Source organism: Mesorhizobium sp. M1328, from assembly GCF_040318075.1.
Classification (GTDB): domain Bacteria; phylum Pseudomonadota; class Alphaproteobacteria; order Rhizobiales; family Rhizobiaceae; genus Mesorhizobium.
In genome coordinates, this window is the sequence record NZ_JAMYLO010000002.1 from 154968 (window position 1) to 267216 (window position 112249).

The 112249-nt window shown below is 62.8% G+C and carries 113 protein-coding genes and 2 tRNA genes (1 of these 115 running past the window's edge); 55 read left to right on the top strand and 60 right to left on the bottom strand.

What is annotated here, in order from left to right; genetic code table 11:
- Positions 1-197 precede the first annotated feature (197 nt).
- The 6 genes from lptC to ptsN all read left to right on the top strand — a co-directional run bounded on the left by lptC (position 198) and on the right by ptsN (position 5448).
- Entirely contained in the window at positions 198-911 is a 714-nt protein-coding gene (gene lptC, locus NKH23_RS05300; protein ID WP_352910622.1) for an LPS export ABC transporter periplasmic protein LptC, read from the top strand.
- Positions 898-1506, top strand: coding sequence for an LptA/OstA family protein (locus NKH23_RS05305; protein ID WP_292664963.1), 609 nt, complete (start codon positions 898-900; stop codon positions 1504-1506). Before lptC ends, NKH23_RS05305 begins: the two co-directional genes overlap by 14 nt.
- The gene (lptB, locus tag NKH23_RS05310; RefSeq protein ID WP_352910625.1) at positions 1506-2324 is read left to right on the top strand and encodes an LPS export ABC transporter ATP-binding protein; all 819 of its coding nucleotides are present in this window, start codon (positions 1506-1508) and stop codon (positions 2322-2324) included. Before NKH23_RS05305 ends, lptB begins: the two co-directional genes overlap by 1 nt.
- A gap of 197 nt (positions 2325-2521) precedes the next feature.
- Entirely contained in the window at positions 2522-4048 is a 1527-nt protein-coding gene (rpoN, locus tag NKH23_RS05315; RefSeq protein WP_352713817.1) for an RNA polymerase factor sigma-54, read from the top strand.
- 291 nt (positions 4049-4339) lie between these two features.
- Entirely contained in the window at positions 4340-4924 is a 585-nt protein-coding gene (hpf, locus tag NKH23_RS05320; RefSeq protein ID WP_023675267.1) for a ribosome hibernation-promoting factor, HPF/YfiA family, read from the top strand.
- A gap of 59 nt (positions 4925-4983) precedes the next feature.
- Entirely contained in the window at positions 4984-5448 is a 465-nt protein-coding gene (gene ptsN, locus NKH23_RS05325; protein ID WP_292663270.1) for a PTS IIA-like nitrogen regulatory protein PtsN, read from the top strand.
- A gap of 92 nt (positions 5449-5540) precedes the next feature.
- Here the strand turns inward: ptsN and NKH23_RS05330 are convergent, their stop codons facing one another.
- Both NKH23_RS05330 and NKH23_RS05335 read right to left on the bottom strand, forming a co-directional pair.
- Entirely contained in the window at positions 5541-5798 is a 258-nt protein-coding gene (locus NKH23_RS05330) for a BQ00720 family protein (protein ID WP_023675269.1), read from the bottom strand.
- 63 nt (positions 5799-5861) lie between these two features.
- Positions 5862-6287 (bottom strand): Hsp20 family protein, encoded by a 426-nt coding sequence (locus NKH23_RS05335; protein WP_023675270.1) that lies wholly within the window; start codon positions 6285-6287, stop codon positions 5862-5864.
- A 144-nt stretch (positions 6288-6431) separates the two neighbouring features.
- Between NKH23_RS05335 and NKH23_RS05340 the strand changes: the two genes are divergently transcribed.
- A complete protein-coding gene (locus NKH23_RS05340; protein WP_352713814.1) occupies positions 6432-7373 on the top strand; it encodes a nucleoside hydrolase in 942 nt (313 codons plus the stop codon).
- A gap of 9 nt (positions 7374-7382) precedes the next feature.
- Here the strand turns inward: NKH23_RS05340 and NKH23_RS05345 are convergent, their stop codons facing one another.
- The 6 genes from NKH23_RS05345 to NKH23_RS05370 form a co-directional block, all read right to left on the bottom strand.
- On the bottom strand, positions 7383-7754 hold the full coding sequence (locus NKH23_RS05345) for a hypothetical protein (protein ID WP_352713812.1): 372 nt from the start codon (positions 7752-7754) through the stop codon (positions 7383-7385).
- A 3-nt stretch (positions 7755-7757) separates the two neighbouring features.
- Positions 7758-8099: a hypothetical protein gene (locus NKH23_RS05350; protein WP_353025075.1), complete on the bottom strand. Its 342-nt coding sequence runs from the start codon at positions 8097-8099 to the stop codon at positions 7758-7760.
- Positions 8100-8177: 78 nt separating this feature from the next.
- Positions 8178-8792, bottom strand: coding sequence for a LysE family translocator (locus NKH23_RS05355; RefSeq protein WP_352713808.1), 615 nt, complete (start codon positions 8790-8792; stop codon positions 8178-8180).
- A 104-nt stretch (positions 8793-8896) separates the two neighbouring features.
- Positions 8897-10357, bottom strand: coding sequence for an amidase (locus tag NKH23_RS05360; RefSeq protein WP_352713806.1), 1461 nt, complete (start codon positions 10355-10357; stop codon positions 8897-8899).
- Between the two features lie 6 nt (positions 10358-10363).
- Positions 10364-11272, bottom strand: a complete 909-nt coding sequence (locus NKH23_RS05365) for a ribokinase (RefSeq protein WP_353025076.1) — start codon at positions 11270-11272, stop codon at positions 10364-10366.
- Between the two features lie 116 nt (positions 11273-11388).
- Positions 11389-12282, bottom strand: coding sequence for a methylated-DNA--[protein]-cysteine S-methyltransferase (locus NKH23_RS05370; protein ID WP_352713802.1), 894 nt, complete (start codon positions 12280-12282; stop codon positions 11389-11391).
- A 113-nt stretch (positions 12283-12395) separates the two neighbouring features.
- Between NKH23_RS05370 and NKH23_RS05375 the strand changes: the two genes are divergently transcribed.
- Positions 12396-13211 (top strand): class I SAM-dependent methyltransferase, encoded by an 816-nt coding sequence (locus NKH23_RS05375; RefSeq protein WP_352713800.1) that lies wholly within the window; start codon positions 12396-12398, stop codon positions 13209-13211.
- Between the two features lie 3 nt (positions 13212-13214).
- On the opposite strand, the gene NKH23_RS05380 is transcribed toward NKH23_RS05375, so the two are convergent.
- Positions 13215-13709: a DUF2244 domain-containing protein gene (locus tag NKH23_RS05380; RefSeq protein WP_352713797.1), complete on the bottom strand. Its 495-nt coding sequence runs from the start codon at positions 13707-13709 to the stop codon at positions 13215-13217.
- 22 nt (positions 13710-13731) lie between these two features.
- On the opposite strand from NKH23_RS05380, the gene nth reads away from it, so the two are divergent.
- Positions 13732-14553 carry an endonuclease III gene (gene nth, locus NKH23_RS05385; protein ID WP_353034311.1) on the top strand — a complete coding sequence of 274 codons (822 nt, stop codon included), beginning with the start codon at positions 13732-13734 and terminating at the stop codon, positions 14551-14553.
- A 34-nt stretch (positions 14554-14587) separates the two neighbouring features.
- On the opposite strand, the gene NKH23_RS05390 is transcribed toward nth, so the two are convergent.
- The 4 genes from NKH23_RS05390 to NKH23_RS05405 form a co-directional block, all read right to left on the bottom strand.
- Positions 14588-16099 (bottom strand): tripartite tricarboxylate transporter permease, encoded by a 1512-nt coding sequence (locus NKH23_RS05390; RefSeq protein WP_352713792.1) that lies wholly within the window; start codon positions 16097-16099, stop codon positions 14588-14590.
- Between the two features lie 9 nt (positions 16100-16108).
- Positions 16109-16576, bottom strand: a complete 468-nt coding sequence (locus tag NKH23_RS05395; protein WP_292663247.1) for a tripartite tricarboxylate transporter TctB family protein — start codon at positions 16574-16576, stop codon at positions 16109-16111.
- A 79-nt stretch (positions 16577-16655) separates the two neighbouring features.
- Positions 16656-17633, bottom strand: coding sequence for a tripartite tricarboxylate transporter substrate-binding protein (locus NKH23_RS05400; protein WP_352910641.1), 978 nt, complete (start codon positions 17631-17633; stop codon positions 16656-16658).
- Positions 17634-17815: 182 nt separating this feature from the next.
- The gene (locus NKH23_RS05405) at positions 17816-18271 is read right to left on the bottom strand and encodes a DUF2214 family protein (protein ID WP_352910643.1); all 456 of its coding nucleotides are present in this window, start codon (positions 18269-18271) and stop codon (positions 17816-17818) included.
- A gap of 227 nt (positions 18272-18498) precedes the next feature.
- Here NKH23_RS05405 and NKH23_RS05410 point away from each other — a divergent pair, with 227 nt between their 5' ends.
- The 6 genes from NKH23_RS05410 to NKH23_RS05435 all read left to right on the top strand — a co-directional run bounded on the left by NKH23_RS05410 (position 18499) and on the right by NKH23_RS05435 (position 24511).
- Positions 18499-19038, top strand: coding sequence for a GNAT family N-acetyltransferase (locus NKH23_RS05410; protein WP_352713784.1), 540 nt, complete (start codon positions 18499-18501; stop codon positions 19036-19038).
- 208 nt (positions 19039-19246) lie between these two features.
- Complete coding sequence (locus tag NKH23_RS05415; RefSeq protein WP_352910646.1) at positions 19247-20224, top strand: Bug family tripartite tricarboxylate transporter substrate binding protein; 978 nt, start codon at positions 19247-19249, stop codon at positions 20222-20224.
- A gap of 155 nt (positions 20225-20379) precedes the next feature.
- Positions 20380-20913 (top strand): tripartite tricarboxylate transporter TctB family protein, encoded by a 534-nt coding sequence (locus NKH23_RS05420; RefSeq protein WP_352713778.1) that lies wholly within the window; start codon positions 20380-20382, stop codon positions 20911-20913.
- A 4-nt stretch (positions 20914-20917) separates the two neighbouring features.
- Positions 20918-22441: a tripartite tricarboxylate transporter permease gene (locus tag NKH23_RS05425; protein WP_352713776.1), complete on the top strand. Its 1524-nt coding sequence runs from the start codon at positions 20918-20920 to the stop codon at positions 22439-22441.
- Positions 22442-22456: 15 nt separating this feature from the next.
- The gene (locus tag NKH23_RS05430) at positions 22457-23641 is read left to right on the top strand and encodes a CaiB/BaiF CoA transferase family protein (protein WP_352910650.1); all 1185 of its coding nucleotides are present in this window, start codon (positions 22457-22459) and stop codon (positions 23639-23641) included.
- A gap of 18 nt (positions 23642-23659) precedes the next feature.
- The gene (locus tag NKH23_RS05435) at positions 23660-24511 is read left to right on the top strand and encodes a citryl-CoA lyase (protein ID WP_352713771.1); all 852 of its coding nucleotides are present in this window, start codon (positions 23660-23662) and stop codon (positions 24509-24511) included.
- A gap of 79 nt (positions 24512-24590) precedes the next feature.
- Here the strand turns inward: NKH23_RS05435 and NKH23_RS05440 are convergent, their stop codons facing one another.
- The 13 genes from NKH23_RS05440 to NKH23_RS05500 all read right to left on the bottom strand — a co-directional run bounded on the left by NKH23_RS05440 (position 24591) and on the right by NKH23_RS05500 (position 37457).
- Complete coding sequence (locus NKH23_RS05440) at positions 24591-25100, bottom strand: NUDIX hydrolase (RefSeq protein WP_352713768.1); 510 nt, start codon at positions 25098-25100, stop codon at positions 24591-24593.
- 130 nt (positions 25101-25230) lie between these two features.
- Positions 25231-25536 (bottom strand): hypothetical protein, encoded by a 306-nt coding sequence (locus tag NKH23_RS05445; protein WP_352713765.1) that lies wholly within the window; start codon positions 25534-25536, stop codon positions 25231-25233.
- A 121-nt stretch (positions 25537-25657) separates the two neighbouring features.
- Positions 25658-26350: a response regulator transcription factor gene (locus NKH23_RS05450; protein ID WP_352713763.1), complete on the bottom strand. Its 693-nt coding sequence runs from the start codon at positions 26348-26350 to the stop codon at positions 25658-25660.
- Positions 26347-29088 carry a DUF4118 domain-containing protein gene (locus NKH23_RS05455; RefSeq protein WP_352978212.1) on the bottom strand — a complete coding sequence of 914 codons (2742 nt, stop codon included), beginning with the start codon at positions 29086-29088 and terminating at the stop codon, positions 26347-26349. Before NKH23_RS05455 ends, NKH23_RS05450 begins: the two co-directional genes overlap by 4 nt.
- A 52-nt stretch (positions 29089-29140) precedes the next feature.
- Entirely contained in the window at positions 29141-29710 is a 570-nt protein-coding gene (kdpC, locus tag NKH23_RS05460) for a potassium-transporting ATPase subunit KdpC (RefSeq protein WP_352910659.1), read from the bottom strand.
- A 12-nt stretch (positions 29711-29722) separates the two neighbouring features.
- Positions 29723-31816 (bottom strand): potassium-transporting ATPase subunit KdpB, encoded by a 2094-nt coding sequence (kdpB, locus tag NKH23_RS05465; RefSeq protein WP_352713755.1) that lies wholly within the window; start codon positions 31814-31816, stop codon positions 29723-29725.
- A 213-nt stretch (positions 31817-32029) separates the two neighbouring features.
- Positions 32030-33733: a potassium-transporting ATPase subunit KdpA gene (gene kdpA, locus NKH23_RS05470; RefSeq protein ID WP_353034317.1), complete on the bottom strand. Its 1704-nt coding sequence runs from the start codon at positions 33731-33733 to the stop codon at positions 32030-32032.
- A gap of 25 nt (positions 33734-33758) precedes the next feature.
- Positions 33759-34139: a K(+)-transporting ATPase subunit F gene (gene kdpF, locus NKH23_RS05475; RefSeq protein WP_352910664.1), complete on the bottom strand. Its 381-nt coding sequence runs from the start codon at positions 34137-34139 to the stop codon at positions 33759-33761.
- A 45-nt stretch (positions 34140-34184) separates the two neighbouring features.
- Complete coding sequence (locus NKH23_RS05480) at positions 34185-35666, bottom strand: hypothetical protein (protein WP_352978216.1); 1482 nt, start codon at positions 35664-35666, stop codon at positions 34185-34187.
- Between the two features lie 114 nt (positions 35667-35780).
- Positions 35781-35963 carry a hypothetical protein gene (locus NKH23_RS05485; protein ID WP_352910670.1) on the bottom strand — a complete coding sequence of 61 codons (183 nt, stop codon included), beginning with the start codon at positions 35961-35963 and terminating at the stop codon, positions 35781-35783.
- Complete coding sequence (locus NKH23_RS05490; protein ID WP_292657372.1) at positions 35963-36151, bottom strand: DUF3606 domain-containing protein; 189 nt, start codon at positions 36149-36151, stop codon at positions 35963-35965. The genes NKH23_RS05485 and NKH23_RS05490 overlap by 1 nt, the downstream gene beginning before the upstream one ends.
- Positions 36152-36383: 232 nt before the next feature.
- Complete coding sequence (locus NKH23_RS05495) at positions 36384-36614, bottom strand: hypothetical protein (RefSeq protein WP_023675303.1); 231 nt, start codon at positions 36612-36614, stop codon at positions 36384-36386.
- A gap of 408 nt (positions 36615-37022) precedes the next feature.
- Positions 37023-37457 (bottom strand): DUF3597 domain-containing protein, encoded by a 435-nt coding sequence (locus NKH23_RS05500; protein WP_352910673.1) that lies wholly within the window; start codon positions 37455-37457, stop codon positions 37023-37025.
- A gap of 522 nt (positions 37458-37979) precedes the next feature.
- Between NKH23_RS05500 and NKH23_RS05505 the strand changes: the two genes are divergently transcribed.
- The 3 genes from NKH23_RS05505 to NKH23_RS05515 all read left to right on the top strand — a co-directional run bounded on the left by NKH23_RS05505 (position 37980) and on the right by NKH23_RS05515 (position 39986).
- Complete coding sequence (locus tag NKH23_RS05505; protein WP_353034321.1) at positions 37980-38579, top strand: YdeI/OmpD-associated family protein; 600 nt, start codon at positions 37980-37982, stop codon at positions 38577-38579.
- A gap of 457 nt (positions 38580-39036) precedes the next feature.
- Positions 39037-39309: a hypothetical protein gene (locus tag NKH23_RS05510; RefSeq protein ID WP_292657364.1), complete on the top strand. Its 273-nt coding sequence runs from the start codon at positions 39037-39039 to the stop codon at positions 39307-39309.
- A gap of 269 nt (positions 39310-39578) precedes the next feature.
- A complete protein-coding gene (locus NKH23_RS05515) occupies positions 39579-39986 on the top strand; it encodes a hypothetical protein (RefSeq protein WP_352910677.1) in 408 nt (135 codons plus the stop codon).
- Between the two features lie 173 nt (positions 39987-40159).
- On the opposite strand, the gene NKH23_RS05520 is transcribed toward NKH23_RS05515, so the two are convergent.
- The 3 genes from NKH23_RS05520 to NKH23_RS05530 form a co-directional block, all read right to left on the bottom strand.
- A complete protein-coding gene (locus NKH23_RS05520) occupies positions 40160-42118 on the bottom strand; it encodes a TIR domain-containing protein (RefSeq protein WP_353034324.1) in 1959 nt (652 codons plus the stop codon).
- Positions 42115-42429 (bottom strand): hypothetical protein, encoded by a 315-nt coding sequence (locus tag NKH23_RS05525; RefSeq protein ID WP_352978223.1) that lies wholly within the window; start codon positions 42427-42429, stop codon positions 42115-42117. The genes NKH23_RS05520 and NKH23_RS05525 overlap by 4 nt, the downstream gene beginning before the upstream one ends.
- An 816-nt stretch (positions 42430-43245) precedes the next feature.
- Positions 43246-43335: transfer RNA gene (locus NKH23_RS05530), tRNA-Ser, on the bottom strand.
- A 427-nt stretch (positions 43336-43762) separates the two neighbouring features.
- Here NKH23_RS05530 and NKH23_RS05535 point away from each other — a divergent pair.
- The 3 genes from NKH23_RS05535 to NKH23_RS05545 all read left to right on the top strand — a co-directional run bounded on the left by NKH23_RS05535 (position 43763) and on the right by NKH23_RS05545 (position 46020).
- Positions 43763-44086, top strand: a complete 324-nt coding sequence (locus tag NKH23_RS05535; RefSeq protein ID WP_352856920.1) for a hypothetical protein — start codon at positions 43763-43765, stop codon at positions 44084-44086.
- Positions 44087-44152: 66 nt separating this feature from the next.
- Positions 44153-44815 carry a peptide-methionine (S)-S-oxide reductase MsrA gene (gene msrA, locus NKH23_RS05540; RefSeq protein WP_352856922.1) on the top strand — a complete coding sequence of 221 codons (663 nt, stop codon included), beginning with the start codon at positions 44153-44155 and terminating at the stop codon, positions 44813-44815.
- Positions 44816-45030: 215 nt separating this feature from the next.
- Positions 45031-46020, top strand: coding sequence for a BMP family lipoprotein (locus NKH23_RS05545; RefSeq protein WP_352856924.1), 990 nt, complete (start codon positions 45031-45033; stop codon positions 46018-46020).
- An 83-nt stretch (positions 46021-46103) separates the two neighbouring features.
- On the opposite strand, the gene NKH23_RS05550 is transcribed toward NKH23_RS05545, so the two are convergent.
- On the bottom strand, positions 46104-46313 hold the full coding sequence (locus tag NKH23_RS05550) for a SlyX family protein (RefSeq protein WP_031211352.1): 210 nt from the start codon (positions 46311-46313) through the stop codon (positions 46104-46106).
- A 181-nt stretch (positions 46314-46494) separates the two neighbouring features.
- On the opposite strand from NKH23_RS05550, the gene NKH23_RS05555 reads away from it, so the two are divergent.
- From NKH23_RS05555 to deoA, 6 genes are read left to right on the top strand one after another with little or no spacing between them, the layout of a single operon-like run.
- Positions 46495-48027: an ABC transporter ATP-binding protein gene (locus tag NKH23_RS05555; protein ID WP_352713676.1), complete on the top strand. Its 1533-nt coding sequence runs from the start codon at positions 46495-46497 to the stop codon at positions 48025-48027.
- Positions 48024-49163, top strand: a complete 1140-nt coding sequence (locus NKH23_RS05560) for an ABC transporter permease (RefSeq protein WP_352465913.1) — start codon at positions 48024-48026, stop codon at positions 49161-49163. Before NKH23_RS05555 ends, NKH23_RS05560 begins: the two co-directional genes overlap by 4 nt.
- Before the next feature lies 1 nt (position 49164).
- On the top strand, positions 49165-50136 hold the full coding sequence (locus NKH23_RS05565; protein WP_352516902.1) for an ABC transporter permease: 972 nt from the start codon (positions 49165-49167) through the stop codon (positions 50134-50136).
- A 6-nt stretch (positions 50137-50142) separates the two neighbouring features.
- Positions 50143-50535 (top strand): cytidine deaminase, encoded by a 393-nt coding sequence (gene cdd, locus NKH23_RS05570; protein WP_352713673.1) that lies wholly within the window; start codon positions 50143-50145, stop codon positions 50533-50535.
- Positions 50532-51350, top strand: a complete 819-nt coding sequence (locus NKH23_RS05575) for a purine-nucleoside phosphorylase (protein WP_352713670.1) — start codon at positions 50532-50534, stop codon at positions 51348-51350. The genes cdd and NKH23_RS05575 overlap by 4 nt, the downstream gene beginning before the upstream one ends.
- A complete protein-coding gene (deoA, locus tag NKH23_RS05580) occupies positions 51350-52669 on the top strand; it encodes a thymidine phosphorylase (protein WP_352713667.1) in 1320 nt (439 codons plus the stop codon). Before NKH23_RS05575 ends, deoA begins: the two co-directional genes overlap by 1 nt.
- A 110-nt stretch (positions 52670-52779) precedes the next feature.
- On the opposite strand, the gene NKH23_RS05585 is transcribed toward deoA, so the two are convergent.
- From NKH23_RS05585 to NKH23_RS05595, 3 genes are all read right to left on the bottom strand, one after another.
- Positions 52780-53340 (bottom strand): TIGR02281 family clan AA aspartic protease, encoded by a 561-nt coding sequence (locus NKH23_RS05585; protein ID WP_352713664.1) that lies wholly within the window; start codon positions 53338-53340, stop codon positions 52780-52782.
- 100 nt (positions 53341-53440) lie between these two features.
- Positions 53441-54070 carry a uracil phosphoribosyltransferase gene (gene upp / locus NKH23_RS05590; protein WP_023675320.1) on the bottom strand — a complete coding sequence of 210 codons (630 nt, stop codon included), beginning with the start codon at positions 54068-54070 and terminating at the stop codon, positions 53441-53443.
- A gap of 143 nt (positions 54071-54213) precedes the next feature.
- A complete protein-coding gene (locus tag NKH23_RS05595; RefSeq protein WP_352713663.1) occupies positions 54214-55188 on the bottom strand; it encodes an adenosine deaminase in 975 nt (324 codons plus the stop codon).
- 166 nt (positions 55189-55354) lie between these two features.
- On the opposite strand from NKH23_RS05595, the gene ubiE reads away from it, so the two are divergent.
- From ubiE to coaBC, 3 genes are all read left to right on the top strand, one after another.
- Positions 55355-56131: a bifunctional demethylmenaquinone methyltransferase/2-methoxy-6-polyprenyl-1,4-benzoquinol methylase UbiE gene (gene ubiE, locus NKH23_RS05600; RefSeq protein WP_352910692.1), complete on the top strand. Its 777-nt coding sequence runs from the start codon at positions 55355-55357 to the stop codon at positions 56129-56131.
- A gap of 70 nt (positions 56132-56201) precedes the next feature.
- A complete protein-coding gene (gene ubiB / locus NKH23_RS05605) occupies positions 56202-57776 on the top strand; it encodes a 2-polyprenylphenol 6-hydroxylase (protein ID WP_352713659.1) in 1575 nt (524 codons plus the stop codon).
- Positions 57777-57842: 66 nt separating this feature from the next.
- Positions 57843-59306, top strand: coding sequence for a bifunctional phosphopantothenoylcysteine decarboxylase/phosphopantothenate--cysteine ligase CoaBC (coaBC, locus tag NKH23_RS05610; RefSeq protein ID WP_352910694.1), 1464 nt, complete (start codon positions 57843-57845; stop codon positions 59304-59306).
- Here coaBC and NKH23_RS05615 read toward each other — a convergent pair whose 3' ends face one another.
- The 6 genes from NKH23_RS05615 to NKH23_RS05640 all read right to left on the bottom strand — a co-directional run bounded on the left by NKH23_RS05615 (position 59307) and on the right by NKH23_RS05640 (position 64580).
- Positions 59307-60758, bottom strand: a complete 1452-nt coding sequence (locus NKH23_RS05615) for an MFS transporter (protein ID WP_352910696.1) — start codon at positions 60756-60758, stop codon at positions 59307-59309.
- Positions 60759-61170: 412 nt separating this feature from the next.
- Entirely contained in the window at positions 61171-61644 is a 474-nt protein-coding gene (locus NKH23_RS05620; protein ID WP_292657306.1) for a DUF992 domain-containing protein, read from the bottom strand.
- Between the two features lie 136 nt (positions 61645-61780).
- Positions 61781-62626, bottom strand: coding sequence for a tetratricopeptide repeat protein (locus tag NKH23_RS05625; RefSeq protein ID WP_292657303.1), 846 nt, complete (start codon positions 62624-62626; stop codon positions 61781-61783).
- 161 nt (positions 62627-62787) lie between these two features.
- A complete protein-coding gene (gene rpsU, locus NKH23_RS05630) occupies positions 62788-63060 on the bottom strand; it encodes a 30S ribosomal protein S21 (RefSeq protein ID WP_023675331.1) in 273 nt (90 codons plus the stop codon).
- A 265-nt stretch (positions 63061-63325) separates the two neighbouring features.
- The gene (locus tag NKH23_RS05635) at positions 63326-63712 is read right to left on the bottom strand and encodes an SET domain-containing protein (protein WP_352713648.1); all 387 of its coding nucleotides are present in this window, start codon (positions 63710-63712) and stop codon (positions 63326-63328) included.
- 109 nt (positions 63713-63821) lie between these two features.
- On the bottom strand, positions 63822-64580 hold the full coding sequence (locus tag NKH23_RS05640) for an SDR family oxidoreductase (RefSeq protein WP_353034327.1): 759 nt from the start codon (positions 64578-64580) through the stop codon (positions 63822-63824).
- 198 nt (positions 64581-64778) lie between these two features.
- Between NKH23_RS05640 and NKH23_RS05645 the strand changes: the two genes are divergently transcribed.
- The 7 genes from NKH23_RS05645 (at position 64779) to NKH23_RS05675 (ending at position 71468) form a co-directional block, all read left to right on the top strand.
- Positions 64779-65519, top strand: a complete 741-nt coding sequence (locus NKH23_RS05645) for a hypothetical protein (RefSeq protein ID WP_353034329.1) — start codon at positions 64779-64781, stop codon at positions 65517-65519.
- Between the two features lie 129 nt (positions 65520-65648).
- Entirely contained in the window at positions 65649-66902 is a 1254-nt protein-coding gene (locus NKH23_RS05650) for a sarcosine oxidase subunit beta (RefSeq protein ID WP_352709259.1), read from the top strand.
- Positions 66902-67324, top strand: coding sequence for a hypothetical protein (locus NKH23_RS05655; protein WP_023675337.1), 423 nt, complete (start codon positions 66902-66904; stop codon positions 67322-67324). Before NKH23_RS05650 ends, NKH23_RS05655 begins: the two co-directional genes overlap by 1 nt.
- Positions 67325-67332: 8 nt before the next feature.
- Positions 67333-67629, top strand: coding sequence for a sarcosine oxidase subunit delta (locus NKH23_RS05660; protein WP_352713637.1), 297 nt, complete (start codon positions 67333-67335; stop codon positions 67627-67629).
- On the top strand, positions 67626-70619 hold the full coding sequence (locus NKH23_RS05665; protein ID WP_352713634.1) for a sarcosine oxidase subunit alpha: 2994 nt from the start codon (positions 67626-67628) through the stop codon (positions 70617-70619). The genes NKH23_RS05660 and NKH23_RS05665 overlap by 4 nt, the downstream gene beginning before the upstream one ends.
- On the top strand, positions 70612-71190 hold the full coding sequence (locus tag NKH23_RS05670) for a sarcosine oxidase subunit gamma (RefSeq protein WP_353034331.1): 579 nt from the start codon (positions 70612-70614) through the stop codon (positions 71188-71190). The genes NKH23_RS05665 and NKH23_RS05670 overlap by 8 nt, the downstream gene beginning before the upstream one ends.
- 53 nt (positions 71191-71243) lie before the next feature.
- Positions 71244-71468 (top strand): hypothetical protein, encoded by a 225-nt coding sequence (locus tag NKH23_RS05675; RefSeq protein WP_352713630.1) that lies wholly within the window; start codon positions 71244-71246, stop codon positions 71466-71468.
- A gap of 468 nt (positions 71469-71936) precedes the next feature.
- Here the strand turns inward: NKH23_RS05675 and NKH23_RS05680 are convergent, their stop codons facing one another.
- Both NKH23_RS05680 and NKH23_RS05685 read right to left on the bottom strand, forming a co-directional pair.
- On the bottom strand, positions 71937-72176 hold the full coding sequence (locus NKH23_RS05680) for a DUF680 domain-containing protein (protein ID WP_352713628.1): 240 nt from the start codon (positions 72174-72176) through the stop codon (positions 71937-71939).
- A 188-nt stretch (positions 72177-72364) separates the two neighbouring features.
- Positions 72365-73006, bottom strand: a complete 642-nt coding sequence (locus tag NKH23_RS05685) for a TetR/AcrR family transcriptional regulator (RefSeq protein ID WP_353034333.1) — start codon at positions 73004-73006, stop codon at positions 72365-72367.
- Positions 73007-73199: 193 nt separating this feature from the next.
- Between NKH23_RS05685 and NKH23_RS05690 the strand changes: the two genes are divergently transcribed.
- On the top strand, positions 73200-73901 hold the full coding sequence (locus tag NKH23_RS05690; RefSeq protein WP_352713623.1) for a hypothetical protein: 702 nt from the start codon (positions 73200-73202) through the stop codon (positions 73899-73901).
- Between the two features lie 129 nt (positions 73902-74030).
- Here the strand turns inward: NKH23_RS05690 and NKH23_RS05695 are convergent, their stop codons facing one another.
- From NKH23_RS05695 to NKH23_RS05705, 3 genes are all read right to left on the bottom strand, one after another.
- Positions 74031-74525, bottom strand: a complete 495-nt coding sequence (locus NKH23_RS05695) for a MaoC family dehydratase (protein WP_031211357.1) — start codon at positions 74523-74525, stop codon at positions 74031-74033.
- Positions 74526-74564: 39 nt separating this feature from the next.
- Positions 74565-75380, bottom strand: a complete 816-nt coding sequence (locus NKH23_RS05700; protein WP_352713620.1) for an SDR family oxidoreductase — start codon at positions 75378-75380, stop codon at positions 74565-74567.
- Between the two features lie 522 nt (positions 75381-75902).
- Positions 75903-76730: a MurR/RpiR family transcriptional regulator gene (locus NKH23_RS05705; RefSeq protein WP_352713618.1), complete on the bottom strand. Its 828-nt coding sequence runs from the start codon at positions 76728-76730 to the stop codon at positions 75903-75905.
- Between the two features lie 145 nt (positions 76731-76875).
- Here NKH23_RS05705 and NKH23_RS05710 point away from each other — a divergent pair, with 145 nt between their 5' ends.
- The 13 genes from NKH23_RS05710 to NKH23_RS05770 all read left to right on the top strand — a co-directional run bounded on the left by NKH23_RS05710 (position 76876) and on the right by NKH23_RS05770 (position 91839).
- Entirely contained in the window at positions 76876-77700 is an 825-nt protein-coding gene (locus tag NKH23_RS05710; protein WP_352910711.1) for an N-formylglutamate amidohydrolase, read from the top strand.
- Positions 77701-77722: 22 nt separating this feature from the next.
- The gene (locus NKH23_RS05715) at positions 77723-79285 is read left to right on the top strand and encodes an amino acid permease (protein WP_352713612.1); all 1563 of its coding nucleotides are present in this window, start codon (positions 77723-77725) and stop codon (positions 79283-79285) included.
- An 85-nt stretch (positions 79286-79370) separates the two neighbouring features.
- A complete protein-coding gene (locus NKH23_RS05720; RefSeq protein WP_352713609.1) occupies positions 79371-80741 on the top strand; it encodes a glutamine synthetase family protein in 1371 nt (456 codons plus the stop codon).
- Positions 80742-80924: 183 nt separating this feature from the next.
- A complete protein-coding gene (locus NKH23_RS05725) occupies positions 80925-82313 on the top strand; it encodes an aldehyde dehydrogenase family protein (RefSeq protein WP_352910713.1) in 1389 nt (462 codons plus the stop codon).
- Between the two features lie 42 nt (positions 82314-82355).
- Positions 82356-82841 (top strand): DUF2569 domain-containing protein, encoded by a 486-nt coding sequence (locus NKH23_RS05730; RefSeq protein WP_353034335.1) that lies wholly within the window; start codon positions 82356-82358, stop codon positions 82839-82841.
- Between the two features lie 38 nt (positions 82842-82879).
- Positions 82880-84052 carry an iron-containing alcohol dehydrogenase gene (locus tag NKH23_RS05735; protein WP_352713600.1) on the top strand — a complete coding sequence of 391 codons (1173 nt, stop codon included), beginning with the start codon at positions 82880-82882 and terminating at the stop codon, positions 84050-84052.
- A 242-nt stretch (positions 84053-84294) separates the two neighbouring features.
- Positions 84295-85401: an ABC transporter substrate-binding protein gene (locus NKH23_RS05740; protein ID WP_352713598.1), complete on the top strand. Its 1107-nt coding sequence runs from the start codon at positions 84295-84297 to the stop codon at positions 85399-85401.
- Positions 85402-85465: 64 nt separating this feature from the next.
- Positions 85466-86380 (top strand): ABC transporter permease, encoded by a 915-nt coding sequence (locus tag NKH23_RS05745; RefSeq protein WP_352910716.1) that lies wholly within the window; start codon positions 85466-85468, stop codon positions 86378-86380.
- On the top strand, positions 86377-87168 hold the full coding sequence (locus NKH23_RS05750) for an ABC transporter permease (protein ID WP_352568166.1): 792 nt from the start codon (positions 86377-86379) through the stop codon (positions 87166-87168). Before NKH23_RS05745 ends, NKH23_RS05750 begins: the two co-directional genes overlap by 4 nt.
- A 16-nt stretch (positions 87169-87184) precedes the next feature.
- Positions 87185-88249: an ABC transporter ATP-binding protein gene (locus tag NKH23_RS05755; RefSeq protein ID WP_023675358.1), complete on the top strand. Its 1065-nt coding sequence runs from the start codon at positions 87185-87187 to the stop codon at positions 88247-88249.
- Positions 88250-88431: 182 nt separating this feature from the next.
- Positions 88432-89982, top strand: coding sequence for a cation:proton antiporter (locus NKH23_RS05760; protein ID WP_352713595.1), 1551 nt, complete (start codon positions 88432-88434; stop codon positions 89980-89982).
- A gap of 89 nt (positions 89983-90071) precedes the next feature.
- Entirely contained in the window at positions 90072-90986 is a 915-nt protein-coding gene (locus NKH23_RS05765) for an endonuclease/exonuclease/phosphatase family protein (RefSeq protein WP_353034338.1), read from the top strand.
- 7 nt (positions 90987-90993) lie between these two features.
- Positions 90994-91839, top strand: coding sequence for an EamA family transporter (locus NKH23_RS05770; RefSeq protein WP_353034340.1), 846 nt, complete (start codon positions 90994-90996; stop codon positions 91837-91839).
- Here NKH23_RS05770 and NKH23_RS05775 read toward each other — a convergent pair whose 3' ends face one another.
- The 13 genes from NKH23_RS05775 to NKH23_RS05835 form a co-directional block, all read right to left on the bottom strand.
- On the bottom strand, positions 91840-92151 hold the full coding sequence (locus tag NKH23_RS05775) for a Dabb family protein (protein WP_352910721.1): 312 nt from the start codon (positions 92149-92151) through the stop codon (positions 91840-91842).
- Between the two features lie 10 nt (positions 92152-92161).
- Complete coding sequence (locus tag NKH23_RS05780) at positions 92162-93790, bottom strand: GMC family oxidoreductase (protein WP_352713590.1); 1629 nt, start codon at positions 93788-93790, stop codon at positions 92162-92164.
- A 46-nt stretch (positions 93791-93836) separates the two neighbouring features.
- A complete protein-coding gene (locus NKH23_RS05785; RefSeq protein WP_353034342.1) occupies positions 93837-94598 on the bottom strand; it encodes a 3-ketoacyl-ACP reductase in 762 nt (253 codons plus the stop codon).
- Complete coding sequence (locus NKH23_RS05790; RefSeq protein ID WP_352910724.1) at positions 94595-96109, bottom strand: GMC oxidoreductase; 1515 nt, start codon at positions 96107-96109, stop codon at positions 94595-94597. Before NKH23_RS05790 ends, NKH23_RS05785 begins: the two co-directional genes overlap by 4 nt.
- A gap of 5 nt (positions 96110-96114) precedes the next feature.
- On the bottom strand, positions 96115-97230 hold the full coding sequence (locus NKH23_RS05795; protein ID WP_352713581.1) for an ABC transporter ATP-binding protein: 1116 nt from the start codon (positions 97228-97230) through the stop codon (positions 96115-96117).
- Between the two features lie 4 nt (positions 97231-97234).
- Positions 97235-98179 carry a carbohydrate ABC transporter permease gene (locus NKH23_RS05800; protein WP_352713578.1) on the bottom strand — a complete coding sequence of 315 codons (945 nt, stop codon included), beginning with the start codon at positions 98177-98179 and terminating at the stop codon, positions 97235-97237.
- Positions 98176-99135 carry a carbohydrate ABC transporter permease gene (locus NKH23_RS05805; RefSeq protein ID WP_353034344.1) on the bottom strand — a complete coding sequence of 320 codons (960 nt, stop codon included), beginning with the start codon at positions 99133-99135 and terminating at the stop codon, positions 98176-98178. The genes NKH23_RS05800 and NKH23_RS05805 overlap by 4 nt, the downstream gene beginning before the upstream one ends.
- Positions 99136-99278: 143 nt before the next feature.
- Complete coding sequence (locus NKH23_RS05810; RefSeq protein ID WP_352713573.1) at positions 99279-100532, bottom strand: ABC transporter substrate-binding protein; 1254 nt, start codon at positions 100530-100532, stop codon at positions 99279-99281.
- Positions 100533-100591: 59 nt separating this feature from the next.
- The gene (locus NKH23_RS05815) at positions 100592-102103 is read right to left on the bottom strand and encodes an aldehyde dehydrogenase family protein (RefSeq protein WP_352910728.1); all 1512 of its coding nucleotides are present in this window, start codon (positions 102101-102103) and stop codon (positions 100592-100594) included.
- Between the two features lie 15 nt (positions 102104-102118).
- The gene (locus NKH23_RS05820) at positions 102119-102895 is read right to left on the bottom strand and encodes an enoyl-CoA hydratase/isomerase family protein (protein WP_352713567.1); all 777 of its coding nucleotides are present in this window, start codon (positions 102893-102895) and stop codon (positions 102119-102121) included.
- Complete coding sequence (locus NKH23_RS05825; RefSeq protein ID WP_352713564.1) at positions 102888-104489, bottom strand: acyl CoA:acetate/3-ketoacid CoA transferase; 1602 nt, start codon at positions 104487-104489, stop codon at positions 102888-102890. The genes NKH23_RS05820 and NKH23_RS05825 overlap by 8 nt, the downstream gene beginning before the upstream one ends.
- Positions 104486-105502 (bottom strand): Gfo/Idh/MocA family protein, encoded by a 1017-nt coding sequence (locus tag NKH23_RS05830; protein ID WP_352713561.1) that lies wholly within the window; start codon positions 105500-105502, stop codon positions 104486-104488. The genes NKH23_RS05825 and NKH23_RS05830 overlap by 4 nt, the downstream gene beginning before the upstream one ends.
- Positions 105499-106554, bottom strand: coding sequence for a LacI family DNA-binding transcriptional regulator (locus NKH23_RS05835; RefSeq protein ID WP_352465863.1), 1056 nt, complete (start codon positions 106552-106554; stop codon positions 105499-105501). Before NKH23_RS05835 ends, NKH23_RS05830 begins: the two co-directional genes overlap by 4 nt.
- Before the next feature lie 242 nt (positions 106555-106796).
- On the opposite strand from NKH23_RS05835, the gene NKH23_RS05840 reads away from it, so the two are divergent.
- Both NKH23_RS05840 and fcl read left to right on the top strand, forming a co-directional pair.
- A complete protein-coding gene (locus NKH23_RS05840; protein WP_352713558.1) occupies positions 106797-107951 on the top strand; it encodes a dihydrodipicolinate synthase family protein in 1155 nt (384 codons plus the stop codon).
- 162 nt (positions 107952-108113) lie between these two features.
- The gene (gene fcl, locus NKH23_RS05845) at positions 108114-109076 is read left to right on the top strand and encodes a GDP-L-fucose synthase (protein WP_353034347.1); all 963 of its coding nucleotides are present in this window, start codon (positions 108114-108116) and stop codon (positions 109074-109076) included.
- A 92-nt stretch (positions 109077-109168) separates the two neighbouring features.
- Here the strand turns inward: fcl and NKH23_RS05850 are convergent.
- Positions 109169-109243, bottom strand: a tRNA-Val gene (locus NKH23_RS05850).
- Between the two features lie 104 nt (positions 109244-109347).
- On the bottom strand, positions 109348-109710 hold the full coding sequence (gene cpdR / locus NKH23_RS05855) for a cell cycle two-component system response regulator CpdR (RefSeq protein WP_006199474.1): 363 nt from the start codon (positions 109708-109710) through the stop codon (positions 109348-109350).
- A 153-nt stretch (positions 109711-109863) separates the two neighbouring features.
- Here cpdR and NKH23_RS05860 point away from each other — a divergent pair, with 153 nt between their 5' ends.
- Both NKH23_RS05860 and hisN read left to right on the top strand, forming a co-directional pair.
- The gene (locus tag NKH23_RS05860; RefSeq protein WP_353015127.1) at positions 109864-110805 is read left to right on the top strand and encodes an N-formylglutamate amidohydrolase; all 942 of its coding nucleotides are present in this window, start codon (positions 109864-109866) and stop codon (positions 110803-110805) included.
- 348 nt (positions 110806-111153) lie between these two features.
- Positions 111154-111927, top strand: coding sequence for a histidinol-phosphatase (gene hisN / locus NKH23_RS05865; protein WP_352910735.1), 774 nt, complete (start codon positions 111154-111156; stop codon positions 111925-111927).
- Between the two features lie 60 nt (positions 111928-111987).
- Here the strand turns inward: hisN and NKH23_RS05870 are convergent, their stop codons facing one another.
- Positions 111988-112249, bottom strand: partial view of a styrene oxide isomerase gene (locus NKH23_RS05870; protein WP_352910738.1) — the 3' portion only. It continues 194 nt past the right edge of the window; the window shows 262 of its 456 coding nt (coding positions 195-456); its start codon lies off the right edge, out of view — the gene reads right to left on this strand; it ends in the stop codon at positions 111988-111990.

Here is a 112249-nt window from a genome sequence, read left to right on the forward strand (position 1 = left end):
CTCAACCTGTCACGTTCCACAGGCTCTAACACTGTGCCCCCATATCTGGTATGAGGTACAGGCTGCGCTGGGGCCATTTTCATAGTACAGGGGCGGCTGTCACATTTTTGCGGTTTTCCTCGGCTTGTGCTTGCTTGAGGGCGCCGGCACCCCACCTATAGGGCGGCCTGGCGGGCAGGGGTTTAGAAGAAGCAGTCATGTTAGCGGGACCAATCGAACCGACCAACACCGAGACGGAGTTGGCTCCCAAGGCCGCAGGCCGGGCGCGGGTCGACGCGTTTGACATTGCGCAGCGTCATTCGCGCCGGGTCCGGATCCTCAAGCTGGCCGTGCCGCTGGTCGCTGCCGTGATCGCGGTCGCGTTTCCGGTCTATTCCTATCTCATGGCTCCCGTTGCAATCGAGGTGCAGGCCGACGGCGGCGCTTTTGCCGATGGCAAGCTGGTGATGGCCAACCCCAAGCTCAACGGCTTCACCAAACAGAACCTGCCCTATTCGATGACAGCCCTGCGCGCCATACAGGATGTCAGCAAACAGGGCATCATCGATCTGGAAGGCATCAAGGCCAAGCTGCCGATTGCGGCCGACAACACGGCCGCCATCGATGCCACGCACGGCACCTACGATCGCGACGGCAACACGCTCAGCCTGACCAGCGACGTGACCGTGTCGACCACGGATGGTGTGGTGGCAAAATTCAAATCAGTCTATCTCGACATGGGCGAAGGCACTATGAAGACAAGCGAGCCCGTCGATGTCAGCCGCGGCGGGTCGCGGATCAGGGCGGATTCGATGTCGGTCCAGGACAATGGCAAGGTCCTGGTTTTCGAGAACAAGGTGCGCGTCGACATCGATCCCGCCAGTTTGAAGGCGGCAGAGGCAAAGAGCGGAGAGACCAATGCGGTTCAGTAGTTCGGCACGGCGCCTCGCCGCGATTTCGGCGTTGACGCTTGGGTTGCCCTTGGGGCTGACCTTCGGGACGGCGCCGTCGCTGGCCCAATCCAGTGCCACCAGCCAAATGTCCGGCCTCAGGCTGTCGGGCGACAAGCCTATCCAGATCGAAAGCGACAAGCTCGAGGTGCGCCAGGCGGAAAGCGTCGCCGTCTTCACCGGCAACGTCAACGTCGTCCAGGGTCCAACCGTGCTCAAGGCCGGCAAAATGACGGTCTATTACGTCAGGGATGCAGGCGCCGCTAAAGGCGCCCAGCCCGCGGGTGCCGCGGCAATGACCGGATCCGCCAACATCGACCATCTCGAGGTCGACGATAAGGTCTACATCAAATCGGACAATCAGGTTGCCACTGGCGACCGCGGCACCTTCGACATGAAGACCGAAGTGCTGGTGCTTTCGGGCAGCAAGGTCGTGCTCTCGCAAGGCGACAACGTGCTTGTCGGCTGCAAGCTTACCGTGCAGATGAAGAGCGGCCTTGCCCAGGTCGACGCTTGCGGCGGCCGCGTCATGATGTCGATCACGCCGCCTGCGAAGTCTGGAGCAGCGAAACCCTGATGACCGGCATATCGTCGCTGCTGGCGCGTCTTCCAGGGCGCGCCGCCAGCAAACTTGCGGCACCGGCCAGGATCACCGTCGAAGCGGCAAAGTTCAAGGGAACCTTGATCGCCAAAGGGCTGACCAAAAGCTACAAGGGCCGCAAAGTCGTCAGCGGCGTGACGCTGGGCGTGCGCGCCGGCGAGGCGGTTGGGCTGCTCGGCCCCAACGGCGCCGGCAAGACGACCTGTTTCTACATGGTGACCGGCCTGGTGCCGGTCGATGAAGGCACGATCGAAATTGACGGTTTCGACGTCACGTCGATGCCGATGTATCGCCGCGCTCGTCTCGGCATCGGCTATCTGCCGCAGGAAGCCTCGATTTTTCGCGGCCTGAATGTCGAGCAAAACATCCGGGCCGTGCTCGAAGTGGTCGAAAAGAGCCGCAAGGAGCGTGAGCGCCTGCTCGACGAATTGCTCGAGGAATTCCATATTAGCCATCTGCGCAAGGCTCCGTCGCTGTCGCTCTCCGGCGGTGAGCGGCGACGCCTCGAAATTGCTCGTGCGTTGGCAACCCGCCCTGCCTACATGCTGCTCGACGAACCTTTCGCCGGCATCGATCCGATCGCCGTCGCCGACATCCAGCAGCTCGTGCGCCACTTGACGGCACGTGGCATCGGCGTGCTGATCACCGACCATAATGTCCGCGAGACGCTTGGCCTGATCGACCGCGCCTACATCATCCATGCCGGCCAGGTGCTGACCCATGGGCGTGCCGACGAAGTGGTGGCAAATGCCGATGTGCGGCGGCTTTATCTCGGCGAGGGATTTACGCTCTAAGTGCGAAATTCCGGTTCGAGCGGGATTTCCGGCGTAGTCCAGCAGCTTTTTCTTCAATTTTCTGCCTGAAAACGCGCCGGCAGGCGAGTTTTACCGCTCCTCGCCTTGACAAGCAAAAGCCGGGCCAGTTTCTATGCTGGCCTGGAAAATTCCTTCCAGCAGTGCGGGTGCGTAGACGGAGCGTTTGAAACCGAACCATGGCGTTGGCGGCAAAACTACAGCTACGACAGTCGCAGTCGCTGGTGATGACGCCGCAGCTGATGCAGTCGATCCGCCTGCTGCAGTTCACCCATCTCGAGCTGGAACGCTTCATCGACGACGAGATCGAACGCAATCCCCTGCTGGAACGCGCCGAACCGCAGGAGGACGCCGCCAGCGACCAGGCGCAGAAGGGCGACGCTGCACCGGAACCGGCTGCCGACGGCGACTGGTTCGAAGCGGAGACGGCGTGGAGCGCCGAGGCGATCTCGGAAAAGCTCGATACGTCGCTGGAAAACCTGTTTCCCGACGATCCTGGTACGAGCGAGCGGCTCGGGCCCGACCTGACGGCGCAATGGAAATCGGCGTCCGGCAACGGTTCCACCTCTTCCTCCGACGGCTTCGACGTCGCGGATATGGCGGCGGCTGCCATCACGCTGCGCGACCATGTCGGCGAGCAGGTGGCGCTCGCCTTTGCCGATCCGGCGACGCGCCTGATCGCTAGCGAGCTTGCCGACGGCCTCGACGAGGCCGGCTACATGCGTGCCGACATGGCCGAGATCGCGGCCCGCCTCGGCGCGGACGCCACGGCGGTGGCAAAGGTCCTGGCGGTCTGCCAGACATTCGAGCCGGCCGGCATCTTCGCCCGCGACCTCGCCGAATGCCTGTTGCTGCAGCTTGCCGTGCGCGACCGGCTCGATCCGGCGATGAAGGCGCTGATCGCCAATCTCGAACTTCTGGCACGTCGCGATTTCCAGACGCTGAAGCGGATTTGCGGTGTCGACGAGGAGGATCTGCTCGACATGCTGGCTGAGATCCGGGCGCTCGACCCGCGGCCGGGAATGGCGTTTTCGCGCGGTGCCAGCGATGCGATCGTGGCCGACGTTGAGGTGCGCGCAGCCAATGACGGCAGCTGGACGGTCGAACTCAATGCCGAGACGCTGCCGCGTGTACTGGTCGATCACATCTATTTCGCCCAGGTCACGCCGCATGCGAAAAACCAAGCCGAAAAGGATTTCCTCGCCGAATGCCTGCAGAACGCCAACTGGCTCACGCGCAGCCTCGACCAGCGGGCGAAGACCATTCTCAAGGTGGCCTCCGAGATCGTGCGCCAGCAGGACGCTTTTCTCGTCCACGGCGTGCGGCACCTGAAGCCGCTCAACCTGCGCACGGTGGCGGACGCCATCGGCATGCACGAATCAACGGTCAGCCGGGTCACGGCAAACAAATACATGCTGACGCCGCGCGGTGTGTTCGAGCTGCGCTATTTCTTCACCGCCTCGATCGCTTCGTCTGGTGGCGGCGATGCGCATTCGTCGGAAGCGGTGCGCGACCGCATAAAGCAGTTGATCGACGAGGAGAAAGCCGTCGATGTGCTTTCCGACGATGCCATCGTGGACATGCTGCGGGAAAGCGGCGTCGACATCGCCAGGCGCACGGTGGCCAAATACCGGGAAGGCATGAACATACCCTCTTCGGTGCAGCGGCGGCGCGAAAAACGCGCTTTGGCCAGCGCCGGCCGTTGAGCTCCGGCGGAATTTCCACGGCTTTCGCCCTTCATTGACAAGCGGCAACGAAGTGGCTAGAAGCCCGCCCGCATGAGACGGGCTGGCGAGTGGATTTGAGTTCGCTGATGCCCGCACGAGAGATGGTCCGTCACGACGTAGGCCACGGGACGGCCAAGAAGGCGGCTTGTGATCAACCGGAAAGTTCGGATCTAAAATCGGCGCAAGTGACGCCGCAAAAGCTTGTGCGCACGGACCACGAGTATAAACTCGGGACAGTTTGAAGCCTGAGCAAGGAAGGTCAGTTTTCAGATGACACTGCGCATATCGGGAAAACACATGGATATCGGCGATGCGTTCCGTACGCGCATCAACGACCGTGTCGGCGAAGTGATCGGGAAATATTTCGATCGGGGCTTTTCAGGGCAAATCGTAGTCGTCAAATCGGGGTCGCGCTACACGGCCGATTGCATGATCCGGCTGGATTCCGGTGCTTCGCTGCAGGCGACCGGCGATGCCCAGGATCCAACGCTTGCCTTCGATACCGCGGCAGACCGTCTGGAAACACGCCTCAGGCGCTACAAGCGCCGGCTGAAGTCGCACAATTCAGGCAACAGCAACGGCGAGCTCACCGACGTCGCCTATACGGTGATGGCGCCGCTTGCCGACGACGAGGAGGACATACCGGAGAATTTCGCGCCGGCCATCGTCGCCGAATCGACCATGACGCTGCGGACCATGTCGGTGGCGTCAGCAGTGATCGAACTCGACACCAAGGACAGCCCGGTCCTGGTCTTCCGCAATGCCGGAAACGACCATCTCAACATCGTCTATCGCCGGCCGGACGGGAATATTGGCTGGATTGACCCGTCCACGGCCAAGGTCGCGCAGGGGTAAAAACCAGCCGCACGCGAGCGTGGGGACTGGCGACGGCAGGCGAACAAGGGATTTCAAGCATGGATCTGAGCGATCTCGTCAGCGTTCCGGCAATCATGCCGACGTTGAAGGCGAACTCCAAAAAGCAGCTGCTGCAACTGCTGTCCGAAAGGGCGGCGGCGATTTCCGGCATTCCGGAGCGAGAGGTGTTCGACACCATCCTGCAACGCGAGCGGCTCGGCTCGACCGGCGTCGGCAACGGCATCGCCATTCCGCACGGCAAGCTGGCCGGGGTGAAGCGGATCGCCGGCGTTTTTGCCCGGCTGGAGACACCGGTGGACTTCGAGGCCCTCGATGATCAGCCGGTCGACCTGGTGTTTCTGCTTTTGGCTCCCGAAGGTGCCGGCGCCGACCACCTCAAGGCGCTGTCGCGCATCGCGCGGGTGCTGCGCGATGCCGACACGGTTGCCAAGATCAGGGGCACGCGCGACGCCGTGGCCATCCATGCGCTGCTGTCGGACACGCAGGCCTCGCACGCCGCCTGAGGTTTTGATTAAATCCATTGAAGGGCCGCCGTGAGCGGCCCTGTCCGTTGCCAACCAGATCGCTGCGCCGTATTTGTCAGTGGATAGCGACGTTAGTGGATAGCGACCGGGGTCAGATCGTTTTCCAGCGCGCCAGCCAGTGCCCGGTCGCGAGCGTCCGAAAGCAGGATCGGCTGGCCATTGGCGGCAAACAGGGCCCACAGTTCCAGCCCGGGGGCGATTTCGCCGAGACCCGGGAAACGGCCGCGCAGATCGTCGCTCGACACTTTCCTGAGATAGGCGACCGAACCTTCGCCGAGATGGGCGAATTCGCCGCTGGTCATAATGATATTTTCGTTAGTTCTGGTCATTTCAAGCCTCCTTGCCGCGAGACGCCGCTCAAGGCCATCCCGCATGAGAGCTATCGGCAAAAATCAGTCTTTCACCGATATGTTTATTTTTCGTACCAGCCGTTCGGATTCCGGCCGATCGAGATCGATCGACAGAAGGCCGTTCTTCAATTCCGCCGCAATCACCCGCATGCCGTCGGCCAGCACGAAGCAGCGCTGGAACTGGCGCGCGGCGATGCCGCGGTGGAGGAATTCGCGCTCGGTGTCGTCGTTCTGACGGCCGCGCACGACCAACTGGTTCTCCTCCGTTGTGACATCGAGATCGCTTTCCGCGAAACCGGCGACAGCGAGCGTGATACGCAGCCTTTCGGTTTTGCCGTCGGCACCGCTGAGGCGCTCGATGTTGTAGGGAGGATAGCTGTCACCGGACTTTGCCAACCGCTCCAGCGTCTTTTCCATGGAATCGAAACCGAGGAGAAGCGGGCTGGAAAAAGGCGTCATTCGGCTCATGTTACAGTGTCCTCTCAAGAGCGACATAAAGTGGAAAAACCCGGATGGCATTTTTCCCGATGGTCTTGATATGGTCCGCCGCCCGGCAGACTTCAAGCCGTCACACGTCCCGCCCAAAAAGACTTGCCAAAACAAGGAATTGAAATGCCCCAATCCCGCAGGATCATCATCGACACTGACCCCGGCCAGGACGATGCCGTCGCCATATTGCTGGCGCTGGGCAGCGCCGAGCTGGAGATCGTCGGCATCACCGCGGTGGCCGGCAACGTGCCGTTGAAACTTACCGAAAAAAACGCCCGCAAGATCTGCGAGCTGGCCGGCCGGCCGGACGTCAAGGTCTATGCAGGCGCCATCCGGCCGCTGGCGCGCGAACTGGTCACCGCCGAGGAAGTGCATGGCAAGACCGGCCTCAACGGACCACAACTGCCCGAACCAAAGATGAAGCTGCAGGACGAGTATGCGGTCGATTTCATCGTCGAGACGCTGATGAGGGAGGAGAGCGGCACGATCACGCTTTGCGCGCTCGGGCCGCTCACCAACGTTGCGCTGGCGCTGATCCGCGAGCCGAAAATCGCGCCGCGCATCAAGGAGATCGTGCTGATGGGCGGCGGCTTCTTCGAGGGCGGCAATGTCACGCCGACCGCCGAATTCAACATCTATGTCGACCCGCATGCCGCCGATGTCGTGTTCAAATCGGGCATTCCGATCGTGATGATGCCGCTCGACGTCACCCACAAGGCGCTGACCACCGCCAAGCGCACGAAGGCCTTCCGCAAGCTCGGCACCAGGGTCGGCACGGCCACCGCGGACATGCTGGAATTCTTCGAACGTTTCGACGAGGAAAAATACGGCACCGATGGCGGCCCGCTGCACGATCCTTGCGTCATCGCCTATCTGTTGAAGCCGAAGCTGTTCAAGGGCCGCAACTGCAATGTCAGCGTGGAAACCGCCTCGGAGCTCACCATGGGCATGACGGTTATCGACTGGTGGGGAGTGACCAAGCGGCCGAAGAACGCGATGGTGATGCGTGACATCGACCATGATGCGTTTTTCGAGCTGTTGCTGGAAAGGCTGGGGCGGCTTTAGGGCCGTCTTTCATTCCCGAAGCAGACGATACGTTTCGGTTTCGTTCACGCGACGCTGTCGCTCAATCAAAACTTGCGAGCCGATGGCGCGCGGCGCGCTCGGGTCGCCATATACGAACACCAAGAGATTATTTTCTTCGAGGCGGATTCCGTAGAGATAGCGGAATCCGTCACCGACCGCACCTTCGGGATTTGGGGAAGCGTTGAGGACGTTAACCACAGTGCCTGGCACGCGCTCCACATCGATGATGGGGCTGCTCCGCCTTGCAATCAGTGCGCCGATTGCCAAAATGCAGACGCCCACCACAAGGCTGGTGGTGATGATGCCCCGGAGGTTTTCCCGCAGTATCAGCAAGGTGAAGGCCAGCCGCGCTCTTGTCATGGTTCAATTTGCAAACCGGTAAAAGACGAAGCCATTGTCGCGCGTTACCCGCTCGATGCCGACGCGCGAGTCGATCAGATGCGGGAGGTCGTCGTAAACCAGGACCGTCGAACCGTTCTCAAGGACCAGCAGATATTGGATATTCTGCCCTTTACCCTGTCCACTTTTGATCGTTGCATCGACCGGGTCGACCGACCGGATCGGACTTGCGTCATTCGCCCATTTGTTCAGAACCGACGGAACCATCGCCGCGAACAAAGCGATGAACAGAATCACGCCAAACGCGTTCCTTTTCAAATCCGCATAAGTCCACGGCATAGACATGAATCCCCACTGTTGATTCATGTGGTGGCCTGAAGGCCGACTTTCAATCGGCCTTCCTATTCCAGGATGTTGCTGTTGGCGTCGCCGGACTCGCGGCCGTTACTTCGCCTTGGAAAACGCCAGCCAAAGGCCGCCGCCGACCAGGAAGCTGCCGCTGATTCGCGACAGCAGCCTGACGCGGCCGGCCGACAGCAGGCGTCCGGCGCGGCCGGCGGCCAGCGCGTAGGTCGAATCCGAGACGGCGGCGAAGATCATGGCGGTGAGACCCATGACGCCGATCTGTAATGCGTAATTGCCTTCAGGCGCGATGAACTGCGGAAAGAAGGCGCCGAAGAACACCAGCGTCTTCGGATTGCTGATCGCCACCAGCAGCCCCTGCAAAAAGAAGCCGCCGCGCGGTCTTTTTGCCGATCCGTCGGCGTTCAGCTTGCCTTTCGAGCGAAACATCTGCACGCCCATCCAGATCAGGTAGGCAGCGCCAATCAGCCGGACCCATTCGAACCAGTGGCCCATGCCGGCGATCAGCGATGTCAGCCCGATGCCGACGATGGCGATCATGATGGCCAGTCCGGCCTGGGTGCCGGCGACATTGGCGAGCCCGGCGCGCGAGCCGTGGCGGATGCTGTTGGCGATGATCAGCGTCACCGTCGGCCCCGGCACCAGGATGATGACGATGCAGGCGACGACATAGGTGGCGTAGAGTTCCAGCGACATTTTTTCCCTCCGCAGAATGCCGCTCGTGCGGCGCGCTGTTGCGATCAATGCATGGCGATGAGTTGCGTGCAAGTCGGCGAGGCGCCGACAATGCGGAGCTGATGTCAGCAGGCGCCGGCCTGCCACGGCAGTGTTGCCTCATAGGCGGCAGCCGCCATCAGCACCGAGAGGTCACCGCGCGGCCGCCCGATCAATTGCATGCCCATTGGCCTGCCCCTGGCGTCGAAGCCCACCGGCACGTTGACCGCCGGGCAGCCGCCCAGCGTGGCGAGCGCTGAGACCTGCATCCAGCGATGATAGCTGTCCATGGCACGCCCCGCCACTTCCCTTGGCCAGTGGGTGACGACATCGAAGGGAAAGACCTGTGCGGCTGGCAGCGCAATCAGGTCGAAACGCTCGAAGAGCGATAGCAGCATTCGATGCCAGGACGAGCGCCTCACCGTTGCGGCGTGGATCTGTGGCGCGGTGAGGCGCAGTGCATGTTCCACCTCCCACACGGCCTCCGGCTTCAGCAGACTGCGTTTCAAGGGATCGTCGTAATGCGCCTTGAGCGCACAACCGCTGCTCGCCTGGCGAAGCGTTACAAAGGCCTGCCACAGCGCTTCGAAGTCGAATTCCGGCATCAGCGGCTCGGCCTCGAAGGATACATCCGCGAATCGACCGAGTGCGGCCTCGCAAAGCTGTAGAATGCCTGCTTCAACCGGCAGGTGGCCGTCAAGATCGCCGAGCCAGGCGATGCGCCCGCCGGCCGCCGGTGCTTCCAGCCCTTCGAGGAACGAGCCTGGCCTATCATGCGACAGCGGCGCGCGAGGATGATAGCCGGCCTGAACGTCGAGCAGCAACGCCATGTCGCGCACGTTGCGTCCCATCGGCCCTTCGACGCCCATCTGCGCCTGAAACACATCAAGGTCAGGGCCAGCCGGCACCAATCCCTGCGATGGGCGGAAGCCATAGACATTGTTGTAGGCAGCGGGATTACGCAGCGAACCGCCAAAATCGCTGCCATCGGCAACGGGAACCATGTCGAGCGCCAGCGCGACGGCCGCGCCGCCGCTCGAGCCGCCGGCGGTCAGCGCCGGGTCGAACGCGTTGAGCGTCTGTCCGAACACGGTGTTGTAGGTGTTGGAGCCAAGTCCGAATTCGGGAACGTTGGTCTTGCCGATGATGATGGCGCCGGCTTTGCGGACGCGCTCGACGAAGAAGTCGTCTTCCTCAGGCACGAAATCGGCGAAGATCGGCGAGCCGAAGGTGGTTCTCAGGCCTTTTGTCAGCGCAAGGTCCTTAATCGCGATCGGCAGGCCGAACAGCGATCCGGTATCTCCTCCTCGCGCCAGATGGGTGTCAGCGCTGTCGGCCTCGTGCAGGATGTCGGCACGCTCACGCAATGAAACGATAGCGTTGACCAGCGGGTTCACCGCCTCGATCCTGTCGAGGAATACCGCGATCACTTCGCACACCGAAAGTTGCCGGCGCCTGATCTTCTCGGCAAGCTCCACGGCAGACAGGCGGCAGATGTCGCCGGGGGGCGGCACCGCATGCTTCGTGGTCGGGCGCACGGCTGTCATCCCGCTTTAGCCTGCAGATTTCTGCAAGGCGGCATCGACGTCCCTGGCCAGCGGGATGGCCGGCTGTGCACCGGCTTTCAGGCAGGCCAGCGAACCGGCTGCGGCAGCGCGGGCAAGCGCCTGGTCGAGCGGCAGGCCGGCTGCCAGCCCGGCAGCAAAATAGCCGCAGAACGTGTCCCCGGCGCCGACCGTGTCGAGCGGGGTGATCTGCAGCGCCGGAACCATCAGAAGATCGTCCGGCATTGCCGCCAGAACGCCGTCCGGGCCAAGCGTGACGACGATGGTGCGGCCGGTTCTCGCGGCATAGTCGCGCATCCGTGCCGGGCGGTCGCGGCCGCTCAATGACAGCGCCTCGCCATAGAGGTCGAACTCGGTTTCGTTGGCGACGAGATAGTCGGCCTTGCCGAGGAAGCCGGCCGCGTCACTATGGAAAGGTGCGGTGTTGAGCACGGTGATCGCGCCGGCCGTCCTTGCCGCGTCGAGTGCTGCCTCGACGGTCTGCAGCGGGATCTCCAGTTGCAGCAGCACGACGTCGCCGTTTTTCAGGAAAGCTTTGGAAAGGTCACCCGGCACGACCGAATCATTGGCGCCCGCCACAACGGCGATCACGTTCTCGCCGTCGGCGCCGACCATGATCAGCGCAGTACCGGTCGAGGCAAAGGTCTCGCCGACGCCGGACAGGTCGATCTTGCCGTCGCGCAGCAGCGCCAGAGCGTCGCTGGCGAAGCTGTCCTTGCCGACTGCGCCGACCATGCGCACCTTGGCGCCGGCGCGGGCGGCGGCCAGCGCCTGGTTGGCGCCTTTGCCGCCGGGGGCAGTGGCGAAACCGGAGCCGCGCACGGTCTCGCCGGGACCGGGCAAGCGGTCGACACTGGCGATGAGGTCGAGATTGATGGAGCCGATGACGACGATCAAGAAGTGCCTCCCGCTAGCGCATATCACTCTAATTGCGCGGGAAGCTACTCCGTAAGATCGCTGCTTGTCACCCTAGCGGTCCTTGCATCGCTCCTGTCGTTCCATTCGTTGGCTATTCAAGAAGAGACCTGTCCCGCCTCCCAGCCGAGGATGGCGCGTTTGCGCGTCAGGCCCCAATGGTAGCCGGTGAGCGCGCCGGACTTGCCGAGAGCCCGGTGGCACGGCACGACGAAGGACATCGGATTGGCACCGACCGCGGCACCGACAGCCCGGCTGGCGCTCGGTGCGCCGATGCGCGCGGCGATCGAGGAATAGGTGCAGGCCTGGCCCATCGGAATACGCAGCAAGGCCTCCCAGACACGGACCTGGAAGTCAGTGCCGATCATGACGACGCGCAGCGGCTGGTCGGCGCGCCACAGCGACGGATCGAAGATGCGCGCGGCATAGGGCGCGGTCGCCGCCATGTCCTCGACATAGGTCGCATTCGGCCAGCGGCTGGACATGTCGGCAAAGGCCGCACGCTCGCCGCCGGGGTCGTTGAAGGCGAGGCCGGCAAGGCCGCGGTCCGTCACCATGATCAGCGCGATGCCGAAAGGCGAGATATGATAGCCGTAGCGGATGGTGAGCCCGGCGCCGCGGGTCTTGTAGTCGCCCGGCGACATCGCTTCGTGGGTGACGAACAGATCGTGCAGCCGGCCTGGGCCGGACATGCCGAGTTCGAACGAGGTTTCAAGCAGCGGCATGCCGGCATCGAGCAGTTTGCGCGCATGATCGAGGGTGACGGCCTGCAGAAAAGCCTTGGGCGACAGGCCGGCCCAGCGGGTGAACAGCTTCTGCAGCCCGGTCGGCGTATCGCCGACCTCCTCGGCCAGCACTTCCAACGAAGGCTGGTCGCGATAGTCGAGGCTGATCTTTTCGATGGCACGACGGACGATTTCGTAGTCGCCGCCTTCAGGCGTGATGTCTTTCTGAAGGATTGCTGTCGTTTTGAGAGGCATTTGGGCGTTCATGGCAGTATCTCCTTGAGTGCGAATATCGTCTTTCGCGGCGCCGATCACCACCCGAAACTTGCTTTCCCGCGGCATGTACCCAGATAGAGCTGGCTTTGAATGGGAGGACAATCATGGCCGGCGAGAAGGTGCAGCTGACCAAGGAAAAAGAAACGCTGCTGATCACCGTTTATGGCAAGGCGCTGGAAAGCCGGCTTCCCAACTCGCTGCTGAAAGACCGCTTCGCGGACGAGGCGGTTCGCCGCATCGACTACGACTTCTCGCGGCTCAAGGTCGACAACAATCTCGGCGTCGGTCTGGCGATCCGGGCCAAGACGCTGGACGACTGGGTTTCGGTTTTTCTGGCGAACAACCCGAACGCCATTGTCCTGCATCTCGGCTGCGGGCTGGACACGCGAATATTCCGCATCGATCCGCCGCCCGGCGTGGACTGGTTCGACGTCGATTATGCCGAAGTCATCGAGCTCAGGCGCAAGCTCTATCCGATGCGCGAGCATTATCACCTGATCGGATCATCCGTCACCGAGCCTGGCTGGCTGGACGAAGTGCCCGGCGATCGCCCGGCGATGGTCGTGGCGGAGGGCCTGACACCCTACCTTGCCGCTGACGAGGGCCCAAGGCTGGTTTCGCGGCTTGTGTCGCATCTGGCCAGCGGCGAACTTGTCTGCGATGCCTACAGCGACCTGGGTCTAAAGCTCGTGCGCCTCAACCCGTCGTGCCGCGCCACTGGCGCCGAACTCCACTGGGCCATCAACGATCCGCGCGACTTGGAACGGTCAGTGCCCGGCCTGCGGTTGGTCGAGGAAACCATGGCTTACAAACCCGAACATGCCGCCCGTGTGAGCTGGTTCGCCGGACTGGTCTTTCGCCTCTGGAGCCACATTCCGGCTCTTCGGAGGGTCGGCAGGCTATTGAGATTTCGGTTCTGATCGTCAGCGCGCCTTGGCGGTCGCCAGAGCGCGCGAAAATGCGGCGGCAAAACTCTCGCGGTCGTCGGGGTTGAGAAAGCCGCCGATCGAGACGGTTTTTCCTTGCGCCTCGACCGCCATTCTGGTGATGCCGATCTCGGCGTGGCGGGCGATCGAAAAGCGTGCCCAGAATGGATTGAAGCGATGTGCTTCCGATTTGCCTGACGGGGCAGTCTTGCGGATGTCGAGGCTGGTGCGCGACACCGACACCTCCTCGCGAGCCCGGGCGGCACGATAATTGGCGCGGAAGGCGATATAGACGGCAATAACGTCGAGGCCGAAGAAGCCGAACACCGGCCAGGCGCCGCGCGACAGAAAAAACGCTCCGGTCACCAGCCACCCGAACAGCAGGGCGCCCATCAGGATGGCAAAGCCGGTTTTACCCAGCGACCGGTGCGGTGTCAGCAGCGCCTGGAAGAATGGCTCGTCGGCCTGAAATGAGGCGTTTGTGTCGCTCATTGCAGAATATTATAGGAAGGCAATGACAAGCCCCAAGCCCAAAAACTCTTCGGCGCTAAAAAAAGACCTGTTGCCCGGCCGCCGCGACGGCTCGAACGTCAAGCCGCGTCCGCGGCCGGCAAGATCCCGGGCGCTTTACAGCCTCGCCGAGGTGCATGAGATTTTCCGGCGCTTTTCCGTTCAGCGGCCGGAGCCGAAAGGCGAGCTCGAACATATCAACGCCTTCACGCTGTTGGTGGCGGTGGTGCTTTCGGCGCAAGCGACGGATGCCGGCGTCAACAAGGCGACGCGGGCGCTGTTCAAAATCGCCGACACGCCGCAGAAAATGCTGGCGCTGGGCGAGACCAGGCTCGGCGACCATATCCGCACCATCGGGCTGTGGCGCAACAAGGCCAAGAACGTCATCGCGCTGTCCGAGGCGCTGATCCGTGACCATGGCGGCGAGGTGCCTGAGGATCGCGATCAACTGGTCGAGCTGCCGGGTGTCGGCCGCAAGACCGCCAATGTCGTGCTGAACGTAGCCTTCGGGCAGCATACGATGGCGGTCGACACGCACATCTTCCGCATCGGAAACAGGCTCGGGCTGGCGCCGGGCAAGACGCCGGAACAGGTGGAGCACGGGTTCCTGAAGATCATTCCGGACGAATATATGCAGCATGCCCATCATTGGCTGATCCTGCACGGCCGCTATGTCTGCAAGGCGCGCAAGCCGGATTGCCCAGCCTGCGTCATCGCCGATATCTGCAAGGCCAAGGAAAAGACGACCAGCGTGCCTGCACCGCTGGTCGAGATCGCGCCGCTCGGGTCAGTAGAAGCGGCTGCTGAATCAGTGCCCGCCAAGTGACTCTGAAGTTCCTCCTATGTGGCGCCGTCCACGTTCAGGAACTCTCTTCGACGAACACCTCCTCGCGCTTCTTCCTGACCGCGGGGAGAAACACGATGACGAGCACCGCAAGCGCGATGAGGAGCAGGCTGGCGCTGATCGGCCGCGTCACGAAGGTGCTCGGATCGCCGCGCGAGAGAATCATGGCGCGGCGCAGGTTTTCCTCGAGCAGCGGGCCGAGCACGAAGCCGAGCAGCAGCGGCGCAGGTTCGCAGCGCAGCTTGGTCAGGAGGTAGCCAAGCAAGCCGAAGAAGGCGACGGCATAGAGGTCGTAGACGTTGGTGTTGACGCTGTAAACGCCGATCGAGCAGAACGCCATGATGATCGGGAAGAGCACATAGTAGGGGATCGTAAGAAGTTTCACCCAAAGCCCGATCAGCGGCAGGTTCAAGACAATCAACATCAGATTGCCGATCCACATCGAGGTGATGATACCCCAAAACAGCGCAGGCTGTTCGATGGCGACATTGGGGCCGGGCACGATGCCCTGGATGATCATCGCGCCGATCATCAGCGCCATTACCGGGTTGGCCGGAATGCCGAGCGTCAGCATCGGGATGAAGGAGGTCTGCGCGCCGGCATTGTTGGCCGATTCCGGCCCGGCGACCCCTTCGATGGCGCCCTTGCCGAATTCGCCCGGATTGTTCGAGACACGTTTTTCGACGGTGTATGAGGCAAAGGCGGCAAGGATCGCGCCGCCTCCCGGCAGGATGCCGAGCGCCGAACCGATGATCGTTCCGCGCACGATTGGAGCCGCCATGCGCCGAAAATCGTCGCGGGTCGGCATAAGGCCGGAGATCTTTCGAATCAGCACGGAACGCTCATGCTCGTTTTCGAGGTTGCGCAGTATCTCGGCGACGCCGAAGACGCCGACCGCCACTGCGACGAAATTCAGCCCGTCGGCATATTCGCGGATGCCGAGCGTGAAGCGGGGCGTACCGGTGTAAATATCCGTGCCGACAAGTCCCAGCAGCAGGCCGAGCACGACCATGGCCAGCGCCTTGACGATCGAGCCGTGGGCGAGCGCGACGGACGAGACCAGGCCGACGATCATCAGCGAAAAATATTCGGCCGCGCCGAATCTCAGTGCTATCGCCGTCAGCGGTGGGGCAAAGATGGCGACGAGGAAGGTCGACACCGTGCCGGCAAAGAACGAGCCTATCGCCGCGGTCGCCAGAGCTGCTCCGGCGCGGCCGTTCCTGGCCATCTGGTAGCCGTCGATTGCGGTGACTGCCGACGAGGATTCGCCGGGCATGTTGATGAGAATGGCGGTCGTCGAGCCGCCATACTGCGCGCCGTAATAGATGCCGGCGAGCATGATGAGAGAGGAAACCGGGTCGCCGATCTGGAAGGTGATCGGCAACAGCATGGCGATGGTAGCGGTGGCGCCGATGCCGGGCAGGACGCCAATCAGCGTGCCGAGAAGGACGCCGATCAGGCAGAAACCGAGGTTTGCCAAAGATGTGGCTGTCGAAAAGCCGAGTGCGAGGTTGTTGAGGAGTTCCATTTCATCTCCTCACAACGATAGTGGCAGCCATGGGCCGAAACGCCGGAACGGCAGGCCGAGTGCGTAGCTGAAGACGACGAATGCGAACAGCGTCAGGCCGGCTGACAGGACGAGTGCGGTCAGCGGCTTCATACGGCCGCTACCGAACGATGCGATCAGCGCCGTCAGGAAGATCGACGGGATGAAACCGAGGCCGCGCACCGTCAGGCCGAAGAAGATCGGAGCAGGCAGGATGAAAAGCATGCCGCGCCACGCAATGTAACCGATCGGCTCGCTCTCGAAACGCACTGCTTGGACGAGGATGGCGGCGCCAAGCAGGATCAGCACGATCGCCAGCACCAGCGGGAAATAGCCCGGCCCCATGCGAAAGGCGGTGCCGATTTCGAGGCCCAGCGACTGCAGCGCGAAAAAGGCGCCAATAAAGATCAACAGCGCGGCGCATATGCCGTTGGTTCTGTCGATTGCGAAAGGTTTCATGGCGTCCTCCCGGCATGCCTCACGGGCGTGCCGATGCCGATGTAAAAAACGGGGCGCTGGCGGCGCCCCGTTAAAATCTTTAGTCGGCGTACTGGCCGGCCGCTTCGATGATCGGCTTCCAGCGCATGATCTCACTTTCCAGCTTGGCCTTGAGCGCGCCCGGCGTGGCATCGGCCCCGGGCGACGGCTTGGTGCCCAGTTCGGCAAATCGGGCGACGACGTTCTCGTCCGTCAGCGCCACCTGCAGAGATTTCGACAGGCGTCCGGTGATCTCGGCCGGGGTGCCCTTGGGTGCATAGATGCCGTGCCAGATGCCGACCTGCACCTGGGGAAGGCCGGCTTCTATCGTCGTCGGCACGTCCGGCAGCACGTCTAGGCGTTGTGGCGAGGTTACGGCATAGGCCTTGATCGTGCCGCCCTGGATCTGCTTGGTGGTATTGGTCGTCTGGTCGCACATGATATCGACCTGGCCGCCGAGAAGATCGGTCATGGCCGGGCCGGTGCCCTTGTAGGGCACGGTGACCAGCGGCGTGCCGATGGCGCTCATGAACAGCATGCCGCACAGATGCGAGGCCGCGCCGATCCCGGCATTGGCGACGGTGACGGTGTCCTTGTTGGCCTTGGCGTAGTCGACCAGTCCCTTCAGATCGGTCGGCTCGAGGTCCTTGCGGGCGACAATGGTCATCGGCACCTCGGTGACGAGGCCGACATATTCGAACGCGTTCAGCGTGTCGTAGGCGAGATTCCTATATAGCGTCGCACTGGTCGCCATGCCGATGTGATGGAGGAGCAGCGTGTAGCCGTCAGGCTCGGCATTCGCGACGCGGCCGGCGCCCAGTGTGCCGCCGGCGCCGCCGACATTCTCGACGATAACCTGCTGGCCGAGGTCCTTCGACATGGCTTCCGCGACAAGACGCGTGACGGTGTCGGTCGGACCGCCGGCCGAAAACGGCACGACAATGGTGATGGTGCGTTCGGGGTAGGTCTGCGCGCCAGCGGCCGACGGATAAAGCATGGCGGCCGCAGCGACAGCCAGCGCGGCGATGAATTTTCGCATCGTGTTTCCTCCCAGAATATGATTACCAACCGCTGCGCGGATTCCTCTAGAACCGACTGTAGATGGAGCAATAACTAGCGCAACCCGACAAATGACAATCGGGCTCAAACGGCAAACTGCACGTTTGTCCGCGCAAATGAGTGGGAAGGTTGGGCCATGCGATGCCCTTCCTCCAACCTATTCTAGTAGCCGTAGCCGCGCGCCATCGCCGCCGCGAACATCGGGATCAATAGGAAGATCAAGGCCTCGGTGCGGACATAGGTGCGAACGGACGCTAGCTCCGCCCCAGGCACCTGGAAGGCCGGATTGGCGACTACCTGCCTATTCCAGGACAGGAAACGGATGGTCGGGACAGTCGACAACAGGCCGACAATGGCGAAAGCGGCCATCTTTGCCCAGAACATCCAATTGTAGACGTAGAATTCCCAGCCCTTGAGACCATAGATGACGCGGCCGATGCCGACGATGATGATCAGCATCGCAATGATGCCGTAGTGGCGGTCGATGCCGACAAGCCGCTTCAGCGTCGCGGCGGACAAGTCGCTGCGGATTAGGACGAATTCGGCGCCGATGATGCCTGCTAGCGAAAACACCAGCAGATGATGGAAGATGGCAAGCACAAGGTCGGTGGTGTCCATGCTGTTTTCCCTGTGTCGGACGGCAGCGCCGAAACCGAACGCGCCTGAACCAGATACTGGTGAAAAACTAACACCGCTTGGCAGGATTCACATCAGCTGGAAGATGATCTACACAGCCTTGGCTCTTGTTTTGCGCAACGGATTTGGATTTCCCGTCTCGTGCATGTCGCTGTCCCAACTTTTGCAAGACCTGCATTGGGCACCGGCAACACAACCGAGACATGACCATGGCCAGTCCGCAGACAATTGTCGCTCCAGTGATTGAGACCTCGCGCACGGTCCTGCGGCCGCATCGGCTGGACGATTTCGACGCCTATGTCGCTATGTGGGCCGATCCTGTCATCACCCGCTTTATCGGCGGCAAGCCGCGCACGCGGGAGGAAAGCTGGATGCGCGTCCTGCGCCATGCCGGCCTGTGGTCGCTTCTGGGCTACGGCTTCTGGGCGATCGAGGAAAGGGCGACCGGCCGCTTCATCGGCGAGGCCGGCTTTCACGACCTGAAGCGCGACATGACGCCGTCCATCGAGGGCATTCCTGAGGCCGGATGGGCTCTGGTTTCGGGCGTGCATGGCCAGGGGTTGGCCAGCGAAGTCGTCGCACGGGTGCTTGCCTGGGGCGACGAGACGTTCGGCGCCGCGAAAACCGTCTGCATCATCGATCCGGAAAACACCGGCTCGCTGAACGTCGCGGCAAAATGCGGTTATGGCGAAGTGCTGCGAACCGTCTATCAAGACAAGCCGACCATTCTGCTCGAGCGGCAACCCTGACGGATGCTGTCAGGCCTCTGCCTGCCACGTTGTCGTCGGGCGTCGAGTTCGCCAGCCTGAAAATCGCACAGGCCAATTGTGCCGCATGCAGCGTGTTCTGTCTTTGACAGGAGGACGCAAACTCTGCATGAATTTTATCGAGCGGGTCTGAAGTCAGGCCACGTTTCTGGCAGGCACCGGAGGAGGTGTCGCGATTTGGAGGAATCCCATGCTGAACAGACGCCGATTCTTGATGAGCACCGCGGCAGCAGGTGCTGCCGGACTCGCGGTATCGCATTTTGTCCCCGCCTTCGCGCAGGACGCGCCCCAGCTGCAGATTTTCGTGCCGGCGGCGCCGGGCGGCGGCTGGGACCAGACGGCGCGTGCCATGGACCAGGTGCTGCGCAGCGAAAAGCTGATTTCCGGCTCGCAGATCACCAATGTCGGCGGCGCCGGCGGTACAGTCGGCCTGCCGCAATTCGTCAACCAGTGGAACGGCAAGGGCAATGCGCTGATGGTGGCCGGCATGGTCATGGTCGGCGCCATTATCGCCAACAAGGCGGCTAACAACCTTACCGAAGTCACGCCGATCGCCCGCCTCACCGGCGAGTTCGAGGCGCTTGTCGTGCCGGCCGCCTCGCCGTTCAAGACGGCCGCGGACTTTGTCGCTGCTCTCAAGGCTGACCCGACGCAGGTTCCGGTCGCTGGCGGTTCGGCCGGCGGCTCGGACCACATCTTGTTCGGCCTCATCGCCAAGACCGTCGGTGTTCCGGCCACCAATCTCTCCTATGTGCCGTTTGCCGGCGGCGGCGAGGCGCTGTCGGCGCTGCTCGGCAACCAGGTCGCGGCCGGCATCTCCGGCTATGGCGAGTTCGCCGAACAGGTCAAGGCGGGTGCGCTGCGGCTACTGGCCATCTCCGCGGACAAACGCCAGGAGGGGATCGATGCGCCGACGATGAAGGAAGCCGGCATCGATGTCGAGCTGTTCAACTGGCGCGGCGTCTTCGCACCGCCCGGCGTCTCGGACGCCGACAAGGCAGCAATGATCAAGCTGATCGAGACCATGGCCAAGAGCGACGCCTGGGCGACCGAATGCAAGAACCGCAACTGGACGCAGATCCTGCTCACCGGTGACGACTATGCGAAATTCGTCGCCGAAGACACGGCCCGCATCGGGACGATCCTCAAGGACCTCGGCCTGGCGTGATGCTCTCGGCAAGGGGCGGCCTGCGCCGGCCCTTGCCGACTTTCGCCAGCCGCATGGACATACGCGGCGCCGGAGGTGAAACTACGCCGAGATCGGCCGAGTGAGACCGGTCCAAGGAGAACCGGCCCCAAGGGACCGACATTGGGAGGACGATCATGAGCACCAGCGACCAGCAGGCGCCGCCGCGCCTTGCAGTGCCCGAACTGCTGATCGGCGTTGGGCTCCTCGCCTGTGCGGGTGCGGTTGCCTGGCAGACGCTGGCAATCCCGGTGTCGCCGCTCTATTCCAAGGTCGGTCCGACCGTCTTTCCCTACATCACCATGACCGGGATGGTGATCCTGTCGCTGCTGCTCATCATTGCCGCCTTGCGGGGCGGATGGCAGCCGGAGGACGAAAAGGAGACGCCGACCGACTGGAAGGCGATGGGCATCGTCGCCCTCGGACTGATCGCCAACCTCGTGCTGATCCAGCCGCTCGGCTTTACCGCCGCATCTGTCATCATGTTCGTTCTCATCTGCCACGGTTTCGGCAGCCGGCGTCCGCTGCGTGACGTGCTGCTCGGTCTGATCCTGGCGCTGGCCGCCTATTTCGGCTTTGCCAGGGCACTCGGCGTCAATATCGGCGCCGGCTTCATCGAAAACCAGCTGAACGCGATCGTCGATTCGGTCGTTGCCATGCTGAGGGGCTGACGCCATGGAAACGCTCGGCCATCTCGCGCACGGATTTTCGGTCGCCTTCTCGCCGATCAATCTCATATGGTGCCTGGTCGGCACCACGCTGGGGACTGCGATCGGCGTGCTGCCCGGCCTCGGGCCGGCACTGACCATCGCGCTGCTGTTGCCGATAACCTATCAGGTGGCGCCGGAGGCGTCGTTCATCCTGTTTGCCGGCATCTATTACGGCGCCATGTATGGCGGCTCGACGACATCGATCCTGCTCAACACGCCTGGCGAAAGCGCCACTATCGTCACCGCGCTGGAAGGCAACCGGATGGCCCGCTCCGGCCGCGGCGGTGCGGCCTTGGCAACCTCGGCGATCGGCTCCTTCGTCGCTGGCACGCTGGGCACTATCGGCGTTGCCTTCCTGGCGCCGATCGTCGTCAAATTCGCGCTGGCTTTCGGTCCGGCCGAATATTTCTCGCTGATGGTGCTGGCCTTCATCACGGTTTCGGCGGTGCTCGGCTCGTCGTCGGTGCGCGGCCTGACCAGCCTGTTCGTCGGCTTCGTCGTCGGCATGATAGGCGTCGATCTGCAGACGGGGCAGCCGCGCTTCACCTTCGGCATGAGCGAATTGTTGGACGGCGTCGACGTCATCGTCGTCGCGGTTGGCCTGTTCGCCGTTGGCGAGACGCTTTACATGGCCTCGCGCCGCTATGCCGGCAAGGACGACATCGTGCCGTTGAAAGGGTCGCTCTATATGACCGCGGCTGAATGGTCGCGCTCCTGGAGGCCATGGCTGCGCGGCTCCCTGATCGGCTTCCCGATCGGCGCCATGCCGGCCGGCGGCGCCGAAATCCCGACCTTCCTCTCCTATGCCATCGAGAAGAAACTCTCCAGACACAAGGAGGAGTTCGGCACGGTCGGCGCCATCGAGGGCGTTGCCGGGCCGGAAGCGGCCAATAATGCATCCGCGGCCGGCGTGCTGGTGCCGATGCTGACGCTCGGCCTGCCGACCTCGGCGACGGCCGCGATCATGCTGTCGGCATTCCAGAGCTACGGTATCAATCCGGGGCCGCTGCTGCTGACGACGCAGGCCGACCTGGTGTGGGGGCTGATCGCCAGCCTGTTCATCGCCAACGTCATCCTCGTCGTCCTCAACCTGCCGCTGATCGGGCTTTGGGTGCGATTGCTGAAGATCCCGGCGCCGCACCTCTATGCCGGCATCCTGGTGTTCGCCACGGTCGGCACCTACGGCATCTCGCAATCGCCGATCGACCTCGTCATCCTCTATCTGCTCGGTGCAGCCGGCTTCCTGATGCGGCGTTTCGATTTCCCGACCGCGCCGGTCATCATCGGCATGATTCTCGGGCCGCTTGCCGAAACGCAGTTCCGCCGCGCGATGACCATCTCGAACGGCGATTGGACGGTGTTCTACAAGCATCCGCTGTCGCTGACGCTGCTGACGCTGGCCTTCATCGGGTTGGTCGGACCGCATATCTGGGCCTACATCGAGCACAGGCGCATGCGCGGACCGGAGCACGTGCCGGGCGATGCCTGAGCTGTTCGTGACGTCATGACAGACCTGCTTTCCGGCATCCGCATCCTTGACCTGACCAATGTGCTGGCCGGCCCCTATTGCGCCTACCAGCTGGCGTTGCTCGGGGCCGACGTCATCAAGGTCGAGACGCCGCAAGGCGGTGATCTGGCGCGCCAGCTCGGCGCCTCTCCGGAGCTCAACCGGGCGGGCATGGGCGCTTCGTTCCTGGCGCAGAATGCCGGCAAACGCTCGGTGGCGCTCGATCTCAAGCAGGAGGCCGACCGCGAACGCTTTCTCGATCTGGTCGCTTCGGCCGACGCGCTGGTCGAGAATTTCCGCCCCGGCGTAATGGACCGGCTGGGGCTTGGCCATGCCAGGCTGAAAGAGGTCCGGCCAAGCCTTGTCTATTGTGCGATATCGGGCTTCGGCCAGACCGGGCCGATGCGCGACAATCCAGCCTACGACCAGATCATCCAGGGTCTTTCCGGCATTATGAGCATCACCGGTACACCGGAAACGGCGCCGCTGCGTGTCGGCTATCCCGTCGCCGATACGCTTGGCGGGCTGGTCGGGGCATTCGCCATTACCGCCGCATTGGTCAAGCAGAAGACGACAGGCGAGGGCGCGTTCCTCGACGTCTCGATGCTCGAATGCACGCTTTCTGCGCTCGGCTGGCCGGTGTCGAACTATCTGACGGCGGACGTCGAGCCGCAGCCGATGGGCAATGAAAACATGACGGCCGCACCGTCTGGCGCGTTTCGCACCGGCGACGGCTTGCTCAACATCGCCGCCAACAAGCAAGAGCAGTTCGTCACACTGTGCCGGTTGATCGGTCGACCGGAGCTGGCGTCGGATGTCCGCTTTGCCGAGCGCGAAACGCGCAAGCAGAACCGCATTGCATTGAAAGCGCTGATCGAGGATGCCTTGGCGAGCGGCTCGGCCGCCGCCTGGGAGGAGACGTTCAATCGCGCCGGCGTGCCGGCAGGCCGGGTACTGACAATCCCGCAGGTCCTGCAAGAGCGACAGGTGATCGAGCGCGGCATGACGGCGCGCTTCCCGGCTGTGTCCGGCATGGACAGGCCGCTGACCGTGGTGCGCGGCGGCTTCATGGTCGATGGCGAGGCACCTTTGCCGAGCAGGCCGCCGCCGGGGCTGGGCGAGCATATGGACGAGGTTTTTGCCAACCTGCCGCCACGCGCCAAGAAAAGAGCGAAGGCATGAGCGGCACGGAAAGAAGACATGAGCGACACGGAAAACAAGACTGGCCGCGCGCGCGGCGAGGAATGGTGGCAGACCGGCATCATCGAGATGCGGCCCGGCGTCATCCGGCTGCGCGGCTATGAAATCCAGAATCTGATCGGCCGCGTCAGCTTTCCGGCAATGATCTGGCTGATGCTGCGCGGCGAACTGCCAAGCGAGGAGCAGGCGGCGCTGCTTGGCATCGCTCTGGGTGCCGCCGTCGACCACGGGCCGCAGGCGCCGTCCATCGCCATCGCCCGCATGGCGATCACGTGCGGTGTCGGCATCAACAGCGCCATGGCGTCGGCCGTCAACGTGCTTGGCGACGTGCATGGAGGCGCCGGCGAACAGGCGCTCTCCTTCTACGGAGACATCGCCGCCGAACTGGACGCCGGCGTGCCGCTCGCGGACGCGGTGTCGGCGCGGGTTGATCGTGTCCTTGCTGGGGAAGACGGCTATGTGCCGGGGCTGGGCCACCGCTTCCACCCGGTCGACCCGCGGGCGCCGCGCCTCATCGAACTGACCCGCGACTTTGCCGCGCGCGGCGTCGTCAGCGGGCGCTTCGCCGACATCGCCGAGATGGTCGAGGCGGAAGTTGCGCGGCGCAAGGGCAAAAAAATCCCGCTCAATATAGACGGTGCGACGGCCATCATCTACGGCGAGCTCGGCTTCCCGCCGCCGCTGACGCGCGGCCTTTTCGTGCTGTCGCGCTCGGTCGGCATCCTCGCACATGCGTGGGAACAGTCGCAGGAAAGCGACCGCAACAAAGGGCCACTGCCGCGCGAATGGCTGTGGGCCTATACCGGCACGCCGGCGCGGCCTCTGCCCGAGGAAGACGATGGCAGTCAGTGAGGCATCGGTTCAAGAGACGGCGGCGGGCGCTGGAACCAATTCCATCCCGACACACACAGTCGGGGCAGGCCCCCATCTTTTATCGAGTGTGATCTTTTCCGAACGCCGGATTCTGCTTTTTGGGATTGTGCTCCAGTTCGGCAATCCTGATGTTCCTCACTAGCGTCGAAAGATCCGGCTCGTCGATCAGCAACGCCGCGTCGGTCGGCGTCAGCCATGCCCGCTGCCGTCTCTCGGCTTCTTGCCAATTGGCAAGTTCCTCGGTTACTTCCAGCAAATAGACGACGACGTCGACGCGAACGAACCGGTTCGCCAGCCGCTTCCAGTAGTGATAGGTACCGGCCGGCTGTTTCAGTGTCTTGCCGAGAACACCGGCTTCTTCCTGTGCTTCGATGGTGGCTGCCTTGCGGCCGCTCTTGCCCTTCATCGGCCAGCCCTTCGGTACGATGAAGCGCCTCGTCGTTCGCGATGTGACCAGCATCACCTCGACATCGCCATGCTCGTTCAGCCGAAAGGGAATCGCCGCGACCTGGCGAACCCCGTCGCCCTTCCTTGCCTTGCGTACGACCTTCTTCTTGCTGGCTGCCATTCGATAATCCAGTCGAAGCGGTGCCCAGACGGCAAGGGCAGCGTTGCAAAGTCGGCCGCCCTCAATGGGGCGCAAGCGGAGCGGTTTCCCCAGTATATAAGTCGGCTAAATAAATGAAAGGGGCCGGTCGTCAGCGGCAGGTGCTGACAAAGCCGCTCCCCGACGGCAGCAACTGGCAAGTTGGCCTCATCTGCGGCACCTCCTGCCGTTGCGGTATTGGGATTTGGCGATCCTGGGCACGGTACTGCTGTTGCTGCTGCTGGTATTGCTGCCGCCGCAGCCTGTTCTCCAACATCTGCAACTGGTCTTGCTGGATCAACACGTTGCGATCGGCGGGGCTGACGACCTGTGCCGATGCAGCAGGATTTACGCCCCACAGCATCGCCGCAGTCAGCATTGCCGACCCAAAAAACTGCAGTAGGAGAAGCCGTGGCATCCGTTCATTCCCGCACAAAACCGTTCTTCCCTTAATATAGGGCTTTTGTCGAACGACGCCATGGCCGCCGCTGATTTGAAGCGGATTGGAAGAGGCATTTCGGCTTCGGACGCCCGTCGCGTCAATCGACTTCGCGCAGCCGGTATCCGACGCCGGTCTCGGTGGTGATATAGCGGGGCTGGTCGGGCGTTTTTTCGATCTTTTGCCTGATCTGCCGGACGTAGACTCTGAGATATTGAACGTCGGTGGAATCGCCCCAGACCTGCTTCAGCAGGAACTGGTGGGTGAGAACCTTGCCGGCGTGCTGCACCAAGGTGCGAAGAATGTCGTATTCCTTCGGCGAGAGCTTTATCTCCCTGTCCTCGACCTTGACGATGCGCTTCACCAGATCGACGGAGAGGTCGCCGGTTTCGAACACCGGTCTCTCACCCTGCTTCTGGAACTTGTGGCGAAGCGCTACGCGGATGCGTGCGACAAGCTCGTTCATACCGAACGGCTTGGTGATATAATCGTCGGCGCCGAGTTCGAGGGCCGAGACGATGCCGGCCTCGTCGGTGCGGCTGGATAGGATGACCACGGGAATATCGAGGCCGTCGTCGCGCCATTTGCGCAGCAAATCATGACCGCTCATGCCGGGCAGGCCGAGATCGAGCAGGATCAGGTCCGGTTTTTCCGCCTCCATGAGTTCGATCGCCACGTTGGCGTTCGGCGCCTCGCTGATCGCATAGCCCTGGCTGCCGAGCCCGACGCGAAGCAGTTTTCGGATCGGCGGTTCGTCGTCGACCACCAATATCCTGACGTCCAGGCTCGTCATGCCAGATCGTCCATATTCTGATGGCCTGCATCGGGTTCGCCGAGGTTGGGCAGCTCTGCCGGCACCACCTGCATCCTGATGGTGAAAACCGCACCAGAGCGGTCGGTTCTGTTTGCCGCCGAGAGAGTCCCGCCCATCGCTTCGATGAAGCCACGGCAAATCGACAATCCGAGCCCGGTGCCGGCACGCACCTGGTCACCCTTGCGCACACGGTAGAATGTATCGAAAACGCGCTCCAGATCGGCTGGCGGAATGCCTGGTCCCTCATCCATGATCTGCAGGATGACGAAGCCGTTGTCCGTCCAGGCCTGCAGGCGGATCGTCGAGCCTAGCGGCGCGTATTTTGCAGCATTGTCGAGGAGGTTGAACAGCGCCTGTTCAAACAGAACGGGGTCGAGCCGCAACATCGGCAGATCCGATGGAATATCGATCTCGGTCTTGTGCTCGCCGACGATTTTGCGGGCCCGATGCAGGGCTGAGCCGACAATGTCGCCGACATAGTGGAACGCATAATTCGGCTCCATCGTGCCGGATTCTATCTTGGTCATGTCGAGCAGGTTGGCGATGAAGCGGTTCAGCCTTTCCGATTCATCAAGCACGGTCGACAGCAGTTCCGCCCGGTCCTCCTCGGGAAGTGCGGCCTCGAATTCCCTGAGTGTTCCGGCCGCGCCCATGATGGCGGCAAGCGGCGTCTTCAAATCGTGGGAAATGGAGGTGAGCAAGGCCGAGCGCAGACGGTCTGCCTCGGCCGCAAGCTTGGCCCGGTCAACATCGGCGACGAGCTGGATACGCTCGATGGCGACCGCCGCCTGGTCGGCGAGCGCATCGAGCAGACGCTGTTGCTCGGGTGTTAGCAGCGGACCTTGCTTGTCGTTGTCGAGGCCGACAACGCCCACCGCCGTGCGTCCGGTCCGCAGGGGCAGATAGAGGCGTTTTGCTCCGGGCAGGGTGTCGGCGCCGCGCCCGGCGGCGCGGTTATGTTCCCACGCCCAGCGGGCTGCTGCGATGTCGGCCTCGGCCAGCGTGTCGTCGGGTGGGTAGCCGGCTTTGACCGCGATTGTGCCGTCCTCGGGCAAAAGCAGCACCACGCGCAGCTTCAGCATCAAGGCGATCTGGAAGGCAGTGGCCCATAGCACGTCGTCCAGGGTACCGGCGCCGGCGAGCTTCTTTGAAAACTGATAGATGTCTTCCGTGGCGCGCGCCCGTGAGCTGGCGGCAATCGCCTGACGCTGCACCCGCGCCGTCAGATTGCTGGCGATAACGGCGACAACAAGGAACACGGCAAGCGCAACGATGCTCTCCGGATCCCTGATCGTCAATGTGTAGCGCGGCTCTAGGAAAAAGTAGTTGAATGCAAGGGCGCTGACGACACAGGCGTACAACGCTGGCCAGAGCCCGCCCGTTACAGCCGATGTGAGCACCGCCAGCAGAAAGACAATGGCCAGATTGCGAACGTCGAGAAACTGGTCGAGAACAGTGCTGAAGGCGAGGGAGCCCATGACATAGGCTGTGGCTAGCAGGTAGGGCCTAACCTGAAACTGCTTCTGCTCGGTTGCCGCGCTGACATTTTTCGAGGGTGCGTCGGTGCCCTGGTCGGTTCCCGAAATTACATGGACGCTGATGTTGCCGGCGTCGCGGATGAGATCATAGGTGAGCGAGCCTTCGATCAATTCGCGCCAGCGCGATCGGGTCGGCCTGCCGATCACGATATGGGTGAAGTTGTTCGCCGTCGCGTGGCGAACGATGTCTTGCGCGACATTCTGACCCGGAATGGTCGTCACCTCGGCACCGAGCTGCTCGGCAAGGCGCAGCTGCGTCGCCAGCCGATCCTTGTCCTCCTCGGGCATGGCGGCTGAGCGAGGGGTGTCCACATGAAGCGCCGTCCAGGGGGCGCGGAGCCGGTCGGCCAGCCTGCGTGCATAGCGGATGCGAGCCGCTCCGCCCGGACGTGCGTCGACGCAGACGAGAACCCTTTCTCCGGCCGCCCACGGTCCCGGGATCGCGTGGGCCTGCATATGGTTGAGCAACTGCTCGTCGACACGCTGGGCGGTGCGGCGGAGCGCCAACTCCCTGAGAGCCGTCAGATTGCCCGGCGAGAAGTAGTTCTCGATGGCGCGCTGGGCGGTGTTGGAGAAGTAGACCTTGCCTTCCTCCAGCCGCTTGATCAGGTCGTCGGGGGTGAGGTCGATGATCTCGATGTCGTCGGCCTGGTCGATGATCGAGTCTGGAACCGTCTCGCGCACCCTGACGCGCGTGATCTGCGCCACGACGTCGTTCAGGCTTTCGACGTGCTGGATGTTCAGTGTCGTGTAGACATCGATGCCGTGCGTCAAGATTTCCTGGACGTCGAGATAGCGCTTGGGGTGACGGCTGCCGGCGACGTTGGTGTGGGCGAGTTCGTCGACCAGAACCAGCGCCGGGTGCCGGGCGAGGATGGCGTCGAGATCCATCTCCTCGAGGATCCGCCCCTTATAATCGATCTCAAGGCGAGGAATGACCTCGTAGCCTTCGACCAGCGTCTGGGTTTCCTTGCGGCCGTGCGTCTCGACGATGCCGATCACCACGTCGACCCCGTCGGCCAGCCTGGCGCGGCCCGACATCAACATCTCGTAGGTCTTGCCGACACCGGGGGCGGCGCCGAGAAATATCCTCAGGCGACCGCGCTCCTCCCGCTCGGCATGCGCGAGCAGCGCGTCGGGAGACGGCCTGGTTTCGGCGGTGCGGCTGTCGTCTGGCATAAGGGTCAATCATGAACGGCGCCGGCTTCGGTGTCGATCCCGGCGCCGCCTTTCATTGTTTCATCGCATCGTCCAGCGCAAGGTTGAGGGCCAGCACATTGACCACCGGCTCGCCGATGAAACCCAACTCGCGATCCTCGACTTGGCTGTCGACAACCGATTTGATCCGGGATTCATTGACGCCCCTGGCCTTGGCCACCCTGGCAACCTGAAAATAGGCCGCATCGGGGCTGATATGCGGATCGAGCCCGCTGCCGGACGTGGTGACCAGATCCATCGGCACCGGCTGGTTCGGGTTTTCTGCTCTCAACTTTTCGGCGTCGCTCTTGATACGGTCGATGAGCTTCGGGTTGGTTGGGCCGAGATTCGAGCCGCCCGAGGCGGCGGCATTGTAGCCGTCGCCGGCAGCCGACGGGCGGCCATGGAAATAGCGGTCGCTGGCGAAAGCCTGGCCGATCAGCTCGGAACCGACGAGCTTGCCGTCCTTCTCGATCAGGCTGCCATTGGCCTGGCGCGAAAACAGCGCCTGGGCAATGCCGGTCATGCCGATCGGATAGACCAAACCCGTCAGAACGGTGAAGAAGACGATCATGACGATCGCGGGCCTGATTTGATTGAGCATCGACGTGGTTCCTTATGCGAGACCGAGAGCAGTGATAGCCATGTCGATCACCTTGATGCCGACGAAGGGGACGACGACGCCGCCGAGACCATAGACAATGAGATTGCGGCTGAGCAGCGCACCGGCGCCGACCGCGCGGTATTTGACGCCCCTTAGCGACAGCGGGATCAGCGCGATGATGATCAGCGCGTTGAAGATGATGGCCGAGAGGATAGCGCTCTGCGGCGTCGCCAGATGCATGACGTTGAGCGCTTGCAGCGGCCCGGCGGTCTGGCCCGGGGCGATGTAGAAGACGGCGAATATTGCCGGGATGATGGCAAAATACTTGGCCACGTCGTTGGCGATGGAGAAGGTGGTCAGCGAACCACGCGTCATCAGCAGCGCCTTGCCGATTTCGACGATCTCGATCAGCTTGGTCGGATCGCTGTCAAGATCGACCATGTTGCCGGCCTCGCGCGCCGCGACCGTGCCGGTGTTCATGGCAACGCCGACATCGGCCTGCGCAAGGGCCGGCGCATCGTTGGTGCCATCGCCGCACATCGCGACCAGCTTGCCTTTGGCCTGCTCGTCGCGGATCAGCTTCAACTTGTCCTCGGGCGTCGCCTGGGCAAGGAAGTCGTCGACGCCGGCTTCCGCCGCGATCGCCGCCGCGGTCATCGGATTATCACCGGTGATCATCACCGTGCGGATGCCCATGCGGCGCAATTCGGCAAAGCGTTCTGCGATGCCGCCCTTGACGATGTCCTTCAGATGGACGACGCCGAGCAGGCGCCCGTCGCGCTCGACCGCCAGTGGGGTGCCACCCGATTTGGCGATCTCGGCGGCGATCCCCTGGAGGTCGCGGACGGTGTCGCTGCCGGGGCGCGTACTGCCTGTGGCAACGGTCGAGAGGTTGACGTGGGCAAGCACCGCATCGACTGCGCCCTTGCGGACCGAGGAGCCTTCCAGATCGACGCCGCTCATGCGGGTTTGCGCGGTGAAGGGCACGAACGTCGCGTGCAGGCTTGCCATGTCGCGGGCGCGGATGGCGTATTTTTCCTTCGCCAGGACGACGATCGAGCGGCCTTCCGGCGTTTCGTCGGCAAGCGAGGCAAGCTGGGCCGCGTCGGCCAGTTCCTGTTCGGTGACGCCCTTGACCGGACGAAATGCCGTCGCCTGACGGTTGCCCAGCGTGATGGTTCCGGTCTTGTCGAGCAGCAGCGTGTCGACATCGCCGGCCGCCTCGACGGCGCGGCCCGACATGGCGAGTACGTTGAAGCGCACCAGGCGGTCCATGCCGGCAATGCCGATGGCCGACAGCAGGGCGCCAATTGTGGTCGGGATCAGGGTAACGAACAGGGCGACCAGCACGGTCACCGAGATATAGCCGCCCGAATACGAGGCGAAGCTCGGGATCGTCGCCGTCGCCAGCACGAAGATCAGCGTCATGCCGACGAGCAGGATGTTAAGCGCGATCTCGTTGGGTGTCTTCTGGCGCTCGGCGCCCTCGACCAACGAGATCATGCGGTCGAGGAACGTATGGCCGGCAGCCGCAGTGATGCGCACGCGGATCCAGTCGGACAAGACCTGCGTGCCGCCGGTCACCGCCGAACGATCGCCTCCGGATTCGCGAATGACCGGTGCGGATTCGCCGGTGATGGCCGCCTCATTGACTGAAGCCACGCCTTCGACCACCTCGCCGTCCGAGGGGATGATGTCGCCGGCTTCGACCAGCACGATGTCGCCGACCTTCAGGCTGGTGCCGGGCACCAGTTTGAACTTGCTGCGGTCGCCACCGTTCAACAGCTTGGCCTGCGTCTCGGTGCGCGCCCGGCGCAGCGAGTCTGCCTGCGCCTTGCCGCGGCCTTCGGCCACCGCTTCGGCGAAATTGGCGAAGAGCACGGTGAACCACAGCCAGATGATGATCTGCAGCGTGAAGCCAAGATCGCCGCCGCCGGTAACGAGATCCTTGACGAACAGCACGGTGGTGAGCGCCGAGACGACGGCGACGACGAACATCACCGGGTTCCGCATCAAGGTGCGCGGGTTCAGTTTTCTGAAGGAACCGCCGATAGCGGGCCACAGAATGCGGGTATCCATGATGCTCACGGATTTCGACGGGCTCATTTGGTGGCTCCAGTGTCGATGTTGTTGACCGGTCGATCGTGTGCCGAACGAAGGTGCGGCGGCCCGTAAGCCAGCAGCCAGATCATGATCAAGGCTGCCGCAATAGCGAGGAATGTGGACAGCGTCGGGAAAGGAGGGGGCGTTTTCTCCCCCTCCGGCTCGGGGCGATGCCGGACCTTTCGAGGTATGATCTTGAACCAGGGCATCGCCGTTTCAGAATGTCTGACCGTGAATCATCGCCAGGTGCTCGACGATCGGTCCGACCGCCAGGGCAGGGAAGAAGGTCAGGCCACCGACGATCAGGATGACACCGGCCAGCAGTCCGACGAACAGCGGACCGTCCGTCGGGAAGGTGCCGGCGGAGGCAGGGACGGTCTTCTTCGCAACCAGCGAGCCAGCAATCGCCAACGCCGGAATGATGACCAGGAAGCGGCCCATCAGCATGCCGATGCCGAGCGTTATGTTGTACCAGGGCGTGTTGCCGCTGAGACCGCCAAAGGCGGAGCCATTGTTCGCCGCGGCCGAGGTGTAGGCATAGAGAACCTCGGAGAAGCCGTGTGGACCGGCGTTGGCGATGGAAGCAACGCCGGTCGGCAGCACCACCGCGATAGCGGTGAAGATCAGCATTGCCAGCGGCAGGCAGAGCACGGCCAGTATAGCCATCTTGACCTCCTTGGCCTCGATCTTCTTGCCGAGATATTCGGGCGTGCGTCCGACCATCAACCCGGCGACGAAAACGGCAATGACGATGAACATCAGGATACCGTAGAAGCCGGCGCCGACGCCGCCGACAATGACCTCGCCGAGCTGCATGTTGATGATGGGGATCATGCCGCCGAGTGCGGTGAAGCTGTCATGCATGGCATTGACCGCGCCGCAGGACGCGGCCGTGGTGATGACGGCAAACAGTGCCGACAGGGCGATGCCGAAGCGGCTCTCCTTGCCCTCCATGTTGCCGCCGTCGATGCCGAGGGCATGGACCAGAGGATTGCCGGCGGCCTCGGCCCAGTAGCAGACGGCAACGCCGGCGATGAACAGCACGCCCATAGCCGACAGAATTGCCCAGCCCTGGCGCTGGTTGCCGACCATGCGGCCGAAGACATTGGTCAGCGCCGCGCCGAGGGCAAAGATCGTCACCATCTGGATCAGGTTGGAGATTGCATCGGGATTTTCGAAGGGATGCGCTGCATTGGCGTTGAAGAAACCGCCGCCATTGGTGCCGAGCATCTTGATGGCGATCTGCGATGCGACCGGCCCGACCGCGATGGTCTGTTGCGCGCCTTCGAGCGTGGTCGCGTTGACGTAGGCAGCGAGCGTCTGTGGCATGCCGAGATAGACATAGACGAGCGTCAGGGCGATGCAGAACGGCAAAAGCAGATAGAGCGTGCAGCGGGTCATATCGACCCAGAAATTGCCGATGGATTTGCCTGAGGCCCTGGCAAAGCCGCGGATCAGTGCGACCGCAATGGCGATGCCGGTCGCCGCCGACAGAAAATTCTGCACGGTCAAGCCGGCCATCTGCACGAGATAGGACATCGTGCTTTCGCCGCCGTAGTTCTGCCAGTTGGTGTTGGTCATGAAGCTGGCGGCGGTGTTGAAGGCCAGCCCAGGTTCGACGGCGGTCATGCCGGCCGGATTGTAGGGCAGGCCGCCTTGCAGCCGTTGCAGCAAATAGAGCACCAGGAAGCCGGCCAGGTTAAAGAACAGCAGGGCCGCCGCATAGGAGGTCCAGTGCTGCTCCTCGCGCTCGCTGGTCCCTGATATGCGGTAGAGCCCGCGCTCGAGCGGGGCCAGAATTGACGATAGGAATGTGCGCTCGCCGCTGAAAACGCGATGCATGTAGCCGCCGAGCGGCTTGGCCAGCAAAACTACGATCCCGCAATAGACGAGGATCTGCAGCCATCCGTTGATTGTCATGGGGTTGGCTCCTTGCCAGCGGAGATCAGAAGCGTTCCGGGCGAACGAGGGCGTATGTCAGGTAAGCGAGAAGAAACAAGGTCACGGCGCCGCCGAGGATATAGTCGAAAAGCATGTTACGATCCCTAAACTTACGGCTTGTCGCAGGCTTTGATGTAGCCAAAGCATAGAGCAAAGAACGCGATTCCAATCCCGACAACAACGATGTCCATCGTGCATTTTCCTTATAATGGTGTTTGTTCTTTTCAACTTGGACAAAACTATCCGAGCCTGTCGCCGCATCACATCGGCGGCCGGATACATCGCTTCGGCGAATATGGATCAAAGTGCCATAAAGGTTCGAGACGGGACGCGGAGCAAAGAAATCAAAATCCCATAAGGATTTCGCCGCCTCGGCGCTGGCCACAGCTTCAGGAGGGAGGTGCGCACCGGCGCGCGAAGCTGCCGGGGATCAGTCCGCGCGGGTGTAGATCACCGCGTAGTCGTCCGCATAGGCCCGCTTCCAGCCCAGTTCCTCGAAGAACGGAATGCGGCTGTCGTCGGCGGTCAACAATGCCCAGCCTACCGTATATTTCTCGAGTTGGGCTTTCAGGATCGGCTTGCCCCGGCTGTGCCCAGTCTGCTCATCCGTTTCCGTAAAGCCATTCAGGAAGAGCTGATCCGCGCGGCCGTCGATAAACGTCCTGATGCCATGGAAAATCAGCGTGCCGCCGAAATTGTAGGAGTTCAGCAGATTGCCCGACAGTTTATGGGTTTGGGCGAATGCCAGCGCGTCCCTCGCCGAGGTCTTCTGGCTCGGCACCACCGGATACGCCATGAACGCCGCAGCCGCCAAAACCACCAAAACGGCAATTCCAGCGCAAATCCTGGAAAATTGCCGTGCGAAAAAATGTTCAAGTCCGTCGCGCTTTTCAGCCGCCCATTTTGCGGCTGAAAGCGCTGGATATTGTTGCGCGACCTCGACGGCAAGGACGACCGGGACAAGAAGAAAGAACAGGTACATGAACCGTATGTGGGTGAGATAGACGTGCAACGTGAAGACAAGGAACAGCGCCTTGGCCCAGCCAATGCGCAATCTCGACACGAGCAGCCCGAAAAACGCCACCAGCAGGGCCACCTCCTGGAGGGTATGCCGCGAGGCGTCGAACGGCTGCCACTCCGCAATGTAAGGCACCGCCTCATTGCCATAGGCCACGGTGAATGTGGCGAGTATGGCCTTGACGCCATAGGGATTGAGCAGGCTGATCAGCGGGCAAAGCAGCCCGAAAGCGATCCACTTGGCCAGCAGCCGGGGGTTCGACAAGCGCGTGCGCATGACGAGGTCGAGGCCGGCGAAGGCGGCGATGACGAAACCGAAGGTGAAGGTGGCGTGGAGATTGGCCCACAGGCAAAGCAGCGCCAGCAGCCATAAAGGCGGCGCTTTCTCGTTGCGTGCGGCTTCGAAAAGACCGGCGCTCCAGACGACGATAATGGGCAAGGTAAAGATGTGCGGCCGGGCGACATAGATCGGCCCGATCAACAGCGCGAGCACCAGCGTCAGTCCTATCGCCAGCGTCGGCTTCAACCACGCGCTGAGATACCACGACGTCAAGAAGACCGTCAGCGCGATTACTGCAGTCGCCAGCAGTACCACGCCGTTCCAGCCGCCGGCTTCAAAGGCAATTGCAAGGAGAACCTGGCTAAGCCATTCCTTGGCGATCCATGGCTGGCCGGCAAAAGTGTAGGAATAGATGTCGACGGTGGGGAATGTGCGGCTTGCCAGCATATCCATGCCGACCTTGATGTGCCACCAGCTATCGGGATCCTGCAGGAGGGAGGTGGCAAAGGCGAGGAGCGCCGCCGCCATCACGACGGCCGCCAACAGGCAAAACACCAGCCTCACATGCCGTATGTCGTCTATCGACGGCCTCGCCTCACCAGATATCCCGCGCATGTGGCATCCCTGAGCCGCGATAGCGGTAGGGATAGGCCGAATTTGTTAGAAAACCGATAAGCTGCAGGATTGCGGCCACAATCCTGTGCCGCGCGTCCAACCGGCTCGGCGCGTTCAGCCCTCGGCCTTGAAGTTCTTGGCTTCCTTCTCGACCTTCGGGCTGTCCTTGCCGTGCTTGCGCATCAGATCCTTCGCCTGCTTCGGCGAAACGTCGGTGGTTTCAGCCAGACGCAGAGCCTCCTTTTCGTCCGCATCGCGCGTCTTGCGGTCGGCCATTGCGGTTTTCTTGTCAGCCATTACGACGCTCTTATGCTCTCGGCGATTTCGTTCAGCACCTTGCGATCGGTGCCGTGGCGCTTGATCAGCGTGCGTGCCTGATCCGGGGTAATGCCCGCTTCCTCGGCGAAGTGACGTACCTCGTAGTCTTCGCCGCCCGCCACTCGTGAGCGGTCGCGACTGTCGGTCTTGGTTTTGTCGTCGGCCATGACAGCTCTCCTCATCTCGACGAGGGCATAACGGGCAAGATTTCAGCGAGTTCCTTCGAGCGTGTCGCCCAATTACCGCGTTCGGGCATGACCCGGCATGAGCAGCGGTTTTGCTCAAAGCAAGGGCTTGGTGCCAGGCCGACCTTCACGCACAAACAGGCTGGCCTCTTTGGCGGCGCTGCCAACCGCCCGCCACTGCTCCTGGGCGCAGCCTGATATTCGTTCCGGTTTGCTAATGGGAGCGATGGTCGAACACGACGCCCATGGTCCTACCAACGGCCGTCATGACGATAAGCTCGACCAGATCGTCGTCACTGTTGCCGCAGGCCGGGGCCGTCCTGCGAACGATGTCCAGCATCGCCCTCGTCGATATGGTGTCGCCGGCACCGAACCGTGAAAGCGCAGATGAAACAAGCTCTTGGGCCGTCAAGTCGGCGACAGTCACCCTCTGCACCACGTTCATTGGCTTCCTCCCACCATGAACCCTCTCCCGGGAGAATGATACGCCGAACGTCGGGTTTCGCCAGCGAAATGGTGGTCCTACCAGCACGTGGTCGGCGACCGAAATCGTCGGTTTTGCGTGAGGCAATCCGGGCGCGAGGCGCCAGTGCTTTTGTGCCATGCGACTTCGACAAAGACCGATCCCGGCGGCCGGGATCGGTCTCAATTTTATTTACTTGGCAGTCTGATACTTGGCAGTGTGGTCTGCTCGGTTGCGGCCGAAGCCAGCGCAGCAAGAACCACGGTTCGGGCAGGACTGGAACGGTTCGTCGTTTCACGGAAACGCCGAACCGGTCTGTCTTTTTTGTTTGACGCAATTCCGGACGGAAAACCGTTCACACGTTTTCCCGGAATTGCTTGTCTTATGACTCTAGGCGGCCAGGTCGCTCGGAAGCTTGCCGCCATTCTCGGCCAGCTTTTTCATCAGTGCATCATGCAGCCACAGATTCATCGTTACGGTGTCGTTCATGTCGCCGGTGTAGTTCAGCTCGTGGGCAAGCTCCTTGCGGGCGCCGAGGCTGCTGTCGATATTCAGAGCCTTCATCAGGTCGACGATCGAATTCTTCCAGTTGAGCTTTTGCCCCTTCGCGGCCACCGCCTTGTCGAGAATGGCAGCGATGTCCGGGGCAGAGGACGGCGCGGCCGGCGCGGCCGGAGCCGGGGTTGCAGCCGGGCCGGGTCGGGTAGGCGCCGTCGGCTGGGTGGCCGTGTTCGAAGCAGGCGCGGGAGACGGTTGCGCCGTCGGCGCTTCGGCCGCAACCGCGTTTCCGAAAATCGCACCTTTGATACTGTCGAAAATGCCCATTGCTATCTCCTGTGTTGGCTTGACGGTGTGTTGCCTTGACGGTCGGTGAGGCGACCGTTGCCGAATGCCGCATTGAACGCCATGGTTGTACCTGACCACGAACGCAACGCAGGGGCAACTCCAAACTGGCTGAAAGGTAAAGGCTTGGTTGCGTTAGAAAATCGATCGAGACGGCAGCAGTTCGGGCTAGATACAGCTCGAGAGACCGTCAAGTGCAATGGATGGCGGCCTAAATGAAGGCTCTCAGCATGCATCCAGCTAAATTAGAAGTTGCAAATAAATCTGCGGATGCCGAGCGGTTCCGTACGAGTAAGATCAGTGTCAGTGGCCAATGGAGGCATTGGAGCGGTACCTGGAGGGAGACGCTCTTGATGATGAAAGCAGAAAGATCGTCTAGGTTTCGTATTCGCATCGTTGAGGGGAGCGAACCATGATCCCGGTTGTCGGAGCTGAGATGAGCATGCGCGCGGCAGGCAAGCGGCTTGGCATCGTCACGCGCCTGCGTCACCGGCGGACCGGCTGATGGCGCCCGTCAAGATCGACCCCGCCAAGGTGCGCGAGTTCAGGGATGCCGAAAGCTTCCATGCCTGGCTTGGCGAGCATCACGTCAGCGAGGACGAAGTCTGGATCAAGATACATAAGCTCGATTCGGGGCAGCCGTCGATTACGCCGAAGCAAGCCATCGACGTGGCGTTGTGCTGGGGCTGGATCGATGCGGTGCGCAAGGCGTTGGACGGCAAAAGCTACCTGCAGCGCTACACCCCGCGCGGCAGGAAGAGCACCTGGAGCCAGATCAATGTCGACAATGTCGCCCGGCTGATCGAGGAGGGCCGGATGACCGAGCACGGGCTGAAACAGGTCGAGGCAGCCAAGGCCGATGGCCGCTGGGCGCGCGCTTACAAGAGCGGCAAGGAGATGAAGATCCCCGACGATCTCCAGGCGGCAATAGACGCCGAGCCCAGGGCGAAAGAGATGCTGGCAAAGCTCAGCGGGCAAAACCGCTTCGCACTCGCCTTCCGCATCCACAACATGAAAACCGAAGCGGGACGCAAGAAGAAGATCGCGGCGTTCGTGGAGATGCTGAAGCGCAGCGAGACCATCTATCCGCAGGGCAGAAAGTGACATCTGACGAGGCGTGCCGGCGCTGCGTCTTGTGCTTGTCCCTGTCGGCGAGCCCCGAATGCTGCCGGATCGCTGCTCAGGCGCACCTTCGATCCTGGCGATGTCGCCGACGATTTGTTTTCGACGAGCGTCGCCCGGCACTTCGACACCAGCTCTCATTCGTTTAGTTGATGCAGGAAAAAAGTCCCGTCCTCACAGTCGGCATAGTATATTAGCAGGCGCTGTTATGAGGTTTTTGCCCGTTCAGGAGCCGACTGGCACGTGGGCCGTGTTTGATGCGACCGTGGACGTGCCTGCGGATTTCGCTGGCAGTTGCCTTATCGGCTTGCCGCGGGAGCGGGCGGAGTGGCTCGCAGCAAGAGCCAATCGAGATGCTGCAAAAGGCACTTCGATTTGCCGGTTGTCAGCTGCCGGACCGGCACAAGTTCTTAGACTTAGACCGTTAGGAGAGATTTCGATGATGCACGAACAGGTAATGGAAGCTGCGTTGGCAGCCAGAAATCAGGAAGTGGATATTTGTGGTGTCTTCGACATCACCAACAAAACCGATGCGCCAATTGGCTCTCGCCGATTGGGCGAGGCTATCCACTTTGTCGCCAATGCACCTATCGTTGGCTATGATGTTCACGCCGCCGTCATCAGGTATGGGCCACTCGGAACCCCCAGCCTCAGAGCAACAGATTGCGCACAGCTGTGGGAGAAGTTTGGCGAGGCCTTGCTGCAACACTGACGGGCAGACCTTCGGCGCGTATGACACCACCATCTTGCAGGACACTTCGCTAGCGAGAACGACGTGGAAGCCTGGCGGGTGATGTTGCAATTAAATTAGCCTGAGCGCATATTTTTTACCGGCTGGACTCGCAACCGGCCAGGCCCGGCGGCCGGCCGCCAACGGGCTGTCAGGCCGGGGACAAATGGCTCCGCAGGCCCGACGGTCCCCTTGGCAGGTCGCTGGAACCAAAGCATGATGCGGCGGCAAAAACGGTTTGGGGGAATGACATGCCTAAGGTTTCGGAACTCTTTTTCAAGACAGCCATCGTCTTTCTAATTCTGGGAATTGCAGCTGGCCTGCAGATGGCAATTTCAGGAGATCACGGCGCGTTTCCGGCTCACGCGCACATCAACCTGCTGGGGTGGGTCACCAGTGCAATATTCGGCGGCTACTATGCGCTGAACCCGGCAAAGGCTGCCCGCAGGACGGCGATGATCCACTACGGCGTGTACAATCTCGGCCTGGTGGTGATGCTGCCGGCGCTTTACCTGATGCTGCAGGGAAATCCGGCGCTCGAGCCGATCGTCGCCACCGGCTCGATGATTGTCGCTGCCGCCGTGCTGATCTTTGCCTTCGTGGTTTTCTCCAGCGAAACAGAGCGCTCAGTCTCGGGAATACAAGCGGTTCCGCGCTAGACGGGTCGGCGATGGTGCCGAGCCTGTCAAAGCCCGTGCTCTGGTGGAGAGCGCGGGCCAGTCGGGTTGTGGGCTGAACTGGGTGGGAGCCCGGAGATATCGACGTGGCGAAGAGAGCGGGACACCTAGAAGGAGAAGAGGGCGCTTGTGAAGGCTGTGAAGCTGTCACCATCTTATTGATCGACAGTCGGTGCAGTAAGTAACGGAGGCTCCACTAATTTTCGCCAAACAACCTCGGTTTTTTCGAAACTCTGCAACTGCACTTTGAGTATCGCTGTGCCTTCTAAGAAGGCCACAATTGAGGTCTCCCTCGCAAACGAATCAATAAGGCTGACAGTGGCTTGGTCTTTTGGCCGTCGAGTGAGTGTTCCCTCGAAAGCGTTCCCAAATTGTCGGATTCGGAGTTCGATTATCTCGGTTCGCTGTCTCGGATATGTCGAAAACAGCCCAGCGAGGGTATTCCCGGTCAGGGCATTTCCAGTTGCTTCACGCTCGAATTCTTCGGTTGCTTCGTAGGACCCGTCAGACCTTTTGCAAACGTTCAGAACCCCATCAGCAGTTTCCCACTTGCCTACAATGTCGGAATCGTCTGACTGCAGTGCCGCGCAACCGAGTTCCAGCAGGAAGACTTGCCTCGTTTTGGCAATGGCGCGGGCTTGTGTCACCTTATCCTCCTGTTCTCTGGAAGCTGAATCTAAGGAGCTTAAGGCGTCTACTACATTAGTATGGTGATCGGGCATTGCTACAGCAGCTTGAAGCCGCTTACGAGCCTCACCGAAGAACCCGCCTTGAATTAAGCCAAAGGCTAGGTTTGCATCCGCCAACGTTTCTCCCTTTGATGAGGCCTCTTCATAAGCGGCTACTGCTTCACCCGTAATTTTCAATGTGGAATAGGCCACTCCCAAGTTGTTCCAAGCCATCCCCGTTCTTTCTCGCACAGGAATGCTCTCATAGTGCATCAAAGCCAGCTCTGTGTCGCTGTGGCCATAGCTATGGGCTAAATCGAATCGAAGTGAAGTGTCGTCGGGAGTCTCTTTTAAGCGAACCTCATCTATCGCGTTCGCTATTTGTTTGAGGCTATTGGCGCTGGCTAAGCTTCGCAATGTACGCCTTAACAAGGCGTTCTTTGTGGGCTCTTCTCGTGAGAGCGCAAGAAGTTTTGACTTAATTCCAGCATAGTCTAACTCTTCACTTACTCCATCGAGTGTAACAAGACTGCTGACGGCGGCTGAGGCCTGTTCAATGCTCGCGGCGCAGTCAAGTGCCTTCGCATGAGCACTCACTGCACCTATGGTATCTCCATAGTATGCAAGAACGTCTCCGAGCATGTCATAGAGGCGGGAGTTGTTCGGGAAGGTTGCCACCTTTGCCTGGATGGTCTCTAAGGCTCCTGATTTTCCGACCCTCATGTTGAGATACGCTCGCCGACTGTCCCATACTGCTAAAGCTTCCTCCGAATCTGCCAATTTGCAGGCTCGAAATGCACTATCGATCTCGGATTGTTGGGTCTCGTCTTCGTGGAAGACGGCGAGCATAAAGGCATCTTCATACTGCCACAGCTGCCAGTCGTCCGCCGGCTCAAAAGTCCTTAGCAGCTTGTCGGCGTCAGCGTCCGCTGGAACCTTCTCCGGCGCCTTTTCCGCTTCGACACGACCCGCATTCTCGGGGGCAGGCCGTCTGCCTCCCACCCGGATGGCTTCAAGGATCGAGTGCGTTGCTGGCCCAAGTGCGGCGGCTAGATTGTCATCTGTTCTGGACGGTTCGTAGTCTACGGGCGTAATCCCTATTAAGTCTGACGGAAAGTTTATCTCTATCCCCCGAGGTCTAACAATAAACGTACGCTTTCGTGTTAATCGGCCGATAAATAGCCCTAGCTCAAATAGAACGTTATCTCGGACGGTTTTCCTGGTTTCACCACGCATCACGGTAACATCATCGGGAATAAACACGAAGACTGCAAAGTCTGCTCTGTCTAGATGCCTTTCTAGCGCCTCCAGTGGATATTCGGAGTGCCCAAACGCGCTCTCTGTCCAGACTATTGTCTCCGCGTCGTAGCTCAGACCGGCAGCTATTGCCTTGGCTGGTCGCAAATTTTCGCTAGATGAACCTATGAAGATAAAAGGCTTGTTCACTCTTTGACTCTTCTATCCCGTTCCAAAGCTTCGTTGGCTCGTGATACCAAAAGATGGATGCCGCGACTCTTGCGGATCGGGAACCCGTATGCCAACCGCAACTCTTCAGCCAGCTTTATGGCGGCTGCGGCGTGACTGACAATGAAGTCATCGGTTCTCACCTCTATGAAGCCAGCATCAATCACATCCTTGCTAATGCTCTGGCGGATCGCAACCTCCCTCCTAAAATTCATTGATTGTTCGGCAAGAGATTTTCGCAAAGACTGCCAAGCGGTAGGATCGTCGGGATAGGCCGGAAGGTTCGGGGGCATCAGGGCTCCGGGTGACATCTTGTATATGTCCTGCCGGACCAGCACTCCTGCGCTGATCCCCGTATTCCTCGAGAATTACTGCAATGCAAAGCGCTAAATGTTCAGCCTTGCGCCGGCGCTCCATATATTCTCGATAGCCGCCAAACATCCCGTTAATGGCAGCAGTCCCCAAGCCTGCACTCAGGAAAATCTGGACAATGGCAATCCAATTCCAGTGCGTCAGGTCCCAATTCATGCGCGTGCTGCTTTGCAGTTTGAGAGTATGGAACGGGATGCAAAATGAAATTTGGGTCTCACATATCAGACGCCGCCTCGCGAGACCCTTCGCCCATGCCCCTCCAGGCATTTCGTTTTGCCGTCCTAATGCCCGCCCGGCGACGACTTAGTGCCCTTCCGCCCGCAGTCACGCCCGATCAAGCGTTCGCACTGCCACTGCCACCAAGCTGACCGCCACGATAGGCCCGACGTCTCCGATAGTGAAGCCAGCGACGAGCTCCAGGCTATTGGCGGTCGAGACCGCCTATACTCAGAAGTCCTCGAAAGAGCGCCGTACCCATTCCGCTTGCGTGGCTGTTGATGCTGGCACCGGCCTCCATAATGCTAACCGCGAACGGCGGGGACCGTTGAAGAAATGATAGGAAAACCAGTGCCACCCTGCCTTGCGCAATTCTTCCTACGCGATGATCAACAGGTCTCCAAATTCCTTAGGGGTGATAGTCAATTCCCCAGCTTAAAGTAAATTGTTTTGGGGAAGGGCGCCAGCCAAATAGCTTAAGCAAAAAAATGGTCAAATGTCTTACAAAATATTCGTGTTGCTGGCGGAGAGAGCGGGATTCGAACCCGCGTTACGGTCTCCCGTAAACACACTTTCCAGGCGTGCGCCTTCAACCACTCGGCCACCTCTCCGTCTTTAGCATTTTCGCTGCGGCCGGTTTCGCCGCGCGGGTTGGGGAGATGCATCTCCCTTGGGGATTCCGGACCGGAATTCCGGCCGTGGGCGCCGTCAACCAGCGGATACCCTTTCCCCGCACCTGAGCCGTCAAAGCAACAGGCGCGGGGCTCATCTAGTCGATCCGGTGCCGAATGCCAAGACATAACGACAGTCTATTCGCTTTGCCGGATACGGATGCTCACCCCATGTTACCGGAGCACCCGTTGGGAGCCTATCGAAAGGGGCGGCGGAGGTGTGCTCGCCGTCCGGCGCGCCGCCGGTTCCGGCGAACCGGCGGTCGCGGGTTCAACTTCGCGTGTCGCGATTGCAGGCGAAGCAAGTAGATCCTATCTAACAGTCCGATACGACATTCTGATAATCTCCTGGGGAGGAAGGGTCTGGATGTTCCGCTTCATCTTTCGTCTCGCTGCAATGGTCGCGCTGTCGGTTTCGGTCATCATGGCCGTGCTCGATGCGACCCGGTCGGTGGCGGCTTCGGCGCTGGTGATGACCCCGCTTAATACCAGCTGGCTCGCGGTCTCGCCGGATACGCGCAGCGCCTTCGAAAGCTTCGTCCGCGACAAGGTCAATCCGCTGCTGTGGGATGGCACCATCGCCTGGGTGCTCAGCCAGCCCGGCTTCGCCGTGTTCGCGGTGCTGGCGTTCATTCTTTACGCCATCGGCTACAGGCGGCAGCGCCCCAGCGGGCGGTTCGCCGCGACCTGAAATTCCAGCCTGACCCGGTGTTCCCGTAGCGGGGAGGCTCAACCAAGAAGAAAAGGAAACCGCACTATGTTTCTCAGCGACATGCTGAACAAGAAGCTCAACCTGCCGAAGCCCTCCGAGGCGCTGCCCGGCCGCGACCGGCCGATCCCGACGGCATCGAAGCACTTTGTCTCGAACAGGCCGCTCAAGGGTCCCTATCCCGAAGGGCTGGAGACGGCGATGTTCGGCCTGGGCTGTTTCTGGGGCGCCGAGCGCCTGTTCTGGCAGGTCGAGGGCGTCTGGGTCACGGCGGCCGGCTATGCCGGCGGCGTCACGCCCAACCCGACCTACCAGGAAACCTGCACCGGGCTCACCGGCCATGCCGAAGTCGTGCTCGTCGTCTACGACCCCAAGATCGTGTCTTATGCCGAGCTCTTGAAGCTGTTCTGGGAAAGCCACGACCCGACGCAAGGCATGCGCCAGGGCAATGATGTCGGCACCACTTACCGCTCGGCGATCTATACGTTCAACGACGCGCAACACCAGGCTGCGATCGCCTCGCGCGACGCCTACGAGGCTTCGCTGCGCGGTGCCGGACGCGGCAAGATCACCACCGAGATCGCGCCGGCGCCGGAATTCTATTTCGCCGAGGAAGACCACCAGCAATATCTGGCGAAGAACCCCTACGGCTATTGCGGCCTGCAGGGAACCGGCGTCTCCTGCGCCATTCCGGCCGCCGTATCCGCCTGATTTTATGACCCTGACGCAAGGAATATGCTGTGACGCCGCGATGCGGCGCCACGCTTTTCCAAAGGGTCAAAATTCCACGTGAATTTTGTTTCGGGCCGTGCCAGATTGGCCCGAAGCGGGAGGACGACACTCCTGCCTGACGCCGCGTGCCTGCCGGAGAACCGGGCCGGCATGCGGTGCATAATGGACAAATAACCGACAGGGGTGTGGATCACATGAAACGTATCGTTCTCGGCCTTATGGCCGCAGCTGCAATGGTTCTTCCGGCCTTCGCCGCGGACATTCAACCCGCGCTTCTCTATGATCTCGGCGGCAAGTTCGACAAGTCGTTCAACGAGGCGTCCTTCCACGGCGCCGAAAAGTTCAAGACCGAGACCGGCATCCCCTATGTGGAATTCGAGGTCAGCAACGCCACCCAGCGCGAGCAGGCGCTGCGCCGTTTCGCCGAGGACGGCCGCAATCCGATCGTCATGGCGGGCTTCTCCTGGTCGGATGCGCTTGACAAGATTGCCACCGAGTTCCCCGACACCAAATTCGCCATCATTGACATGGTCGTGGACAAGCCCAATGTCCGCTCCCTGGTCTATAAGGAGCAGGAAGGCTCGTACCTCGTCGGCGTGATGGCGGCGATGGCTTCCAAGACCAAGAAGGTCGGCTTCGTCGGCGGCATGGACATTCCGCTGATCCGCAGGTTTGGCTGCGGCTATGTCGGCGGCGCCAAGGCGGCCGGCGCCACCGACGTCATCCAGAACATGACCGGCGATACGCCGGCAGCCTGGAACGATCCGGCCAAGGGCGGCGAGATCGCCAAGACGCAGATCGACCAGGGCGCCGACGTGGTCTACGCAGCGGCAGGCGGCACCGGTGTCGGTGTGCTGCAGGCAGCGGCCGACGCCGGCAAGCTCGGCATCGGCGTCGATTCCAACCAGAACGGCCTGCAGCCCGGCAAGGTGCTGACCTCCATGGTCAAGCGCGTCGACGTTGCCGTCTACAACACCTTCATGGATGCCAAGGACGGCAAGTTCACGGCCGGCATCAACGATCTCGGCCTCAAGGAAGGCGGCGTCGACTACGCCATGGACGACAACAACAAGGCACTTGTCGACGATGCGATGAAGGCGGCGGTCGAAAAAGCCAAGGCCGACATCATTGCCGGCACCATCAAGGTGCACGACTACATGTCGGACAATGCCTGCCCGTATTGATCGATTGCCCTTATTGATCGACTGGCACTGCTGAACTGACGAGCCGCCGGGTGAAAGCCCGGCGGTTTTGCATTGTCAGCCGCTCACCAGTGCGGCGGCTTGGTTACCGGCACGTCGGGTGCGGCCTGTTCCTCCAGCGCCAGGAAGCGCTCGGCCAGCGCGTCGAGCTTGCGCTGCATGCGCTCGATCACCTTCCACTGTTCGGCGATCTGGCCGGACAGTTCCTCAATGGTCTTCTCCTGCTCGGCGGCGCGGATTTCCAACGTCGTCAGCCGGTCCTCGGGCATGGTCATTTGAAATCCTCGATCAGGCGATTGTGCAGGCTGCGGCCACGTTGGAAATTGACAAGCATGGCGGGATTTGTCGAGAGTGAACGCTGCTCCGGCCAATTGGCGCAGACCCAATTGGCACAGACTGGGCGTCATGCTAGGCGTTTGACCAAGCGGTAAAAAAATAACAGTGGGAACAGGCTGCATGGCGCAAGCCGCAATCGAGCTGATCGGCATCGACAAGAGCTTTGGCGCCGTGCGCGCCAACCGTGACATCAATCTGGAGATCATGCGCGGCACCATCCATGGCATCGTCGGCGAAAACGGCGCCGGCAAGTCGACGCTGATGTCGATCCTCTATGGTTTCTACCAGGCCGATGCCGGCGAAATCCGTGTCGGCGGCCAGCCGGCATCGATCAAGACGCCGAACGATGCGATCGCGCTCGGCATCGGCATGGTGCATCAGCATTTCATGCTGGTCGACAATTTCTCGGTCCTGGAAAACGTCATTCTCGGCGCCGAAAGCGATGCGCTGCTGAAGAAGAGCATCGCCAAGGCGCGTTCCGAGCTGGAGCGGCTCGAGCGCGAATACGGGCTCGAAGTCGATCCCGACGCGATCATCGAGGAATTGCCGGTCGGCCTGCAGCAACGCGTCGAAATCCTCAAGGCGCTCTATCGCGGCGCCGAGATCCTGATTCTCGACGAGCCGACGGGCGTGCTGACGCCGGCCGAGGCCGACCATCTGTTCCGCATCCTCAGGCAGCTGAAGGAGCAGGGCAAGACGATCGTGCTGATTACCCACAAGCTGCGCGAGATCATGGCGATCACCGACACGGTCTCGGTGATGCGCCAGGGCACGATGGTGGCGACACGCGAAACCAGGAAGACCACGGTCGAGGAGTTGGCCGAGCTGATGGTCGGCCGGCGCGTGCTGCTGCGCGTCGAAAAGGGCGAGGCGAAGGCCGGCGGCGTCAAGCTCGCGGTCAAGAATCTGACGGTGAAGGATTCCCGCGGCGTCACCATGGTCGACGACGTCTCCTTCGACGTCCACGCCGGCGAGATCGTCGGCATTGCCGGCGTCGCCGGCAACGGGCAATCCGAACTGCTCGAGGCGATTTCCGGCATCAGGCATGCCGTGTCGGGCTCGGTTATGCTGGACGGAAAGCCGATCGACCTGACCGGCGCCGCCGACCCTGGCGAGCTGCGCGAGCGCGGCCTTGCCCATGTGCCGGAGGACCGCCACCATGTCGGCTTGGTGTTGGCCTTCGAGGAGAACGAGAATTCGATCCTCGGCTACCAGGACGACGAGCGCTATCTGAAGGGGCCGTTCCTCGACATCGACGCCATCCGTAACGATGCCAGGGACAAGATCGTCAAATACGACATCCGCCCGGCCGACTGCCGCCTCAAGACCGCCAATTTCTCCGGCGGCAACCAGCAGAAGATCGTGCTCGCGCGGGAAATGGAGCAGGATCCCGGCGTGTTGATCGTCGGCCAGCCGACGCGCGGCGTCGATGTCGGCGCCATCGAATTCATCCACAAGCGCCTCATCGCGATGCGCGACCAGGGCAAAGCGGTGCTGGTGGTTTCGGTCGAGCTCGACGAGATCCGTTCGCTTTCCGACCGCATTCTGGTGATGTTTGCCGGCCGCATCGTCGGCGAGCGCGGCCCCGACGCGACCGAGGGCGAACTCGGTCTGCTGATGGCCGGCGTCGAGCACCGGGAGGCGGCCGAGTGAGCACTCCCTATGCCAAGCTGCCGGCCTGGGCCGATTACGTGCTGATCCCGCTGATCAATCTGTTCGTCGCCTTCGTCGTTGCCGGCTTCGTCGTCATATTGGTTGGCGAGAACCCGCTGCGCGCAGCCGTCGTCCTGGTCGAGGGCGCCTTCGGTCGCGGCCAAGGCATCGCGTTCACGCTTTTCTATGCCACCACCTTCATCTTCAGCGGGCTTTCGGTGGCGGTTGCGGCGCATTGCGGCCTGTTCAACATCGGTGGCGAGGGCCAGGGCTATATCGCCGGTCTCGGCATCGGCATCGTTTGCCTGGCCTTCGACAGCGTGCTGCCCTGGTGGCTGACCTTCCCGATTGCCATTGTCGCCGCAGCGGCGATGGGCGCGCTGTGGGCGCTGATCCCGGCCTATCTGCAGGCCAAGCGCGGCTCGCACATCGTCATCACCACCATCATGTTCAATTTCATCGCCGCCAGCGTCATGGTCTATGCGCTGGTGGGCATGCTGAAGCCGCCCGGCTCGATGGCGCCGCAGACGCGCACCTTCCTCGAAGGCGCACAATTGCCGAAGCTCAACTGGATCATCGAATTGTTCGGCGCCAAAATCCGTTCGGCGCCGTTCAACGTCAGCTCGCTGCTGGCGCTGGCCATGGCCTTTCTCGTGTGGGTGCTGATCTGGCGCACCAAGCTGGGCTACGAGATGCGCACCTATGGCCATAGCCCGAAAGCGGCGCGCTATGCCGGCATTTCGGAGATCCGCATCATCATCATCGCGATGATGATCTCGGGCGCACTGGCCGGCATGATGGCGCTCAATCCGACGATGGGCGACCAGCATAATGTCGCGCTCGAATTCGTTTCGGGCGCCGGTTTCGTCGGCATCGCAGTGGCGTTGATGGGCCGCCTGCACCCGGTCGGCATCGTGCTTGCCGCAATACTGTTCGGCATGCTCTACCAGGGCGGCGCCGAGCTCGCCTTCGAGATGCCGGCGATCAGCCGCGACATGATCGTCATCATCCAGGGCCTCGTCATCCTGTTCGCCGGCGCGCTCGAGCATATGTTCCGGCCCTACGTCCAGGCGCTGTTCGCCTCGCTCAGCCCGAGATCGGTTGGTATGGAAGCGGTCAAGGGGAAGGGTGCCTGAGATGGATTTCTTCAATGCCATCGTGCAGGTCCTGGACTCGACCATCCGCCTGTCGGTTCCCTTGCTGCTCGCCTGCCTCGCCGGCCTCTATTCGGAGCGCGCCGGCGTCTTCGACATCGGGCTCGAGGGCAAGATGCTTGTCGGCGCCTTCGCCGGTGCCGCCGCCGCCTCGGTCTTCCACTCGGCCTATCTCGGGCTCGGCATGGCCATCCTCATCTCGGTTGCCTTCGCGCTGATCCACGGCTTTGCCTCGATCACCCATCGCGGCAACCAGATCGTCTCCGGCGTCGCGATCAATTTCATTGCGGCCGGATCGACGATCATGCTCGGCCAGGCCTGGTTCCAGCAAGGCGGGCGCACGCCAGCGCTGGCCGCCGGCGAGCGCTTCGAGGCAATCATCTGGCCGGGCGCGGATGCGCTCAGGAGCGTTCCGATCCTCGGGCCGATCTATTCGGAACTCATCTCCGGCCACTCCGTGCTGGTCTATCTCGCCTTCCTGGCCGTGCCGTTCACCTGGTGGGTGCTGTTTCGCACCCGCTTCGGCTTGCGCCTGCGCGCCGTCGGCGAGAACCCGGCCGCGGTCGATACCGCCGGAATATCCGTCGCCTGGCTGCGCTACCGGGCGCTGATCTGCACCGGCGTGCTCACCGGCATTGCCGGCGCCTATCTGTCGATGGTGCAGAATGGCGGCTTCGTGAAGGACATGACCGCCGGCAAGGGCTACATCGCGCTGGCCGCGCTGATCTTCGCCAAATGGAAACCGGTCAACGCCATGTTCGCCTGCCTGCTGTTCGGCTTCCTCGACGCGGCGTCGATCCGCCTGCAAGGCACGCCGCTGCCGCTGATCGGCAAGGTGCCGGTGCAATTCATGCAGGCGCTGCCCTATGTCCTGACGGTCATCCTGCTTGCCGGCTTCATCGGCAAGGCAATCCCGCCGCGCGCCGGCGGCGTGCCTTATGTCAAGGAACGCTGATCTATCATGGCTCATGATCTGTTCGAAGCGGCGAAAGCCGCCATGGCCAAGGCCTATGCGCCCTATTCGAAATTTCCGGTCGGCGCGGCGTTGCGCACCGAGGACGGCCGTGTCTTCACTGGCGCCAATGTCGAGATCGCGTCCTATCCGGAGGGCTGGTGCGCTGAAACCACCGCACTTGCCAACTACATCATGGGCGGCGGCGGCAAGATCACGGAAGTCGCCGTGATCGCCGAACGCGTGGCAAAATGCTCGCCCTGCGGCGGCTGCCGGCAGCGGCTGGCGGAATTCTGCCGGCCGGAAACGAAGTTCTATCTCTGCGATGACAGTGGCGTGGTCGAGACCGTGACCATGGGCGAGTTGCTGCCATACGGATTCCAGGGCGATGTGCTGAAATGAAAGAAGCGCTCGATCACCTCGTCGAAAGGCTGGACGGGCTGGCGCCGACCACCGCTTTGGTGCTGGGATCGGGGCTTGGCGGGCTTGTCGACAAGGTCGAGGATGCAGTGCGCATTTCCTACGCCGACTTGCCGGGGTTTCCCAGAAGCGGCGTCAGCGGCCATGCCGGCGAGGTGGTGGCGGGGCTCTTTGCCGGCACGCCGGTGCTGATGCTGTCCGGCCGCGCACACTACTACGAGCACGGCAACGCGGCGGCGATGCGGCCGGCACTCGAGGTGCTTGCCGGCCTCGGCATCTCCAAACTGATCCTCACCAACGCCGCCGGTTCGGTCGATCCCGGGATGGGGCCGGGCTCGGTGATGCTGATCACGGACCACATCAATTTCTCGGGCTCCAACCCGCTGATAGGCGAGCCGAGCGACCGCCGTTTCGTCGGCCTGACCGAAGCCTATGACGCCGGTCTCCGCTCCGCCATCGAGCAGGCGGCGAAGGCCACCGGTACCACGCTGCACAAGGGCGTCTATATGTGGTTCTCCGGCCCATGCTTCGAGACGCCCGCCGAGATCCGCATGGCGCGCGTCATGGGCGCCAACGCGGTCGGCATGTCGACGGTGCCGGAGGTCATTCTCGCCCGCTTCCTCGGCCTGCGCGTCGCCGCCTGCTCTGTCGTCACCAACCTTGCCGCCGGCATGACCGGAGCCGAGCTGTCGCACCAGGAGACCAAGGACATGGCGCCGGTCGGCGGCGCGCGGCTGGCGACCATCCTGCAGCGCGTTTTTCAGGACGGGCTTCCGGAGCACAGGGTCGACGCCTGATGCTTCCCCAGGAAATCATCCGCCGCAAGCGCGATGGCCAGAAGCTCTCGGCTGAGGAGATCGCGTTCTTTATCGAGGGCCTGACCGCCGGCACCGTTACCGACGCGCAGGTCGGCGCCTTCGCCATGGCGGTGTTCTTCAACGGCATGAGCCGCGACGAGGCGGTGGCGCTGACAATAGCGATGCGCGATTCCGGCGATGTGCTCGACTGGTCGGATCTGCCTGGGCCGGTCACCGACAAGCATTCGACGGGCGGCGTCGGCGACAATGTCTCCTTGATGCTGGCACCGATCGTCGCTGCCTGTGGCGCCTATGTGCCGATGATTTCCGGCAGGGGTCTGGGCCATACCGGCGGCACGCTGGACAAGATGGATGCCATCCCCGGCTATATCAGCCAGCCGGACATTGCACGCTTCCGCAAGACGGTGCTGGAAACCGGCTGCGCCATCATCGGCCAGACCGCCGATCTGGCTCCCGCCGACGCCAGGCTCTACGCCATCCGCGATGTGACGGGAACAGTGGAATCGGTGCCGCTGATCACCGCCTCGATCCTATCGAAGAAGCTGGCCGCCGGCCTCAATTCGCTAGTGCTGGACGTCAAGGTCGGCAACGGCGCCTTCATGGAGAAATCGCGCGATGCAACCGCGCTGGCCAACAGCCTGGTCGACGTCGCCAATGGCGCCGGCCTTAAGGCCTCGGCGCTGGTCACCGGCATGAACGAGCCGCTGGCATCCGCCGCCGGCAATGCGGTCGAGGTGCGCAACGCCGTCGATTTTCTCACCGGCCGCTTTCGCGACCGGCGGCTGGAGGACGTGACGCTGGCGCTGGCCGCCGAAATGCTGCAATCGGCAGGCCTGGTGTCGTCCAACCAGAACGGCCTGCGCCGCGCCGCCGAGACGCTGGCCGGCGGCCGCGCCGCTTCCATCTTCGCGCGCATGGTGGCGGCACTTGGCGGTCCCGCCGACTTCATCGAAAATCCGGAAAAATATCTGCCGAAAACGGCAACGGAATTTGCCGTCAAGGCGAGCGCGAACGGCTTTGTCACCGGCATCGCGACCCGCGAGATCGGGCTTGCGGTGGTCGGGCTTGGCGGCGGGCGGACGCGGCCGGACGACAGGATCGATCACGCCGTCGGCATCACCAGGCTGTTGCCAGTCGGCGCTGAAGTGCGGACCGGCGAAGCGCTGGCGCTGGTCCATGCCCGCAATACCGGGGATGCCGAAGCGGCCGCCGCCGCCGTGCTTTCGGCCTATACGATCGGCACTTCCAAACCGGCCACGGAGAAAACCGTCATCCGGCGGATCCTGCCGCGCGGGTAGAGCCCATTCCGATGGGTATCGGATGGGCTCTATCTCTCTTGGACCATGATCTTGTCCGAAAACCGGTTCCCTCTTTTCGCTGGCGCGGACCTGCGGTTCGGGATCACGGTCTACTGAACCAGCAGCAGCGTGCCGTCTTCGACCTGGTATTTTTCGAGCCGCTGCAGAAAGCTCATGCCGATCAGGTTGGTGTGCAGCGCCCTGTCGTCGAGCACGACGGCCTCGACGCCCTCGACGGTGATCCTGCCGATCTGCAGGCGGTCGATCGTCACCACGGCGGCCTTGATCGCACCGTTGGCGGTGTTGACCTGATGGCTGAAGTCCGACGAATTGAGCGAGATGCCGATCCTGCGTGCGGTCGAGCTGTTGATGGCGACGAGCGTCGCGCCGGTATCGATCATGCCGTCGATCTGGCGGCCGTTCAACTTGAAGGCCGACATGAAATGCCCGCGCGCGTCCGCGGTGACGACGACCTTGCGGCCGAGCGGCTGCGGCGTCGCCGGCCTGTCCGGAACGGCGGCGAGGTTCAGGTCGGTTTGTGTGTCGGCCGGCTTGGTTCCGACGGCGGATTTCAACAGCCGCTCGATTACCTGTGGATTCGACTGATAGACGATCGGCAGCGATGCCGACGTTCCGGCAAATACGCCAAGGATGAGAAGCTTGCGCAGCATGGACCGGCCTTTGTGGTTGCCGATCCTTAGTCCGATATGGTGTTTGCCGCTTTAACGAATGCGGAAACCAGCCGTTTGCGTAAACAATCGGTAAACGGACCTATTTGGTGCCGTACATGCGGTCGCCGGCATCGCCGAGACCGGGCATGATGTAGCCCTTCTCGTTGAGTTGGCGGTCGATGGAAGCGGTGAAGACCGGAACATCGGGATGCGCCTGGGTAAACCGCTCGAGGCCCTCTGGTGCCGCCAACAGGCAGAGGAAGCGGATGTTGGTGGCGCCGCGGCCTTTCAGCTTGTCGATCGCCGCGATCGCCGAATTGGCGGTCGCCAGCATCGGGTCGACGACGATCACCAGCCGGTCGGCGAGGTCGCCCGGCGCCTTGAAGAAATATTCGACAGCCTCCAGCGTCTCATGGTCCCGGTAGAGGCCGATATGGGCGACACGCGCCGCCGGCACCAGATCGAGCAGGCCTTCGAGCAAGCCGTTGCCGGCGCGCAGCACCGAGGCGAAGACCAGTTTCTTGCCCTCCAGCGTCGGCGCCTCCATCGTCTCGATCGGCGTCTCGATCGTCGTCGTCGTCAGTTCGAGGTTACGGGTGACCTCGTAGCCGAGCAATAGCGAGATCTCGCGCAGCAGCCGCCGGAAACCGGCCGTCGAGGTTTCCTTCTTGCGCATGATGGTCAGCTTGTGCTGGACAAGCGGATGGTCGACGACGGTGACGCCCTTCATGGTGTTCTCCGAACTGCGCAGGTGAATAGTGGATGGTGAATGGTGAATAGTGAATAGTGAACTGGTTTGCCAGTCCTTGGTTGCGCGGAAAAACTCGCGATTGATGGACCGAAGCGCCGGGTGAACCATTCACTATTCACCATTCACCTGCCCTTGGCGCCGAGCCTGCCCAGCAGCGCCGCCCTGGTCTTCCTGTCGACGAAGGCTGCCTCGATGGCCGTCCTGGTGACGGCGGTGAGCGCCTTGTCATCCATGGCAAAATGCTCGGCGGCGATGTCGTATTCGCGTTTCAGCGAGGTCCAGAAATAGGGCGGGTCATCGGAGTTGAGCGTCACCTTGCAGCCCGCCGCGCGCAAGGCGGGAAAGGGATGGTCGGCGAAGCTGTCGAAGATTTTCAGGGCGATGTTGGAGCCGGGGCAGCATTCGAGCACGACGCCTTCGTCGGCGATGCGCCGCACAAGCTCGGGGTTCTCGATGGCGCGCACGCCATGGCCGATGCGAGACGGGCGGATGTGGTCGAGTGCCGCCTCGACGCTTTCCCAGCCCAACAATTCGCCGGCATGAACGGTGATGCCGAGGCCGGCCTCGCGGGCGATCTCGAAGGCCCTGACATAATCTTCCAGGTCGCCGATCCGCTCGTCGCCGGCGACACCGAAGCCGGTGACCAGCGGATGCCCGCTGCGGGCCGCGAAACGCGCCGCCCGCTCGATCGATTCGACACCGAAATTGCGCACGCCAGTGACGATCATGCGGCCTTCGATGCCGGTCTTCGCCTTGGCGCGGGCCATGCCTTCGCCGAGCGCGTCGGTATAGGCCTTCGGCGACAGCCCGGCCTTGCTGGCATGGTCGGGCGAGGTGAAAACCTCGGAATAGATGGCGCCGTCGCGGGCAAGGCTGGTCAGGTAGTGATCGGCCAGCCGCGCATAGTCTTCTTCAGTGCGGAACAGGTCGGAGGAGAAGTCGTAGGCGGCGAGGAAAGAGGTGAAATCGTGCCAGACGAAGGAGCCGTCCTGGATGTAGGGCGAGGCATCCTTGCCGTATTTCTCAGCCTGGCGGAGGACGAGTTCAGGCGCCGCTGCCCCTTCGATGTGGCAGTGCAGTTCTGCTTTCAAAGGCATTCGATTATCCCGTCAGGCTTTTCTTATGACGCAAGTTCTTGTCGGAAAACCGTGTGACACTTTTCCGGAACCTGCTTCGAAGCGCGGCCGAACACCGCGCCTAAAACAATAGCGCCCGCACCATCGATCGGCTATGGTCCCGCCGATTTTATGGCGGATCAAAACGATGTCGGTTGAAAGAACCACTGCTGCGGGCGGCATGGAAACCTCCTATGGTTTCAAGCGGGTAGGACCAGGCGACAAGCAGTCCCTGGTCAATGATGTTTTCCACAAGGTGGCGAACCGCTACGACCTGATGAACGACCTGATGTCGGCCGGGCTGCATCGGTTGTGGAAGGACGCCATGGTCGCCTGGCTCAATCCACCGAAGCGGCCGGGCTGGAGCGTTCTCGACGTTGCCGGCGGCACCGGCGATGTCGCCTTCCGCATCGTCGAGGCGAGCGGCAGGCACACTCATGCAACTGTTCTCGATATCAATGGCTCGATGCTCGCCGTCGGCCGCGACCGGGCCGAGAAAAAGGGCCTGTCGGCAAATACCGATTTCGTCGAAGCCAATGCCGAGGAACTGCCTTTTGCCGACGCTGCTTTCGATGCCTACACCATCGCTTTCGGCATCCGCAACGTGCCGCGCATCGATGTGGCGCTTGCCGAAGCCTATCGCGTGCTGAAGCCTGGCGGGCGCTTTCTCTGCCTTGAATTTTCCGAGGTCGAGATGCCGCTGCTCGACAAGGTCTATGAAGCATGGTCGTTCAACGCCATCCCGCGGATCGGCAAGGTGGTGACCGGCGATGGCGAGCCCTATTCCTATCTGGTCGAATCGATCCGCAAATTTCCCAATCAGCAGAATTTCGCGGCGATGATCTCGCGCGCGGGCTTTGACCGCGCCTCATTCCGCAATTATTCCGGCGGCATCGCCGCGCTTCATTCGGGCTGGAAGCTTTGAGGCTGGCCCGCATTTTCATAACCCGACGTGCCTTTCGCCAGTTCGGGAAACCGGCAGGGCAAAGCCAGCCATGAGCAGCATCGGCGCTGGTTTCAGGCTCGTGCGGGCCGGCTGGGTGCTGGTCCGCGAAGGGGTCATCGCGGCTTTGCCTGGCGACGAACTCTTCGGCCTGCCGAAATTCGGCTGGCGCATGGCCCGGTTGTTCACCCGCCGGCGCGCGCTTGCCTATGAGCGCGGCGACAGGCTGGCCAAGGCGGTCGTGCGGCTCGGCCCGTCCTACGTCAAGCTCGGCCAGTTCCTGGCGACACGGCCAGACGTCGTCGGCAACGATATCGCGCTTGATCTCGCCATGCTGCAGGACAAGATGCAGACCTTTCCCAAGGCCGAGGCCATAGCGGCGATAGAAGCATCGCTCGGACGCAAGGTCGGTGAGCTCTATGCCAGTTTTGGCGAGGCCGTCGCCGCCGCCTCGATCGCGCAGGTCCATACCGCCGAAACGATGCAGGACGGCGTCGTTAGGCGAGTGGCGGTGAAGGTCATCCGGCCGGGCGTGCGCCGCCGCTTCTTTCGCGATCTCGAGAGCTATTTCCTCGCCGCCCGGCTGCAGGAAAAGTACATCCCGTCGTCGCGCCGGCTGCGGCCGGTCGAGGTGACGGAGACGCTGGCCCAGACCACCAAGATCGAAATGGATTTGAGGCTGGAGGCGGCGGCTTTTTCGGAGCTCGGCGAGAACACCAAGGACGATCCCGGCTTTCGCGTGCCGTCGGTCGACTGGGAGCGCACCGGTCGTGACGTGCTGACCATGGAATGGGTCGACGGCATCAAGTTGAACGATATTGCCGGCCTCGCCGCCGCCGGCCACGACCTGAAGGCGATTGCCGCCAACCTGGTCCAGTCGTTCCTGCGTCATACGCTGCGTGACGGTTTCTTCCATGCCGACATGCATCCGGGCAACCTGTTCGTCGAGGCCGATGGCACCATCGTCGCTGTCGATCTCGGCATTGCCGGCCGGCTCGGCAGGAAGGAGCGTCGCTTCCTCGCCGAAATCCTCTACGGCTTCATCACGCGCGATTACCAGCGCGTCGCCGAGGTGCATTTCGAGGCCGGCTACGTGCCGCGCCAGCACAATGTCGCAGCTTTCGCCCAGGCGATCCGGGCGATCGGCGAACCGATCCACGGCCAGCCGGCTGAGACCATCTCGATGGCCAAGCTTTTGACGCTGCTGTTCGAGGTGACCGACCTCTTCGACATGGCGACGCGATCCGAGCTGGTGCTGCTGCAGAAGACCATGGTCGTCGTCGAAGGCGTCGCCCGCACCCTCGACCCGGCCTTCAACATGTGGAAGACGTCGGAACCTGTGGTGAGCGGCTGGATTACGCGCAATCTCGGCCCGCGCGCTTTACTGGCCGATGCGCGCGACGGCGCCAACGCGCTGCTGGCGCTGGCCCGCCAGGCGCCGGACCTCGCTGCCCGCACCGAGCGGCTGTCGCGTGAGATCGACCTGATGGCCGAACACGGCCTGCGCTTCGACGAAAGGACCGCGCACGCAATCGGCAGGGCCGAGGCGCGCTACACCCGCTCCGGCCGGCTGGCGCTGTGGGTAATCGCATTGACGCTGGTGTATATCGCCTGGAAGCTGCTCTAACGCCTTGTTGTCGATTGATTGCATTGCTATCATTGCCTTCGGCGATTTCGGATAAAGTGCAATCACATGGCCAGCATCACGATCCGCAACCTTGATGACGAGGTCAAGGATATGCTGCGCCGATTGGCTGCGGAGAATGGCCGGTCAATGGAAGACCAGGCGCGGGTCATGATCCGCGCAGCGGTCGAAGGTCAACTCGGTTCGTCCGGCCGCATCGACCAGATCGAGAAAACGTTGCGCGAACTGATAAGCTTGCAGAATCCTGCAGCTCCGGTGGTCGCGGTCCCCAGCCAAGTCGCGCGAGGTGTCCTCTCCGGCAAGCGCATCCTGCTCATCATCGGCGGAGGCATCGCTGCCTACAAAGCGCTCGACCTGATCCGCCGGCTGCGCGAGCGTGGTGCTTCGGTGCGCGTGGTGATGACGGCTGCGGCGCAGGAATTCGTGACCACGCTGTCGGTCGGGGCGCTGTCGGCCGATCATGTCTTCACCGATTTGTTCGACCGCAATGACGAGCACGATGTCGGCCACATCCGCCTGTCGCGCGAGGCCGACCTTATCGTCGTGGCGCCGGCCACCGCCGACCTGATGGCGAAGCTCGCCAACGGCCACGCCAATGATCTTGCCTCCACCGTGCTCATCGCCACCGACAAGCAGGTTTTAATGGCGCCCGCCATGAACCCGAAGATGTGGGCGCATCCGGCGACCCGGCGCAACCGCTCGACGTTGCAGAAGGACGGCATCGCATTTATCGGCCCGTCGAAGGGCGAGATGGCCGAGAGCAACGAGGCGGGCGAGGGCCGCATGGCCGAGCCGCTGGAGATCGTCGCCGCGATCGAGGCGCTGCTCGACAGCCGGCCAAAGCCGCTGGCGGGAAGAAAGATCATCGTCACTTCCGGACCGACGCATGAACCGATCGACCCGGTGCGCTACATCGCCAACCGCTCGTCGGGCAAGCAGGGCCATGCGATCGCGGCGGCGCTGGCCAGGCTTGGCGCCGACGTGCGTCTCGTCTCCGGTCCGGTCGGCGTTGCCGATCCGGCCGGCGTCGCCACGCTGCATGTCGAAACTGCCGTCGAGATGAAGGATGCGGTCGAACAGCTGCTGCCGGCCGACGCGGCAGTGTTCGTCGCGGCTGTCGCCGACTGGCGCGCTCAAAGCTCGGCCGGGGAAAAGATCAAGAAGGTGGCGGGCGAGGGTCCGCCGGTGCTGCAGATGGTGGAAAATCCCGATATTCTTGCCGGTGTCGGGCATCACAAAAAGCGGCCGATGCTGGTGGTCGGTTTCGCCGCGGAGACGCAGGACCTGGTCAGGAATGCCGAGGCCAAGCTTGCGAAAAAGGGTGCCGATCTTATCGTCGCCAATGATGTCTCGCATGAAGGCGGTTCTCCGGGCGTGATGGGCGGCGACCGCAACAAGGTGCGGATCGTCTCAAAGGCCGGCGTCGAGGAATGGCCGGAGATGAGCAAGGACGAGGTGGCGACGCGGCTCGCGGCACTGATCGCTGACCGGCTGAAGACGGTCGTGGTCTAGTCAATCCCCGACGGAGATTGGCAGCTTCGCCGGCTGCGCGTCGCTCGTCCCCGATATCCGCAAGGCGGCGAGGCATCCCAGGATTCCGAGCGGGATGAAGGCGAGGAACAGCCAGGCGGCGACATTTGCCGCGGCCTCGCGGTTCAGACCTTCGGAAAAGCCGCTGGCATTGGCGACGATGCCGGTCAGTGCCGCACCCACGGCATAGCCGATGCGCTGCATGGTCGGCACGGCGGCCGAGGCGACCGTCTGCTCGCCTTCCTTGGCCGATGCCACGATGACACGCGTGACGAACGGCCAGGCGATGCCGAAACCGCCGCCTTGCAGCAAGGCGCAAAGCAGGATCAACGGGATCGAGCCCGCCGGCACCGTATAGGCGAAACCGGCGATGCCCGTGGCGATCATCAGCGCTCCGCCGACGATGATCAGCCGCTCGCGCTCCGGCGGCGCATTGGCGACGAGGATCGACAGGATCGACCAGGCGATCGATTCGGCGGCGATGATGTAGCCGGTGGTGAGGATCGGAATGCCGTGGAGGCTGGTCAGGAGCAGTGGCCCGTAGACCGCGAACGAGCAGGTCGCCACCGAGAACGCCGCGACCATGGTCATGCCCGCGCCGACCGGCGAGCGCCATGAGAACAGCCGCGACGGGAACAGGCGCGAGCGCGGCTTCAGCGCGTCGATATGGATAAACAGCGCCAGGCCGATCAGGCCGAGGGTGAGCAGCAGCGACGAGCGCAGCAGGGCGATGTCGACGCCGGCGGTGGCGATCAGCACGACGCTGACGGCAAGGCAGCCAAGTGCTGCAAACGGGAAAGGCGGCGCTGAGCCGCCGGTCGCCTGCGGCCTTGTTGCTTCAGGCGTATCGAGCACGATGAAGCTTGCCAGGGCCATGGCCGTGCCGCCGAGGGTGAAGACGCCGAAGGCCCAGCGCCAGGACAGCAATTCGGTCATGACCGCGCCGAGCACCGGCCCGCTGAAGGCGGCGACACCCCAGATCGCCGACATGACGCCGAAAAGCTGCGGCCAGATCGCGCGGGCAAACAGCCGCTCGACCGAGACGAAGGCCAGCGACACCAGCGCGCCGCCGCCGAGCCCCTCGATCAGGCGGCCGCTGAGGAACAGCGGCATCGAAGGCGCGGTGGCGCAGACCAGCGCGCCGCCGGCATAGAGCATTGCGGCGACCATCATGTTGGTACGCAGCGCGACATAGCTCACCAGCCGTCCGGCGGCCGCACCGGCAACGATGGCGCCGAGCTCGTAGATCGCCAGCGACCAGCCGACCAGTTGCACACCGGCGAGCTCGCCGACCATGGCCGGCATGACCGTTGCCACCATCGTTTCGTTGGTGGCGTGCAGCAGGATGCCGAGGCTGATGAAGCAGAAGCGCGCCAGGTCGCCGCTCGCCCACAGCGCGCGCCAGTCAACTCTATTTGTGCTTGTTTTGGTCACCCCGTCCTCCCGAATTTTCTTGGGCGCCGATCTAAGATACTGAGCATTCGTCGCGTCGAAATGGACGCGCGCCGCCTCGCGGGAGGGCTTGTAGAACCTCAACCACAGTTGAGATCAAGCGGTTTTGATCGCCGTTGTCGTGGCGGATGTCAAAATTGTGCGATGGGGGGACGATCACGAGGCATTGAGATTCTGGTCAGACCGAAGACGAGCAATATTGGATCGCCGCAATCTTCGGTCACGGTAACGGCATGAACACAGTTGCCATGCCGTGATCTTCGAGCGCTGCAACTTTGAACATCAGGGCGGCCCATCCTCTGCGGAGTGGGCCTGCCGGAATCCATGAGCTTTCGGCAGCTATTCGCAGGCCGACACCTACGCTCCCCGCCGCTCGGGGAGCCATGCTACGCCGTTACTTGAACGAGTGGATCAGGTCCAGCGACGTGACGGCGACCGCCAGGTTGACGCCGGTCTGTGCCTGGACGCTGAGCGGCTGCAGCGAAAAGGCGCTGTCGAGGCCGCCGACCAAGAGATTGGCGCCGCCACCGGTGACCACGCTGGCCTCGGCATTCACGCCATAGTAGCTGCCGGCAAGGTCGCCCTCATCGTGGTTGCGGGTCGCCGCCAGAACCGCCCATACCAGCTGGCCCTGGTGCGTCCGGCCGACATCGACGCCGAGCTTGGAAATCACCCCGGTATAGACTTCGGAGGGACCGCCACGATGCGGACGAAAGACACAGGAAACACCCTTGTTGGAGGTGACGAGATAGGCCGTGCCGCCGTCGATGGTGCAGTCGAGCACGCCGAGCTGGAGCTTGCTGGCGCTGGCGGGAGCGACAACGACGGTCGTCGCCAGAGCGGCGGCACAGGCGAGTTTCTTGATCATGGCAGGGTCCTTTCCAATGGCTTTGTACAAACGGCTGAGCACGCCGAGCGTTCCGCCGAAAACTTGGCGCCAGCAAGGCAAGGGTAAACGCAGGGTTGTCGGGGTGCGGAAAGGGCGGCCCGATAAACCGGCCCGCTCAGCCGGCGCTGGTGCGAGCCAGGCCGTCCTTGGCCGGCTGGTAGGTCGGATTGAGGTGCACGGCCTCGCGGTAGGATTTCGCGGCCCTGACCTTGTCGCCGCGCCGTTCGTAGATTAGCGCCTGGTTGGACCAGGCCTCGGCGTTCTTGCCGTCGAGCTTTATGGCCATGTTGAAGTCGGCGAAGGCGTTGTCCTCGTCGTTCATGGCAAGGTAGGAGAGGCCGCGTCCGTTGTAAGGCTCGGAAGCATCCGGCGCTAGCGAAATGGCGGTCGAGAAATCCTCGATGGCAAAGGCGTGCTGGCCCTGGCTCTGGTAGATCAGGCCGCGATTGTGATAGGCGCGCGCGTCGGTCGTGTCGAGCTGGATGGCCTTCTGGAAATCGTTGAAGGCTTCCTGGATCCGGCCGGCCCTGCGGTAGAGATTGCCGCGGCCGATATAGGCGGCGTCATAATTGGAATTGATCTGGATCGAGCGGTTGTAGTCGGCCAGCGCGCTTGCCTGGTCACCGAGGAAGCGCTGGATGAGCGCCCGGTTCGAATAGGCCTGGTAGAAATTCGGATTGAGCTGGATGGCGGTGTCGAAGTCCTTCAGCGCCGCCTGGTACTGGCCGCCGCGGCCATAGGCCGAGCCTCGCACATTGTAGGCTTCCGGATCCTGGGGGTTGCGCTGGATCACCGCCGACAGCGAGGAGATGTTCTCGCTCGAGGCTTGCGCCTTGTCGATGTTGTTGAACTCGCCGGTTGGAACGCTCTGGCAGCTGGCAAGCGCCATCCCGGAAAGCAGGGCTGCCGTCAGGGCGAGGCCGCGCCACGCGGTTCTGCGCTCTACGGTGATTGCGTCCATGTCTGCCCTGTCCTTACTGCGCCGTCTGGTCCGTGGCCCCTCCGAACCGGCATCTCTCCCAACCGGTCCTCTCGGACCGGGTCGAACTCACAACAAAAAGGTGGCGGCGATTCCGCATCGCGCCACCTTGGATATCCTTGGAAAAGGACGAAAAATTGACGTCAGAACCGCGGCGGACGCGGAGCACCGGCACCGGCAGCACCGGCCGCGACCGGACGCGGCGTCATCGGCAGCAGGCCTTCGCGCTGGGCGCGCTTGCGGGCCAGCTTGCGGGCACGGCGCACGGCTTCCGCCTTTTCACGGGCGCGCTTCTCGGAGGGCTTCTCGTAATGTCCGCGCATCTTCATTTCGCGGAAGATGCCTTCGCGCTGCATCTTTTTCTTGAGCGCGCGAAGCGCCTGATCAACATTGTTGTCGCGGACGAGTACCTGCACGTGCAATCCTGTCTTTCGGTTTGAAATCAACAGGCAAGCGGCCATAGCCACAAGCCTCCGCGGCGCGTTACACCACGAATTGGGGCGGCTGATAGCAGAATCAAGGGGCGCTGTCCACAGCCGATTGAGAGACGGTGCCGACCCCGAAACGAAAAACCCGCCTCGGCGGCGGGTCTTCGGTGTGAATCAGCACCATATCGAAATTAATAGCATAGCTGCCGGCACAAAGCAAGAACAAAATTCATCTTGGACCAGATAGGCGCCGCTACGCTGTGGCCAGGTGGAGCTGCTCGAAACCCTCGAAGAATTCGCCGTAGTCGCAGGTTATCTCCTCGCCGGCGGCGATGTCGCGGGTCGCGGTGGCCCCGCCATGCTGCGAAAAGTCGGTGTTCGGCTTGTCGGCGTGGTTCATGAAACGGCCATTGTCGACCTCATAGACCATGAAGCCCGGCCGGTCCGGACTGGGATAGGCATATCTGTCGAGCAATTCCTTGAGGTGCGGCGGCGCAGTCTCGTATCTTTCGACCGGGATCAGCCGGTCAAAGTCCGGATCGAGACGCCAGATCTGCGCGCCTTTGCGGACCGGCTCGGCGGCGAACACGCCGACGCCTTCGATTGCGCTTGCAGCGATATAGGTCCTGATCAGCAGCATGTTTCCAACCCGTTTTCGAGGAGAAGACGGAATCGTCAAATCGCCGGAAAAAGCAAGACCGGTTTTTTTGACGTTGGCTTGCGCGCCGATGCGCCGACCGCGAAACGCTTCACGTCCGGGTGATCGAGACGCCGCCGTCGGCGAACAGTGCCGTGCCGGTGGTGAAGCTCGATGCATCGGAAGCCAGGTAAAGCGCCGAGCGGGCGATCTCCACTGGCTCGGCGACGCGCTTCAAGGCATGCAGGTTTTCGACGAAGGCTCGCGATTCAGGTGTCTTGAACGTTGCCGAGGGCGTGTCGGTGCCGCCCGGCAGCAGCGCGTTGACTCGAATGCCCTTGGCGCCAAATTCGGCCGCCAGCACCTGCGTCAATCCGACCAGACCGGCCTTGCTTGCGGCATAGCTGGTCATGCCGGGCATGCCGACCGTGTAGCCGACGAAGGTGGAGGTGAAGATCAACGAGCCGCCACCGCGTTCGACCATCGCCGGCACCTGGTATTTCGCGCCGAGAAAGGCGCTGGTCAGATTGGTATCGAGCGTCTCGCGCCAGCCCTCCAGCGACAGCTCCGAAACCGGCCCCATCCTACCGACCGAGCCGGCATTGTTGAAGGCGATGTCGAGCCCGCCGAATTTCCCGACCGCCAGGTCGACGAGGGCTTTTGCGTAGGCTTCGTCGCGTACGTCGCCGGGAAGGGCAATGGCCGTGCCGTCGGCGTCTTCGATTTCGGCAACCAGCGCATCGAGCTCCGCCTGGCGACGGGCTGCGACGACCACCTTGGCGCCTTCCTCCGCAAACACCTTGGCCGTGGCGCGGCCGATGCCGGAGCTGGCGCCGGTGACGATGGCAACTTTGTTGGCAAGTGCGAGCATTTTTTTGCATCCTTTTTTCGCGCCGGCCCTTGCCGGCAATCGGGATGCTTGGTCGCAAATCGGGGCGGTGCGAACCACCCGATACCTGCGAAGGCATCTGCGAAGATTCCTTGACGCCGGATGGGCACCGGGCTACCAAGTCGCCATTCAACTTTGCGGGTGGACGCGCCACCCATTCCAATGACCCCCCAAGACATAATGAGCAAGTTGTTGGCCCCCGGCTTCGAGGGTGACAGCGAGTTGACGTTCGCTCTTCAATCGGAATTCAACAAGGGCTTTCCCCTCGAAAACCTCCGGCCGCTGCTGGTCTCCAGCAACGCCCGGACACAAGCTGCAGCGGTGTTCATAGCGACCGAAATGGGCTCCAGGCTGAGCTACAAGCTAAATTGTGTTGTCGCCGAGATAGCCGATCTGCTCGATAGCAAAGCTTCTCATCTCCGCTTCGATGCAATCGGGGCGCTCAGGGGCTGTACCACGCCGGCCGATGGCGCCATTCTCGGCCGCGTCATGCTGCGGCTGGGTGACGAACATGCCGGTGTTCGATGGAAAGTCGTCCAGTTCGTCTGCTTTGCGAAGCGGTGGCAGCTGCAGCTCGCGGTGGAAAATGCCGCAGCGCTGCGTCCCGACTCGGCTTTTGCGACGTTGGTCAACGCTTACGGACGGCATTTCATGCCGAGAGCCAAGGAACTGCAGCGGTTGCTCGAGCATCCGGACGCACTGTTGCGGCGCTTTGCGGCGGCAGTGGCCATCAGGCCGCGCCAGGTGATCGTCGAGCGCTTCGTGGCCATGGCGGAGCAGTCGAACGATGCGGAAGTTCGTAAAATCGCGGCCGATTGCCGTGAGGGTTATTTGCGATCGATCTATGCAATCGGGCCGTCCATCTTGAAGCGCGCGTCCTCTGAAACGTCAAAAGGCGAAACGCAGAACAGCGGCCGTTGAAAGGCACGGCGCAAAACGGCAAGCGCCGTCGCAAACAGTGCAAGGCTGGCAGCACGGTTTCGCTAGTGATACAGCTCGCGCGCCGGGGTTGGCTGATCTGCCCGGCCGCCATTTGCGAGGCCTGCAACGTTGAAGAAATACTCGGTATTTGCCATCGCCCGCGAGGCCATGCGCGGTCATAGAGGCTGGGAGGAACAGTGGTCCTCGCCGGAGCCGAAAAAGGAGTATGACGTCGTCATCGTCGGCGCCGGCGGCCACGGCCTGGCCACGGCCTATTATCTCGCCACGGTGCACGGCATCACCAACGTTGCGGTTTTGGAAAAAGGCTGGCTCGGCGGCGGCAATACCGGCCGCAATACCACCATCATCCGCTCGAACTATCTCTACGACGAGAGCGCCGGCATCTACGACCATGCGCTGAAGCTGTGGGACGGGCTCAGCCAGGAGCTCAACTACAACGTCATGTATTCGCCGCGGGGCGTCATGATGCTCGCCCACAACATCCACGACATCCAGGTGCTGAAGCGGCACGTCCACGCCAACCGGCTGAACGGCATCGACAATGAATGGCTGACGCCGGAACAGGCCAAGGAATTCTGCCCGCCGCTCAACATTTCGCGCGATGCGCGCTACCCGGTTATGGGTGCTGCCCTGCAGCGCCGCGGCGGCACGGCGCGCCACGATGCCGTCGCCTGGGGCTATGCGCGCGGCGCTTCGGCGCGCGGCGTCCACATCATCCAGAATTGCGAGGTCACCGGCGTCAAGCGGGCGCCGAACGGCGCGGTTACCGGCGTCGAGACGACGCGCGGCTTCATCGGCGCCAGGAAGGTCGGCGTGGTCGCCGCCGGCCATTCCTCGGTGATCATGAACATGGCCGGCGTGCGCATGCCGCTGGAAAGCTATCCACTGCAGGCGCTGGTATCGGAGCCGGTCAAGCCGGTGGTGCCTTGCGTGGTGATGTCGAACACGGTGCATGCCTATATCTCGCAGTCCGACAAGGGCGAGCTGGTCATCGGCGCCGGCACCGACCAATATGTCTCCTATTCGCAGACCGGCGGCCTGCACATCCTGCAGCATACGCTCGACGCGATCTGCGAGATGTTTCCGATCTTCACCCGCATGAAGATGCTGCGCTCATGGGGCGGCATCGTCGACGTGACGCCGGACCGTTCGCCGATCCTGGCCAAGACGCCGGTGCCCGGCCTCTATGTCAATTGCGGCTGGGGCACGGGCGGCTTCAAGGCGACGCCGGGTTCGGGCCATGTCTTTGCCCATACGATCGCCAGGGACGATCCGCACCCGATCAACGCGCCCTTCACCATAGAGCGCTTCCGCACCGGCCGGCTGATCGACGAGGCGGCGGCGGCAGCGGTGGCGCACTGATGATGACCGAGATGGCTGTCGCCATGCCGCTGATGCTCGCCGGCGAGCAAGGCCTGTTTCATATCCCGACGCCAGAGGAGGTGCGCCTGCAGCCCATCAGCCGCGCCGGCAATGAAGCGGATTGGCCGTTTTCCGTCGACGAGGGTGTACTCGCCTGCGCCTGGAGCGCCGGTCAGAGAGTGGTCACCTTTATGGAGAACCGGCCAGCCGATCTCGAGGAAGGCGAAAAATTCGAGCGGCGCTACGTCATCGTGACGACCGAACCGATGACGCTTTCGGTCGGCAATATGGCGTATCGCGACCTTTTCCGCCCGGTAGCCAGCATCGAGGAGCGCATCCGGCTGGTCGCGCCCTTCGTGACGATGGGCCAGAGGCTTTGCGACCAACCTGCCGGCGCTCGCGTCGGCCACGGCGAACTGTAGGACCAACCATGCTTCTCATCCGCTGCCCCTATTGCGAGGAAGAGCGTCCGGAGCTCGAATTCCGCAACGCCGGCGAGGCGCATATTGCGCGTTCCCCAAACATCGCCGGCGAGAGCGACGACGATTTCGAAAGGTTCTTCTTCATCCGCTCCAATCCCAAGGGGATCATCTATGAGCGCTGGCGGCACATGCATGGCTGCGCGCGGTTCTTCAACGCCGTGCGCGACACCGTCAGCGACAGGTTCCTGATGACCTACAAGGCCGGCGAGCCGAAGCCCACGAAGCTGCCGGGAGCCGCCAAATGAGCGCCACGTTCCGCATTGCCGGCGCTGGGCGGCTCAAGCAGGCAAAGATAGCTGGCTTCAGCTTCGACGGCCGCCCCTATACCGGGATCGAGGGCGACACGCTGGCCTCGGCGCTGCTTGCCAATGGCGTCCACCTTGTCGGCCGCTCGTTCAAGTACCACCGGCCGCGCGGCTTCCTGTCGGCAGGCGCCGAAGAGCCGAACGCGCTGGTCGAGATCAAGCGCGACCAGGCACGCAAGACACCGAACGTCCGCGCCACGGTGCAGGAACTCTATGACGGGCTGACCGCACAGTCGCAGAACCGCTGGCCGTCGCTCGCTTTCGACATCGGTGCAGTCAGCAGCATCGCCTCGCCGATGCTTTCGGCCGGCTTCTACTACAAGACCTTCATGTGGCCGAAGGCTGCGTGGAAAAACCTCTACGAGCCCAAGATCCGGGCCGCCGCCGGTCTCGGCGTCGCCCCCAACCAGCCGGATCCCGACCATTATTCGGCGCGCTTCGCCCATTGCGAGGTGCTGGTGCTTGGCGGCGGTGCCGCGGGCATCGCCGCGGCATTGGCCGCGGCCGAGACCGGCGCGCGTGTCATCCTTGCCGACGAGCAGGCGGAATTCGGTGGCAGCCTGCGCTTCGAGAGCGGCGCGAAGATTGAAGGCCAGGACGGCTTTCCCTGGGCGCAATCCGCTGTCGCTAAGTTGAGGGCGATGGACAATGTCCGCGTGCTGCCGCGCACCACGGCCTTCGGCTATTACGCGCAGAATTTCGTCGGGCTGGTCGAGCGCGTCAGCGACCATCTGCAGAACCCCGGCCGCGACCTGCCCCGCGAGCGGCTGTGGCAGGTTCGCGCCAAACGCGTGGTGCTGGCGACCGGCGCCATCGAGCGCCACATGGTGTTTGCCGACAACGACCGGCCGGGCATCATACTGGCATCGGCGGCGCGCACCTATCTCAACCATTACGGTGTCGCCGTCGGCAGGAATGTCGGCGTCTACACCGCGAACGATTCCGCCTATGCGGCGGCGATCGACCTGAAAAAGGCCGGCATCAACGTGGCGGCCATCGTCGACCTGCGCGACAACCCGACCGGGCCGGTGATCGACGAGGCGAGGGCGCTCGGCATCGAGGTCAATTTCGGCCGCGCCGTGATCCGCGCCGGCGGCAAGCTGCGGGTGTCGTCGATGACCGTGCAGCCGAAGAATGGCGGCGGCGAGCGCACCATCCCGGTTGACGCGATTCTGATGTCGGCCGGCTGGACGCCATCGGTGCATCTGTTCTCGCAATCGCGCGGCAAGGTCGCCTTCAATGACGAGACCAAGCGCTTCGTGCCCGGCATCTACGCGCAGGACTGCGTCTCCGTCGGCGCCTGCAACGGTACGGACGGGCTGTCGGCGACGATCGAGGAGGCCTATGCAGCGGGTGCCAAGGCGGCCAAGGACGCCGGCAGCAAGCCAGCCAAGGGCACGAAGCCGAAGGTCGATGCCGGCGAGAGCTGGTCACGCGGCATGCTGGGTGCGGCACCCGGCGCCGGCGCGGATACGACGGTAAAGGCGTTCGTCGACTTCCAGAACGACGTCACCGCCAAGGACATCCGCCAGGCGGTGCATGAAGGCATGCGCTCGATCGAGCACGTCAAGCGCTTCACCACCAACGGCATGGCGACCGACCAAGGCAAGACCTCCAACATGCACGGCCTGGCGATTGCCGCCGAGACGTTGGGCAAGCCGATCCCGCAGGTCGGGCTGACGACGTTCCGTGCGCCCTATACGCCGGTGACATTCGGCTCGATCGTCGGGCACGCGCGCGGTCCCCTGTTCGACCCGACCCGCAAGACGGCGATCCATCCCTGGGCAGAGCGCCAGGGCGCGATGTTCGAGGATGTCGGCCAGTGGAAGCGCGCCTGGTACTTCCCGAAGCCGGGCGAGGACATACATGCGGCCGTCGACCGCGAATGCGTCACGGTGCGCAAGACGGCCGGCCTGTTCGACGCCTCGACGCTGGGCAAGATCGAGGTGGTCGGGCCGGATGCGGCCAAATTCATGGAACTGCTCTACACCAATCCATGGGAGAAACTGGAGCCCGGTCGCTGCCGCTACGGCATCATGCTGCGCGAGGACGGTTTCATCTATGACGACGGCGTGGTGGGAAGACTGGCTGCCGACCGTTTCCACGTGACGACGACGACCGGCGGCGCGCCGCGCGTCATGAACCATATGGAGGATTATCTCCAGACCGAGTTCCCGCATCTCAACGTCTGGCTGACCTCGATCACCGAGCAGTGGGCGGTGATCGCCGTGCAGGGACCGAAGTCTCGCGACATCATCGCGCCGCTGGTCGAGGGCATCGACATGTCGGATGAAGCGCTGCCGCATATGTCGGTGCGCGAAGGCCGGATCTGCGGCGTTCCGACAAGGCTGTTTCGCATGTCGTTCAGCGGTGAGCGCGGCTTCGAGGTCAACGTGCCGGCCGATTACGGCGAGGCGGTCTGGGAAGCGCTATGGGCCGAGAGCCAGAAGCATGGCGCCTGTGCTTACGGCACCGAGTCGATGCATGTGCTGCGCGCCGAAAAGGGCTACATCATCGTCGGCCAGGATACCGACGGCACGGTGACGCCGAACGACGCCGGGCTCGACTGGGCGGTCGGCAAGAAGAAGACCGACTTCGTCGGCATTCGCGGCATGGCGCGGCCGGACCTGGTCGCCAAGGGCCGCAAGCAGCTTGTCGGCCTGAAGACCAGGGATCCCAAAGTGGTGCTGGAGGAGGGCGCGCAGGTCGTCGCGGACCCGAAGCAGGCAATCCCGATGAAGATGATCGGCCATGTCACCTCGAGCTATTGGTCGCAAAATTGCGGCCGCTCGATCGCGCTGGGGCTGGTCGCCGGCGGCCGCGATCGCATGGGCGAGACGCTCTACGTGCCGATGCCGGACGGGGTGGTCGAGGTGGAGGTCACCGGCATGGTGTTCTTCGACGAGAAGGGAGAGCGCCTCAATGGCTAAGGCCGCTTTGAAAACTGCCGCCGCCGGACCCTCGGTCGAACGCCGTCCGGCGCTCGCCGGCCAGTCGCTTTCCGGCGCCGGCGTCACACTTGCCGTGCTGCCGCCGGCCGAGCGCATATCGCTGCGCGCGCCGGACACCTCGATCGCGGCACTTTCGAAAGCGCTCGGCGTCGTCCTGCCGCAGAGACCGAAAACCTCGGCGGCAAAGGCCGGACGCACGGCCTTGTGGCTCGGGCCGGACGAGTGGCTGGTCATCGATGAGAGCGGCAAAGACCCGCTCGCCGATTGCGCCAGGGTTTCCGCGCTGCATTCGGCGGTCGGCATCTCGCACCGCAACGTCGCCATATCGGTCACCGGTCCGGCTGCCGCGGCGACGATCAATGCCGGCTGCCCGCAGGTTTTGTCGCTCGACGCCTTTCCGGTCGGGGCGGCGTCGCGTACCATTCTCGGCAAGGTCGAAATCGTCCTGTTGCGCACCGCGGCCGACGCGTTCCGCGTCGAATGCTGGCGTTCGTTCTCCGATTATGTCTTTACTTTTCTGTCGGAGGCAGCGCGCGACGCGGCAGCATAGGCATGTTCGCCGTGCCCGACCGTTCTGCGACAGCGAGCCGAGGGAGAATGCAAATGCCGTCGAACTCCGCGCCGAAGTCGCCGGCCAAGACGCCGGCCGTGCGCTCTTTCGAAGGCGAGCAGCGCACTGGGACGGATATTGAAGAGGAACTCGAGGAAGGCCTCGAGGATACATTCCCGGCCAGCGATCCGGTGTCGATCACCGGAACGGCCATTCCCGGCGCACCCGCAAGACCCGGCAAGCCCAAAAGCGTGGCGGGACAGAAGCGCAAGAGATAATTTCTATCGGCCCGGCGGAGCCGGCCTCGACCAGCAGGTTTGCGCGGTTCCATGTGGATATGCGTTCCAGCGTCGATGATTGGCGAAAGCCCGAACGAGGGCGATCTCCCACGCAAGGGCAGGCCTATCGCAGGTGGAAAGCCGAGGCTTTCACTCTACGATGTACCCCCACCCCAACCCCTCCGCCACAAGGGGGAGGGAGACTTCTGTTGGCGCTAACCTCGGGCAAATGGCCTGCCTTTCGGCGCCAAAGCGGAAGGAAAGGCGCGCGGCAGCGTTCCCTCCCCCTTGTGGGGAGGGTTAGGGTGGGTCCATCTTCGCAAGAATCCAAATGCGATTGCCCAGCCTGCAAGTGGGGAGATCGGCAGCTTCGCCGATGGCGCCCATTTCGGTGCCGGCATCGACCAGCCACGAGGACGGGCAATCAGGATATCCTGCCGCTCCTCATCTTCATGCCGCTCGAAGTCCTCAGAAGCTGCTTGGCACGATCCACGGGTCAATGCCGATGCCGAGCCTCGGGCCCTTGGTGTCGGCCTTGTGGGTCGCGGCATCCACCTTTTCAAGCGATCCGGTCGGCGCGCAATCGAGCTTCACATCGGTCTTGGTGCCGATGCAGGTCGCTTCCTGCTTGGCTGGCTGACTGCCGCCGGCAAATGCGGCGCCAGAGAGCGCCAGCAGGGCGGCGAGCGTGAGGATTGCCTTCTTCATGGTCTGTCTCCGGTCCAGTTATTGGATTCGTACATGTACGGCATTGCGTACAGATACGCCCAGGACTTAGGGAGTTCAAGCAAAATCGTACATGTACGGAGAAGTTGAGCGCAGGAATTGCCGAACGCTCGGCGCCGGAGCGCGGATCGTTCGGAGAAGATCCTACAGATCGGGAGAAGCGCCGCTCTTCAGCAGTTGACCGGCGGCGTGAGCGGCGCGATCTCGTGCGCGGCGATGGCTTCGAGCATGATGTCGCCGATCCGTGTGATGAACGTCTTTTGGTCGCCGAACGGGTAGAACGGGAAGGTGATCAGCAGCGAGATGGCGCCGTGGCCGACTGCCCACAACATGGTGGCGATGGCGCGTGAATCGCCTTTGAGTCTGCCGGCGGCAACGCAGGCTTCGACCCTCTCGATCAGCACTTTCATCGCCGGGTTGCCGCTCTCCATATCGGCGAACGTCTTTCCGGCTGGCGGCCTGACTTTTTCGGTCATGAAAACGGTGCGGTATTCGTTGGGATTTTCCAGCCCGAAGGCAGCGTATTCGACAAGCACCGCCTTGAGCGCCTCGATCGGGTCGTCGGCCGTGTGACGTTCGATGCGCCTGGCCAAGGTCTCGAACGCGTCCTCGGCCAAGGCGAACAGGATATCCTGCTTGTCGGCGAAATAGGAATAGACCGACATCGGCGCATAGCCGACGCGCTTGGCGAGCTTGCGGATGGTGAGGCCGTCATAGCCTTCTTCCTGGACAAGCTTGTGCGCGGCGTCGACAAGTTCGGAACGCAGTTCGGCCTTTTGTTTTTCGCGGCGCTCCTGGACGCTTAGCTGCAATTGTTCGACTGCCTTAAATGAATGATGGCTGGATGCAGCATATATACGCTGTACGGCGTCGGGCAAGGTGGCACGAAGCAGAAGCTTGACTGTCACAAAACGATGTAACCCGGCAATAAAGCCGGCAACATCGGACTGTTACAGACAAAGACTAATTCGCGGCTCTGCAACAATTGTGATCTGGGAGGCCAACATGGCCCCGACTGAGCTTTCGTCCGGCGTGCCGGACGTGGACCCGCTTTCCCATCGCGCCAGGATGGCGCTCAGGCGCGTCGTCATGGTTGCATGGCTGGCGATCGCGCTCGGCTTCGCCATGGAAGCTCTCATTCTGACCGTCAGATTTGCGGCAGGTGCCTATCCGGCGACGACACAGGTTCTGATCGAACTGGCGCAAGGCGTGACCTGGTCGTTCTTCGTCTGCGCCGGCGTCAGCCTCGGCACGGCGCTCACCAAGGTGCGAGCCTCGTTCGGCGGCTTAGTCAGCGCGATTTCGGCGCCACTGGCGATGGGCATCGCCAAAGGGACGCAAAAGGTGATGGTCAGCGCGCTCGATGCGGCCGCGAAGCCGGCCATCCTGTCGCTCACCACGCTGGGCGTGCTGCGTGCGATCGAATACGGGCTGCTCGGCTGGATACTGGCGTCGCTGGCATCGAAGGAAGAACCGCGTCCGCTTCATTTCGCGCTGGCGGGCGCCCTGATAGGTGCGGTATTCGGCGGCGGCATCACGGTGCTGACGATCGAGACGGCCGCGGCGAACGACGCTGCTCTCGCAATGCCACAGGCGATCGCAACCGGCCTCAACGAGATCGTGTTCCCAATCGGTTGTTCACTGGTCGTCTACATTGCGCTGCAGGTCAGCCGCCACATGAAGTACGTCGCGGCCGAAGCCAAATAGACTTAGAGCGGTTCATCGTTTCACGGAAACGCTGAACCGCTCTATCTCTTTGTTTTTGCGCAATTCCGGACAGAAAACCGCTTCACACTTTTCCTGGAATTGCTCTAGGTCCCCAGGCTCGGATGCCAGTCAAACCGCTTCCGGCTGGCGTTCGATCAGCGTCAGGGTCAGCCAGCGGGCAGTCAGCGCCGGTTTTTTCGAGCCCTCGATCTCGATCGTCACGTCGTGCGCCGTCTGCACCCAGCCCGACGGCCTGACCTTGACGTCGGCCAGCACGAAGCGCGTGCGGATGCGCGAGCCGGTCTTCACAGGCGCCAGGAAGCGCAGCGAATCGAAGCCGTGATTGACGCCCATCTTGCTGTTTTCCAGCGGCGGCATGGTTTCGAAGGTCATCGCCGACAACAGCGAAAGCGACAGGAAGCCATGCGCGATGGTGCCGCCGAACGGCGTCTCGCGGCTGGCGCGTTCCGGATCGCAATGGATGAACTGATGGTCGTCGGTGGCATCGGCGAACTGGTCGATCATGCGCTGGGTGACCACCCGCCATGGCGACACGCCGACTTCCTTGCCGACATTGGCCAGAAGCACATCGAGACTGATCGGTTCCACGCTGATGTCCTCCATCTTCACCCCCGGCATTTCACTCGCCGGATGGCGTGCGTCTCATTCCTTGAACAATGTCAGCCCGTGTTGCACCGACTGCCCGCCATCGATCGGCAGGATGGCGCCGGTGACATAGCTGCCGGCACGGCTGCACAAATAGAGCGTTGCGCCGGCAATGTCATCCGGCGCGCCGATGCGGCCGATCGGTACATGGTTGCCGATATGTCTTGCCTGGTCCTCGGTGCCGGTGGCGAAGGCCGTCATCCGGCTCTGGAAAGGGCCGGGCGCAAAGGCGTTGACGGTGATGCGGCGGCCGGCGAGCTCGATCGCCAGGATGCGCGTCAGGTGGTGAACCGCAGCCTTCGAGGCAGAGTAGGAGTAGGCATCTTCGGCCAAAGGCTGCGTGCCCATTACCGATCCGAGATTGATCACCCGTGCCGGGTCGGCATCGCTGGCGGCGGCTTCGAGCAGAGGCAGCAATTCGCGCGTCAGGTGGAAGACCGCGGCAACGTTGACGCCGAACACCTTGGCCCAGGCATGGTAGGGAAAACTTTCCAGCGGCGAGCCCCAGGAGATGCCGGCATTGTTGACCAGGATATGCAGCCGCTCGGTCCGTGTCCTGACCTCGGCTACGAGCGCCGCAATGCCGGCCTCACTGGAGACGTCGGCGGAGAAACCCTCGGCCCGGCCGGAGGCGCCAAGGCCGTTCAACTCGCCGGCTACCCTGACGCAATCCTCGCCCTTGCGCGAGGCGATCATCACCGAAGCGCCGGCCTTGACCAGAGCGGTCGCCGCCATGCGGCCGATGCCGGTCGCGGCGCCGGTGACCAGCGCCGTCTTGCCGGCGACGGAAAACAGTTCGTCCAGATAGCTCATCGAATTCCTCCGCGCAGTTCACCGCGCTTTGACTGGTGGTTCAAGGAAGCGGCTTCAAGTCGACAAGGCTAGCCGAACTACGATCATCCTTGCCACGGCTAAAGTACCCGGACTGGGGCGATGGCAGGGTTTGCGGCTGAATTGGTTAGGCGCCAGCGGCAAGGTGTTCATTCGGCCGTGACATGGGTCGGATGAATGATGCGGCCATCCCCGTTAGCGAGCACCTTGGTAAGCTGTTCATTTCGCGCGTGAACCAGTCGTCATTACTCCTCCGCCCAAGCCGCAGGCGGGTCTTGAGGAGTCGGGAGGGTGGCCGAGCAGTGGGGCGAGACTGACGTTCGTATTCGTGGACGGGGACTATGCTTTCAAGGCGAAAGCTATGGGTAAGAAACAACGCACCGTCCTGCTGGCAGCGGTCTTTGCGTCTGTCTTTGGCGTTTTTTTGCTGATCCTGATTCTGCAGATGGTCAGCCTTTTGGTTGACTAGCCCAGCCAGCAAGCGTGCCTTTCCGAAAGCCTGTGCTACCGCAGGCTTTCCAGTTCGCGGATGCGTTTGGCGCCGTCGGCCTCGAGCTGCCTTGTGACGGCGCCGATCAGCGTTTCGGCAACGACGAAAAGTGCGGCGGATGAGTCCCAGGCCGAAGGCACGGCGGTGCGCCCGGCGATGACGTGGCGGGCGAAGCGGGCGATCGGCGACAGCCACTGGTCGGTGAACAGCACGATCTGCACGCCGCGCTGGTTGGCAGTCTCGGCGAAACGGACCAGGCTGTCCTGGTAGCGCCTGATGTCGAAGATCACCAGCACGTCGCGCTTGCCCATGTCGATCAGCCGGTCGCGCCAGACGCTTTCCTGGCCGGCGAGATGGAAGACATTGGGTTGGATGATAGCGAGGTGGGCGGCCATGTAGCGCGCCAGCGGGTCGGTGAAGCGGCCGCCGATCAGGAATGTCTTGCCGCGCCGGTCGGCAAGCTTGGCGACGATGTCGGCAAGCTGCTTGTCCGAGAGATGCCGGAATGTCTCGCGCATATTGTCGAGCGTCGCCTCCAGCATCGGCGAGACGGCGCTGCTGCCCTGCGATGGGGGATTGAGCGTGCGCGAGGCCGGCGACTGCAATTGCGCCGCCAGCTCGTCCTGCAGCGCCGACTGGAATTCCGGGTAGTTCTGGAAGCCGAGCCGGGCGACGAAACGCAGGATCGTCGGCGACGATACGCCGGCCGTGGTCGAGAATTCGGCGACCGTCTTCAGCCCGATCAGCGGATAGCTGGCGATCAGCGTTTGCGCTGCGCGCCGTTCGCCGGCCGGCATGGTGCCGATGCGGTCGGAGATCAGTTCGGCAATGCTCGAAACCATGTTTTTCCCCACCCTGGCCGGGCCGTTACCGCGTTATCGAAATCGCGTTTGACAAAGCCGGCCAAACTGTATGAAATCATCCGCAGGGACGCAATGAGGCAAAATACGTAACATACGGTACAGCGCTCCCCGGGGACAGCAGACAATGGAGACAGCACGGCCCGCCAGCCTTGCATCGCCTGAAACCGTAAGGGTGACGAACCCCGGCGGATCAAGCCCTTTCGTGCTAACCTGCGACCACGCCTCCAACTTCCTGCCGCCGGAATTCGGAACGCTCGGCCTTGCCGCCGAGGAGCTTTCCCGCCACATCGCCTGGGATCCCGGCGCCTTGCCGGTGGCGCGCCGCATGTCCGAGGTGCTCGATGCGACGCTGGTCGAGACCTGCATTTCGCGGCTCGTCATCGACTGCAACCGACCGCTCGACGCGCCGGACCTGATAGTGACGATCAGCGCCAGCGAAAAAACCGTTGTCCCGGCCAACCAGGGGCTTTCCGCCGACGAGCGGGAGGCGCGCATCGCGCTGGCTTGGCGGCCGTTCCACGACCGGATCGCGACGATCATCGACGAGCGCCTGGCGGCCGGGCGGGAGACGCGGCTGGTGTCCATCCATTCCTTCACGCCGGTGTACAAGGGCAAGTGCCGGCCCTGGCACATCGGCATCATCCATGACGAGGACCGCCGGCTGGCGGCGCCACTGATCGCGGCGCTGCAGCAGCTTGCCGGTGTCACCGTCGGCGTCAATGAACCCTATTCGCCGGCCGACCGCGTCTATTTCACGCTGGAACGTCATGCCCGCTCGCGCGGGCTGCCCTGCGCGATGATCGAAATCCGCAACGACGAGATTTCCGGCGCAGCCGGGCAACGGAAATGGGCGGATCTGCTCACGGGTATTTTTCTCAATCTGGAGCCCGAAGCGGCCAAGGCCTCCAGACCAAGCGCAGTCGGAAAGTCAGTTCAATCGGCCAGCTAAGAAACCAAAAGGGGACTTCAAAATGGTAGCACCGGGTTACAGCGAAGGTGACAAGAAGGAGGACCTGAAAGTTCTCCACGGAATGGGCTATGCTCAGGAACTGTCGCGAAGCATGAGCCGCTTCTCGAATTTCGCGATCTCGTTCTCGATCATCTGCATCCTCTCAGGCGGCATCAATTCCTTCGCGCAGGCGACGTCGTCCATCGGTGGCGCCGGCGCCGGTATCGGCTGGATCGTCGGGTGCATGGTTTCGGGATTTTTCGCGCTCGCCATGGCCCAGATCGCCTCGGCATTTCCGACCGCCGGCGGCCTCTATCACTGGGCGTCGATCCTCGGCAATCGTTTCACCGGCTGGCTGACCGCCTGGCTCAACCTGCTCGGCCTGATCACCGTTCTGGGCGCCATCAATATCGGTACCGCATTCTTCTTCGTTGGAACGTTCGGGAGCTGGTTCGGCATTACTGGTACTCCGGGCGAAATTGTCGGATTTGTTGCCGTCATCACTGTGATCCAGGCGCTCTGCAATCACTTCGGCATCAAGCTGACCGCCATGCTGACTGACGCTTCCGGCTTCCTGATCCTTGGCGCAACAGCTGTGCTGATCGTTGCCTGCCTAGTGTTTGCGCCTGCGATCGACATCACGCGGCTTTGGACCTTCACCAACTATTCAGGTGATGCCGGGGGCGGTGTCTTCCCACAGTCGGATTCCATGAGCTACCTGTTCCTGCTCTGCCTGCTGCTGCCGGTCTACACCATCACCGGATACGATGCGTCGGCGCATACTTCGGAAGAAACGCTGAAGGCAGCGCATTCCGTTCCGCGGGCGATCATTTCGTCCGTGCTCTGGTCGTCGCTGATCGGCTGGGCGATGGTCTGCGCGATCGTTCTGGCAATTCCGGACCTGGCTGCCGGCGCCAAGCAGGGCTGGAGCGTATTCTTCTCGACAATGGATGCAATCCTACCGGGCTGGCTGAAAGAACTGCTCTATCTGGCCATCCTGATCTCGCAGTTCCTCTGCGGCCTCGCCACGGTGACCTCGGCCTCGCGCATGCTGTTTGCCTTCTCTCGCGACGGCGGCATGCCGGTCGGTTCGGCCGGGCTCGCCAAAGTCAGCCCAACCTGGCGCACGCCGGTCAACGCCATCTGGACCGCTGCGATCCTCGAGATCATCTATGTCTTTCTTGCCCAGTTCATTTCGATCGGCGGCACCAACATCTATACCATCGTCGTCAATTCGACGCTGGTGTTCCTGTTCCTGTCCTTCACGATTCCGATCGCGCTCGGCATGATGGCTTTCGGAACGGCGAAATGGCCGAATCCCGGCCCGTGGAATCTCGGCGCAGGACTGTTCAAGCTGTTTTGCGTCCTGTCGGTCATCGGCATGGCGATCATCTTCTACATCGCCATCCAGCCGCCGAACGACAAAGTGCTCTATATCACCCTGGGCTTCATTGTACTGACCGCGGTCCTTTGGTTCGGTTTCGAGAACCGCCGCTTCCAGGGTCCGCCCATCGGCGACCAGATCGCAAAGCGCCAGGCGGCGATCAAGGCAGCCGAGATAGCCGTCGGCGAAGCCGGCGCCTGACGCTCTCTCGTGACCATGGCCGGCATCGCGCCGGCCATGGTTTTCATTCCCTTTTCAAAACGACAAACGCTGGAGTGCCGTAAGAATGGCCGGAAATTTCTCGTTCGATCAGTTGAAGCAAGCGGTCTCCAGCGGCGAGGTCGACACGGTGCTGGCCTGCATCGTCGACATGCAGGGGCGGCTTGCGGGAAAGCGGTTCCTGGCCCGGTACTTCGTCGATTCCGCGCATGACGAGACGCATGGCTGCAACTACCTGCTGGCCGCCGACATCGATATGGAACCGGTGCCCGGCTACAAGGCGGCGAGCTGGTCGAAGGGCTATGGCGATTTCGTCATGAAGCCGGACCTTGCGACGCTGCGGCTCGTTCCGTGGCTGGAGAAGACGGCGCTGGTGATTTGCGACGTGCTCGACCACCATACCCATGACGACCTGGCGCATTCGCCGCGCGCCATACTGAAGAAGCAGGTCAAGCGGCTGCAGGAACGCGGCTATATCGGCTATTTCGCTTCCGAGCTCGAATTCTATCTGTTCAGCGAAACCTACGATTCCGCCCGCAAGAAGCACTGGCAGGGCCTCGAGACGGCATCGCCCTACATCGGCGACTACCAGATCGGCATCACCACCAAGGAAGAAGGCGTCATGCGCCGGCTGCGCAACGAGATGGAGGCGGCCGGCATCCCGATCGAGAATTCGAAGGGCGAGTGGGGTCCCGGCCAGGAAGAGATCAATGTCCGCTACGCCGAGGCGCTCGACATGGCCGACCGCCACGTCATCCTGAAGAACGGCGCCAAGGAAATCGCCGAGTCCGAAGGCAAGGCGATCTCGTTCATGGCCAAGTACAATTACGGGCTCGCCGGCAATTCCAGCCACATCCATAATTCGCTGTGGAGCGCCGACGGCAAGACGCCATTGTTCTACGACAAAAATGCCGAGTGGACGCTGTCTACGCTCGGCCAGCAATGGGCGGCCGGCCAGCTCAAATATGCCAAGGAATTCACCTGGTTCCTGGCGCCCTACATCAACTCCTACAAGCGCTTCCAGGCCGGCACCTTTGCGCCGACCAAGATCATGTGGAGCGAGGACAACCGCACCGCCGGTTTCCGTCTTTGCGGCGAGGGCACCAAGGGCATTCGCATGGAATGCCGCATCGGCGGCGCCGATTTGAACCCCTATCTGGCTTTCGCCGCTCTGATCGCGGCCGGGCTTGCCGGCATCGATGAAAAGCTTGAACTGCAGAAGCCTTTCATCGGTGACGCCTACCAGGCCTCGCAGCTGCCTGAAATTCCAAAGACATTGCGCGATGCCACGGCGACGCTGGCGGAATCGAAGATGCTGAGGCAGGCGCTCGGCGACGATGTGCTGGAACATTACGTCCACACGGCACACTGGGAACAGTTCGAGTACGACCGCCGGATTACGGACTGGGAACTGCACAGAGGGTTCGAGCGGTATTAGATGACCTGGCAATGTCAGCACCGCCCGCCCCTCACCTCTACCCTCTCGTGAAGAACGGGGAGAGGGGGGTCGCCAGCGCTGGAGCTTGTCCCTTCTCCGTCACTATAGGCGGAAAGGTGCCGGCAGGCGGATGAGGGGCGGCGTGACCAACGAGAATTATTGTAGAATGCGAGGACCCAAGGCATGACCGAAACGGTCAAGATAAAATCCCCCGTCGACGGTTCGATCTATGCCGAACGGCCTCTGGCGACGGACCAGGCGATCGGTGCCGCGGTCGAGCGCGCCAAGGCGGCGCAGGAGAAGTGGGCGCAGACGCCGGTCGTCGAGCGCGGCAAGTACATGCTTGCCATGCTGGAAGCGCTGGTCGCCATGACAGACGAGATCGTGCCGGAGATCGCCTGGCAGATGGGTCGGCCGGTGCGTTATGGCGGCGAGTTCGGCGGCGTCAGAGAGCGCGTCTCCTACATGGTCGAGATCGCCGAGGCGGCACTGAAGCCGGTCATGGCCTCTAATCCGAAGGACGGCTTTCGCCGCTATGTGAAAAAAGTGCCACTCGGCGTGGTCATGGTGATCGCGCCGTGGAACTATCCCTATCTCACCGCCGTCAACACCATCGTGCCGGCGCTGATGGCGGGCAGCGCCGTCATCCTCAAGCACGCGGCACAGACATTGTTGGTCGGCGAACGTTTTCAGCAGGCGTTCGACAGAGCCGGCCTGCCCAAGGGCCTGTTCCAGAACCTCGTCCTGAACCATGCGCAGACCGAAAGGCTGCTCGGCTCCGGCAAGATCGACCATGTCAACTTTACCGGCTCGGTCGCCGGCGGCCGCGCCATCGAAAAGGCGGCGGCGGGCACCTTCATGACGCTCGGCCTCGAGCTTGGCGGCAAGGATCCGGCCTATGTGCTGCCGGATGCCAAGATGGACCATGCCGTTGCCAATCTGGTCGACGGCGCCTTCTTCAATTCCGGCCAGTGCTGCTGCGGCATCGAGCGCGTCTATGTCCACGAGAAGGTCTACGACGAATTCGTCGAAGGCTTCATCGCCGAGACCAGGAACTACGTCATCGGCAATCCACTCGACCAGGCGACCACCATGGGGCCGATGGCGCAGGCGCGCTTCGCCGACCTGATCCGTGAGCAGAAGGCCGAGGCGCTGCGCAAGGGCGCCAAGGCGCACATCAATATGAAGGTGGCCAACGACAGGCAAGGTTCGCCCTATCTGGCGCCGGAAGTGCTGACCCAGGTCGACCACCAGATGAGCGTCATGCGCGAGGAAAGCTTTGGCCCGATCGTCGGCATCATGAAGGTGCGCAACGATGAGGAGGCGATCGCGCTGATGAACGACAGCCCCTATGGGCTGACCGCCTCGATCTGGACGCGCGACACGGACCATGCAGCGGCGATCGGCGATCGCGTCGAGACCGGCACCGTGTTCATGAACCGCTGCGACTATCTCGATCCGGCGCTGGTCTGGACCGGCGTCAAGGACACCGGCAAGGGCGCGGCACTGTCGGCCATCGGCTACGACAATCTGACCAGGCCGAAATCATACCATCTACGCGAAGCGATCTAAGGTGGCGATCGACAAGCATACGATCGCTGTTGAGGGGGAGTAATGGCGGATACGCAACAATCGGCCCTGCCAGATCGTGAAGGTCCCGAGGGTATCGGCGGATGGCTTGTCCTGCCGATGCTCGGGTTGATGCTCACGCCGATACTGGGGCTGATGCAAATGTTTGGTGTCGACTATCTCGGCTTCGACTGGCAGGCCTTCAGTTTTTCTCAAGGTGCGCTGCTCGTTGCCGAACTGGTGACAGCAGGCGTTCTAAGCTTTACAGCCCCGGCCCTGTTGTTGTTCTTCATGTTCAAGCGCTGGGAGATATTCCCCGGCTGGTACATGATTTGGGCAGTCGCGATGCCGGTATATGCCATCCTCGACCCATGGGCCGCGCATCTGGTTTTTCCCGAGACCTTTCCAACCTTGGCTGATGCGTTCGACAGGGAAACGATGCGCGGAATTTACCGCTCCGTCTGGGCCGCAGCCATCTGGATTCCGTACATGATGCGCTCAGACCGTGTGGCCAATACCTTTGCGAATTAACGACATCCGAGAGCATGAAAGCAGTCAAGAAGGTCGAAATGACAAAACTCGTTTCCAAATGGAATTACCCGACGACCGTCCGCTTCGGCGCCGGGCGCATCAAGGAGCTGCCGGAGGTGCTGGCGGCGACCGGCATCAAGCGGCCGCTGTTCGTCACCGATCCAGGACTGGCCAAGCTGCCGGTGGTGGCCTCGACGCTGAAGATCCTCGACGACGCCAAGGTGCCGTATGGCGTGTTTTCGGAGGTCAAGCCGAACCCGGTGGATTCCAACCTGACCGCCGGCATTGCCGTGTTCAAGAAGGGCAAGCATGACGGCGTCATCGCCTTTGGTGGCGGCTCGGCGCTCGACCTCGGCAAGCTGATCGCCTTCCAGGCCGGGCAGACACGTCCGGTCTGGGATTTCGAGGATGTCGGCGACTGGTGGACGCGCGCCGATGCCGATGCGATCGCGCCGATCATCGCGGTGCCGACCACGGCCGGCACCGGCTCGGAGGTCGGCCGCGCCGGCGTCATCACCAATGAAGCGACCCATACCAAGAAGGTCATCTTCCATCCGAAACTTTTGCCGGCGATCGTCATTGCCGATCCGGAACTGTCGGTCGGCATGCCCGGCTTCATCACCGCCGGCACCGGCATGGATGCGCTTGCCCATTGCCTCGAAGCCTATTGCGCGCCGGGCTATCACCCGATGGCCGACGGCATTGCCGTGGAAGGCATCAGGCTGGTCTTCGAAAACCTGCCGAAAGCCTATGCCAACGGCAAGGATCTGGTCGCCCGGGCCAACATGATGAGTGCCGCCGCGATGGGGGCCGCCGCCTTCCAGAAAGGGCTTGGCGCGATTCATTCGCTGTCGCATCCGATCGGCGCGCTCTACGACACCCACCACGGCATGACCAACGCCGTGTTCATGCCCTATGTGCTGGCCTTCAACCGCGAGGCGATCGAGCCGCGCATCGCCCGGCTCGCCGCCTATTGCGGCATCAAGGGCGGCTTCGACGGCTTTGCCAAGGCGATCATCAAGCTGCGCAAGGAGCTCAAGGTGCCGCACGCGCTGCCCGACCTGATCAAGGGGCTCGACATGGACAAGAAGCGCAAGGGCCTGATCGCCGACATGGCGGTGGTCGACCCGACCGCCGGCGGCAACCCGGTCAAGCTGACCAAGAAGGCGGCGCTGACGCTGCTCGAAAATGCCATCGCCGGCGCCGTCTAAGACAACTTCAGCATTGGAAATCCACTTGGGAAAAGAGGCGAAGAAAGGGGGAAAGGATGAAAGGCAAGGCCGAAACTAGTTAGCCGGAAAAATAACGGCGCAGCGATTGCTACAGCCGGTTAAAAAGAGTTTACTTTTTCGTACTGCAGGGCGTCGCTTTCACAAAGCTTTCATCTGGCTGTCACACGAAAACGATACCGCATCGCAGGCGTCCAACGGCGTCAGTTCAACGGAGAGAACACATGTTCAAATTCACGGGAAAACTGTTTTCCCTTTCGGCCGTCGCCCTGATGGCGACCTCTGCCATCTCGTCGGCCCAGTCCATGGATGAACTGGTCGCCGCAGCCAAGGCTGAAGGCCAGCTCACGGTCATCGCGCTGCCGCATGACTGGTGCGGCTACGGCGCGGTCATCGACGGCTTCAAGGCGAAATATCCGGAACTCACCATCAACGAACTCAACCCCGATGCCGGCTCCGGTGACGAGGTCGAGGCGATCAAGGCCAACAAGGACAACAAGGGCCCGCAGGCGCCCGACGTCATCGACGTCGGCCTGTCGTTCGGCCCCACCGCAAAGAAGGATGGCCTGATCCAGGCTTACAAAGTATCAACCTGGGACTCGATCCCGGACAGCGCCAAAGATGCCGATGGCTTCTGGACCGGCGACTATTACGGCGTGCTTTCGTTCCTGGTGAACAAGGACCTAGTCAAGGAAGCGCCGGCCGACTGGGCCGACCTGCTGAAGCCGGAATTCGCCAATACCGTTGCGCTCGCCGGTGACCCGCGCGCTTCGAACCAGGCCATCCAGGCCGTCTATGCCGCCGGCCTTTCCGGCGGTGCGGCTGCCGGCGAAGCCGCCGGCACGGCTGGTCTCGACTTCTTCAAGAAGCTCAACGCCGCCGGCAATTTCGTGCCGGTCATCGGCAAGCCCGCGACGCTTGCCCAAGGCCAGACGCCAATCCTGGTGACCTGGGATTATAACGCGCTTGCCGGCCGCGATACGCTGAAGGGCAATCCGCCGGTCGACGTCGTCGTGCCGAAGACCGGTGTCGTCGCCGGCGTCTATGTTCAGGCGATTAGTGCCTACGCGCCGCACCCGAATGCTGCCAAGCTATGGCTGGAATATCTCTATTCGGACGAAGGCCAGATCGGCTGGCTGAAGGGCTATTGTCACCCGATCCGCTTCAACGACCTCGCCAAGAATGGCAAGCTCCCGGCTGACGTGATGGCCAAGCTGCCGCCGGCCGAGTCCTATGCAGCCGCGGTGTTCCCGACGCTCGACGAGCAGGGCAAGGCCAAGGAAGCCATCACCAAGAACTGGGATGCCGTCGTCGGCGCCAACGTCAAGTAAGACTTGAGATCAGCCGGGCGGCTTAGATCGCCGCCCGGCATACCTCCAGGACGGTAGCCGGCGCATGACCGATATCTCGTTGTCCGATCACGCTGTTGCCGGGAAGACCGCGCCTCCTGCCGACGCCCGCAGCATGAGGCTGCCGACGCAATGGCTTGGCGTTGCGCCTTTCTTCATCTTCGCCATCATGTTCCTGATCCTGCCCACGCTCTATCTGATGCTGGGCGCATTCCGGAACGATGCCGGCGAATTCACTTTCGAAAACATAGCGGCCTTGGCGCAGCCGTCGATCGTTGCCGCCTACTGGATCTCAATCAAGGTCAGCCTCGCCTCGTCGCTGATCGGTGCTTTCGCGGGGCTTGCCATTGCCATCGCCATCGTGCGCGGCGGGCTGCCGGACTGGATACGCTCGGCGACGCTGACCTTCTCCGGCGTGGCCTCCAATTTTGCCGGCGTGCCGCTGGCCTTCGCCTTTCTCGCGACGCTCGGCCGGCTCGGGCTCGCCACGGTGCTGCTCAACGTCTTGGTCGGCTTCAACATTTATGCCCATGGTTTCAACATCCTGTCGTTCTGGGGCCTGACGCTGACCTATGTCTATTTCCAGATCCCGCTGATGGTGGTGATCATCGTGCCGGCGATCGATGGGCTGAAGAAGGAATGGGGCGAAGCGGCGGCAACGCTTGGCGCGACCCAGGCGCAGTTCTGGCGCTTGGTCGTCATTCCGGTGATCTGGCCAAGCTTCCTCGGCACCGTCATCCTCTTGTTCGCCAACGCCTTCGGTGCCATCGCCACCGCTTACGCTCTGACCGGCTCCGCGCTTAATATCGTTCCTATCCTGCTCTACGCGCAGATCCGCGGTGACGTGCTGCACAATGCCCATCTCGGCTACGCCATCGCCTTCGGCATGATCGTCATCACCGGGCTGGCCAATGTCTTCTACATCTGGTTCCGGACGCGCTCTGAGAGGTGGCTCAAATGAAGTCCGGCAGATTCTGGGCCTGGATCGTCTTCGCGCTGGGCGCTGCCTATTTCTTCATTCCGCTCATCGCGACCGTGGAATTCTCCATGCGCATGCGGCGCGGCGCCTATTCCTTCGATGCCTATCAGGTCGTGCTCGGCGATCCCCGCTTCCAGGCGACCTTCATCTATTCGGTGGTCGCCGCCATCTTCACCATCGTCCTTGGCGTGCTGGTGGTGGTGCCGGCGGCGTACTGGATTCGTCTGCGGCTGCCGCAGCTAAGGCCCGTCGTCGAGTTCATCACGCTGTTGCCGCTGGTCATCCCGGCCATCGTCATCGTCTTCGGCTACATCAGAATGTACGGGTCGAATTCACCGCTGCCGTTCCTGGCCAGCGACACAGGAGCCAATGCCTTGCTGGTCATCGGTTATGCGACACTGGCGCTGCCCTATATGTATCGCGCCGTCGACACCGGGCTTCGCACCATCGACGTGCGGACACTGACCGAGGCGGCGCAGATCCTCGGCGCCGGCTGGGGCACGATCATCACCCGGGTCATCCTGCCCAACGTGCTGATCGCGGTGCTGTCGGGCGCCTTCCTGACCTTCGCCATCGTCATCGGTGAATTTACCATGGCCAGCCTGCTCAACCGGCCTGCCTTCGGACCCTATCTGCAGAACGTCGGCGCCAACCGCGCCTACGAGCCGGCGGCGCTTGCCATCATCGCCTTCGCCATCACCTGGGGCTGCATGTCGCTGATCCAGATCCTGTCGCGTTTCGCGCCGCGATCGGCGAACCGTCCGAACTGACCCGAAGGAAAAAGCCATGACCGAGCCCTTCCTCTCAATCCAGCATGTGCGAAAATCCTTCGGCCCCATCACCGTGGTGCAGGATTTCAACCTCGACGTCGAGCCAGGCGAATTCGTCTCCTTCCTCGGGCCATCGGGCTGCGGCAAGACGACGGTGCTGCGCATGGTCGCCGGTTTCGAGGAGCCGTCCGCCGGCAAGATCGTCGTGGCCGGCAAGGACATCACCCGGCTGAAGCCCAATCAGCGCAATGTCGGCATGGTGTTCCAGGCCTATGCGCTGTTTCCGAACCTCACCGTGGCGCAGAATATCGGCTTCGGGCTGAAGGTCGCCGGTATGCCGAAAGCCGATGCCGACAGGCGCGTGGCCGAAATGCTCGACATCATCAAGCTGCCGCAGATGGGCGACCGCTATCCCTATCAGCTTTCCGGCGGCCAGCAGCAGCGCATCGCGCTGGCGCGGGCGATTGCGCCCAAGCCGAAGCTGTTGTTGCTCGACGAGCCGCTGTCGGCGCTCGACGCCAAGGTGCGCGTGTCGCTACGCGAGGAAATCCGCTCGATCCAGAAGAAGCTCGGCATCACCACCATCTTCGTCACCCACGACCAGGAAGAGGCGCTGTCGATCTCCGACCGCATTGCTGTCATGTATGGCGGCAAGGCCGAGCAAGTCGGCACGCCGTTCGAGATCTACAACCGGCCGGCAACCAAATTCGTCGCCAATTTCGTCGGCACGCTGAACGTGCTCGAAGGCACGGTCACCGACGCGGCTTCGGGCAAGGTTCGCGTCAACTCGCAAGAGGTCTCGCTCAAGGGCAAGCTCAACGGCTCGAAGTCCGGCGACACGCTGTCGCTGGCGTTGCGGCCCGAGGCGATCTCGCTCGGCCGCCACCCCGGTCGCGATTCCAGCCTTTCGGGCGAAATCGCCGAGGTGCATTTCCTCGGCTCGGTCATCCGGGTGCGCGTCGGCATCGGCGGCAGCACGGTCTCGCTCGACACGTTCAACAGTCCGGCCACACCGCCACCCGCTGTCGGCGAAAAGGCCGAGATTTCGTTCTCGTCGGGCGACATGCTGGTGCTGCATTAGGGAATAGTGAATAGTGAATAGTGAATAGTAAGAGGGCACTTTACGCGCCGAAATTTCTCTGCAAGCAACCATTCACCATTCACCATTCACCATTCACCATTCACCATTCACCATTCACCAGCAGCCAAAGCCGTGGCCGTTTTTGCAGTGCCAATCGCCCGGCTTCACCGCTACGATAGGACATGGCGCTTTTTGAACTCACCCTTGTCCTGCTTCTCATCGCGGTCGCCCTGACCGCGCTGTCGCGGCGTCTGCAGATTCCCTATCCGTCATTGCTGGCGCTGGCCGGCGCCGGTATCGCCTTCCTGCCGTTTGCACCGACCATCGAGATCGACCCGGAACTGGCACTCGCTCTGTTCATCGCGCCGGTTCTGCTCGACGCGGCCTACGACACGTCGCTGCGCGATCTCAACCGCTACAAGGTTTCGCTCATCCTGCTGGCGCTTGGCGCCGTCATCTTCACCACCGTGACGGTCGCGCTGGTCGGCTGGACGATGGCAGGCCTGCCCATTGCCGCCGCCATAGCGCTTGGCGCGATCGTAGCGCCGCCCGATGCCGTGGCAGCCGCGGCCGTACTCGGACAATTCAAGGTGCCGCACCGCATCACCGCCATCCTGGAAGGCGAGAGCCTTCTCAACGACGCCACGGCGCTGTTGATCTACAGGATGTCGGTTTCCGCAGCCGCCGGCTCCATCCTGTTGAGCAGTGCCGTTCCAATGATCCTGCTGTCGACGGTCGGCAGCCTTGCCGCAGGCTATGTGCTCGGCCGGTTGTCTCTCGCGATACTCGGCCGCATCGACGATCCGGCGAGCGGCACAGTGGTTCAATTCGCGTCAACCTTCGGTGTCTGGATCCTGGCCGACAGGATAGGGCTTTCCGCCATCATCACGATCGTCGTCTATGCCATGACGATCGCACGTACGTCGCCGCGCCGCATGCCGGCAAGGAATCGTGTCAGCTCCTACTCGGTCTGGGAGACGGCGGTGTTCGTGCTCAACGTCCTGGCCTTCGTCCTGATGGGCCTGCAAGCGCGATCGATCGTCGGCCGACTTGCCGAACAAGGGCAAAGCGAGGCGTTCGTCTTTGCCCTGGCCGTGCTGGCCGTCGTCATCGTATCGCGGCTTGTCTGGGTGCTGGGCTGCGGCGCGATCCTCAGACAGCTGGCACGTCTGGGCGACGAGGACAGGCGGAAGGACGCACCGACATTCCGCGGCGGCGTGCTCATCGGCTGGTGCGGCATGCGCGGCCTGGTGACGCTTGCGGCAGCCTTCGCCTTGCCGGCCGACTTTCCGGGCCGTGATCCGATCGTGCTCGCCGCTTTCACGGTCGTGCTCGGCACATTGGTGCTGCAAGGCGTCAGCCTGAAACCGTTGCTGCTTCTGCTCAATCTCGACCTCGACCGGACGGTCGACCGGGAGGTGGCGCAGGCGCGCGTCGCCATCATGCAGGCGGCGCTCGACGTGCTCAGCGGCAAGACATCGAGCGCGGCAGGGGCGGTGCGAGAGCAATATGCCGCCCAGCGCGCCATCGCCGAAAACCCGGAGAATGCCCAGGCGGCGACCGAGTATGACAGACTGCGTCTTTATGCCATCAAGAGCCAGCGCGATGCGCTGGAGCGCTTGCGCATCGACGGAACGATCGGCGACGAGGCCTACCACCGCCTCGAGGAAGAGATCGACTGGTCGGAACTGGCAGCATCCCCGCCCGGTCGGTTCCAGCCGCTGACCACTTAGCATCTGGCCCAAGCTGCCTCTGTCCGGCTGCACATTGCAACCAATCCAGCGAACGGCTACTGCCAGCAAGAAATTGAGCCGGATAAGCAATGAAGCTGGTCAGCTATAACATCCAGTACGGCTTCGGCAGCGATGGCCGCTACGACCTGGCGCGCTGTGCCAATGTCGTGGCCGGTGCCGACATTATCGCCTTGCAGGAAGTGGAGCGGCACTGGCGGCGCAGCAACGAGGACGACCAGCCGGAACTTCTTTCGCAATTGCTGCCCGACTACCATTGGGTCTACGGTCCGGCCTTCGACATGGATGCCAGCGAGCGGCGTGACGGCCGCGTCGCCAACCGGCGGCGGCAATTCGGCACCATGGTTCTGTCGAAGCTGCCGATCGTCTGGTCGCGGCTGCATACGCTGCCGCTCAGGCGCACGCTGCGTCCGCTCAACACCCGCAACGCGGCACTCGAATGCATGATCCGCACCCCTGCCGGCCCGGTGCGGGTGCTGTCGCTGCATCTCGCGCATATCGCCGCCGAGGAGCGGCTGGAGCAGATCGAATACCTGCTCGCCGAGCATCGCCGTACGCCCTCCGAGGGCGGGCCATGGAGCGGCGCCGACGACGAGCCGGCGCGCAACTGGAGCAATGGCGAACAGGAGCCGGAAAACCCCGTGGCGGCGATCTGGATGGGCGACTTCAACATGGAGCCGGGCAGCGCCGAGTACCGGCGCATCGTCGGCAGCACGCCCTATCATCGCGGTGCCGCCTATCTCGACGGTTTTGTCGATGCCGCCGCCGTCGCCAGCGAACCGACGTCGGACTTTCATACCCATGTGAAGACCATCGACGGCAGGATCGCAAGGCGCCGGCTTGACCATTGCTTCGTCGGCGGCATGTTTGCGGGGCGCGTGCGCTCGGTCAGCGCCGATATCGGCCAAATCGCCTCCGACCATTTTCCGCTCTGGGTGGATATCGACCTGGAGACGCCGATCGCCATCGGAACGGGCGGCGGATGAACCGACGATGAGCCTGTTTGTCTTTTTCGCGGTGCTCGCCGCCGCTTCCGTGCATGCGATCTGGAACGCGCTGGTCAAGGTCCATCTCGACCGTTTCCTGTCGATCACGCTGATGACGCTCGGCATGGGTGCCGCGGCGCTGGTGACGTTGCCCTTTGTCGAGGTGCCGAAGCCGGAAGTGTGGCCGTACATCCTCGCCTCGGTTGTCTTCCACATGGGCTACAGGACGTTCCTGATCGGCGCCTACAAGGCCGGCGATTTCGCCCAGACCTATCCTCTGGCGCGCGGCACCGCGCCGTTGCTGGCCGCTTTGGGGGGCATTGTGGTGGTTGCCGAGATGCCGGCGCCGCTCGCCATCGTCGGCATCCTCTTGTTGTCGGCGGGCACGCTGGTGCTGTCGTTTCGCGGCGGCGCGCATCTGGAGAAATTGAACCTGCGCGCCGTCGGCTTCGCGCTGGGCACATCGATCTTCATCGCCAGCTACACGCTGTCGGACGGCAGCGGCGCGCGGCTGGCCGCCACCGCGTCGAGTTATGCGGCCTGGCTGTTCGTCTGCGATGCGCTGTGGGCGCTGGTGCTGTGCGTCGTCTTTCGCGGCCCACAGGCGCTGCCGGTGCTGGCGCGCGACTGGAAGGCGGGAATCTATACAGGCGTGCTCAGCGGCGGCGCCTACTGGATCGTCATGTGGGCGATGACCAAGGCGCCGATCGCCTCGGTGGCGTCGCTGCGAGAAACATCGATCCTGTTCGCCATGATGATCTCGGTGTTCGCACTCGGCGAGAAGATGACGGCATGGCGAGGTGCCGCGGTGCTTAGCATCGTCGCCGGCGTTGTTGCGCTGAGAATGGGATAGTCACACGATCTCCAGGTCGAACACCATCAGCCCGTCGATGCCGCCTTCGAGCGCCGCGACCAGTCTTGCGCCGGCTCGCTGATGCGCTTCATGCTCGAGATAGCCATCGCGTGCCGCAGCGTCGCGAAAGTCGATGGTGAAGCCGTGTGTGAAGCCGCGAGCGAAGGGTTCCGGGCTGGTATTGGCGCTGAATTCGACCTTGCCCATGCCGTCGATCACCGACCGCAACGCTTCGAGATCGGCATGGATTGCCGCGCGCTCGGCGTTGGCGACATCGTCGCGGAATCTGACGAAGACACAGTGCCTGATCATTCCTTGTCCTTCATGCCGCTCGGTTGGTGGAAAACACTGCCGGCGGCAGCGGCTCGCGGCCAAGGATCAGATCGGCGCCCTTTTCGCCGACCATGATCGTCGGCGCATTGGTGTTGGAGGAGGGGATGCGCGGCATCACCGAGGCGTCGCAGACGCGCAGGCCCTCGATACCGCGCAGCCTGAGATCGGGCGTCACCACGCTCATCGCATCGTGGCCCATGCGGCAGGTGCCGACCGGGTGGTGGTCGGTCTTGGAACTGCGGCAGGCGTAGTCGAACAACTCGTCGCCGCTCTGCAGGTCAGGTCCCGGCAGTACCTCGCGCAGCACATAGGGCTGCAGCGCCTTCTGCCGCATGATCTCGCGCGCCAGCCTCAGCCCCTTGATCGACATGTCGCGGTCATAGGGATCGGACCAATAGTTCGGATCGATCAGCGGGCGGTCGGCCGGGTCGGCACTGTTCAGCCGCACCGTGCCGCGCGAGCGCGGGCGCAGGAAGGCCGAGTTCAATGTCACGCCCGGATTGTTCAACTTCTCGACGCCGGCCTCGATGCCGGAGCCGAGGCCGAGATGCAGCTGGATGTCGGGAGAGGCGGCGGTCGGATCGGCGTACCAGAAGCCGCCAGTCTCAAACAGGCTGGAAGCCACCGGGCCTTTCTTCAGGAGCAGATACTGCAGGCCGGCCCAAGCCGTCCAGTGCAGCTTGGCGTAGTTGTCGTAGGTGTGATCGCCGGTGCATTCGGCGATGACGAACAGGTCGAGATGATCCTGCAGGTTGGAGCCGACGCCGCGCAGATCGTGCACCGGTGTGACGCCGACCGCCTTCAGATGGTCGGCCGGGCCGATGCCCGACTGCATCAGAAGCTTCGGCGAGCCGATGGCGCCGGACGAGACGATCACCTCGCGCTCGGCGCGCAGGATCGTTGGCTGGCCGCCCGGCCTGTCGACGATCTCGACGCCGATGGCGCGGCCCTTGTCGACGACGATGCGCGTCACCAGAACGCCGGTCCTGACGGTGAGATTCTTGCGCTCGCGGATCGGCCGGAGATAGGCGACCGAGGCGGAGGAGCGCTTCGCGTCCTTCTGCGTCAGCTGATAGTAACCGACGCCCTCCTGGGCTACCCCGTTGAAGTCGGGATTGAAGGGCATGCCCATCTCTTGTCCCGCGCGAAAATAGGCCTCGCAGATCGGCAGCGGCGCGATCGGGTTCGACACGCCGAGCGGGCCCTGGTCGCCGTGAAAATCGTTGGCATAGCGTTGGTTGTTCTCGGCGCGCTTGAAATAGGGCAGCACGTCACGATAGCCCCAGCCGGCAAGGCCTTCTTCCTTCTCCCAGGCATCGTAGTCGCGGGCGTTGCCGCGCGTGTAGATCTGGGCGTTGATCGACGAGCCGCCGCCTATCACCTTGGCCTGCGTGTATCGGAAGACGCGGTCGTTCATGTGCTTTTGCGGCACCGTCGACCAGCCCCAGGCGGCGATGCCCTTGGTCATCTTGGCAAAACCGGCCGGCATATGGATCAGCGGATGCCAGTCCTTGCCGCCGGCTTCGAGCAGCAGCACCTGATGCGACGGATCTTCGCTCAGCCGGTTGGCGAGTACGCAGCCGGCCGGGCCGGCGCCAACGATTATGTAGTCGGTCATGGGATGTAGCCAGTCATGGGATGTAGTCCGTCATGGCGTCACCTGTTCATAGCCTCGGCACCGACAGCGCGCCGTCGACATTGATGACCGAGCCGGTCGAAAAGCCGAGCTTGCCGCCGGCGAGCGCCGCCACGGCGGCACCGATATCTTCGCTCTCGCCCCAGCGCATCGCCGGCACCAACCCGCCGTCGATCAGCCCGTCATATTTGGCGGTGACACTTGCGGTCATGTCGGTGCGGATGATGCCCGGCCGCACTTCGAACACCGCGATGTTTTCAGTGGCAAGCCGCAGTGCCAGGTTTTTCACCCACATCGAAAGCCCGGCCTTGGAAATGCAGTACTCGGAACGTTCCGGCGAGGCCATGGCGGCGCTGACCGAGGTGATGGTGATGATCGATCTCGCACCATCGCTCGGCAGGCCGAGCATCGCTTTGGCAACGGCCTGGCCGAGGAATACGGTGCCGCGCAGATTGATGCCGAGCACCCGGTCGAAATTTTCCGGCTTGAGCTCGAGCAGGTCGCCGCGCAGGACGGCGCCGATGCCGGCATTGTTGACCAGGCAATCGATGCGGCCGAAGGCATTCAATGCAGCATCGACAAGTGCCGCATGGCCGCCGAGATCGGCGATGTCGCTGCTGGCATAGGCGAATTTCGCGCCGCGCCCGGTGATGTCGGCGGCGAGCCCGTCGGCGGCTTCGTCGGCAAGGTCGGCGACGAGGATGTCGAAGCCGGAATCTGCGAGCGCTTCGGCGCAGGCAAGGCCGATGCCGCGCGCGCCGCCGGTGACGATCGCTGCCGGGCGGCTCATGTTGCAAGCTCCGTCTTGCGGATATGATCGGCGACGCGCAGCGCCTGTGCGGCGATCGACAGAGCCGGATTGACGGCGGCCGAATTCGGCAGGAAGCCGGCATCGACGACGAACAAATTGCTGTGGTCGAAGGAGCGGCAGAACGGGTCGAGCGGCGAGGTCGCCGGATCGTTGCCCATCTTCACCGTGCCGCACTGATGCGAGGGCGTGCGCTTGTCGAACGGCCGCGACAGGACGATCGGATAGCCGCAGGCGCGGAAATTCTCGCGCATCACCTTGGTCAGTCCGTCGAGCGACTGCATGTTGGAGCGCCGCCACTGCATGACGATGTCCTTGCCGTCGACCATGATGCGGCTCTCGGGATCGGGCAGGTCTTCGCACATCAGATACCAGTCGACGGCGTGGCCGGCCATGAAATCGAGCGCGAATTTGGGCGCGCGCCTGACATTGGCCTTGAGGATGTTGCCGTCGATCTTGCCGAGGAGCTGGACGTTGCCGAGCGGCTTGCCGCCCTTGCCGTCGGACAGATAATAATCGTTCAGCATCAGCGTCTTCTGGTAGACGGATTTGTTCCGGCGGCGTGGATCGATCGCCAGCATGGCGCTCGAATTGTGGTTCATGAAGTTGCGGCCGACCTGGTCGGAGCGGTTGGCCAGGCCTTTGCCACCGCCTTTGCCCTCAGGGGTGGGCGAGCGCAGCAGGATGGCGGCGGAATTGACCGCGCCGGCCGATAGGATGACCAGTTTCGGCGCGACTTTCTTCAGCGTACCGTTCTGTCGATAATGGACGGCGGCGATTGTCCTCGCATCCGGCGATGCCTCGAGATGTTCGACATGGGCGCCGGTCTCGAGCTTGATGTTCTGGTCGGCAAGTGCGGCGGCCAGCGGTCCCGTTTGGGCGTCGACCTTGCCGGCGCCTGTGTTGGGAAACGCGTCCCACGGCGTGCTGCCGTCCTTCAGCCAGGCTTCGATGTCGACGCCGAGCGGCAGCGATGCCGGGTGCAGGCCTAGGCTCCTGAGCTCGGCGCGCGCTCGCGCGATCGGCGGCTCGTCGGGCACCGGCCCGAAAGGGTAGGGCATCGAGTGGAACGGCTCGGTCGGGTCTTCGCCGAGTGCACCGCGCACGCGGAAAAGCTGCTCGGCCCTGGAATACCAGGGTTCGAATTCCTCATAGGAAAACGGCCAGGCCGGCGAGATGCCGCCATAGTGCTCCATCTCCGAAAAGTCTTGCCCGCGGTAGCGGATCAGCACGGCGCCGTAGAATTTCGAATTGCCGCCGACATAGTAGTAATTGCCGGGATTGAACGCAGCACCTCCGGCCTCGAGCCACATCTCCTTAGGCCGATAATGGCCGTCGACGAAGATTGCGCGGGTGTCGCGTGTGTGCGGCGTTAGCGGCAGTGGTTCGCCGCGCTCCAGCATCAGGATCGAGGCGCCACTGCCGGCAAGGCCGGAGGCGATCGTGGCGCCGCCTATGCCGGAGCCGATGATGACGATGTCGGGATTTGTCATGGCCGTCAGACGATGCGTTTCTCGGTCGCCGGATCGAAGAACACCGCCTTGGTCAGGTTGAAGGCGAGCGGCGTGACCGTGCCGGGCTGGATGTTGGCGTCGGCGCGCAGCCGCGCGACCACCGCCTTGCCGCCGAGATTGGTGACCGCGAAAGTATCCGAGCCGGCCGGCTCGATGACCTCGATGTGACAGTCGGCGCGGGCGATGTTCGAGGCGTTGCGTTCGGCACCCTCGGGGTCGGTCAGTGCTTCCGGGCGGACGCCGAAGATGATCGGTTTGCCCTGGAATGCCGACAGGCCGACCGGCGCATTGGCCAGCGGCAGCGAAATCGGCTGGCGCGCCTCGCGCTCCATGACGACGGAGAAGCCGCTGCCGTTGCTGCCGATCGTAGCCGGGATCAGGTTCATCGCCGGCGAGCCCATGAAGTCGGCAACAAACAGGTTGGTCGGATTGTTATAGATTTCGGCCGGCGTGCCGAACTGCTGCACCTCGCCGTCGCGCATCACCGCGATCTTGGTGGCCAGCGTCATCGCCTCGATCTGGTCGTGCGTGACGTAGACGATGGTGGTGCCGGTGGTGGCGTGCAGGCGCTTGATCTCGATGCGCATGTCGACGCGCAGCTTGGCATCGAGGTTCGACAAAGGCTCGTCGAACAGGAACAGCTTGGGATCGCGCACCAGCGCCCGGCCCATGGCGACGCGCTGGCGCTGGCCGCCGGAAAGCTGGCTTGGCTTGCGCTTCAGCAAATGGCCGATCTGCAGGACCTTCGCCACCTTGTCGATCGCCTTCTGGCGCTCGCCGACCGGCACGCCGCGCATCTCCATGCCGAAGGCAATATTCCCGGCGACCGTCATGTTCGGATAGAGCGCGTAGCTCTGGAAGACCATCGCGATGTCGCGCTTGGAGGGGTGGAGATCGTTGATCGTGCGTCCGTCTACACGGATTTCGCCTTCGGTGATGGTTTCCAGGCCGGCAATGGTGTTGAGCAGCGTGGACTTGCCGCAACCGGACGGCCCGACCAGCACGAGGAAGCCGCCCTTTTCGAGATCGAGGTCGATGCCTTTCAGGATCTCGACCGATCCGAAACGCTTCTTCAACCCGTCAATTTCCAGAAAAGCCATCCGATTATCCTTTGACGGCGCCGGCCATCAGGCCGCGCACGAAATAGCGGCCGGCGAGCACATAGACGAGGAGCGTCGGCAGCGCGGCGATCATCGCCGCCGCCATGTTGACGTTGTATTCGACGACGCCGGTCGAGGTGTTGACGACGTTGTTCAGCGCCACCGTCATCGGCATGACGTCGCCTGAGCCGGCATAGGCGGAGGCGAAGAGGAAATCGTTCCAGATGTTGGTGAACTGGTAGATGACCGTCACCACGATGATCGGCAGCGAGTTGGGCAGCATGATGCGCCGGAAGATCTGGAAGAAGCTGGCGCCGTCGATCTGCGCCGCCTTCACCAATTCGTTCGGAAACGCCTCGTAATAATTGCGGAAGAACAGGGTGGTGAAGCCGATGCCGTAGACGACGTGGACGAATACCAGGTTCACCGTCGGATTGCCGAAGCCGAAGGTGAGGCCGGTCGCGTTCTGCAGCTTGACGCCGAACCGGCCGAGGCTGCCGAGGATCGTTGCCATGGGCAAGAGGACGGACTGGAACGGGATAAAGCAGGCAAACAGCATCAGCCCGAATACCAGCGTCGCCCCGCGAAAGCGCCACTTCGTCAGCACATAGCCGTTGAGTGCGCCGAGCAGGGTCGAGATGACGACGGCCGGAACCACCATCTTGATCGAATTCCAGAAATAACCCTTCATGCCGACGCAGGTGAGACCCGAGCAAACTTCGCTCCATGCCCTTATCCAGGGTGCGAAGGTCGGCGCCTGCGGCAGCGCCAGCATGTTGCCGTTCTGGATTTCGTCCATGGTCTTGAACGAGGTCACCAGCATGACGAACAGCGGCATCAGGTAGAACAGCGCGAACAGCGCCAGCAGCCCGTAAATGACGATACGGTTGACCGTCCTGGCGCTGATACCGCCAGTGCTCTGGCGAGCAGGAGTGGCTATAGCGCTCATCGCGGCTTCTCCCGAAGCTCGGAATAGAGATAGGGAACGATGATCGCGGTGATGGTCATCAGCATGATCACGGCGCTGGCCGAGCCGACGGCCATCTCGTTGCGCTTGAAGGTGTACTCATACATGAAATTGGACGGCAGCCAGGCCGAACCGCCCGGCCCGCCGCTGGTCAGCGCGACGACCAGATCGTAGGACTTGATGGCGAGATGCGCGAGCACGATCAAGGCCGAGAGAAAGATCGGCCGCAGCAGCGGGATAACGATGCGGCGGTAGAGCTGGAAGGTGGTGGCGCCGTCGATCTGCGCCGCCTTCAGGATCTCGCCGTCAATGCCGCGCAGGCCGGCCAGGAACATCGCCATGATGAAGCCCGACGCCTGCCAGACGCCGGCGATGACCACCGTGTAGATGACAAAATCTTTGTTCTTGATCCAGTCGAAATGGAAGCTCGTCCAGCCCCATTGGTGCAGCGTCTGCTCGAGGCCGAGGCCGGGGTCGAGAAACCATTTCCAGGCAACGCCGGTGACGATGAACGACAGTGCCATCGGGTAGAGATAGATCGGCCGCAGCACACCTTCGCCGCGGATCTTCTGGTCGAGCAGGATCGCCAGGAACAGGCCGAGCACCAGACAGATGGAAATGTAGAGGAAGCCGAAAATCCCCATATTGGTGATCGACGTGTACCAGCTGGACGGCGGGTCGCTTTCGAAGGTCCAGCGCCAGAGCCGCTGATAGGCGCGTGGCCCGGTGATCGCATAGGACGGGAAGGTCTTGGAATTGGTGAAGGACAGATAGATCGTCCACAGGATGAAGCCGTAGACGAAGACGACGGTGGCGGCAAAGCTTGGCGCCAGCACGAGCTTCGGCAGCGCGTCCTGAAGGCGCGAGCGCACCGAGGCGCCCGGACGGGCACCGTGCTCCGGCGTCAGCGTGATACTGGTTTCAGCAACTGTGCTCATCTGTCCATTCCGTATCGCGGGTCCGGAATTCTGTCGTCGCGGCCTCTGCGGCACGAAAGCGTGCCGGTCGGCGCAACCGCAAACCCCACCGCAGAGGACTCTCCCCGGCTTGCGCCGGGGAGATCATTCACATCGGCGGGCGCTTACTTGGCGTCTTCGATCGCGCTGACCAGTTGGGTCACGGCCTCGTCCGAGGTCTTGATCTGGCCGTGGACGAATTTCGAGACGACATCCTTGTAGGCGTTGGCAACCGCCGGAGGCGCGCCATAGCCCTGCGCCAGAGAGCCGAACAGCGTGCCGCCTTCATTGGCGGCCTTCAGGTCAGCCATGCCCTTCTTGCCGCAAGCGTCGAAATCGGTATCCGGCACGTCGGTGCGGGCCGGAACAGAGCCCTTCACGACGTTGAAGGCCGACTGGAAGCTCTTCGACAGCGTGGCGGTGGCCAGGGCGATCTGGGCGGCCTTGCGGTCCTCCGGAACGTTGAACATGCCGAACATGTCGGAGTTGTAGACGACGCTGCCGTCGGTGCCGGGGAAGCGGTAGCACAGGAAGTCGGTGCCCGGGACCTTCTTGGCGGCGTTGAATTCGCCCTTGGCCCAGTCACCCATCACCTGCACCAGCGCATCGCCCTTGATGACCATGGCGGTGGCGAGGTTCCAGTCCCGGCCCGAGAAGTTCGGGTCGACATAGGTGACGAGCTTGGCGAGATTGTCGAACGACTTCTTCATCGTGTCGGACTTCAGCGACTCCTCGTCGAGGTCGTTGAAGGCCTTCTTGTAGAACTCAGGCCCGCCCGTCGACAGCACGACCGAGTCGAACATGGTCGCTTCCTGCCAGTTCTGGCCGCCCAGCGCGAGCGGGACGACGCCCGCCGCCTTGGCCTTGTCGAGCAACGCGATGAAGTCGTCGAAGGTCTTGGGCTCGGTGCCGCCGATCTTGTCCATCACCGCCTTGTTGATCCACAGCCAGTTGACCGAGTGGACGTTGACCGGAGCCGCGACCCACTTGCCGTCATAGACGGAGAATTTCTGCAGGGCCGCGGGAACGGACTTGTCCCAGCCTTCCTTTATCGCCGTCTCGGTCAGATCGCCCATGACGCCGGCTGCGGCATAGTCGAGCACGGTGTAGCCAAGCATTTGCGAGGCGGTCGGGTAGTTGCCGGCCGCCACCATCGCCTTCAGCGCGGTCATGGCGGCGTCGCCGCCGCCGCCGGCCACCGGCACGTCCTTCCAGGCAAAGCCTTCCTTGGCCAGATCCTGCTTGAGCACGTTCAGAGCGGCAGCTTCACCGCCCGACGTCCACCAATGCAGCATCTGGACTTCCTTGACGTCCTCGGCATGGGCCGCGAACGCAACGCCTGATGCGAGAGCCGTCCCGATAAGCAGTTTGCGCAACATGTACTTCCTCCCTTGTTGAACCTACACGACCGGCGGATGCCCGCCGGGTTCTTCCCAACTCAGCCGACCCACCATCCGGTGCGCTGGCCGCGATGAAACTGGATTGTCTTTTCCTCGGTATAATCCTCGACGGCGCGCTTGCCGAGTTCGCGTCCGAGACCGGACTGCTTGTAGCCGCCGAAAGGCAGTTCGGGGTAACCCTCCATGAACGTGTTCACCCAAACGGTTCCCGAACGCACATTCCGCGCCACCGACATGCAGGTATCGATGCTGGCGCTCCACACGCCCGCCGACAGACCATAGGGCGTGTTGTTGGCGATGTGCAACGCCCTTTCAATCGACTCAAAAGTCAGCACCGAGAGCACCGGCCCGAACACTTCCTCGCGCGCAATGGCCATGTCTTCGGTGACGTCGCCAACGATGGTCGGATCAAGATACTGGCCGGCGCTCGAAGCAAGCTGCTTGCCGCCGCAATAGATCCGGCTGCCGCCGCTCTCCGCTGCCGTCACGTAGCCGGTAACCTTGGCCACATGGTCGGTGGAGATCATCGCGCCGACCTTGGTGCGGTCGTCGAGCGGGTCACCGACAGTCACCTTGGCGGTGAGTGCTTTGACGGCGCCGAGGAACTCGCCGGCGATCGCCTCATGGACGATCAGCCGGCTGCCGGCATTGCAGCATTCGCCGGCATTGAAGAAGCCGCCGAAAACCGCCGCGTCGGCGGCGGCCTCGAGGTCGGCGTCGGGAAAGACGATCTGGCCGTTCTTGCCGCCGAGCTCCATCGCGACTTTTTTCAGCGAGTTGGCGGCAGACGCCATGGTCATCTTGCCGACGCGGGTGGAGCCGGTGAACGACACCATCTCGACCAGCGGATGGCTGACCATCGGTGCGCCGACATCGGCGCCCAGCCCGGCAAGGATGTTGACGACGCCATCCGGCAGGCCGGCCTGCATCAGGATCTCGCCGAGTACGAAAGTCGAGGCCGAGGTCATCTCGCTCGGCTTGACCACTGCCGTGCAGCCGGCGGCGAGCGCGAAGGGCAGCTTCTGGCTGACGATCAGGAAGGGAAAATTCCACGGCGTGATGATCGAGACGACGCCGATCGGTTCGCGCAGCACGACGCCGAGCATGGCGTCGCCGAGATTGGCGTAGCTTTCGCCGTGAAGCGTCCGCGCAAGTGCCGCGGCATAGCGCCAGATGTCGACGGCGCCGCCGATCTCGCCGCGCGCCTGGGCAATCGGCTTGCCGGATTCCAGTGCGTCGAGCCGGGCAATCTCGTCCAGCCGCGCCTCGATCAGGTCAGCCGTCCTGAGCAGGATCGCGGCGCGCTCGGCGGCCTTCATGCGCGGCCACGGGCCGGTCTCGAAGGCCTTGTGCGCGGCCTGTACCGCCGCCTCCACGTCCGCCGCGCCGGCCTGTGCATAGCGCGAGACGGTGAAGCCGTGGCCGGGGCTGCTGCGCTCCAGTGTGCGGCCGTCCTGGGCGTCGATGAACTTGCCGCCGATCAGCAGCCGGTAGCTTTTCGGCGCTGCGGCTGCCTCGGCGGGCATGGCGATGTTGAGAGGTGCGTTCATGTGAGTTTCAGGTTCCTAAGATCTTGAGAACGCCGGCTTCTGCTTGGCCTTGAAAGCCTCGACGCCGGCCCTGAGATCGCTTGTCAGCGCGATGAAGCCGCTGGCCAGCGCTTCGGTCGCGGCAGCACTCTCTTCGCCCTCGGCGATGGCAATCATCAGCTTGGCGGCTTCGGTCGCGAGCGGCCCGCGCTCGGCGATCTTGCCGGCCCAGGCCTTGGCTTCGGCGAACGCCTTACCGGTCTCGACCACCCGGTCGACAATCCCCAGAGCAAGAGCCTCGGTCGCCAGAAACACCTCGCCGCCGAGCGCCATCCGCCGCACCGCCTGCGCACCGAAGCGGCGCACGGCGCGCTGTGTGCCGGACCAGCCGGGAACGACACCGATCGAGGTCTCCGGGAACCCAAGCTTCACCTGCGTTTCCGCCACGCGAAAGTCGCAAGCCGCCGCCAGTTCCAGCCCACCACCCAGCGCATGGCCGGCAAGAATGGCGATCGTCGGCTGCCGCAGCCGCGCCAGCCGATCAAAGACGCGGTGGCCGTAGCGAACCCATTGCACCTGGAAATCGGCGGCGCTCATTTCTGCCCATGCCTCGACGTCGCCGCCGGCGCAAAAGCCCTTGCCTTCGCCGCAGATCAGCACGACGCGGACGCCGTCCGCCGCCTCGGCCTCATCGAGTGCTGCTTCCAGCGCCCGCAGCATCGGAATGTCGAGGGCGTTGAATTTCTCCGGCCGGCGCAGCGTGACAATGCCGATGGCGCCGTCGGTTTCAAAGGTGACGAGGCGCTCAGCCATGGGCGCCTCCAAGCGAGGCGCCGCCATTGAGCGACAGGCCGATCGGCCGGTCCCTGTAGAGCGCATCCGGCGTCACTTTGAGATCGTTGGCTACGGCGAGCGGGATCTCGGCCTGCGCCAGCACATCGCGCTCCAGGTCGATGCCCGGCGCCAGCTCCGTCACCATCAGCCCTGCTGGCGTCAGCTTCATCACGCAGCGCTCGGTGACATAGGTGATATCCTGTCCCTGCGCGACGGCACGCTTGCCCGAGAAGGAGATATGCTCAACCTCGCCGACGACTTTCTTGACCTTGCCCTCCTGGTCGATGCGGATGCCGCCATCAGCAAGCGACAGCTTGGCGCCGGCATTGAAGAAACCTGAAAAGACGATCTTCTTCGCCCGCGCGGTGATGTCGACGAAGCCGCCGGCGCCGGCGGTGACGTGGGGCCGCGCCGAAAGCTTCGACACGTTGACAGAACCATGGCGGTCGATCTGCAGGAAGGACAGCAGCGAGGCGTCGAAGCCGCCGGCCTGGAAATAGATGAACTGGTGCGGCGAGGGCATGAAGGCGTCGGCGTTCGACGAGCAGCCGAACTTGAAGTCGAGCAGCGGCACGCCGCCGACCGCGCCCTGTTCGATGACCCAGGTGACCTTGCCGTGCTGGCCTTCCTCGAGCAGGATCCGCGGCACATTGGCCGAGATGCCGAAGCCGATATTGACCGCCATGTCGTCGGCAAGCTCCATGGCGACGCGGCGCGCAATGACCTTCTGGACGTTCATCTCGGCGTTGCGGAAGCTCGACAACGGCCGGAAGATCTCGCCGGAGATGGCCGGATCGTAGGGCGTCAGCGTCGTCTGCAACTGGTCGGGCGCCACCACGATATGGTCGACCAGCACGCCGGGCACGCGCACATCGTGCGGTTTCAGCGTGCCGTTCTCGACGACGCGCTTGACCTGCGCGATGACGATGCCGCCATTGTTGCGGGCGGCGAGCGCCTGTTCGAGGCCGCCGAGATAGGCACCCTCATGCTCATAGGTGAGGTTGCCGCGCTCGTCGGCCGTGGTGGCGCGGATGATCGCGACCTGCGGCACGATCGAGCGAAAATAGAGCCACTCCTCGCCGTCGAACTGCTGCACCGAAACGATCGGCTCGCTGGCGGCCGCGTTCATCGCGCAACCCTGATGGCGCGGGTCGGCAAAGGTATCGAGCCCGACCTTGGTCAGCACGCCGGGGCGCTTGGCGGCGGCCTCGCGATGCATGTCGAACAGGATGCCGGACGGCACGTTATAGGCGGCGACCGAATTGTCGCCGATCATCTTCCAGATCTGCGGCGGCTCGGAAGATGACGGCCCGGATGGATAGGAGCCGCACAAAGTGCGCTTCAACAGGCCGGGCTTGGCTAGATGGTCGATGCCCTTGATGCCGTACATGTCACCGGCGGCGATCGGGTGCAGCGTCGTGATGTCCTTGGGATGGCCTTCGGCGTCGAAGCGCTCGCCGATGGCGGCAAGCACTGCATCCGGGCAGCCGAGGCCGCTCGACGACGATACGGAAACGACCATGCCATCCCTGATCAGGCCGGCGGCCTCAGCCGCGGAGACGAGCTTGCTCACGCAGCACCCCCGAGCTTCGAGTCGATGGCGACGGCCTTGCCGGACTTGGCCGATTGCAATGCCGCCTCGGCTGCGGTCAACGACCAGACGCCGTCCTCGCCGGTGGCGGACGGCTGGCCCTCGCCACGTATCGCCGCGTGGAATTGGCGCAGCGAACGGGCATAGAGGTCTTCGCGGTCGAAGCTCAATTCCTCCTCGCCCTGTGCCGTTCGCAGCAACACCGAGCCGACCGGCTTCTGCGTCATCACATCCTTGCCGATCAGCGAGCCTTCGCTGCCATGCACCTCGAAGCCGGTGCCGGCGAATTTGGTGGTGAAGCCCTCATGCGATTGGGCAATGACCCCCGATCCGAAGCGCCAGAGGCACATGGCGCCGTCTTCCAGCCCGCCGGCGGCCATGCCGGCCGATTGCGTGAATGCCGAGATCTCGACCGGATCGTCGCCGAGCACGAAGCGCAGCGTGTCGGCATCGTGCACGGTGATGTCGAGCACCACGCCGCCGCCGGCGTCCGGCCTGGTGATGCGCCAGCCCTGCAGGTTTTCCGGCAGATAGACGGAGTGGAAGACGCGCGCAGCGATCGGCCTGCCGATGCGGCCGGCAGCGATCGCTTCGCGCATCGCCCGATGCGAGCCGGCATTGCGCAGATGGTGGTTGGTGCCGAGCACGACGCCGGCGGCCCTGGCGGCGGCGACCATCTTGCGCGCGTCGGCGCTGGTCAGCGCCAGCGGCTTTTCGCACAGCACATGCTTTCCCGCCTCGATGGCGGCGAGTGCCTGTTCGAGATGCAATTCGTTGGTGGTCGAGATGTAGACGGCGTCGATATCGGATTTGAGCAGGGCGTCCAGCGTCGAGACCGCCGCCTGAATACGGTTTTCGCTGGCATAGGCGGTGGCGCGCTCCGGGCTGGAGCTCATCACTGCGGCGATTTCGCCGTCCGGCTGCGCGCGGATGGCGCCGATCATGAACTGTCTTGCGATCGTGCTGGCGCCGATCAGCCCCCAACTGACGGTCATGCCGCGTCTCCCATTCCTGCGCAGCCATGCTCCTTGCGATCGGGGCCGCAGCTTTCCCTGACCACGAGGTTGACGGCGCCGATATGATCCTCGGCGCGCGTGGTGCGCGATTGGATCATCTTCAGCACGACATGGGCGGCGCGCTCGCCGAGGCCGGCGGTGTTCACCGACACGCTGGTCAGCGCCGGCATATAGTGCTCGGCCTCGGCCACGTCGTCGAAGCCGACGACGGCAAAGTCCGCGCCGGGTTCCAGGCCGCGCTTGCGCAGCGCCAGCAAGACGCCGAAGGCGACCGCATCGTTGAAGCAAAGGGCTGCAGTCGGCGGCGCGGCCATGGCGAGCGCGGTTTCCAGGCAGGCAATGCCGCCCTTGCGGCTGGTTTCGCCCTCGAAGACCAGCCTGTCGGCCGGTGCGATGCCGAGCGCTTCACAGGCCTCGCGAAAGCCGCCCAGCCGCTCGTGATAGACGACAAGGTCGGACGAGCCGCCGAAGAAGGCCAGCCGGCGGTGGCCCTTACCGATCAGATGGGCGGTGGCGAGATAGGCGCCGCGATGATTGTCGGGTGTGATCACCGGGATGCGGCTTTCGGGAAGGCGGCGCATGACGAAGACGACCGGAACGCCCGCGGTCTCAAGGCGGCGGAACGCGCCAGGCGTGGTGCCGCGCGCCGGCGACACGACGAGCCCGGCGACACCCTGCTCCATCAGTGATTTCAAAACCTCTTCCTGGCGCACCGGGTTTTCAGCGGTATTGGCGATGAAGGGCACGACGCCGGCCGACTGGAAGACGCGCTCCATGCCGACCGCCAGTTCGGCGAAAAACGGATTGGTGAGATCGTTGATGACCATGCCGATGACATTGGAATGGGCCTTGCGCAGATTGGCGGCGCCGCGGTTGTAGACATAGCCGACATCCTCGATCGCCTTGCGCACCTTCAGCGCGGTTTCAGGCCGGATCAGCCCGCTACCTTGCAGCACCAGCGATACCGTCGATTTGGACACGCCCGCCTCACGGGCGATGTCGAGTATCGTTGCCTTGGCCCGGCTGGCCATCCAGATCTGTCCTCCCGGTGGTTTCTTGTGCGATTTATTGGAACGATCTAATCCCTGCGGCGCATTTGAGTCAATCGCGTTTTTTCGAACCGGAGAAAAATGCGGCTCAATAGGCGCAATCCTCCAGCAAGTACGGCTTTCACCTGCTGCGATGCAGCAATTTGACCGGCGCGACGAAGGGCGGCAAAGTATCTTGATTTATTGGAACGTTCCATTTAATAGGCGCTGGGAAGGAGAGAGCCATGGACATCACCTTGCCCGGGGAAGGCGGCGGCCGTATCCGCTACCGGCTTGTCGGCCAGCCGGTGCAGCCTGTGGCCGGCGCGCGGTTCTCGCGCATCGCCTACGCCGCCGCCCATGTCGTTGCCGATCCCCTCGCCATGACCGATCCGTGGTCGAGGCCCGCGGTCGACTGGGACAAGACAATGGCGTTTCGCCGTCACCTTTGGCGGCTCGGCTTTCGCGTCGCCGAAGCGATGGACACCTCGCAGCGCGGCATGGGTTTCGACTGGGCAAATGCCAAGGAATTGATCCGCCGCTCCATTATCGAGGCGCGCAGCGTCGAGGGCGCCGATCTCGCGTCAGGCGCCGGCACCGACCATCTGGCGCCGGGGGCCGCGAGCACGCTCGACGATGTCATCGCGGCCTATGAGGAGCAGTTCGGCTTCATCGAAGGGCTTGGCGGCAAGGCGATCATGATGGCCAGCCGGGCGCTGGCGGCGATCGCCAAAAGCCCCGACGACTATGTCAGCGTCTACGACCGCATCCTGTCCCAGGCATCCGGCAAGGTCATCCTGCACTGGCTGGGTGACATGTTCGACCCGGCGCTGAAAGGCTACTGGGGCAGCAGCGATTTCGAAACCGCGCTCGAGACGGTGATCGCGATCATCGAACGCCATGCCGGCAAGGTCGAAGGCATAAAGATATCGCTGCTCGACGCCGGCAAGGAGATCGCGCTCAGGGACCGGCTGCCCGAGGGCGTGGTGATGTTCACCGGCGACGACTTCAACTACCCCGAGCTGATCGCCGGCGACGGCGACAGACATTCGCACGCGCTGCTCGGCATTTTCGATACCATCGCGCCGGTCGCCAATGCGGCGCTGGCAAAGCTGGCCGACGGCGACCGCGCCGGCTATGACGCGCTGATGGCGCCGACAGTGCCGCTGTCGCGCAAGATCTTCGAGGCGCCGACCGAATACTACAAGGCCGGCATTGTCTTCATGGCCTGGCTGAACGGCCATCAGGACCATTTTTCGATGGTCGGCGGCATGCAGTCGGCGCGCGGCATACGTCACTATGCCGATGTCTTTCGCCTTGCCGACCAGGCAGGATTGCTGGCCGAGCCGGAGCTTGCCATTGCCAGAATGACAAGCCTCTGCGCGGTAGCGGGCGTCTGATCGCAAGACATTGCAGCGTCCAATCTGCAAGCCCGGTTTCGGGTGGCTTTGCGATTTGGCTTGTCTGGGCAAATCTGTATGCGGTATGCGTCCAACAGAGAAGCCGATCCGGCGCTCTGCCGGCCAACCGGCAAAGCTGCCGTTCTGCATTGGGATAAGCTGATGACCTTCGACCTTCGGGGCAAGCGCGTTTTCGTGGCCGGACATCGCGGCATGGTCGGCTCGGCCATCCTGCGCCGATTGGCCGACGAGGATTGCGAGGTTCTGACCGCCTCGCGCGCCGAGCTCGATCTTCTCGACCAGGCCGGCGTGCGGCGCTGGATGGCCGACCGCAAGCCGGATACAGTGGTGATGGCGGCGGCCAAGGTCGGCGGTATCCTGGCCAACAACAGGCTTCCCGTCGATTTTCTGCAGGACAATCTCGTCATGCAGAACAATGTCATCGACAGCGCCTTCCGCAACGAGGTGCAGAAGCTGCTGTTTCTCGGCTCGTCCTGCATCTATCCCAAATTCGCGGCGCAGCCGATCTCCGAGGACGCCTTGCTGACCGGCCCGCTCGAACCTACCAACGAATGGTATGCGATCGCCAAGATCGCCGGGCTGAAACTGTGCCAGGCCTATCGGCGCCAATACGGCGTCGACTACATCTCGGCGATGCCGACCAATCTCTACGGTCCGGGCGACAATTTCGACCTCAATTCCAGCCATGTCGTGCCCGCCCTGATGCGCAAGGCGCACGAGGCCAGGCGCGCCGGCCGCAAGAGCCTGGAGGTGTGGGGCTCGGGCACGCCGATGCGTGAATTCCTGCATGTCGACGACGCCGCCGACGCGCTGGTCTGGCTGCTGAAGAATTATGCCGGCGACAGCCACATCAATGTCGGCTCTGGGGAAGACATCACCATTGCCGACCTTGCCTGCACCATCGTGTCGGTCGCCGGCGCCGATGCGGCGATCACATTCGATGCGACGAAGCCGGACGGCACGCCGCGCAAGCTGATGGACGTGTCGCGCCTATTCGCCACCGGCTGGCGCCCGCGCTACTCGCTGCGCAGCGGATTGGAACAGACCTATGCCTGGTTTCTGGAGCACGTCGAGACCGGGGATCTGCGCCTCGGCGCGGCCTGAGGCCGGTATTGGCGAGCTCGGCATCAGGACTGGATGAGGCTGAGAACGCCAGCCGATGAAAACACCGACGGCCAATTGAGGGATTATCTGGATGGTGGGCGTGACAGGGATTGAACCTGTGACCCCTGCAATGTCAATGCAGTGCTCTCCCGCTGAGCTACACGCCCATCCGAAGCCGCGCATACACCATTTTTGGTTCGGCACGTCAATAGCGGGAAAAGGGAAAGAATGGCTGGCTTGCCGCGTCGGTCAAGCGGCGACAAAAAGCGCGTCAGGCGGCCTGCAGCATCTTTTCGACCTCGTTGACGAGGTCGCGCAGGTGGAACGGCTTCGATAGCACCTTGGCGTCTTTCGGCGCTTTCGAATCGGGGTTCAGCGCGACGGCGGCAAAGCCGGTGATGAACATCACCTTGAGGTCAGGATCGATCTCGGTGGCGCGACGGGCGAGCTCGATGCCATCCATCTCGGGCATGACGATGTCGGTCAAAAGCAGCGAAAAAGGCTCCTCGCGCAGCCGCTCATAGGCACTGGCGCCATTGTCGAAATCGCTGACCTGATAACCGGCGCGCTCCAGCGCCTTGACGAGGAACCGGCGCATGTCGTCGTCGTCTTCCGCCAGCAGAATGCGTGCCATCTTGTCCCGTCCGAATCACCCAACCGACAATGCCGTGCGGCAAGCCCGTTAACCATGCTGTATATGAGGAGGTGACGGTAAACATCAAGTGAACGTTGGCCGCACAATCCTGATTTGGCTGGCACTTCGGCGGCTGGACATGCGGGCGGCGAGGTGGCACTTTCCTATCATGATGCATTGGTGTTTCCGGGTTCGTTCAAATTGAAAACGGCAGCCGAGGATTTTTCGGTCGTTCCACCCTTCGAAATCCGATCGGGCGCCGAACAGCGCGTTCCCTTCCTCTTCAACTCGCCGCATAGCGGCCGCTACTATCCGGACCGGTTCATGGCGATGGCCAAGCTGGACCGCAACGCCATCCGCCGCTCCGAGGACTGCTATGTCGAGGAATTGTTCGGCGGCGCCGTCGCGCTCGGGGCGCCGATGCTGGCGGCAAACTTCCCGCGCGCCTATCTCGACGTCAACCGGGAGCCGTGGGAACTCGACCCGCGCATGTTCGCCGAACCGGTGCCGTCATTCTGCAACATCCGCTCGGCGCGGGTGGCCGGCGGGCTCGGCACCGTGCCCAAGCTGGTCGGCGAGGGGCTCGACATCTATTCCGGCCGCTTGCCGCTGGCCGAAGCCGTGGCGCGCATCGAAGCGGTCTACAAGCCCTATCACGAGGCGCTGAAACGGCTTTTGACCAGAACCCATGCGCGCTTCGGCTACGCCGTGCTGATTGACTGCCACTCGATGCCGGCAAGCATAAGGGTCGGCGACAGCGGATTGCGGCCGGACTTCATCGTCGGCGACCGCTTCGGCATTTCCGCCGCGGCGGCGTTGACCGAGACGGCGATCGGCCTGCTCACCGGCATGGGCTACAGCGTCGCCCACAACAAGCCCTATGCCGGAGGCTTCATTACCGAGCACTATGGCCGCCCCGTGCGCCATCTGCATGCGCTGCAGATCGAGGTCAATCGCGGGCTCTACATGAATGAGCGGACGTTCCAGAGATCAGCTGGTTTCGACGCCCTGGCCGACGATCTGGCGCGGTTTTCGGCCGAACTGATGGCGATGCCCGATGACAATTTCATGGATCTGCCGCTGGCCGCCGAATAGCGCCGGAATCGCGGCATTCGCGGCTCATGAGGGCAGCGTAAAAAAAGACCGCATCGTTTGCACGACACGGTCGAAGTCTAGGGAGGAAACGCCCAAGGAGGGCATGGACAGGAACCCTGTCCGAGAACAAACGTATTGTGCGCTGCACAAATGTCAAGGCGCGTTCCGGCTTTTTTAATTCACTGTGAAGTGGAAATTGCATTTCCATGACGGCTGCGTTGCATTCGAGCAACAGTTGGCACCGTGCAAAAGGCTCCGAACGCCCTTTGTTTCGGCACAAACGCCCTTGTTTCGGCATAAATCCGTAGGCAAACCGGCATCTCAAACATGCTGAAGCGGGAGAATCAGTTGGACATCAGTATCGAGTTCATGCGGCGCATTGCGCGTGCCGCCGCAGCCGAGACCTTGCCGCGCTTCCGCAATCAGGGCGCGGTCACCAACAAGGAGCGCGGCAGCTTCGACCCGGTCACCGAGGCCGACCGTGAAGCCGAGCGCGCCATCCGGGCGGTGATCAGCGCGCAATACCCCGATCACGGCATCCTCGGCGAGGAGCATGGCAGCGAAAACATCTCCAGCCGGCATGTCTGGGTGATCGATCCGATCGACGGCACGCGCGCCTTCATTTCCGGCCTGCCGGTATGGGGCACGCTGGTCGGGCTGACGGTCGACGGCGATGCCGTCGCCGGCATGATGTCGCAGCCCTTCACCGGCGAGCTGTTCTACGCCAATGCTTCCGGCTCGCATTATGAAGGTCCGGGTGGCCCGCGAAAACTCACGACGCGCAAGACCACAAATCTCGCCGAAGCGACGCTGTTCACCACCACGCCGGCGCTGTTCAAGGGAGACGCGCGCTCACGCTACGACCTGTTCGAGAAGCAGGTCCAGCTCGCCCGCTACGGCACCGACTGCTATGCCTTCGCCATGGTGGCGGCGGGCAGCGTCGATATCGTCGCCGATCCGGGATTGAAGCCCTACGACATCGTGGCGCTGATTCCGATCATCGAGAAGGCAGGCGGCGTCGTCACCACTTTCGAGGGCGGACCGGCGGAAAACGGCGGCGACATCCTGGCGGCGGCGACACCGGAGCTGCACGCGGCGGCGATGACGGCGCTGCGCGGCTGAGCATCCGGTGCACCCAAGCGTCTGTTTTTGCGCAAATCCGACGGAAACCGCGGTTCTAAATTAGCAGTCGGCAGGCCAAGCGTCCGAGAGACGCGGGCCCCACAAAATGAGCACGAAAGAGATGAGGCCGGTCGGCGCGGACGAATACGCCACGCCTTTGATCACGGCTTCCTGAAAGGCGCTCCCGTGGACGGCTCCGGCGGCCAACGGCATTGTCTCGTTGCCGGCCCCCCAGGCGCTGGCAATCACGTAGGCGGCCAGGATCGCCAAAGCCGAATAGATCAGGAGCCAGAACGCAATCCGCGACATCGCCGCGCCGAGA

Coding starts and splice junctions, on each gene's coding strand:
- lptB (WP_352910625.1), top strand. CDS start 1,506: ATGACCGGCATATCGTCGCTGCTGGCGCGTCTTCCAGGGCGCGCCGCC.
- NKH23_RS05440 (WP_352713768.1), bottom strand. CDS start 25,100: ATGGCAGCCAGCAAGAAGAAGGTCGTACGCAAGGCAAGGAAGGGCGAC.
- NKH23_RS05640 (WP_353034327.1), bottom strand. CDS start 64,580: ATGCTCGCACTTGCCAACAAAGTTGCCATCGTCACCGGCGCCAGCTCC.
- NKH23_RS05735 (WP_352713600.1), top strand. CDS start 82,880: ATGACAAAACTCGTTTCCAAATGGAATTACCCGACGACCGTCCGCTTC.
- NKH23_RS05675 (WP_352713630.1), top strand. CDS start 71,244: ATGCCGTCGAACTCCGCGCCGAAGTCGCCGGCCAAGACGCCGGCCGTG.
- NKH23_RS05305 (WP_292664963.1), top strand. CDS start 898: ATGCGGTTCAGTAGTTCGGCACGGCGCCTCGCCGCGATTTCGGCGTTG.
- NKH23_RS05750 (WP_352568166.1), top strand. CDS start 86,377: ATGAAGTCCGGCAGATTCTGGGCCTGGATCGTCTTCGCGCTGGGCGCT.
- NKH23_RS05510 (WP_292657364.1), top strand. CDS start 39,037: ATGATGCACGAACAGGTAATGGAAGCTGCGTTGGCAGCCAGAAATCAG.
- NKH23_RS05335 (WP_023675270.1), bottom strand. CDS start 6,287: ATGAGCCGAATGACGCCTTTTTCCAGCCCGCTTCTCCTCGGTTTCGAT.
- rpoN (WP_352713817.1), top strand. CDS start 2,522: ATGGCGTTGGCGGCAAAACTACAGCTACGACAGTCGCAGTCGCTGGTG.
- NKH23_RS05550 (WP_031211352.1), bottom strand. CDS start 46,313: ATGACCATGCCCGAGGACCGGCTGACGACGTTGGAAATCCGCGCCGCC.
- NKH23_RS05815 (WP_352910728.1), bottom strand. CDS start 102,103: ATGAACGCACCTCTCAACATCGCCATGCCCGCCGAGGCAGCCGCAGCG.
- NKH23_RS05625 (WP_292657303.1), bottom strand. CDS start 62,626: ATGGACGCAATCACCGTAGAGCGCAGAACCGCGTGGCGCGGCCTCGCC.
- NKH23_RS05770 (WP_353034340.1), top strand. CDS start 90,994: ATGAGCCTGTTTGTCTTTTTCGCGGTGCTCGCCGCCGCTTCCGTGCAT.
- NKH23_RS05390 (WP_352713792.1), bottom strand. CDS start 16,099: ATGGAACTCCTCAACAACCTCGCACTCGGCTTTTCGACAGCCACATCT.
- NKH23_RS05490 (WP_292657372.1), bottom strand. CDS start 36,151: ATGGCCGACGACAAAACCAAGACCGACAGTCGCGACCGCTCACGAGTG.
- NKH23_RS05680 (WP_352713628.1), bottom strand. CDS start 72,176: ATGAAGAAGGCAATCCTCACGCTCGCCGCCCTGCTGGCGCTCTCTGGC.
- NKH23_RS05380 (WP_352713797.1), bottom strand. CDS start 13,709: ATGAGCGACACAAACGCCTCATTTCAGGCCGACGAGCCATTCTTCCAG.
- NKH23_RS05410 (WP_352713784.1), top strand. CDS start 18,499: ATGGCCAGTCCGCAGACAATTGTCGCTCCAGTGATTGAGACCTCGCGC.
- NKH23_RS05760 (WP_352713595.1), top strand. CDS start 88,432: ATGGCGCTTTTTGAACTCACCCTTGTCCTGCTTCTCATCGCGGTCGCC.
- NKH23_RS05505 (WP_353034321.1), top strand. CDS start 37,980: ATGGCGCCCGTCAAGATCGACCCCGCCAAGGTGCGCGAGTTCAGGGAT.
- NKH23_RS05765 (WP_353034338.1), top strand. CDS start 90,072: ATGAAGCTGGTCAGCTATAACATCCAGTACGGCTTCGGCAGCGATGGC.
- NKH23_RS05730 (WP_353034335.1), top strand. CDS start 82,356: ATGGCGGATACGCAACAATCGGCCCTGCCAGATCGTGAAGGTCCCGAG.
- msrA (WP_352856922.1), top strand. CDS start 44,153: ATGTTTCTCAGCGACATGCTGAACAAGAAGCTCAACCTGCCGAAGCCC.
- deoA (WP_352713667.1), top strand. CDS start 51,350: ATGCTTCCCCAGGAAATCATCCGCCGCAAGCGCGATGGCCAGAAGCTC.
- NKH23_RS05820 (WP_352713567.1), bottom strand. CDS start 102,895: ATGGCTGAGCGCCTCGTCACCTTTGAAACCGACGGCGCCATCGGCATT.
- NKH23_RS05455 (WP_352978212.1), bottom strand. CDS start 29,088: ATGCCAGACGACAGCCGCACCGCCGAAACCAGGCCGTCTCCCGACGCG.
- NKH23_RS05330 (WP_023675269.1), bottom strand. CDS start 5,798: ATGACCAGAACTAACGAAAATATCATTATGACCAGCGGCGAATTCGCC.
- fcl (WP_353034347.1), top strand. CDS start 108,114: ATGACCTTCGACCTTCGGGGCAAGCGCGTTTTCGTGGCCGGACATCGC.
- NKH23_RS05755 (WP_023675358.1), top strand. CDS start 87,185: ATGACCGAGCCCTTCCTCTCAATCCAGCATGTGCGAAAATCCTTCGGC.
- NKH23_RS05835 (WP_352465863.1), bottom strand. CDS start 106,554: ATGGCCAGCCGGGCCAAGGCAACGATACTCGACATCGCCCGTGAGGCG.
- NKH23_RS05445 (WP_352713765.1), bottom strand. CDS start 25,536: ATGCCACGGCTTCTCCTACTGCAGTTTTTTGGGTCGGCAATGCTGACT.
- NKH23_RS05575 (WP_352713670.1), top strand. CDS start 50,532: ATGAAAGAAGCGCTCGATCACCTCGTCGAAAGGCTGGACGGGCTGGCG.
- NKH23_RS05665 (WP_352713634.1), top strand. CDS start 67,626: ATGAGCGCCACGTTCCGCATTGCCGGCGCTGGGCGGCTCAAGCAGGCA.
- ptsN (WP_292663270.1), top strand. CDS start 4,984: ATGGATCTGAGCGATCTCGTCAGCGTTCCGGCAATCATGCCGACGTTG.
- NKH23_RS05710 (WP_352910711.1), top strand. CDS start 76,876: ATGGAGACAGCACGGCCCGCCAGCCTTGCATCGCCTGAAACCGTAAGG.
- NKH23_RS05585 (WP_352713664.1), bottom strand. CDS start 53,340: ATGCTGCGCAAGCTTCTCATCCTTGGCGTATTTGCCGGAACGTCGGCA.
- NKH23_RS05690 (WP_352713623.1), top strand. CDS start 73,200: ATGGCCCCGACTGAGCTTTCGTCCGGCGTGCCGGACGTGGACCCGCTT.
- NKH23_RS05745 (WP_352910716.1), top strand. CDS start 85,466: ATGACCGATATCTCGTTGTCCGATCACGCTGTTGCCGGGAAGACCGCG.
- NKH23_RS05705 (WP_352713618.1), bottom strand. CDS start 76,730: ATGGTTTCGAGCATTGCCGAACTGATCTCCGACCGCATCGGCACCATG.
- NKH23_RS05485 (WP_352910670.1), bottom strand. CDS start 35,963: ATGGCTGACAAGAAAACCGCAATGGCCGACCGCAAGACGCGCGATGCG.
- NKH23_RS05370 (WP_352713802.1), bottom strand. CDS start 12,282: ATGAACGCCCAAATGCCTCTCAAAACGACAGCAATCCTTCAGAAAGAC.
- NKH23_RS05840 (WP_352713558.1), top strand. CDS start 106,797: ATGGACATCACCTTGCCCGGGGAAGGCGGCGGCCGTATCCGCTACCGG.
- nth (WP_353034311.1), top strand. CDS start 13,732: ATGACAAGCCCCAAGCCCAAAAACTCTTCGGCGCTAAAAAAAGACCTG.
- NKH23_RS05810 (WP_352713573.1), bottom strand. CDS start 100,532: ATGTTGCGCAAACTGCTTATCGGGACGGCTCTCGCATCAGGCGTTGCG.
- NKH23_RS05545 (WP_352856924.1), top strand. CDS start 45,031: ATGAAACGTATCGTTCTCGGCCTTATGGCCGCAGCTGCAATGGTTCTT.
- NKH23_RS05830 (WP_352713561.1), bottom strand. CDS start 105,502: ATGACCGTCAGTTGGGGGCTGATCGGCGCCAGCACGATCGCAAGACAG.
- NKH23_RS05780 (WP_352713590.1), bottom strand. CDS start 93,790: ATGACCGACTACATAATCGTTGGCGCCGGCCCGGCCGGCTGCGTACTC.
- NKH23_RS05725 (WP_352910713.1), top strand. CDS start 80,925: ATGACCGAAACGGTCAAGATAAAATCCCCCGTCGACGGTTCGATCTAT.
- NKH23_RS05400 (WP_352910641.1), bottom strand. CDS start 17,633: ATGCGAAAATTCATCGCCGCGCTGGCTGTCGCTGCGGCCGCCATGCTT.
- kdpA (WP_353034317.1), bottom strand. CDS start 33,733: ATGACAATCAACGGATGGCTGCAGATCCTCGTCTATTGCGGGATCGTA.
- NKH23_RS05700 (WP_352713620.1), bottom strand. CDS start 75,380: ATGAGCTATCTGGACGAACTGTTTTCCGTCGCCGGCAAGACGGCGCTG.
- NKH23_RS05355 (WP_352713808.1), bottom strand. CDS start 8,792: ATGTCGCTGGAACTCTACGCCACCTATGTCGTCGCCTGCATCGTCATC.
- cpdR (WP_006199474.1), bottom strand. CDS start 109,710: ATGGCACGCATTCTGCTGGCGGAAGACGACGACGACATGCGCCGGTTC.
- coaBC (WP_352910694.1), top strand. CDS start 57,843: ATGGCCAGCATCACGATCCGCAACCTTGATGACGAGGTCAAGGATATG.
- NKH23_RS05450 (WP_352713763.1), bottom strand. CDS start 26,350: ATGACGAGCCTGGACGTCAGGATATTGGTGGTCGACGACGAACCGCCG.
- NKH23_RS05635 (WP_352713648.1), bottom strand. CDS start 63,712: ATGCTGCTGATCAGGACCTATATCGCTGCAAGCGCAATCGAAGGCGTC.
- upp (WP_023675320.1), bottom strand. CDS start 54,070: ATGAAGGGCGTCACCGTCGTCGACCATCCGCTTGTCCAGCACAAGCTG.
- NKH23_RS05740 (WP_352713598.1), top strand. CDS start 84,295: ATGTTCAAATTCACGGGAAAACTGTTTTCCCTTTCGGCCGTCGCCCTG.
- NKH23_RS05535 (WP_352856920.1), top strand. CDS start 43,763: ATGTTCCGCTTCATCTTTCGTCTCGCTGCAATGGTCGCGCTGTCGGTT.
- NKH23_RS05645 (WP_353034329.1), top strand. CDS start 64,779: ATGAGCAAGTTGTTGGCCCCCGGCTTCGAGGGTGACAGCGAGTTGACG.
- NKH23_RS05420 (WP_352713778.1), top strand. CDS start 20,380: ATGAGCACCAGCGACCAGCAGGCGCCGCCGCGCCTTGCAGTGCCCGAA.
- NKH23_RS05515 (WP_352910677.1), top strand. CDS start 39,579: ATGCCTAAGGTTTCGGAACTCTTTTTCAAGACAGCCATCGTCTTTCTA.
- NKH23_RS05800 (WP_352713578.1), bottom strand. CDS start 98,179: ATGAGCGCTATAGCCACTCCTGCTCGCCAGAGCACTGGCGGTATCAGC.
- NKH23_RS05785 (WP_353034342.1), bottom strand. CDS start 94,598: ATGAGCCGCCCGGCAGCGATCGTCACCGGCGGCGCGCGCGGCATCGGC.
- lptC (WP_352910622.1), top strand. CDS start 198: ATGTTAGCGGGACCAATCGAACCGACCAACACCGAGACGGAGTTGGCT.
- NKH23_RS05405 (WP_352910643.1), bottom strand. CDS start 18,271: ATGGACACCACCGACCTTGTGCTTGCCATCTTCCATCATCTGCTGGTG.
- NKH23_RS05565 (WP_352516902.1), top strand. CDS start 49,165: ATGGATTTCTTCAATGCCATCGTGCAGGTCCTGGACTCGACCATCCGC.
- NKH23_RS05340 (WP_352713814.1), top strand. CDS start 6,432: ATGCCCCAATCCCGCAGGATCATCATCGACACTGACCCCGGCCAGGAC.
- NKH23_RS05715 (WP_352713612.1), top strand. CDS start 77,723: ATGGTAGCACCGGGTTACAGCGAAGGTGACAAGAAGGAGGACCTGAAA.
- ubiE (WP_352910692.1), top strand. CDS start 55,355: ATGTCGGTTGAAAGAACCACTGCTGCGGGCGGCATGGAAACCTCCTAT.
- NKH23_RS05350 (WP_353025075.1), bottom strand. CDS start 8,099: ATGAATCAACAGTGGGGATTCATGTCTATGCCGTGGACTTATGCGGAT.
- kdpB (WP_352713755.1), bottom strand. CDS start 31,816: ATGAGCCCGTCGAAATCCGTGAGCATCATGGATACCCGCATTCTGTGG.
- NKH23_RS05395 (WP_292663247.1), bottom strand. CDS start 16,576: ATGAAACCTTTCGCAATCGACAGAACCAACGGCATATGCGCCGCGCTG.
- NKH23_RS05495 (WP_023675303.1), bottom strand. CDS start 36,614: ATGAACGTGGTGCAGAGGGTGACTGTCGCCGACTTGACGGCCCAAGAG.
- NKH23_RS05720 (WP_352713609.1), top strand. CDS start 79,371: ATGGCCGGAAATTTCTCGTTCGATCAGTTGAAGCAAGCGGTCTCCAGC.
- NKH23_RS05360 (WP_352713806.1), bottom strand. CDS start 10,357: ATGACAGCCGTGCGCCCGACCACGAAGCATGCGGTGCCGCCCCCCGGC.
- NKH23_RS05375 (WP_352713800.1), top strand. CDS start 12,396: ATGGCCGGCGAGAAGGTGCAGCTGACCAAGGAAAAAGAAACGCTGCTG.
- NKH23_RS05775 (WP_352910721.1), bottom strand. CDS start 92,151: ATGATCAGGCACTGTGTCTTCGTCAGATTCCGCGACGATGTCGCCAAC.
- hpf (WP_023675267.1), top strand. CDS start 4,340: ATGACACTGCGCATATCGGGAAAACACATGGATATCGGCGATGCGTTC.
- NKH23_RS05480 (WP_352978216.1), bottom strand. CDS start 35,666: ATGCGCGGGATATCTGGTGAGGCGAGGCCGTCGATAGACGACATACGG.
- kdpC (WP_352910659.1), bottom strand. CDS start 29,710: ATGCTCAATCAAATCAGGCCCGCGATCGTCATGATCGTCTTCTTCACC.
- NKH23_RS05435 (WP_352713771.1), top strand. CDS start 23,660: ATGAGCGACACGGAAAACAAGACTGGCCGCGCGCGCGGCGAGGAATGG.
- NKH23_RS05415 (WP_352910646.1), top strand. CDS start 19,247: ATGCTGAACAGACGCCGATTCTTGATGAGCACCGCGGCAGCAGGTGCT.
- NKH23_RS05500 (WP_352910673.1), bottom strand. CDS start 37,457: ATGGGCATTTTCGACAGTATCAAAGGTGCGATTTTCGGAAACGCGGTT.
- NKH23_RS05345 (WP_352713812.1), bottom strand. CDS start 7,754: ATGACAAGAGCGCGGCTGGCCTTCACCTTGCTGATACTGCGGGAAAAC.
- NKH23_RS05595 (WP_352713663.1), bottom strand. CDS start 55,188: ATGCCTTTGAAAGCAGAACTGCACTGCCACATCGAAGGGGCAGCGGCG.
- NKH23_RS05805 (WP_353034344.1), bottom strand. CDS start 99,135: ATGAGCACAGTTGCTGAAACCAGTATCACGCTGACGCCGGAGCACGGT.
- NKH23_RS05795 (WP_352713581.1), bottom strand. CDS start 97,230: ATGGCTTTTCTGGAAATTGACGGGTTGAAGAAGCGTTTCGGATCGGTC.
- NKH23_RS05660 (WP_352713637.1), top strand. CDS start 67,333: ATGCTTCTCATCCGCTGCCCCTATTGCGAGGAAGAGCGTCCGGAGCTC.
- ubiB (WP_352713659.1), top strand. CDS start 56,202: ATGAGCAGCATCGGCGCTGGTTTCAGGCTCGTGCGGGCCGGCTGGGTG.
- NKH23_RS05695 (WP_031211357.1), bottom strand. CDS start 74,525: ATGGAGGACATCAGCGTGGAACCGATCAGTCTCGATGTGCTTCTGGCC.
- NKH23_RS05430 (WP_352910650.1), top strand. CDS start 22,457: ATGACAGACCTGCTTTCCGGCATCCGCATCCTTGACCTGACCAATGTG.
- NKH23_RS05525 (WP_352978223.1), bottom strand. CDS start 42,429: ATGCCCCCGAACCTTCCGGCCTATCCCGACGATCCTACCGCTTGGCAG.
- NKH23_RS05655 (WP_023675337.1), top strand. CDS start 66,902: ATGATGACCGAGATGGCTGTCGCCATGCCGCTGATGCTCGCCGGCGAG.
- NKH23_RS05555 (WP_352713676.1), top strand. CDS start 46,495: ATGGCGCAAGCCGCAATCGAGCTGATCGGCATCGACAAGAGCTTTGGC.
- NKH23_RS05620 (WP_292657306.1), bottom strand. CDS start 61,644: ATGATCAAGAAACTCGCCTGTGCCGCCGCTCTGGCGACGACCGTCGTT.
- cdd (WP_352713673.1), top strand. CDS start 50,143: ATGGCTCATGATCTGTTCGAAGCGGCGAAAGCCGCCATGGCCAAGGCC.
- NKH23_RS05670 (WP_353034331.1), top strand. CDS start 70,612: ATGGCTAAGGCCGCTTTGAAAACTGCCGCCGCCGGACCCTCGGTCGAA.
- NKH23_RS05790 (WP_352910724.1), bottom strand. CDS start 96,109: ATGACAAATCCCGACATCGTCATCATCGGCTCCGGCATAGGCGGCGCC.
- NKH23_RS05425 (WP_352713776.1), top strand. CDS start 20,918: ATGGAAACGCTCGGCCATCTCGCGCACGGATTTTCGGTCGCCTTCTCG.